Source organism: Enterobacter sp. SORGH_AS_0287, assembly GCF_031453695.1.
Lineage (GTDB): Bacteria > Pseudomonadota > Gammaproteobacteria > Enterobacterales > Enterobacteriaceae > Enterobacter > Enterobacter ludwigii.
Window position 1 is genome coordinate 1,723,073 of record NZ_JAVIZW010000001.1, and the last position, 112,162, is coordinate 1,835,234.

114 protein-coding genes, 2 tRNA genes, 2 other RNA genes, 4 pseudogenes and 1 riboswitch (2 of these 123 cut by a window edge) are annotated in these 112,162 nt (G+C 55.2%); of the genes and pseudogenes, 49 read left to right on the plus strand and 73 right to left on the minus strand.

Annotation, left to right across the window (positions count from 1 at the left end):
• The 13 genes from QE396_RS08210 to yceD all read right to left on the minus strand — a co-directional run.
• Nucleotides 1-418 carry the 5' portion of a metal-dependent hydrolase gene (locus QE396_RS08210; protein ID WP_014169581.1) on the minus strand. The gene continues 377 nt to the left of window position 1, outside the view, so only the first 418 of its 795 coding nucleotides appear in the window; the start codon lies at nt 416-418; its stop codon lies off the left edge, out of view.
• A gap of 10 nt (nt 419-428) precedes the next feature.
• Nucleotides 429-1,433, minus strand: coding sequence for a DNA polymerase III subunit delta' (gene holB, locus QE396_RS08215; protein ID WP_309950662.1), 1,005 nt, complete (start codon nt 1,431-1,433; stop codon nt 429-431).
• A complete protein-coding gene (tmk, locus tag QE396_RS08220) occupies nt 1,430-2,071 on the minus strand; it encodes a dTMP kinase (RefSeq protein WP_309950664.1) in 642 nt (213 codons plus the stop codon). Before tmk ends, holB begins: the two co-directional genes overlap by 4 nt.
• Nucleotides 2,061-3,083 (minus strand): cell division protein YceG, encoded by a 1,023-nt coding sequence (yceG, locus tag QE396_RS08225; protein ID WP_014169578.1) that lies wholly within the window; start codon nt 3,081-3,083, stop codon nt 2,061-2,063. The genes tmk and yceG overlap by 11 nt, the downstream gene beginning before the upstream one ends.
• Before the next feature lie 2 nt (nt 3,084-3,085).
• A complete protein-coding gene (gene pabC, locus QE396_RS08230) occupies nt 3,086-3,895 on the minus strand; it encodes an aminodeoxychorismate lyase (RefSeq protein ID WP_309950667.1) in 810 nt (269 codons plus the stop codon).
• Nucleotides 3,896-4,016: 121 nt separating this feature from the next.
• On the minus strand, nt 4,017-5,258 hold the full coding sequence (fabF, locus tag QE396_RS08235; RefSeq protein ID WP_014169576.1) for a beta-ketoacyl-ACP synthase II: 1,242 nt from the start codon (nt 5,256-5,258) through the stop codon (nt 4,017-4,019).
• 89 nt (nt 5,259-5,347) lie between these two features.
• Nucleotides 5,348-5,584: an acyl carrier protein gene (gene acpP / locus QE396_RS08240; RefSeq protein ID WP_003857954.1), complete on the minus strand. Its 237-nt coding sequence runs from the start codon at nt 5,582-5,584 to the stop codon at nt 5,348-5,350.
• 154 nt (nt 5,585-5,738) lie between these two features.
• Nucleotides 5,739-6,473 carry a 3-oxoacyl-ACP reductase FabG gene (fabG, locus tag QE396_RS08245; RefSeq protein WP_014169575.1) on the minus strand — a complete coding sequence of 245 codons (735 nt, stop codon included), beginning with the start codon at nt 6,471-6,473 and terminating at the stop codon, nt 5,739-5,741.
• Nucleotides 6,474-6,485: 12 nt separating this feature from the next.
• Entirely contained in the window at nt 6,486-7,415 is a 930-nt protein-coding gene (fabD, locus tag QE396_RS08250) for an ACP S-malonyltransferase (RefSeq protein WP_020884668.1), read from the minus strand.
• 15 nt (nt 7,416-7,430) lie between these two features.
• On the minus strand, nt 7,431-8,384 hold the full coding sequence (locus QE396_RS08255; protein ID WP_020884669.1) for a beta-ketoacyl-ACP synthase III: 954 nt from the start codon (nt 8,382-8,384) through the stop codon (nt 7,431-7,433).
• 6 nt (nt 8,385-8,390) lie between these two features.
• Nucleotides 8,391-9,425 (minus strand): phosphate acyltransferase PlsX, encoded by a 1,035-nt coding sequence (gene plsX / locus QE396_RS08260; RefSeq protein ID WP_065240342.1) that lies wholly within the window; start codon nt 9,423-9,425, stop codon nt 8,391-8,393.
• An 80-nt stretch (nt 9,426-9,505) separates the two neighbouring features.
• A complete protein-coding gene (rpmF, locus tag QE396_RS08265) occupies nt 9,506-9,679 on the minus strand; it encodes a 50S ribosomal protein L32 (protein WP_003857964.1) in 174 nt (57 codons plus the stop codon).
• Nucleotides 9,680-9,695: 16 nt separating this feature from the next.
• Complete coding sequence (gene yceD, locus QE396_RS08270; RefSeq protein WP_014169570.1) at nt 9,696-10,217, minus strand: 23S rRNA accumulation protein YceD; 522 nt, start codon at nt 10,215-10,217, stop codon at nt 9,696-9,698.
• 140 nt (nt 10,218-10,357) lie between these two features.
• On the opposite strand from yceD, the gene QE396_RS08275 reads away from it, so the two are divergent.
• Nucleotides 10,358-10,942, plus strand: a complete 585-nt coding sequence (locus tag QE396_RS08275; protein ID WP_309950680.1) for a nucleoside triphosphate pyrophosphatase — start codon at nt 10,358-10,360, stop codon at nt 10,940-10,942.
• A gap of 63 nt (nt 10,943-11,005) precedes the next feature.
• On the opposite strand, the gene rluC is transcribed toward QE396_RS08275, so the two are convergent.
• Nucleotides 11,006-11,953, minus strand: a complete 948-nt coding sequence (gene rluC / locus QE396_RS08280) for a 23S rRNA pseudouridine(955/2504/2580) synthase RluC (protein ID WP_014169568.1) — start codon at nt 11,951-11,953, stop codon at nt 11,006-11,008.
• A gap of 572 nt (nt 11,954-12,525) precedes the next feature.
• On the opposite strand from rluC, the gene rne reads away from it, so the two are divergent.
• The gene (gene rne, locus QE396_RS08285) at nt 12,526-15,636 is read left to right on the plus strand and encodes a ribonuclease E (RefSeq protein WP_020884673.1); all 3,111 of its coding nucleotides are present in this window, start codon (nt 12,526-12,528) and stop codon (nt 15,634-15,636) included.
• Nucleotides 15,637-15,676: 40 nt separating this feature from the next.
• On the opposite strand, the gene QE396_RS08290 is transcribed toward rne, so the two are convergent.
• Nucleotides 15,677-16,702, minus strand: coding sequence for a LysR family transcriptional regulator (locus QE396_RS08290; protein ID WP_080127478.1), 1,026 nt, complete (start codon nt 16,700-16,702; stop codon nt 15,677-15,679).
• A 19-nt stretch (nt 16,703-16,721) separates the two neighbouring features.
• On the opposite strand from QE396_RS08290, the gene QE396_RS08295 reads away from it, so the two are divergent.
• Complete coding sequence (locus QE396_RS08295; protein ID WP_020884675.1) at nt 16,722-17,936, plus strand: MFS transporter; 1,215 nt, start codon at nt 16,722-16,724, stop codon at nt 17,934-17,936.
• Between the two features lie 75 nt (nt 17,937-18,011).
• Here QE396_RS08295 and flgL read toward each other — a convergent pair whose 3' ends face one another.
• The 11 genes from flgL to flgB all read right to left on the minus strand — a co-directional run bounded on the left by flgL (nt 18,012) and on the right by flgB (nt 27,866).
• A complete protein-coding gene (gene flgL / locus QE396_RS08300; RefSeq protein ID WP_014169564.1) occupies nt 18,012-18,965 on the minus strand; it encodes a flagellar hook-associated protein FlgL in 954 nt (317 codons plus the stop codon).
• Nucleotides 18,966-18,979: 14 nt separating this feature from the next.
• On the minus strand, nt 18,980-20,620 hold the full coding sequence (flgK, locus tag QE396_RS08305; protein WP_020884676.1) for a flagellar hook-associated protein FlgK: 1,641 nt from the start codon (nt 20,618-20,620) through the stop codon (nt 18,980-18,982).
• Nucleotides 20,621-20,695: 75 nt separating this feature from the next.
• Entirely contained in the window at nt 20,696-21,649 is a 954-nt protein-coding gene (flgJ, locus tag QE396_RS08310; protein WP_014169562.1) for a flagellar assembly peptidoglycan hydrolase FlgJ, read from the minus strand.
• Nucleotides 21,649-22,746 carry a flagellar basal body P-ring protein FlgI gene (locus tag QE396_RS08315; protein ID WP_014169561.1) on the minus strand — a complete coding sequence of 366 codons (1,098 nt, stop codon included), beginning with the start codon at nt 22,744-22,746 and terminating at the stop codon, nt 21,649-21,651. The genes flgJ and QE396_RS08315 overlap by 1 nt, the downstream gene beginning before the upstream one ends.
• 12 nt (nt 22,747-22,758) lie before the next feature.
• Complete coding sequence (gene flgH, locus QE396_RS08320) at nt 22,759-23,457, minus strand: flagellar basal body L-ring protein FlgH (protein WP_023311139.1); 699 nt, start codon at nt 23,455-23,457, stop codon at nt 22,759-22,761.
• Between the two features lie 57 nt (nt 23,458-23,514).
• The gene (gene flgG / locus QE396_RS08325; RefSeq protein ID WP_008500810.1) at nt 23,515-24,297 is read right to left on the minus strand and encodes a flagellar basal-body rod protein FlgG; all 783 of its coding nucleotides are present in this window, start codon (nt 24,295-24,297) and stop codon (nt 23,515-23,517) included.
• 11 nt (nt 24,298-24,308) lie between these two features.
• The gene (locus QE396_RS08330) at nt 24,309-25,064 is read right to left on the minus strand and encodes a flagellar basal body rod protein FlgF (RefSeq protein WP_309950687.1); all 756 of its coding nucleotides are present in this window, start codon (nt 25,062-25,064) and stop codon (nt 24,309-24,311) included.
• Nucleotides 25,065-25,084: 20 nt separating this feature from the next.
• Nucleotides 25,085-26,293, minus strand: coding sequence for a flagellar hook protein FlgE (gene flgE / locus QE396_RS08335; protein WP_014169558.1), 1,209 nt, complete (start codon nt 26,291-26,293; stop codon nt 25,085-25,087).
• A 26-nt stretch (nt 26,294-26,319) separates the two neighbouring features.
• A complete protein-coding gene (gene flgD, locus QE396_RS08340) occupies nt 26,320-27,030 on the minus strand; it encodes a flagellar hook assembly protein FlgD (RefSeq protein ID WP_014169557.1) in 711 nt (236 codons plus the stop codon).
• A gap of 11 nt (nt 27,031-27,041) precedes the next feature.
• Entirely contained in the window at nt 27,042-27,446 is a 405-nt protein-coding gene (flgC, locus tag QE396_RS08345; RefSeq protein WP_013097138.1) for a flagellar basal body rod protein FlgC, read from the minus strand.
• 3 nt (nt 27,447-27,449) lie between these two features.
• A complete protein-coding gene (flgB, locus tag QE396_RS08350; protein ID WP_014169556.1) occupies nt 27,450-27,866 on the minus strand; it encodes a flagellar basal body rod protein FlgB in 417 nt (138 codons plus the stop codon).
• 157 nt (nt 27,867-28,023) lie between these two features.
• Between flgB and flgA the strand changes: the two genes are divergently transcribed.
• The 3 genes from flgA (at nt 28,024) to flgN (ending at nt 29,500) form a co-directional block, all read left to right on the plus strand.
• Nucleotides 28,024-28,683, plus strand: a complete 660-nt coding sequence (gene flgA / locus QE396_RS08355; RefSeq protein WP_020884679.1) for a flagellar basal body P-ring formation chaperone FlgA — start codon at nt 28,024-28,026, stop codon at nt 28,681-28,683.
• Nucleotides 28,684-28,776: 93 nt separating this feature from the next.
• Complete coding sequence (flgM, locus tag QE396_RS08360) at nt 28,777-29,070, plus strand: flagellar biosynthesis anti-sigma factor FlgM (protein WP_014169554.1); 294 nt, start codon at nt 28,777-28,779, stop codon at nt 29,068-29,070.
• A 4-nt stretch (nt 29,071-29,074) separates the two neighbouring features.
• Nucleotides 29,075-29,500 (plus strand): flagella biosynthesis chaperone FlgN, encoded by a 426-nt coding sequence (gene flgN / locus QE396_RS08365; protein ID WP_025204463.1) that lies wholly within the window; start codon nt 29,075-29,077, stop codon nt 29,498-29,500.
• Between the two features lie 59 nt (nt 29,501-29,559).
• Here flgN and murJ read toward each other — a convergent pair whose 3' ends face one another.
• The 4 genes from murJ to rimJ form a co-directional block, all read right to left on the minus strand.
• Nucleotides 29,560-31,095 (minus strand): murein biosynthesis integral membrane protein MurJ, encoded by a 1,536-nt coding sequence (gene murJ, locus QE396_RS08370; RefSeq protein ID WP_020884681.1) that lies wholly within the window; start codon nt 31,093-31,095, stop codon nt 29,560-29,562.
• Between the two features lie 191 nt (nt 31,096-31,286).
• Nucleotides 31,287-32,210 (minus strand): Gfo/Idh/MocA family protein, encoded by a 924-nt coding sequence (locus QE396_RS08375; RefSeq protein ID WP_014169550.1) that lies wholly within the window; start codon nt 32,208-32,210, stop codon nt 31,287-31,289.
• A gap of 2 nt (nt 32,211-32,212) precedes the next feature.
• Nucleotides 32,213-32,863, minus strand: a complete 651-nt coding sequence (locus tag QE396_RS08380) for a YceH family protein (RefSeq protein ID WP_014169549.1) — start codon at nt 32,861-32,863, stop codon at nt 32,213-32,215.
• A 9-nt stretch (nt 32,864-32,872) separates the two neighbouring features.
• Entirely contained in the window at nt 32,873-33,457 is a 585-nt protein-coding gene (gene rimJ, locus QE396_RS08385; protein ID WP_013097146.1) for a ribosomal protein S5-alanine N-acetyltransferase, read from the minus strand.
• Nucleotides 33,458-33,693: 236 nt separating this feature from the next.
• Between rimJ and mdtH the strand changes: the two genes are divergently transcribed.
• The 9 genes from mdtH to QE396_RS08430 all read left to right on the plus strand — a co-directional run bounded on the left by mdtH (nt 33,694) and on the right by QE396_RS08430 (nt 40,391).
• Nucleotides 33,694-34,902: a multidrug efflux MFS transporter MdtH gene (gene mdtH, locus QE396_RS08390; protein WP_014169547.1), complete on the plus strand. Its 1,209-nt coding sequence runs from the start codon at nt 33,694-33,696 to the stop codon at nt 34,900-34,902.
• 124 nt (nt 34,903-35,026) lie between these two features.
• The gene (locus tag QE396_RS08395; protein ID WP_020884685.1) at nt 35,027-35,587 is read left to right on the plus strand and encodes a lipoprotein; all 561 of its coding nucleotides are present in this window, start codon (nt 35,027-35,029) and stop codon (nt 35,585-35,587) included.
• Between the two features lie 127 nt (nt 35,588-35,714).
• Entirely contained in the window at nt 35,715-36,761 is a 1,047-nt protein-coding gene (gene pyrC / locus QE396_RS08400) for a dihydroorotase (protein ID WP_014169544.1), read from the plus strand.
• Between the two features lie 74 nt (nt 36,762-36,835).
• On the plus strand, nt 36,836-37,081 hold the full coding sequence (gene dinI / locus QE396_RS08405) for a DNA damage-inducible protein I (RefSeq protein WP_020884687.1): 246 nt from the start codon (nt 36,836-36,838) through the stop codon (nt 37,079-37,081).
• Nucleotides 37,082-37,353: 272 nt separating this feature from the next.
• Nucleotides 37,354-37,608 carry a biofilm formation regulator BssS gene (bssS, locus tag QE396_RS08410; RefSeq protein WP_008500827.1) on the plus strand — a complete coding sequence of 85 codons (255 nt, stop codon included), beginning with the start codon at nt 37,354-37,356 and terminating at the stop codon, nt 37,606-37,608.
• A 116-nt stretch (nt 37,609-37,724) separates the two neighbouring features.
• A complete protein-coding gene (solA, locus tag QE396_RS08415) occupies nt 37,725-38,843 on the plus strand; it encodes an N-methyl-L-tryptophan oxidase (protein ID WP_032681266.1) in 1,119 nt (372 codons plus the stop codon).
• A 59-nt stretch (nt 38,844-38,902) separates the two neighbouring features.
• Entirely contained in the window at nt 38,903-39,016 is a 114-nt protein-coding gene (locus QE396_RS08420; RefSeq protein WP_032670549.1) for a DUF2770 family protein, read from the plus strand.
• A 228-nt stretch (nt 39,017-39,244) separates the two neighbouring features.
• Nucleotides 39,245-39,811, plus strand: coding sequence for a cytochrome b (locus QE396_RS08425; RefSeq protein ID WP_032670551.1), 567 nt, complete (start codon nt 39,245-39,247; stop codon nt 39,809-39,811).
• A 1-nt stretch (nt 39,812) separates the two neighbouring features.
• Nucleotides 39,813-40,391, plus strand: coding sequence for a YceI family protein (locus QE396_RS08430; RefSeq protein ID WP_020884691.1), 579 nt, complete (start codon nt 39,813-39,815; stop codon nt 40,389-40,391).
• A 41-nt stretch (nt 40,392-40,432) separates the two neighbouring features.
• On the opposite strand, the gene QE396_RS08435 is transcribed toward QE396_RS08430, so the two are convergent.
• On the minus strand, nt 40,433-41,482 hold the full coding sequence (locus QE396_RS08435) for a rhodanese-related sulfurtransferase (protein WP_020884692.1): 1,050 nt from the start codon (nt 41,480-41,482) through the stop codon (nt 40,433-40,435).
• A 222-nt stretch (nt 41,483-41,704) separates the two neighbouring features.
• Between QE396_RS08435 and QE396_RS08440 the strand changes: the two genes are divergently transcribed.
• The 3 genes from QE396_RS08440 to QE396_RS08450 all read left to right on the plus strand — a co-directional run bounded on the left by QE396_RS08440 (nt 41,705) and on the right by QE396_RS08450 (nt 44,460).
• Entirely contained in the window at nt 41,705-42,631 is a 927-nt protein-coding gene (locus QE396_RS08440) for a Kdo(2)-lipid IV(A) acyltransferase (RefSeq protein WP_014169534.1), read from the plus strand.
• A gap of 141 nt (nt 42,632-42,772) precedes the next feature.
• Nucleotides 42,773-44,002 (plus strand): multidrug efflux MFS transporter MdtG, encoded by a 1,230-nt coding sequence (gene mdtG / locus QE396_RS08445; protein ID WP_032681267.1) that lies wholly within the window; start codon nt 42,773-42,775, stop codon nt 44,000-44,002.
• Nucleotides 44,003-44,085: 83 nt separating this feature from the next.
• Nucleotides 44,086-44,460, plus strand: a complete 375-nt coding sequence (locus QE396_RS08450) for a MysB family protein (RefSeq protein ID WP_020884694.1) — start codon at nt 44,086-44,088, stop codon at nt 44,458-44,460.
• A gap of 6 nt (nt 44,461-44,466) precedes the next feature.
• On the opposite strand, the gene QE396_RS08455 is transcribed toward QE396_RS08450, so the two are convergent.
• The 3 genes from QE396_RS08455 to mdoG all read right to left on the minus strand — a co-directional run bounded on the left by QE396_RS08455 (nt 44,467) and on the right by mdoG (nt 48,849).
• Complete coding sequence (locus QE396_RS08455) at nt 44,467-44,694, minus strand: YceK/YidQ family lipoprotein (protein ID WP_020884695.1); 228 nt, start codon at nt 44,692-44,694, stop codon at nt 44,467-44,469.
• Nucleotides 44,695-44,774: 80 nt separating this feature from the next.
• Nucleotides 44,775-47,303, minus strand: a complete 2,529-nt coding sequence (gene mdoH / locus QE396_RS08460) for a glucans biosynthesis glucosyltransferase MdoH (protein ID WP_020884696.1) — start codon at nt 47,301-47,303, stop codon at nt 44,775-44,777.
• Nucleotides 47,296-48,849, minus strand: coding sequence for a glucans biosynthesis protein MdoG (mdoG, locus tag QE396_RS08465; protein ID WP_025204472.1), 1,554 nt, complete (start codon nt 48,847-48,849; stop codon nt 47,296-47,298). Before mdoG ends, mdoH begins: the two co-directional genes overlap by 8 nt.
• 255 nt (nt 48,850-49,104) lie before the next feature.
• Between mdoG and mdoC the strand changes: the two are divergent.
• Nucleotides 49,105-50,245 (plus strand): annotated as a pseudogene (gene mdoC, locus QE396_RS08470) (glucans biosynthesis protein MdoC).
• A 34-nt stretch (nt 50,246-50,279) separates the two neighbouring features.
• Here the strand turns inward: mdoC and ymdB are convergent.
• The 5 genes from ymdB to csgB all read right to left on the minus strand — a co-directional run bounded on the left by ymdB (nt 50,280) and on the right by csgB (nt 52,753).
• Complete coding sequence (gene ymdB / locus QE396_RS08475) at nt 50,280-50,822, minus strand: O-acetyl-ADP-ribose deacetylase (RefSeq protein WP_014169527.1); 543 nt, start codon at nt 50,820-50,822, stop codon at nt 50,280-50,282.
• 106 nt (nt 50,823-50,928) lie between these two features.
• Nucleotides 50,929-51,249: a hypothetical protein gene (locus QE396_RS08480; RefSeq protein WP_014169526.1), complete on the minus strand. Its 321-nt coding sequence runs from the start codon at nt 51,247-51,249 to the stop codon at nt 50,929-50,931.
• 159 nt (nt 51,250-51,408) lie between these two features.
• On the minus strand, nt 51,409-51,741 hold the full coding sequence (csgC, locus tag QE396_RS08485) for a curli assembly chaperone CsgC (RefSeq protein WP_020884697.1): 333 nt from the start codon (nt 51,739-51,741) through the stop codon (nt 51,409-51,411).
• 59 nt (nt 51,742-51,800) lie between these two features.
• Nucleotides 51,801-52,256 (minus strand): curli major subunit CsgA, encoded by a 456-nt coding sequence (csgA, locus tag QE396_RS08490; protein WP_014169524.1) that lies wholly within the window; start codon nt 52,254-52,256, stop codon nt 51,801-51,803.
• A gap of 41 nt (nt 52,257-52,297) precedes the next feature.
• Nucleotides 52,298-52,753 carry a curli minor subunit CsgB gene (csgB, locus tag QE396_RS08495; protein WP_020884698.1) on the minus strand — a complete coding sequence of 152 codons (456 nt, stop codon included), beginning with the start codon at nt 52,751-52,753 and terminating at the stop codon, nt 52,298-52,300.
• Nucleotides 52,754-53,519: 766 nt separating this feature from the next.
• On the opposite strand from csgB, the gene csgD reads away from it, so the two are divergent.
• From csgD to csgG, 4 genes are read left to right on the plus strand one after another with little or no spacing between them, the layout of a single operon-like run.
• Complete coding sequence (gene csgD / locus QE396_RS08500) at nt 53,520-54,170, plus strand: biofilm master transcriptional regulator CsgD (protein WP_020884699.1); 651 nt, start codon at nt 53,520-53,522, stop codon at nt 54,168-54,170.
• A 4-nt stretch (nt 54,171-54,174) separates the two neighbouring features.
• The gene (csgE, locus tag QE396_RS08505) at nt 54,175-54,564 is read left to right on the plus strand and encodes a curli production assembly/transport protein CsgE (RefSeq protein WP_020884700.1); all 390 of its coding nucleotides are present in this window, start codon (nt 54,175-54,177) and stop codon (nt 54,562-54,564) included.
• A 23-nt stretch (nt 54,565-54,587) separates the two neighbouring features.
• On the plus strand, nt 54,588-55,001 hold the full coding sequence (gene csgF / locus QE396_RS08510; protein ID WP_020884701.1) for a curli production assembly/transport protein CsgF: 414 nt from the start codon (nt 54,588-54,590) through the stop codon (nt 54,999-55,001).
• Between the two features lie 26 nt (nt 55,002-55,027).
• Nucleotides 55,028-55,861 carry a curli production assembly/transport protein CsgG gene (csgG, locus tag QE396_RS08515; RefSeq protein WP_014169519.1) on the plus strand — a complete coding sequence of 278 codons (834 nt, stop codon included), beginning with the start codon at nt 55,028-55,030 and terminating at the stop codon, nt 55,859-55,861.
• 43 nt (nt 55,862-55,904) lie between these two features.
• On the opposite strand, the gene QE396_RS08520 is transcribed toward csgG, so the two are convergent.
• The 4 genes from QE396_RS08520 to ghrA all read right to left on the minus strand — a co-directional run bounded on the left by QE396_RS08520 (nt 55,905) and on the right by ghrA (nt 58,819).
• Nucleotides 55,905-56,387 (minus strand): DUF1097 domain-containing protein, encoded by a 483-nt coding sequence (locus tag QE396_RS08520; protein WP_072126370.1) that lies wholly within the window; start codon nt 56,385-56,387, stop codon nt 55,905-55,907.
• Nucleotides 56,388-56,483: 96 nt separating this feature from the next.
• Nucleotides 56,484-57,038: a molecular chaperone gene (locus tag QE396_RS08525; RefSeq protein WP_020884703.1), complete on the minus strand. Its 555-nt coding sequence runs from the start codon at nt 57,036-57,038 to the stop codon at nt 56,484-56,486.
• A 20-nt stretch (nt 57,039-57,058) separates the two neighbouring features.
• On the minus strand, nt 57,059-57,796 hold the full coding sequence (locus tag QE396_RS08530; protein WP_014169516.1) for a phosphatase: 738 nt from the start codon (nt 57,794-57,796) through the stop codon (nt 57,059-57,061).
• An 84-nt stretch (nt 57,797-57,880) separates the two neighbouring features.
• Nucleotides 57,881-58,819: a glyoxylate/hydroxypyruvate reductase GhrA gene (gene ghrA, locus QE396_RS08535; protein WP_020884704.1), complete on the minus strand. Its 939-nt coding sequence runs from the start codon at nt 58,817-58,819 to the stop codon at nt 57,881-57,883.
• A 232-nt stretch (nt 58,820-59,051) separates the two neighbouring features.
• On the opposite strand from ghrA, the gene QE396_RS08540 reads away from it, so the two are divergent.
• Nucleotides 59,052-59,139 (plus strand) — tRNA-Ser (locus QE396_RS08540).
• A gap of 93 nt (nt 59,140-59,232) precedes the next feature.
• Here the strand turns inward: QE396_RS08540 and QE396_RS08545 are convergent.
• Nucleotides 59,233-60,138 (minus strand): LysR family transcriptional regulator, encoded by a 906-nt coding sequence (locus QE396_RS08545; RefSeq protein WP_020884705.1) that lies wholly within the window; start codon nt 60,136-60,138, stop codon nt 59,233-59,235.
• Nucleotides 60,139-60,247: 109 nt separating this feature from the next.
• Between QE396_RS08545 and QE396_RS08550 the strand changes: the two genes are divergently transcribed.
• The 5 genes from QE396_RS08550 to QE396_RS08570 all read left to right on the plus strand — a co-directional run bounded on the left by QE396_RS08550 (nt 60,248) and on the right by QE396_RS08570 (nt 62,406).
• Nucleotides 60,248-61,108 (plus strand): pirin family protein, encoded by an 861-nt coding sequence (locus tag QE396_RS08550; RefSeq protein ID WP_020884706.1) that lies wholly within the window; start codon nt 60,248-60,250, stop codon nt 61,106-61,108.
• Between the two features lie 20 nt (nt 61,109-61,128).
• Nucleotides 61,129-61,806, plus strand: coding sequence for an isochorismatase family protein (locus tag QE396_RS08555; protein ID WP_020884707.1), 678 nt, complete (start codon nt 61,129-61,131; stop codon nt 61,804-61,806).
• Nucleotides 61,807-61,953: 147 nt separating this feature from the next.
• Nucleotides 61,954-62,041: transfer RNA gene (locus tag QE396_RS08560), tRNA-Ser, on the plus strand.
• 44 nt (nt 62,042-62,085) lie between these two features.
• Nucleotides 62,086-62,223: non-coding RNA, RtT sRNA (locus tag QE396_RS08565), on the plus strand.
• Nucleotides 62,224-62,268: 45 nt separating this feature from the next.
• Nucleotides 62,269-62,406, plus strand: a non-coding RNA gene (locus tag QE396_RS08570) — RtT sRNA.
• A gap of 116 nt (nt 62,407-62,522) precedes the next feature.
• Here QE396_RS08570 and phoH read toward each other — a convergent pair.
• The 4 genes from phoH to efeU all read right to left on the minus strand — a co-directional run bounded on the left by phoH (nt 62,523) and on the right by efeU (nt 67,103).
• On the minus strand, nt 62,523-63,311 hold the full coding sequence (gene phoH, locus QE396_RS08575; RefSeq protein WP_024908976.1) for a phosphate starvation-inducible protein PhoH: 789 nt from the start codon (nt 63,309-63,311) through the stop codon (nt 62,523-62,525).
• A gap of 499 nt (nt 63,312-63,810) precedes the next feature.
• Nucleotides 63,811-65,094 carry an iron uptake transporter deferrochelatase/peroxidase subunit gene (gene efeB / locus QE396_RS08580; protein ID WP_020884708.1) on the minus strand — a complete coding sequence of 428 codons (1,284 nt, stop codon included), beginning with the start codon at nt 65,092-65,094 and terminating at the stop codon, nt 63,811-63,813.
• 5 nt (nt 65,095-65,099) lie between these two features.
• On the minus strand, nt 65,100-66,227 hold the full coding sequence (efeO, locus tag QE396_RS08585) for an iron uptake system protein EfeO (protein WP_020884709.1): 1,128 nt from the start codon (nt 66,225-66,227) through the stop codon (nt 65,100-65,102).
• Nucleotides 66,228-66,269: 42 nt separating this feature from the next.
• Nucleotides 66,270-67,103, minus strand: a complete 834-nt coding sequence (gene efeU, locus QE396_RS08590) for an iron uptake transporter permease EfeU (protein ID WP_020884710.1) — start codon at nt 67,101-67,103, stop codon at nt 66,270-66,272.
• A gap of 251 nt (nt 67,104-67,354) precedes the next feature.
• On the opposite strand from efeU, the gene QE396_RS08595 reads away from it, so the two are divergent.
• A complete protein-coding gene (locus QE396_RS08595) occupies nt 67,355-68,539 on the plus strand; it encodes a NupC/NupG family nucleoside CNT transporter (RefSeq protein WP_014169507.1) in 1,185 nt (394 codons plus the stop codon).
• A gap of 32 nt (nt 68,540-68,571) precedes the next feature.
• Here QE396_RS08595 and QE396_RS08600 read toward each other — a convergent pair whose 3' ends face one another.
• On the minus strand, nt 68,572-68,991 hold the full coding sequence (locus QE396_RS08600) for a DUF3574 domain-containing protein (protein ID WP_020884711.1): 420 nt from the start codon (nt 68,989-68,991) through the stop codon (nt 68,572-68,574).
• A gap of 113 nt (nt 68,992-69,104) precedes the next feature.
• Nucleotides 69,105-70,613, minus strand: a complete 1,509-nt coding sequence (gene putP, locus QE396_RS08605) for a sodium/proline symporter PutP (RefSeq protein WP_020884712.1) — start codon at nt 70,611-70,613, stop codon at nt 69,105-69,107.
• 423 nt (nt 70,614-71,036) lie between these two features.
• On the opposite strand from putP, the gene putA reads away from it, so the two are divergent.
• Nucleotides 71,037-74,999 carry a trifunctional transcriptional regulator/proline dehydrogenase/L-glutamate gamma-semialdehyde dehydrogenase gene (putA, locus tag QE396_RS08610; protein ID WP_020884713.1) on the plus strand — a complete coding sequence of 1,321 codons (3,963 nt, stop codon included), beginning with the start codon at nt 71,037-71,039 and terminating at the stop codon, nt 74,997-74,999.
• A 101-nt stretch (nt 75,000-75,100) separates the two neighbouring features.
• Complete coding sequence (locus QE396_RS08615) at nt 75,101-75,496, plus strand: lysozyme inhibitor LprI family protein (protein ID WP_020884714.1); 396 nt, start codon at nt 75,101-75,103, stop codon at nt 75,494-75,496.
• Here QE396_RS08615 and rutR read toward each other — a convergent pair.
• Nucleotides 75,493-76,131, minus strand: a complete 639-nt coding sequence (rutR, locus tag QE396_RS08620; RefSeq protein ID WP_020884715.1) for an HTH-type transcriptional regulator RutR — start codon at nt 76,129-76,131, stop codon at nt 75,493-75,495. The genes QE396_RS08615 and rutR overlap by 4 nt on opposite strands.
• Before the next feature lie 243 nt (nt 76,132-76,374).
• Between rutR and rutA the strand changes: the two genes are divergently transcribed.
• From rutA to rutG, 7 genes are read left to right on the plus strand one after another with little or no spacing between them, the layout of a single operon-like run.
• A complete protein-coding gene (gene rutA / locus QE396_RS08625) occupies nt 76,375-77,466 on the plus strand; it encodes a pyrimidine utilization protein A (RefSeq protein WP_020884716.1) in 1,092 nt (363 codons plus the stop codon).
• Complete coding sequence (gene rutB / locus QE396_RS08630; RefSeq protein WP_020884717.1) at nt 77,466-78,155, plus strand: pyrimidine utilization protein B; 690 nt, start codon at nt 77,466-77,468, stop codon at nt 78,153-78,155. Before rutA ends, rutB begins: the two co-directional genes overlap by 1 nt.
• Before the next feature lie 11 nt (nt 78,156-78,166).
• Entirely contained in the window at nt 78,167-78,553 is a 387-nt protein-coding gene (gene rutC / locus QE396_RS08635) for a pyrimidine utilization protein C (protein WP_020884718.1), read from the plus strand.
• A gap of 7 nt (nt 78,554-78,560) precedes the next feature.
• Nucleotides 78,561-79,361, plus strand: a complete 801-nt coding sequence (rutD, locus tag QE396_RS08640; RefSeq protein ID WP_020884719.1) for a pyrimidine utilization protein D — start codon at nt 78,561-78,563, stop codon at nt 79,359-79,361.
• A 9-nt stretch (nt 79,362-79,370) separates the two neighbouring features.
• On the plus strand, nt 79,371-79,961 hold the full coding sequence (locus tag QE396_RS08645) for a malonic semialdehyde reductase (RefSeq protein ID WP_020884720.1): 591 nt from the start codon (nt 79,371-79,373) through the stop codon (nt 79,959-79,961).
• Between the two features lie 9 nt (nt 79,962-79,970).
• Nucleotides 79,971-80,465 carry an NADH-dependent FMN reductase RutF gene (gene rutF / locus QE396_RS08650; protein WP_014169496.1) on the plus strand — a complete coding sequence of 165 codons (495 nt, stop codon included), beginning with the start codon at nt 79,971-79,973 and terminating at the stop codon, nt 80,463-80,465.
• Nucleotides 80,466-80,486: 21 nt separating this feature from the next.
• Nucleotides 80,487-81,815, plus strand: coding sequence for a pyrimidine utilization transport protein G (gene rutG, locus QE396_RS08655; RefSeq protein ID WP_020884721.1), 1,329 nt, complete (start codon nt 80,487-80,489; stop codon nt 81,813-81,815).
• On the opposite strand, the gene QE396_RS08660 is transcribed toward rutG, so the two are convergent.
• Nucleotides 81,803-82,726, minus strand: a complete 924-nt coding sequence (locus QE396_RS08660) for a DMT family transporter (protein WP_032670558.1) — start codon at nt 82,724-82,726, stop codon at nt 81,803-81,805. The genes rutG and QE396_RS08660 overlap by 13 nt on opposite strands.
• 117 nt (nt 82,727-82,843) lie before the next feature.
• A complete protein-coding gene (locus QE396_RS08665) occupies nt 82,844-83,014 on the minus strand; it encodes a general stress protein (protein ID WP_001273664.1) in 171 nt (56 codons plus the stop codon).
• A gap of 391 nt (nt 83,015-83,405) precedes the next feature.
• Here QE396_RS08665 and wrbA point away from each other — a divergent pair, with 391 nt between their 5' ends.
• Both wrbA and QE396_RS08675 read left to right on the plus strand, forming a co-directional pair.
• Nucleotides 83,406-84,002, plus strand: coding sequence for an NAD(P)H:quinone oxidoreductase (wrbA, locus tag QE396_RS08670; RefSeq protein WP_014169491.1), 597 nt, complete (start codon nt 83,406-83,408; stop codon nt 84,000-84,002).
• An 18-nt stretch (nt 84,003-84,020) separates the two neighbouring features.
• Complete coding sequence (locus QE396_RS08675) at nt 84,021-84,248, plus strand: YccJ family protein (RefSeq protein ID WP_014169490.1); 228 nt, start codon at nt 84,021-84,023, stop codon at nt 84,246-84,248.
• A gap of 32 nt (nt 84,249-84,280) precedes the next feature.
• Here the strand turns inward: QE396_RS08675 and agp are convergent, their stop codons facing one another.
• Both agp and QE396_RS08685 read right to left on the minus strand, forming a co-directional pair.
• Nucleotides 84,281-85,522 carry a bifunctional glucose-1-phosphatase/inositol phosphatase gene (gene agp / locus QE396_RS08680; protein ID WP_047366235.1) on the minus strand — a complete coding sequence of 414 codons (1,242 nt, stop codon included), beginning with the start codon at nt 85,520-85,522 and terminating at the stop codon, nt 84,281-84,283.
• A gap of 86 nt (nt 85,523-85,608) precedes the next feature.
• Nucleotides 85,609-85,968, minus strand: a complete 360-nt coding sequence (locus QE396_RS08685) for a helix-turn-helix domain-containing protein (RefSeq protein ID WP_020884724.1) — start codon at nt 85,966-85,968, stop codon at nt 85,609-85,611.
• Nucleotides 85,969-86,068: 100 nt separating this feature from the next.
• Between QE396_RS08685 and QE396_RS08690 the strand changes: the two genes are divergently transcribed.
• The gene (locus QE396_RS08690) at nt 86,069-86,818 is read left to right on the plus strand and encodes an SDR family oxidoreductase (RefSeq protein WP_032681279.1); all 750 of its coding nucleotides are present in this window, start codon (nt 86,069-86,071) and stop codon (nt 86,816-86,818) included.
• A gap of 1 nt (nt 86,819) precedes the next feature.
• Here QE396_RS08690 and QE396_RS08695 read toward each other — a convergent pair whose 3' ends face one another.
• Nucleotides 86,820-87,323, minus strand: coding sequence for a DedA family protein (locus tag QE396_RS08695; protein WP_047366249.1), 504 nt, complete (start codon nt 87,321-87,323; stop codon nt 86,820-86,822).
• A 290-nt stretch (nt 87,324-87,613) separates the two neighbouring features.
• Nucleotides 87,614-87,783, plus strand: a riboswitch (M-box (ykoK) riboswitch).
• A 60-nt stretch (nt 87,784-87,843) separates the two neighbouring features.
• Here QE396_RS08695 and QE396_RS08700 point away from each other — a divergent pair.
• Entirely contained in the window at nt 87,844-88,845 is a 1,002-nt protein-coding gene (locus QE396_RS08700) for a magnesium transporter (protein ID WP_020884727.1), read from the plus strand.
• 41 nt (nt 88,846-88,886) lie between these two features.
• Here the strand turns inward: QE396_RS08700 and QE396_RS08705 are convergent, their stop codons facing one another.
• Complete coding sequence (locus QE396_RS08705; RefSeq protein ID WP_020884728.1) at nt 88,887-89,963, minus strand: LacI family DNA-binding transcriptional regulator; 1,077 nt, start codon at nt 89,961-89,963, stop codon at nt 88,887-88,889.
• A gap of 269 nt (nt 89,964-90,232) precedes the next feature.
• Here QE396_RS08705 and QE396_RS08710 point away from each other — a divergent pair, with 269 nt between their 5' ends.
• Complete coding sequence (locus tag QE396_RS08710; RefSeq protein ID WP_025204490.1) at nt 90,233-91,498, plus strand: maltoporin; 1,266 nt, start codon at nt 90,233-90,235, stop codon at nt 91,496-91,498.
• Between the two features lie 104 nt (nt 91,499-91,602).
• Here QE396_RS08710 and QE396_RS08715 read toward each other — a convergent pair whose 3' ends face one another.
• The 6 genes and pseudogenes from QE396_RS08715 to QE396_RS08740 all read right to left on the minus strand — a co-directional run bounded on the left by QE396_RS08715 (nt 91,603) and on the right by QE396_RS08740 (nt 98,679).
• Complete coding sequence (locus tag QE396_RS08715) at nt 91,603-91,845, minus strand: glucose PTS transporter subunit EIIB (protein WP_073395886.1); 243 nt, start codon at nt 91,843-91,845, stop codon at nt 91,603-91,605.
• A 99-nt stretch (nt 91,846-91,944) separates the two neighbouring features.
• Complete coding sequence (locus QE396_RS08720; protein ID WP_309950725.1) at nt 91,945-94,002, minus strand: beta-galactosidase; 2,058 nt, start codon at nt 94,000-94,002, stop codon at nt 91,945-91,947.
• Between the two features lie 30 nt (nt 94,003-94,032).
• Complete coding sequence (locus QE396_RS08725) at nt 94,033-95,235, minus strand: arabinogalactan endo-beta-1,4-galactanase (RefSeq protein ID WP_185791700.1); 1,203 nt, start codon at nt 95,233-95,235, stop codon at nt 94,033-94,035.
• A gap of 2 nt (nt 95,236-95,237) precedes the next feature.
• Nucleotides 95,238-96,091: pseudogene (locus QE396_RS08730) on the minus strand (sugar ABC transporter permease).
• Between the two features lie 11 nt (nt 96,092-96,102).
• Complete coding sequence (locus QE396_RS08735; RefSeq protein ID WP_309950729.1) at nt 96,103-97,407, minus strand: sugar ABC transporter permease; 1,305 nt, start codon at nt 97,405-97,407, stop codon at nt 96,103-96,105.
• Nucleotides 97,408-97,464: 57 nt separating this feature from the next.
• Nucleotides 97,465-98,679 (minus strand): extracellular solute-binding protein, encoded by a 1,215-nt coding sequence (locus QE396_RS08740; RefSeq protein WP_138013715.1) that lies wholly within the window; start codon nt 98,677-98,679, stop codon nt 97,465-97,467.
• Nucleotides 98,680-99,000: 321 nt separating this feature from the next.
• Between QE396_RS08740 and QE396_RS08745 the strand changes: the two genes are divergently transcribed.
• Entirely contained in the window at nt 99,001-100,116 is a 1,116-nt protein-coding gene (locus tag QE396_RS08745; RefSeq protein WP_309950733.1) for an ABC transporter ATP-binding protein, read from the plus strand.
• On the opposite strand, the gene hpxK is transcribed toward QE396_RS08745, so the two are convergent.
• The 7 genes from hpxK to hpxU form a co-directional block, all read right to left on the minus strand.
• Nucleotides 100,113-101,354: an allantoate amidohydrolase gene (gene hpxK / locus QE396_RS08750; protein ID WP_309950736.1), complete on the minus strand. Its 1,242-nt coding sequence runs from the start codon at nt 101,352-101,354 to the stop codon at nt 100,113-100,115. The two genes, QE396_RS08745 and hpxK, sit on opposite strands and share 4 nt — an antisense overlap.
• Complete coding sequence (locus QE396_RS08755) at nt 101,351-102,592, minus strand: alanine--glyoxylate aminotransferase family protein (RefSeq protein WP_047357204.1); 1,242 nt, start codon at nt 102,590-102,592, stop codon at nt 101,351-101,353. The genes hpxK and QE396_RS08755 overlap by 4 nt, the downstream gene beginning before the upstream one ends.
• A gap of 14 nt (nt 102,593-102,606) precedes the next feature.
• Nucleotides 102,607-103,344 carry an amino acid ABC transporter ATP-binding protein gene (locus tag QE396_RS08760; RefSeq protein ID WP_020884737.1) on the minus strand — a complete coding sequence of 246 codons (738 nt, stop codon included), beginning with the start codon at nt 103,342-103,344 and terminating at the stop codon, nt 102,607-102,609.
• Nucleotides 103,325-103,981, minus strand: coding sequence for an amino acid ABC transporter permease (locus QE396_RS08765; protein WP_025204495.1), 657 nt, complete (start codon nt 103,979-103,981; stop codon nt 103,325-103,327). The genes QE396_RS08760 and QE396_RS08765 overlap by 20 nt, the downstream gene beginning before the upstream one ends.
• Nucleotides 103,981-104,646 carry an amino acid ABC transporter permease gene (locus QE396_RS08770; protein WP_014169471.1) on the minus strand — a complete coding sequence of 222 codons (666 nt, stop codon included), beginning with the start codon at nt 104,644-104,646 and terminating at the stop codon, nt 103,981-103,983. The genes QE396_RS08765 and QE396_RS08770 overlap by 1 nt, the downstream gene beginning before the upstream one ends.
• 4 nt (nt 104,647-104,650) lie before the next feature.
• A complete protein-coding gene (locus tag QE396_RS08775) occupies nt 104,651-105,433 on the minus strand; it encodes a transporter substrate-binding domain-containing protein (RefSeq protein ID WP_020884739.1) in 783 nt (260 codons plus the stop codon).
• 192 nt (nt 105,434-105,625) lie between these two features.
• Complete coding sequence (gene hpxU, locus QE396_RS08780) at nt 105,626-106,465, minus strand: MurR/RpiR family transcriptional regulator HpxU (RefSeq protein ID WP_047366240.1); 840 nt, start codon at nt 106,463-106,465, stop codon at nt 105,626-105,628.
• Nucleotides 106,466-106,618: 153 nt separating this feature from the next.
• On the opposite strand from hpxU, the gene hpxW reads away from it, so the two are divergent.
• From hpxW to hpxZ, 4 genes are read left to right on the plus strand one after another with little or no spacing between them, the layout of a single operon-like run.
• The gene (hpxW, locus tag QE396_RS08785) at nt 106,619-108,202 is read left to right on the plus strand and encodes an oxamate amidohydrolase (RefSeq protein ID WP_020884741.1); all 1,584 of its coding nucleotides are present in this window, start codon (nt 106,619-106,621) and stop codon (nt 108,200-108,202) included.
• A 10-nt stretch (nt 108,203-108,212) separates the two neighbouring features.
• Nucleotides 108,213-108,401, plus strand: a complete 189-nt coding sequence (hpxX, locus tag QE396_RS08790; RefSeq protein WP_020884742.1) for an oxalurate catabolism protein HpxX — start codon at nt 108,213-108,215, stop codon at nt 108,399-108,401.
• Nucleotides 108,398-109,795, plus strand: a complete 1,398-nt coding sequence (locus tag QE396_RS08795) for an AtzE family amidohydrolase (RefSeq protein ID WP_309950746.1) — start codon at nt 108,398-108,400, stop codon at nt 109,793-109,795. The genes hpxX and QE396_RS08795 overlap by 4 nt, the downstream gene beginning before the upstream one ends.
• Nucleotides 109,792-110,178 carry an oxalurate catabolism protein HpxZ gene (gene hpxZ / locus QE396_RS08800; RefSeq protein ID WP_020884744.1) on the plus strand — a complete coding sequence of 129 codons (387 nt, stop codon included), beginning with the start codon at nt 109,792-109,794 and terminating at the stop codon, nt 110,176-110,178. The genes QE396_RS08795 and hpxZ overlap by 4 nt, the downstream gene beginning before the upstream one ends.
• Nucleotides 110,179-110,268: 90 nt before the next feature.
• Here the strand turns inward: hpxZ and puuE are convergent.
• From puuE to QE396_RS08815, 3 genes and pseudogenes are all read right to left on the minus strand, one after another.
• A pseudogene (gene puuE / locus QE396_RS08805) lies at nt 110,269-111,186 on the minus strand (allantoinase PuuE); the annotation flags it as partial.
• Nucleotides 111,089-111,959 (minus strand): annotated as a pseudogene (locus QE396_RS08810) (aspartate/glutamate racemase family protein); the annotation flags it as partial. The pseudogenes puuE and QE396_RS08810, both read right to left, overlap by 98 nt.
• Nucleotides 111,959-112,162 carry the end of a GntR family transcriptional regulator gene (locus QE396_RS08815; protein WP_020884746.1) on the minus strand. It continues 513 nt past the right edge of the window, so 204 of the gene's 717 nt are visible here — the last part of the coding sequence; its start codon lies beyond the right edge, outside the window; the stop codon is at nt 111,959-111,961. The pseudogene QE396_RS08810 and the gene QE396_RS08815, both read right to left, overlap by 1 nt.

Genomic DNA, 112,162 nt, shown 5'->3' on the forward strand with positions numbered 1-112,162 from the left:
CCAGCGTATCGGCGCGCGCATCACGGGTATGGACAATCACCGGCTTGTTGAGCTCGCGACCAATGCGAATATGATGGCGGAAGGACGCTTGCTGGCGCGGTTTCGTTTCCGGCGTGTAGTAGTAATCCAGCCCGGTTTCCCCCATCGCCACGACGCCCTCTTCTGCGGCCAGCCGGCGCAGTTCCTCAACGTCATACTCTTCATCCTGATTGAGCGGATGCACGCCACAGGAGAAAACAACGTTCTCGCGCTCGCCCACCAGCTCACGCATGGCGCGATACCCCGGTAACGTTGTCGCCACGGCAAGGCAAAACTTCACATCACGGGCAGCGGCTTTGGCCAGCACGTCGTCCACGTTTTTATGCAGGGATTGATAATCCAGGCCATCAAGATGGCAGTGTGAGTCGACTAAAAACATAATGTCTCTCTTAGAGATGGGAAACAGGCGGTGTCACGCCTGGTTGCAGGTAATGTTCGATACGCAGCAACTGGTCGGTCAGTAAAAGCTCGCGATTAAGACCGGTCACTGTTAAAAGTTGTTCACGACTCTGACAGATATCGTGAAGGATAGCGTGTAATGATGCGCCTGACAGGCTGTTCGCCAGCGTGTTAACCAGCGGCCAGACATCCGGGTTGGTCAGTAGCTTTGCTCCTTGCTGGAGTTTGAGCGCATCCAGAAGTAAGGAAGCCAGCCAGTGCAGACGTTCCGCGGCCTGCTCGCCGTTAAGCACAGGCAATAAACTTAGCCAGTCGCGGCTGGTGATGGAAGACTCAACGGCCCGGCAGAGCGCGTCTCGCTGTGACCAGACCTCTGGCTGCAGTAATGCCAGCGCCGCCGCGGGTGCACCGCTGCTCAGGCGCAACGCAGAGAGCGCCCCTTCCTGTGACGTTGTCACTTCTCGCTCAAGCCAGCTCAGCGCCCATGATTCCTGAGGCACCGCGAGGTGATGAAGACGACAACGGCTGCGCAGCGTTGCCAGCAAACGCCCCGGGTCACGACAGGAGAGAAGGAACCACGTTTTCTCTGGCGGTTCTTCCAGCGTTTTAAGCAGCGCATTCGCCGCCGCCTCGGTAAGCTGTGCTGCGTCTTTGAGCCAGACGACTTTTGCGCCGCTGAGCCGCGCATGTTCGTACAATTTTTCACTGACTTCACGCACGGCATCAATACCGAGCGCGCTTTTGCCCTTCTCAGGCTCGAGCGTATAATAGTCAGGGTGCGTGCCCGCCTGCATTAACTGGCAGCCACGGCATTTACCACAGCTTTTATGGCCTTCCGGCTGCTGACACATCAGGAAGCGGGTGATGGCGTAAATCAATGCATCATCCCCCATTCCCGGCAGTGCCTGAATCAGTAACGCATGATGCCCCCGACCAGCCTGATAGCTTTCGATCAGCTTTTCAAAATGCGGGCGCAACCATGGGTACCATTTCATGCCTGTTGCTCCTGTAGCCACTGCGTAACCGTCTTCTGAATTGCGCGGGTGACCTCTTCCAGGGATTGCGTCGCATCAATGGTGCGAATACAGCCATCCTGATCCGCCAGTTCCAGATAGCGCGCGCGGGTACGGTTAAAGAAATCAAAAGACTCCTGCTCAATGCGGTCCAGCTCACCGCGAGCACGGGCGCGCTTGAGACCCACTTCCGGCGTCACATCCAGATAGAGCGTCAGGTCAGGGCGAAAATCACCCAGCACCACATCGCGCAGCGTGGCCAGCATCGTCTGGTCAATACCACGTCCACCGCCCTGATAAGCCTGGGTCGACAGATCGTGACGATCGCCAATTACCCACTTGCCATTAGCCAGGGCCGGTTTAATGACCGTCTCCACCAGCTGCACACGCGCCGCGTAGAACATCAATACTTCGGCTTTATCTGTGATGACCTCGTCACCAACGGATTTGATATCCAGCACCAGGCTTCGCAGCTTTTCGGCCAGTTGCGTACCGCCGGGCTCGCGGGTAAATACCATGTCCGCAACGCCAAGCGATTTGAGCGTATCCACCACCACGTTGCGGGCCGTGGTTTTACCCGCCCCTTCGAGTCCCTCAATGACAATGTATTTACTGCGCATTTTTTTCCTTAAGTGCCTTCAGATAGTCCTGAACGGAGCGATTATGGCTGGCAAGGTTGGTGTTAAAGGTATGCCCCCCTTTTCCATCAGCCACAAAATAGAGATACGGTGTTTTAGCAGGATGCGCAGCCGCACGCAGGGAAGCCTCGCTCGGCGTGGCAATCGGGCCCGGCGGCAGACCGCTAATCACGTAGGTATTATACGCCGTTGGCGTCTCCAGATCTTTTCTTGAAATCTTACCGGTATAACTCTCGCCCATTCCGTAGATGACGGTGGGGTCCGTTTGCAGACGCATGCCGATACGCAGACGGTTAATGAAGACCGATGCCACCTGATCGCGTTCGGCGGCGACGGCCGTCTCTTTCTCAATAATTGAGGCCATCGTGACAAACTGGTTTTGATCTTTGTATGGCAGACCGTCCATGCGCCCTTCCCAGGCGGAATCGACGGCTGCCACCATCTTTTTATGCGCCCGCTTGAGGATAGCCACATCGGTCGTGCCTGCGGTGTACATCCATGTGTCTGGCCAGAACCAGCCTTCCACCCACTCAGGGTGTTCAAATTTCAGTACCTCGGCCACCGTCTGATAGCGGTCATCTTTCAGGGTATGCTTAATGTACGGAGCATCGCGCAGCTGTTCGAGATAATCGCTCAGGCGCATCCCCTCAACAAAACGCAGCGGGAACTGCGCTTCTTTACCGCTTTCCAGCAGCTGAAGCATCTCTTTGACGGTCATCCCCGGCGTAAAGCGATAGGTACCGGCTTTGAAATGAGACAGTTCAGGCTCGATACGTAACAGCCACTGAAACACGCGCGGACGGTTAATGATCTTGTCGCCATAAAGCTGTTCGCCAAGCGCCAGGCGGCCCGTCCCCGCTTTCAGGGTAAAAATCGTCTCGTCTTTAATCAGGATCTTACTGTTCGCCAGCTGACGAACTTTCCACACTCCCGCTCCGCCGGCAACACCCAGCGCAACGATAAGGAGGAGGACAAAGCGCAACATTTTCTTCATGACTATCGGGTTTGCTCACATATCGGGGCTAAAAACTGAAACAGCTCGCGCGAGGACAAGCTGTATTGACCATACGCGCGGACGGGTACAACCGGCATCAGCGCATTACAGATGATAATTTCATCAGCCTGGTGCAGCGCCTCTTCTCTCGCGTTCACTTCGACAACGCGAAAGCCAGAGTGTGCCAGCTGCTGCAAACAAAACTGACGCATAATCCCGTTGACGCCGGCCTGCTCGAGCGACGGCGTATAAACATCGCTCCCCTGCCGCCAGAGTAAATTAGCCGCACAGCATTCCGTAATAAACCCTTCGCTGTCAAGAACCAGCGCCTCATCAGCGTCCGTCTGTTCAAGATGAGTGCGAATCAGTACCTGTTCAAGGCGGTTGAGGTGTTTTATACCGGCAAGCATGGGGTTTCGCCCCAGACGTACCGGGCTGAGCGTCAGCGTAACGCCCTCTTCACGCCAGCGCGGATAATGAGCAGGACAGGCAGACACCGAAAGGATCCGCGTTGGGTGCTGGCAAGCTGAACCGCTGTATCCCCGGCCACCGCTGCCGCGGCTGATGATCACCTTCAGAACACCGCTTTGCTTCCCGGCCGCCAGCTGGCACATCTCCTGACGCAATGTGTCCCAGTGCGTGAAGGGGATCATCAAGGCTTCACAACCCTGCTGAAGACGACGAAGGTGCGCCTTGAGCAGGCAGACATTGCCGTCGAGAATGCGCGCTGTCGTAAAGCAGCCATCACCAAACTGAGTTGCCCTGTCACCAGCAGGCAGCGTGTTTTGCTCAAGGCCATTGATTAAAAACATGGTGGCTCCTTATGCGTGGGCATTTAGTCTGGCAGGATGCCATGCAGCCGACAAGAAGATTAGGCTTAATAAAAAAGGCCCGACAAGCGGACCTTTTTTAATCGCCATGATGCAGTCAGGCTCAGATCTTTTTGAAGATCAGTGAACCGTTAGTACCACCAAAGCCGAAGGAGTTACACAGGGTGTACTCCATACCACTTACCTGACGCGCTTCGTGAGGAACGAAGTCCAGGTCACAACCTTCATCCGGATTATCCAGGTTGATGGTTGGCGGAACAGCCTGATCGCGCAGCGCAAGGATAGAGTAGATAGACTCTACTGCACCCGCCGCACCCAACAGGTGACCGGTCATGGATTTTGTGGAGCTCACCAGCACGCGGCTGGCGTATTCGCCGAAGATAGACTTAACAGCCTGAGCTTCTGCTTTATCGCCTGCAGGCGTAGAAGTACCGTGCGCGTTAACGTAACCGATGTGCTCCGGGGTAAGACCCGCGTCGCGAATCGCGTTGGCCATTGCCTGCGCGGCGCCCGCACCATTTTCTGGTGGTGACGTCATGTGGTATGCATCGCTGCTCATCCCGAAGCCGACAACTTCAGCATAAATCTTCGCGCCACGTTTTTTAGCATGTTCGTACTCTTCAAGTACGATCATACCCGCACCGTCACCCAGCACGAAACCGTCACGGTCTTTGTCCCACGGACGGCTTGCCGCCTGCGGGTTATCGTTGCGGGTAGACAGCGCACGCGCTGCACCAAAGCCACCCACTCCCAGCGGAGTACTGGCTTTTTCCGCACCGCCCGCAACCATAGCATCTGCATCGCCGTACGCAATCATGCGCGCGGCCTGGCCGATGTTATGCACGCCAGAGGTACATGCGGTAGCGATAGAAATGCTTGGCCCACGCAGGCCGAACATGATGGTCAGATGACCTGCCACCATATTAACAATCGTGGACGGAACGAAGAACGGGCTGATTTTACGCGGGCCGCCATTCATCAGAGATGTATGGTTTTCCTCGATCAGACCCAGACCGCCAATCCCGGAACCGATAGCGGCACCGATACGGGTTGCGTTCTCTTCCGTAATTTCAAGGCCAGAATCCTGCATGGCCTGAACGCCAGCGACAATTCCATATTGAATGAAGGCATCCATCTTGCGCTGTTCTTTGCGCGAGATGATCTCTTCACAGTTAAAATCCTTTACTAAGCCAGCAAATTTCGTTGCATAGGCGCTAGTATCGAAATGGTCGATTAGGCTGATGCCGCTCTGACCGGCAAGGAGAGCTTTCCAGGTGGACTCTACGGTATTGCCGACAGGAGACAACATGCCAAGTCCGGTCACAACTACACGACGCTTAGACACGTTTGTCCTCCAGGGAGGGATAAAAAAGGGATTCGTGGGACAAAAAAGATAAAACTCAGGCGGTCGAATGACCGCCTGGAGATGTTCACTTACGCCTGGTGACCGTTGATGTAATCAATGGCAGCCTGAACGGTGGTGATCTTCTCAGCTTCTTCGTCCGGAATCTCAGTATCAAACTCTTCTTCCAGAGCCATTACCAGCTCAACGGTGTCAAGAGAATCTGCGCCCAGGTCTTCAACGAAGGAAGCGGAGTTCACAACTTCTTCCTGCTTAACGCCCAGCTGTTCGCCGATAATTTTCTTAACGCGTTCTTCGATAGTGCTCATACTCTTAAATTTCCTATCAAAACTCGCTTTCGCGATGGTTTTCGTAGTGTATAAAATGTTGAAAAATTTGCAACTAAATCCCGGCAGTTCTTACCACGATTTTACGTTATTTTGAGGCCATTCGCCCTAATAACGCAAATATTTTTCATCGTGATTAAACCATGTACATCCCGCCGTTGACGTGGAGGGTCTCACCAGTGATGTAACCCGCTTCGTCAGAGGCTAAAAATGCAACCGCGCTGGCAATTTCTTTAGGGTCGCCTAAGCGGCCCGCTGGAACAGCTGCCAGCGTACCCGCACGCTGCTCATCAGTTAGCGCACGCGTCATGTCCGTTTCAATAAAGCCCGGAGCAACAACGTTTACAGTAATACCGCGGGACGCAACTTCACGTGCCAGCGACTTACTGAAACCGATCAGACCTGCTTTCGCCGCAGCGTAGTTAGCCTGACCAGCATTTCCCATGGTACCAACCACAGAACCGACAGTGATAATACGACCATGACGCTTTTTCATCATAGCGCGCATTACCGCTTTTGACAGACGGAATACAGATGACAGGTTGGTTTCGATGATATCGTTCCACTCGTCGTCTTTCATTCGCATTAACAGGTTATCACGAGTGATCCCGGCATTATTTACCAGAATATCCACTTCGCCAAATTCTGCGCGAATATTTTCCAGAACAGATTCGATAGATGCAGGTTCGGTCACATTCAGAACCAGACCTTTACCGTTCGCACCCAGATACTCGCTGATGGCCTTAGCGCCATTCTCGCTGGTTGCTGTACCAATCACTTTCGCGCCGCGCGCAACCAGTGTTTCAGCAATTGCACGCCCGATACCGCGGCTTGCGCCAGTGACCAGGGCAATTTTTCCTTCAAAACTCATGGTATTCCTCTTTTATTGCGAGAGTGCCGCTGACATCGCGTCCGGCTCGTTAATTGCCGAAGCAGTCAGGGTGTCAACAATACGTTTTGTCAGACCGGTGAGGACTTTACCTGGGCCGACTTCATACAGATGCCCAACGCCCTGAGAGGCCATAAACTCAACGGTTTTGGTCCACTGTACCGGGCTGTAGAGCTGGCGAACCAGCGCATCACGGATAGCGTCCGGCGAGGTTTCGCATTTCACATCGACGTTGTTCACAACGGAGATTGTCGGTGTGTTAAAAGTAATTTTTTCAAGCTCAACGGCCAGTTTATCGGCAGCAGGTTTCATCAGTGCGCAGTGGGACGGTACGCTGACGGGCAGCGGCAGAGCGCGTTTCGCGCCTGCAGCTTTACAGGCTGCACCAGCACGTTCAACCGCGTCTTTATGACCGGCGATAACCACCTGGCCTGGCGAGTTGAAGTTAACGGGAGACACCACCTGACCTTCAGCGGATTCTTCACACGCTTTTGCAATCGCAGCGTCATCGAGGCCGATGATAGCAGACATGCCACCGGTGCCTTCAGGTACTGCTTCCTGCATGAACTTACCGCGCAGTTCAACCAGACGCACCGCGTCAGCAAACGCGATAACACCGGCACACACCAGCGCAGAGTATTCACCCAGGCTATGGCCCGCGAGCAGCGCTGGCGCTTTACCGCCCTGCTGCTGCCAGACACGCCACAGCGCAACGGACGCCGTCAACAGCGCTGGCTGAGTCTGCCAGGTTTTGTTCAGCTCTTCGGCTGGCCCCTGTTGGGTCAGCGCCCACAAATCATAACCCAGCGCAGCGGAAGCTTCACGGAAAGTCTCTTCGATAGCCGGATACTTTGCTGCCATTTCAGACAACATCCCAACGGCCTGAGAACCCTGGCCCGGGAACACAAAAGCAAATTGCGTCATTATTTAATCCTTATACTAGAAACGAACCAGCGCGGAACCCCAGGTGAACCCGCCACCAAAGGCTTCAAGCAAGACCAACTGGCCCCGTTTGATTCGTCCGTCACGTACCGCTTCATCAAATGCGCACGGTACTGACGCCGCAGAGGTATTGCCGTGACGATCCAGCGTCACCACAACGTTATCCATCGACATGCCCAGCTTTTTAGCGGTCGCGCTGATGATGCGCAGGTTCGCCTGATGCGGCACCAGCCAGTCGAGTGCGGAGCGGTCAAGGTTATTCGCTTCCAGCGTTTCATCGACAATGTGCGCAAGCTCAGTCACCGCCACCTTGAACACCTCATTACCGGCCATCGTCAGGTAAATAGCGTTATCCGGATTAACGCGATCGGCGTTAGGCAGGGTCAGTAATTCGCCGTAGCTGCCATCGGCATGCAGATGCGTAGAGATGATGCCCGGCTCTTCGGACTGACAGAGCAGTACCGCGCCCGCACCATCACCAAAAATAATGATCGTCCCACGATCGGTTGGATCGCAGGTACGTGCCAGCACGTCAGCACCGATGACCAGCGCATATTTCACGGCACCGGATTTAACATACTGATCGGCAACGCTCAGCGCATAGGTGAACCCTGCGCACGCTGCGGCAACGTCAAATGCCGGGCAGCCTTTAATCCCGAGCATGTTTTGCACCTGGCACGCTGCGCTTGGGAAGGCATGCGTGGCAGAGGTCGTGGCAACCACGATCAAGCCAATCTGATCTTTATCAATGCCCGCCATTTCGATAGCACGTTGCGCGGCTTCGTAACCCATGGTCGAAACGGTTTCGTCTGGCGCGGCAATACGACGTTCACGGATACCTGTGCGCGTGACAATCCACTCGTCAGACGTATCTACCATTTTTTCAAGATCGGCGTTGGTACGCACGTGTTTTGGCAGGTAGCTGCCGGTACCTAAAATCTTCGTATACATGTACGCTCAGTCACTTTTAGCTAATACAGATTCCAGGCGAGCGGCAATCCGCTGAGGGACTTGTCGCTGCACCGCCTGCACTGCCTGTTCAATGGCGACAGTAAATGCTCGCTGATTGGCGGCACCATGACTCTTAATCACGATGCCGCGCAATCCTAACAGACAGGCGCCATTATACTGGTCGGGGTTGAGGTGACTGAATCGCCGCGTCAGGCTTTTTTGTAACCAACGCTTTAATAAAATCAACCACCAGGCGCTTTTTTTGCCTTCTCCCTGCGATTTAAGCAGTGAGAGAAACATTCGCACGACCCCTTCCATGGTCTTCAACGTTACGTTCCCGGTGAAGCCATCACACACCAGAACATCCGTTTTCCCCGTCAGCAACTCATTGGCTTCGAGATAACCAATATAGTTGATGGAGGGAACCTGTTTGAGCAATTCGGCAGCTTCGCGAATACTGTCCAGGCCTTTGGTCTCTTCTTCACCGATGTTCAATAACGCAACACGGGGATTGTTTATCCCGACCACTTCTTCTGCCAGCACCGACCCCATCACGGCAAACTGAGCCAGCATTGTACTATCACAATCGACGTTAGCACCCAAATCGAGCACCACCGTCTTGCCCTTCTGCTGATGCGGTAATACCGTCACCAGCGCCGGACGCTCAATACCTTCAATAGGTTTGAGCAACAATTTCGACAGCCCCATCAGCGCGCCGGTATTTCCCGCACTGACGCAAGCCTCCGCGCGTCCTTCCTTCACCAGCTCCAGCGCCATTCGCATAGAACTGTCCCGGCTATTGCGAATCGCCTGCGATGGACGTGCATCACTGGCAATAACTGACTGCGCAGGAATAATCTGCAGACGCGAACGTTGTTCGAAGTCAGCTTTTGCAAGTAATGGCGTGATTGTGTCGGGATTGCCGACTAAAAGAAGTGTGAGTTGCGAATTAGAATTCAGTGCCTGCAAAGCTGCAGGCACTGTCACGGAAGGGCCAAAATCCCCTCCCATGACATCTAACGCCAGGGTTAGACGTGTCAAGGTATCGTCACAGCCTGGTTCGGTAAATTCCCCGTTTGCACGGGGAAATCCTCACTAAGCCTAATCACGCTGACGCGTGATTACTTAGTGATAACCTTGCGGCCGCGGTAGAAACCGTCAGCGGTGATGTGGTGACGCAGGTGTTTCTCACCAGAAGTCTTGTCTACAGACAGGCTGGTAACTGCAGTCAGCGCGTCATGGGAACGACGCATGCCACGTTTGGAACGGGTTGGTTTATTCTGTTGTACGGCCATGGACCTTACTCCTCAATTACTTACGCTTTAAGCTGGCTAATACGGCAAATGGGTTTGGTTTTTGCGCTTCATCAGGCAGTTCCCCAAAGACCATGTCCGCCTCGGACACTTCACAGTGTTCAGATTCATGCACCGGAACGACTGGCAAGGAGAGGATGATTTCATCTTCAACCAGAGCCAGAAGATCGATTTCACCGAATTCATTAACTTCAATCGGTTCATACGCTTCCGGGAGTGCTTCAGCCTGTTCGTCAGAACGGACCGGACTGAAACAATACGTTGTGTGAACATGCTGTACAAACGGTTTCCCGCAACGCTGACATTCGAGGGTTACCGTCACCTTTGCATCACCGGTTAAAACGGCGAGACGCTGGTTATCGATAGCGAACGACATGGAGCATTCTACATCACTGTCCACACTGACTACGGATTCGGCGACACGCTCAGCCTGATCGGAAGTATAAATACCTTCGTAATCGAGGCGTTTTTGAGCCGTGCGAACCGGATCAAGAGTCAGGGGTAATTTTACCTTTTGCATAGGGCGCGCATATTAACTTTGTAACGTCATATAGTCAAAGAAAAAGGCAACCACAGCTGCCTTTTGCCAATTATTCGCACACATTGCGGCCTGTAGTTTAAAATGGCTGGCATCGATACGCTATATCTGGTGATAAAAATATGCCAAATCTCGTTCTTGCCTCCACCTCACCCTACCGCCGAATGTTGCTGGAAAAGCTCGGGATCCCGTTTGAATGCGCGGCGCCGGAAGTTGACGAGACGCCGCAGCCGGGCGAATCACCGCGTCACCTGGTCACCCGTCTTGCGAAGGAGAAAGCGCAATCACTTACCGCACGCTACCCTTCGCATTTGATTATAGGCTCCGATCAGGTTTGTGTGCTGGACGGTGTTATCACCGGAAAGCCGCACACTGAAGCGAATGCCTGCCAGCAGCTTATGCAAGCGCGGGGCAATATCGTCACCTTTTATTCGGGTCTGGCACTCTACAACTCCGCCTCGGGTCACCTGCAAACCGAATGCGAACCTTTCGACGTCCATTTTCGCCATCTTAGCGAGCAGGAAATCGCCGACTATGTGCGTCGGGAGCGACCGCTCAATTGCGCCGGAAGCTTCAAAAGTGAAGGTCTGGGGATTGCCCTGTTCGACAAGCTGGACGGACGTGACCCGAACACGCTGGTCGGGTTGCCGCTGATAGCATTGTGCCAGATGCTCAGACGCGAGGAGTGTAATCCACTGAAGATGTGAGTATTACGGGTGATGCATCACTTACCGGCCAGGGAGACCTCAGGCCGGTAAGTGCCAGCCAAATCAGCCGCGCAGCACCTTCAGGCAGCGTTTTAACTGCTCATCAAGGGGGGCTTCAATGCGAATTGTTTCGCCGGTATTCGGGTGAGTGAACGTCAGTGCCGCCGCATGCAGGAACAGGCGTGACAACCCGGTGCCCGCCAGTTGCTTATCAAACTCCCTGTCGCCATAGCGGTCATCAAATGCGATCGGATGACCGGCATACTGCGTATGTACGCGGATCTGGTGGGTACGGCCGGTTACCGGGCTGCAGCGCACCAGCGTGGCGAACGCATAGCGCTCTTCCACTTTGAAACGCGTTTCAGACGGCTTCCCTTCCTGATTCACACGGACAATGCGCTCACCGCTTTGCAAAATATTCTTCAGCAAAGGTGCCTGCACCGCCTTAACGTGGGACTGCCAGTGGCCGCGAACCAGCGCCAGATAATCCTTCTGCATCCCTTTTTCACGCAGCTGCTCATGCAGGGAACGCAGGGCAGAACGTTTTTTTGCGACCAGCAGCACGCCGGAGGTATCGCGATCGAGACGGTGAACCAGTTCAAGGAAACGGGCTTCAGGGCGCAGCGCACGCAGGCCTTCAATCACGCCAAAGCTCAGACCACTCCCGCCATGGACAGCGGTACCTGACGGTTTATTCAGCACCAGGATATGATCATCCTCATAAAGGATAACGTCACTCAGGGCGGCCACTTTCTGCAACCTGGGTGAAACGACCTCTTCTTCGCGTTCCGCAACACGGACCGGTGGGATACGCACTTCATCACCGGCTTCGAGTTTGTACTCAGGCTTTACGCGTTTTTTGTTAACCCGCACTTCACCCTTGCGCAGGATGCGGTAAATCATGCTCTTTGGCACGCCTTTGAGTTGGGTGCGCAAAAAGTTATCGATACGTTGCCCCGCGTCGTCTTCCGCGATGGCAACCATTTTTACGGCTGGAGTCTCTGTTTTCATGGTTGGCGATTCTAAATATCGTCAGCCATTAGCGCCACTCATTTTTCTATGCTTATATTTACTTTTATCCGGCCTGTCCCCTGTTTCACGCAATCGATTTGGTGGTTATTAAACCAATCACCACCTTGAAGTGAAGAAACTGTGAGTAACCGGGTGATAATTGGTAAAAGTCATCTTGCTATAACCCGGCGAGCAGTGGAATAATGAACTCGTTTTCCGTGTTAAATCCTGGTTAAGTAAGGATCTCGACGGAATGACCAATTTTGTCTGACCGATCATCCACGCAGCAATGGCGTAAGACGTATTGATCTTTCAGGCAGTTAGCGGGCTGCGGGTTGCAGTACTTCCCGGTATAAGGATTGTTCTCTGGAGAGTTCTACCCAGGCAATTCCCCTGATAATTGCGCTGTGTTTCCGTATGAAATACAGGCAACCGACACTCTGCGCCTCTTAAGCGAGCGACAACCGTGAGGTTGGCGACGTGAATAGACACGAGGCCATCGGTTCATACCCCGGAAAGCGTCACCTTGCCCGCAGCTTTGTCGTCAATGTAAGAATAACGAGTAAGTTACGATGAAAAGAATGTTAATCAACGCAACTCAGCAAGAAGAGTTGCGTGTCGCCCTTGTGGATGGGCAGCGCCTGTACGATCTGGATATCGAAAGTCCTGGACACGAACAGAAAAAAGCGAACATTTACAAAGGTAAAATCACCCGCATTGAACCAAGCCTTGAAGCTGCATTTGTCGATTACGGTGCTGAGCGTCACGGTTTCCTCCCTCTGAAAGAAATCGCCCGCGAATATTTCCCTGCAAACTATAACTCCCATGGCCGCCCAAACATCAAAGATGTGCTGCGTGAAGGTCAGGAAGTCATTGTTCAGATTGATAAAGAAGAGCGTGGCAACAAAGGTGCCGCACTGACCACCTTTATCAGTCTTGCGGGAAGTTACCTGGTCCTGATGCCAAACAACCCGCGTGCCGGTGGTATCTCTCGCCGCATCGAAGGTGATGACCGTACCGAGCTGAAAGAAGCGCTGGCAAGTCTTGAGCTGCCTGACGGCATGGGGCTTATCGTGCGTACCGCAGGCGTCGGCAAATCTGCCGAAGCGCTGCAGTGGGACTTAAGCTTCCGTCTGAAGCACTGGGAAGCAATCCAGAAAGCGGCAGAAAGCCGCGCAGCGCCGTTCCTGATTCACCAGGAAAGCAACGTGATTGTGCGTGCCTTCCGTGACTACCTGCGTCAGGACATCGGTGAGATTCTGATCGATAACCCGAAAGTGCTTGAGCTGGCGCGCCAGCACATTGCTGCGCTGGGTCGACCGGATTTCACCAGCAAAATCAAACTGTACACCGGTGAAATCCCGCTGTTCAGTCATTATCAGATTGAATCGCAGATTGAATCCGCTTTCCAGCGTGAAGTGCGTCTGCCATCCGGTGGTTCTATCGTTATTGATACGACCGAAGCGCTGACCGCCATCGACATCAACTCCGCACGTGCTACGCGCGGCGGTGATATCGAAGAGACAGCTTTCAACACCAACCTTGAAGCCGCTGATGAAATCGCCCGCCAGCTCCGCCTGCGTGACCTGGGTGGTCTGATTGTTATCGACTTTATCGACATGACCCCTGTTCGCCACCAGCGTGCGGTTGAAAACCGTCTGCGCGAAGCGGTACGCCAGGATCGTGCTCGTATCCAGATTAGCCATATCTCACGCTTCGGCTTGCTGGAGATGTCCCGTCAGCGTCTGAGCCCTTCACTCGGTGAATCCAGCCATCACGTCTGTCCGCGCTGCTCCGGTACCGGTACCGTTCGTGATAACGAATCTCTGTCCCTCTCTATTCTGCGTCTGATTGAAGAAGAAGCGCTGAAAGAGAACACCAAAGAGGTTCATGCCATTGTTCCCGTGCCAATTGCGTCCTACCTGCTAAACGAAAAACGTGCGGCCGTCAGCGCAATTGAATCACGCCAGGGCGATGTTCGCTGCATCATCGTGCCTAACGATCAGATGGAAACCCCGCACTACCACGTGCTGCGTGTCCGTAAGGGTGAAGAGACCAGCACGCTCAGCTATCTGCTGCCTAAGCTGCATGAAGAAGAGATGGCGCTGCCTTCCGATGAAGAACCTGCCGAGCGCAAACTGCCAGAGCAGCCAGCCTTAGCGACCTTCATCATGCCTGAAGCTCCGCCAGAAACGGCACTGGAAAAACCTGTGACCAAACCGGTTGCGCAAAAACCAGAAGCCGTTGCGGTCAAAGCCCAGCCAGAACAACCGGGTCTGCTGAGCCGCCTCTTCGGTGCGCTGAAGAAGATGTTTGCAGGCGAAGAAGTCCAGCAGCCTGAGCAACCGAAAGAAGCACCGAAAGAAGCGAAACCTGAACGTCAGCAGGACCGTCGTAAACGTCAGAACAACCGCCGTGACCGTAACGATCGTAATGACCGTAACGAACGCCGTGACAACCGTTCGGACAATAATGAGGGTCGTGAGCAACGCGAAGACAACCGTCGCAACCGTCGCGAGAAGCAACCGCAGAATGTTGAAGATCGTGAAATTCGCCAGCAGGCGGGCGATGAGTCTGAGAAGAGCAAACAGCGCGACGAGCAGCAGCCACGCCGTGAGCGTAGCCGTCGTCGTAACGACGAGAAGCGCCAGGCGCAGCAGGAAGTCAAAAACCTGAACCGCGAAGAGCCTGTTGAACAACAGGAAAGCGAGCAGGAAGAACGTACTCAGGTTATGCCGCGTCGTAAGCAGCGCCAGCTGTCACAGAAAGTACGTGTAGGTGCTCTGCAGGTGGAAGAGACCGTCATCGTCCCTGCAGAAGCAAGTGACACTGCACCAGGCACTCAACTGGCGAAAGTGGATCTGCCGGCCGTCGTCGAAAACAACGCTGAGCAAGACGATAACGGTGAAGGCCGTGATAACGCGGGTATGCCACGTCGTTCACGCCGTTCTCCGCGTCACCTGCGCGTCAGCGGTCAACGTCGTCGTCGTTATCGCGATGAGCGTTACCCGACACAGTCGCCAATGCCATTAACCGTAGCGTGCGCGTCTCCTGAAATGGCATCCGGTAAAGTCTGGATCCGCTACCCGGTTGCTCGTCAGGAACAGGTTGTGGAAGAACAGGCTGTCACCGAAGAGGTGATTGCCCCGGTAGCCGCAACTGAAGAAGCGGTAAATGAAGCCGCTATCGTGGTTGAGCCACAGGCCGTTGAGTCAGAAGCGCCTCATGCAGTAGACGTTGAAACCACGCACCCAGAAGTGATTGCCGCGCCGGTTGACGCCGCACCGCAGCTTATTGCTGAAGAAGACACCGTGGTCGCTGAAGACGTTGTTGCTGAGGTTCAGCCAGCAGCAACGGTAGAAGAGACCCCGGACGTGGTTGTTGAAACCGTGACTGAAGACGTGGTTCAGGACGTTGAAATTGACGTCGAACCGGTGCGTGAAGCCGCGAAAGCAGAAGAGCCAGAAGTGAAAGCCGAGCCGGTAATCACAGCGCCGGCCCCTGCTCACGTTGCGACAGCCCCGATGACTCGCGCACCTGCGCCGGAATATGTGCCGGAAGCGCCGCGTCACAGTGACTGGGTCCGCCCTGCGTTCAACTTTGACGGTAAAGGCTCTGCCGGTGGCCACAGTGCAACGCATCAGGCGACGGCACCGGCTACCCGTCCGCAGTCTGTTGAGTAACGACACATAGCGTAAAAAGCCGACCTTCGGGTCGGCTTTTTTATTGCTCGCGTGCCGGCTTTCTCATACCCGCAATGTCCGGCATCACCCTCTTCATCATCTCCAGAAAACGGCGTAAACGCGCCGGATAATAACGCGACCACGGATAAACCAGATGAACCGGGAGCGCGGCGGGCTGCCACTGTGGAAGCAAATGCACTAAGCGCCCTTCCTGGATATCCTGCTTGACCGTCCAGCTTGAAACCATCGCCACCCCTAACCCTGTCAGGGCGGTATTGCGCGCAACATGCAGGCTATCCGTGCTTAGTCGTGGCGCAATGGAGATACGTTTTACCTGCGCAAGATCATCCCACAACTCCACATGTCGCTGATAGAACGTGCTGATGGCAATCCAGGGAAGCGCCTGCAGATCCTCCGGTGTGTGAACCGGCGCAAACTGCTCCAGCAGCGCAGGCGAAGCTACCACACAGCGTGGCACTTCCGCCAACAGCACGGAGACGGTTGCCGGATCCACCTCTGCGCCAACTCGAATAGCACAATCCAGATTGTCGCTCAGAAAATCCACCGACTTATCGTTGAGCATCCACACCACCGACAGCTGAGGATAACGCTGCAAAAACTCCGTTAACGGTCTCAGGAGCTGATCCTGCCCAAAGGCGTGCGGTGCACGTACCCGTAACACCCCAACCGGCTCGTCCTCCGTCTGGCCGATTTCATCTTCCAGTGCCAGCCAGCTATCAATGACCCGCCGGGCATGTTGATAGCAGCGCTCGCCGTCATCGGTAAGTTTTGTTGCATGGGTGGTTCGCAATAAAAGCCGTACCCCCAGCAGCGTTTCCAGAGACTGAAGGCGGCGGCTCACCGTGGCCTGGCTCGTCGCAAGCAGTCTTGCCGCCCCGGATAGCGATCCGCTTTCCACAATACGAACAAATGTGCGCATGAGTTCCACCCTGTCTATACGCTCAACTCGCTTCATCATTTTCCCTGCTATACGCCAAACGTATAAGCGTTTTACCACCAGGCCCTCTACCGTCGCAAGGCGTAGTGATAAAAAATAGCGGCACATTATGAGTGAGGAACGTCTTATGAACACAACAACTGCTCCCCATGCCGCCAGTCGCTGGGTGATTTTTATGCTGGCTCTGGGGGCTGGCTTTAGCGTCGCATCCATTTACTACGCGCAACCGCTGCTGCCGCTGATAGGCGCCGACCTTCATCTTAGTATTGAAGGGATGGGGCTGGTCCCGACGCTGACCCAGGCAGGCTACGCGCTCGGTATTCTTTTTCTGTTGCCGCTTGGCGATCGTCACGACCGCAGGACGTTAATCCTGATAAAAAGCGCCGCCCTGGCACTGTTTCTGCTGGGCTGCAGCCTGACCGGGCAGCAGCACTCACTGCTGCTGGCAAGCCTGCTGATTGGCATGGCCGCGACCATGGCACAAGATATCGTTCCCGCAGCGGCTATCCTCGCCCCCGAAGGGAAGCAGGGAAAAACCGTGGGAACCGTGATGACAGGGTTGCTGATGGGTATCTTGCTGTCGCGAACCGTCAGCGGTGTGGTGGGTGAAGCTTTTGGCTGGCGCGTCATGTATCAGCTGGCCGCTGTAAGCATCGCATTTATTGGGGCGGTGATGTGGCGGGTACTCCCGCGTTTTGCCATTCACTCCACGCTGAGTTATCCCGCCCTGATGCGCTCAATGGAACATCTGTGGCGTCGCTATCCGGCTCTGCGTCGTGCAGCACTGGCACAGGGTTTTCTGTCGATTGCCTTTAGCGCCTTCTGGTCAACGCTGGCGGTCATGCTGCTGGAGCGCTATCACCTGGGGAGCGCCGTCGCGGGTGGTTATGGTATTGCCGGGGCCGCGGGGGCCTTAGCCGCCCCGCTGGCGGGAGGTCTGGCGGACAAGCTGGGCGCCGGAAAAGTCACGCAGCTTGGCGCGGCACTGGTTACCGTCTCGTTTGCCCTGATGTTCCTGATGCCCGCGCTGGGTCTTCATGGACAACTGATTCTGATTGCTGTCTCAGCCATCGGGTTTGATCTGGGGCTGCAGTCCAGTCTGGTGGCGCACCAGAATCTGGTCTATAGCCTTGAGCCTCAGGCCAGGGGGCGTCTTAACGCCCTGCTCTTTACGGTGGTCTTTATCGGCATGGCGTTGGGTTCGGCTGCGGGGAGTAAAATCTACACGCTGGCTGGCTGGACGGGCGTGGTTGCCCTGGCAACGGTATGCGGTGTCATTGCGCTGGCAATACGTCTGATTGAAAGTGCACGCGTCGCCTCCGCACCGGCAGAGATCGCGTAAAAAAAATGCCCAATCCACACGGATTGGGCAGTAAAACATGCCCAGTTTCAAGACATGTTCCAAGAGGTCAAGATGTTATCTGTTCAGCTGGAACAGGGACATGCCCTGCATATCGCTAAACGCTTTATAAGATGCCTGCAGCGCGGCCTGCTGCATGGTGTAAGAGGAGATCGCTGCGTTCCAGTCCACATCAACCAGGTCGCTCATCTGCTTAGTCTGGCCCAGTGCACGATCGTCACCAAGGTTATCCAGCTTTTCAAGCTCGTTCATCTTGGTACCTACATCAGCAGCGACAGTAAGAATGTTGTTCTGGGTATTTGTGATGCCGGTTTGAGCATCAGAAATGATTTTCCCCTGTGCTTCAGCTGCAGCAGAGTCGGTATCGACGGGAACCTTAAGCGCGGTAATCGCCGTATCGAGGATCTTGAACATGTTCGTCTCGCCATATCCGCCACCTGGCAGTTCTTTGGCGTTACTGGTGATGCTTTCGAAGATCTGCTGACCCGTGTGGCTAATGACCATATTACGCGCGGTATCAACCTGCTGCGAAATAGCCTCAGTACCGCCTTTGTAGTCACCGGTAACGGAATCAAACGGTGGCACTTCAGTCTTAAAGCCGGCAAAGATAAACCGACCATTACCATCCGCGGTGTTTGCAAGGTTCATCAATTGGTCGCGAATACCTTGCAAATCGCTCGCCAGCGACAGGCGATCGTCATCACTTAAGGTTGCGTTTCCGGCATAGACTAATTTCTCTTTAGCACTGGTGATAGCGGCAGTAACCTGGTTAAGCACATTATCTTCGAGAGAAACTTTTTGTGATGCGAACGATCTGGCCAACGCAAACTGGCTATTTTGTGACTGTGATTGTGACAGAACAATAGCCTGCGACGCCGCGATAGGATCGTCCGACGGACGATTGACACGCTTGCCGGTGGACATTTGTTCACCATAACTCAACCACTTGCTCTGGGAATCGGTGATCCCGCGCATGTTTTGGTCGTACATCATCTGGGTGCTAATACGCATGTTTCACCTCAGCCTTAGCGAATATTAATGATTGCATCAAAGAGCGAGCTGGCAGTTTGTAGAACCTGCGCATTAGCGAGGTAATACTGCTGATAGCGCTGCAAATTGCCATACTCTTCGTCAAGGTTTACCCCTGAGATCGACTGCTGCTGTTTGGTTAACTGCGTCGCCACATTCGCTTTCGTTTCGCTGCTGGTTTTCAGTGCCGCTGTTGAGCTACCAACGGTACTGACGAGGGAAGCATAAGCATCATTGAAAGACTTATTCCCGCCGACAAGCTTGCTATTTTGCAGATCCAGCAATTTTTGACCGTTGCGGTTGTCACTTTCGCCACCGGCGCTTGTCGATGCCATCGCCAGTTTGGACTCATCATTAAACTTGAGTTCCATGTTTACGATGACATCAGAAACGGGCTTCACAACAAAACTGTCTTTGTTATTCGCGGTACCGCTCACGTTGACATTCAGGCCGTCGAAAGACAGATTGCCGCTCGCATCCGGACTCATCGTGAAACTGGTCTTATCCGACGTACGCGTAATGGTCCAGTCGGTTCCGTTGAACTGCAGCTTATAATCGGTTGCCTGGACTTTAGTACTGTCAGCCACGGAGGCTGTCAGCGCGGCGGTACCTGAATTCTTGCTGTTGGACACAACCGCAGGCGAGCCAAAGTCAAAGAGCTTGCCGCCAGCATCGCCGTTAGCATCAAAACCCGCTTCATGCTGCTTGTTCATCGCGTCAGCAAAGGCCAGCGCCATCTGGTTAAGGCTATTACGCGCTTTATCCAGATCTTCAGAGCGGAAGGTGAGTAAACCGCCAAGGGTGCCGGTGGTAATCAGCTTCTCAGGAATTTCGATATTCCCGGAAACGTCATCGGTATAGGCCAGCGTTGTACGGGTTGGGTCTGCGCTGGAATTCACCGCAGCCAGCTGGTTCGCTTTGCTCCCCTGTACCAGGCTGTAACCGGTGCCAAATGAGACGTTATACGTGCCGCCATCCTGCACAGAAACTTCAACACCGACAATTTTATTCAGTTCGCTCACCAGCTGATCGCGTTGATCGAGCAGGTCGTTTGGTGATGAGCCAGCACCCACGCCGGTCAGACGGGAAATCTGATCGTTCAGGTTCGCAATCTGTTTGGCGTAGTTATTAATTTGATCGACGCTGGCAGAAATCGCGGTATTCACCTGCGAATCCTGATCGCGAAGATACTGATCGTTGGTTTTAAACTGATTGACCAGGCCATCCGCTTTGCCCAGCACCGTCTGGCGCGCAGCCGGATCTTCTGCGTTGCTCACCAGCGTCTGCAGACTTTTGAAGAAGTCCTGCAGCGTGGTAGAGAGCGAGTTGGTGGTATCCGAGAGCACATCATCGATCTTTGACATCTGCTGATAGCGCGTAGTCAGGCCGCTGCTCTGGGTCTGCGCGGCGCGCAGCTGGTTGGTAATGAATGCATCATACTCACGCTGGACACCGGAGACATAAACCCCGTTACCTACCCAGCCACCGCCGGTCAGCGTGCTGTTTGACGCGCCCAGCACTGTCGTCTGGCGGGTATAACCTGCCACGTTATAGCTTGAAATATTATTACTGACGGTATTGAGTGCCGACTGCGCAGCACTGAGGCCACTCATGGCACTGTTAATCAAACTGGACATGGGGGTTCCTTTTATACGTTCAGACACGAGTCCTGATGAAGGTTATCGGCAGCCTCCACCGGGACTTGAGAACTTTCAGAACAGATTTTCGATATCTGTGCTATAGGCTTTGCTGACCTTCTCGCCCATCGATTTCAGCTGCTGAATCATACTGGTGAGCTTACGCGCATAGTTCGGATCGGTGGCGTAGCCCGCATTCTGCAGTGCCTGAGCGCCCTGCTCCGCGGTTGCCGCCTGTGTAACGGCGGTGTAACGCGGATTTCGGCTCAACAGGCCCACATAGTCGGATAAGGCTTCCAGATAGGAGCTATAGACGCGGAATTTGGCTTTAACCTTCACCGCCGCACCGTTTTCATATTCAGTGGTGGTGATCTCGGTGGTCGGCCCCTTCCAGCTCGACGTGGCCTTCACGCCGAAGATGTTAAAGCTCGGATCGCCGTTTTCTTTACGGATCTGCCGCTGACCCCAGCCGGACTCCAGCGCCGCCTGCGCGAGGATCAGGTGGTGAGGCACGCCGCTCTGTTCACTGGCAAGACGTGCCGGCAGCGAGAGCTGCGCCAGGAAGTCTTTGCTGTCGCCAGAAAGTGGCTCATCGCTGGTACTCGTGGCCTTCGGTACGGCTTTGCGCACCATCTGCGTCAGGGCCTGATTCTGATAACTGGTCACCGTTTGCAGGTCGAACTTCATCGGCACCTGCTGTGGCTTATCATCCGGCTGGATGCCCTGCGCGGCTTCGGTCTGTTTGACAATCATATCAGCCAGACCGAGTCCTTTCCCGGCGGTCATCTGCTGCGCAATCTGCTGGTCATACATGCTGGTGTAAAGACGGGTTGAATCACTGCTGAACATCCCGTCTTTCGGCAGGGTTTCACGCATGCTTTTCAGCATCATCTGTACAAACATCCCTTCCACCTGGCGGGCGACCGGGCGGATATTCGCCGCCGGGTCCTTACCTGCTTTGGTTTTCAGTTCGTTGAGCGACTGGGCATCCCAGGCAGCACCGGTCAACAGCTTGCTATCGGTCAGCATCAGATGATTTCCAGTTTGGCGCGCAGACAGCCCGCGCTTTGCATGGATTGCAGAATCGACATCAGATCCATCGGCGTCGCCCCCAGGGCATTCAGGGCCCGAACCACGCTATTGAGGTTCGCGCTGGAGCGTACGCTCTGCAGCGATCCACCGCTCTGGCGCAAATCAATCTGCGTTTGTGGCGTCACCACGGTCTGGCCACCCCCGAACGGGGTATCAGGCTGACTGACGTTGGCGGAGCGGTTAACCGTCACGGAGAGATTACCCTGCGCTACGGCACAGCTGTCGAGCGACACTTCGCGGTTCATCACAACCGAACCGGTGCGCGAGTTGATAATCACTTTGGCATCCTGAACCGGAACATTCACTTCCATATTCTGGATATCAGCCAGCATACGGACCTGGTTGCTGCTGCCGGTAGAGGTGCGGATCTGCACGGTACGGGCATCCAGCGCCGTGGCGCTGCCGTAGCCGCGGCTACGGTTGATGGTGTCGGCAATCTGCTGCGCCATCGTGAAGTCTTCATTATTCAGCTGCAGGTTAATGGTGTTGCCTGCGCCAAACTGGGTCGGCAGTTCACGCTCAATGATTGCACCATTGGTAATACGCCCGCCGTTCAGCTGATTCACCTGCACACTGCTGCCGCCCGCAGACGCGCCGGCACCGCCGACAAGAATGTTCCCTTGCGCCAGCGCATAAACCTGGCTGTCGACCCCTTTCAGCGGAGTCATCAGCAGCGTGCCACCACGCAGGCTTTTGGCGTTACCCATTGACGAGACCACGACATCAATCGTCTGCCCCTGGCGCGCGAACGCCGGGTAGGAGGCGGTGACCATGACCGCGGCCACGTTTTTCAGCTGCATGTTGGTTCCCGCCGGGACGGTAATACCGAGCTGGGAAAGCATGTTGTTCAAACTTTGAGTCGTGAATGGCGTCTGGGTGGTCTGGTCGCCTGTTCCGTCCAGACCCACCACCAGGCCATAGCCAATCAGCGAGTTTTCGCGCACGCCCTGAACGCTGGTGAGATCGCGAATACGGTCAGCCTGGGCAAACGTTGCCACCAGCGCCAGCGCCACGGCGAAGATCGATTTAAACATGGGTCACCTCGCTTACATCGGCGATAAGTTAAGGAAGAAACGCTGCAGCCAACCCATATTTTGCGCTTCATTGATGTAGCCGTTACCGACGTACTCGATGCGCGCATCCGCCACCTGGGTGGACGGAACGGTGTTAGTGCCGCTGATGGTGCGAGGATTAACCACGCCCGAGAAACGAATGAACTCAGTGCCCTGATTGATGGCGATCTGTTTTTCACCCACAACGTGTAAATTGCCGTTAACCAGCACCTGGTCAACCGTCACCGTCAGCGTGCCGCTAAAGGTATTGCTGGCATTCGCGCCACCTTTGCCGTTAAAGGTATTGCCGCCAGAGGCCTCGACATCAGCACGCGCATTGCCGAACAGGCCCTGCAGATAGCGTGGAACGGTATCGAAACCGAAATTGGTTTTGCCATCGCGGCTGGCATTCGCCGACGAGCTCTTGCTCGCGCTGACGTTTTCCTGCAGCACAATGGTCAACGTATCGCCGACATTACGCGGGCGGCGATCTTCAAACAGCGGTTGATAGCCATAATTGATTGGCTGCGCGGTCTGGAAAATGGAGCCGTTCACCACTGGCGCCGGGCCAGGAACGGGTTGGGCGGTAGTCGCACCCTGCACTAAAGGTTTAGACGGGATCAAGGCACACCCGCTGAGGGTGACAGCCAGAACAGTCAGTATCGGATAACGAAACGCCGCGTTTTTTTGCATTGCCTTCATCTTCGAAAACAGGGAGCCGGCGCGGCGTTGACCGCACCGGGCTACACCTTAGAGTTGCGTCAGTTTCTGCAGCATCTGGTCGGTCGTCGACACTGCTTTACTGTTAATTTCATACGCGCGCTGGACCTGGATCATATTCACCAGCTCTTCCGCAACGTTCACGTTCGAGGTTTCCACATAACCCTGATACAACAGACCCGCACCGTTGAGGCCCGGGGTGCTTTCATTTGGCGTACCGGAAGATTGCGTTTCGGTGTAGAGGTTCTCACCAATGCTTTCCAGACCGGTGTCGTTCATGAAGGTGGTCAGGTTTAGTTGTCCAACCTGAACAGGTGCAGCCTGCCCCTGCTGCGTCACACTCACCACGCCGTCACGCCCGATAGTAATACTCAGGGCATTCGCCGGGATGGTAATCGCAGGCTGAACCTGGAAACCACCCGCCGTCACCAGCTGACCATTCTGATCGACCTGGAACGATCCGTCGCGGGTATAGGCAGAAGTTCCGTCAGGCAGTTGCACCTGGAAGAACCCCTGGCCTTTGATTGCCACGTCTTTGCTGTTGTTGGTCTGAGACAGGTTGCCCTGGCTATGCAGACGCTCGGTGGCTACTGGACGAACACCGGTACCAATCTGCAGACCGGATGGCAGCGTCGTTTGTTCAGAAGACTGCGCTCCCGGCTGGCGGATGGTTTGATAAAGCAAATCTTCGAAAACGGCACGCTGACGCTTGAAACCATTGGTGCTGACGTTTGCCAGGTTGTTGGCAATCACATCCATGTTGGTTTGCTGCGCGTCCAGGCCAGTTTTCGCGATCCATAAAGAACTGATCATAAGGAGTCCTGTTAACTCATAGCCAGAAGTTGGTTAGCCTTGCCCGCGTTCTCATCAACGCTGCTGATAATCTTCATCTGCATTTCAAAACGACGGGCACTGGCGATCATGTCGGTCATCGCTTCGACCGGCTTGACGTTACTGCCTTCCAGAACGCCGGACATCACGCGGATGCTCGGATCGGCCTGTAACGTGGCCCCCCGAGTGGCCTGGGTCGCCTGGGTCAGACGGAACATCCCGTCATCGCCACGCTGCACCTCTTTGCCTTCCGCCTTCACCAGCTTCAGACGCCCTACGGGCGCAACGGTATTGGCCGGATCGCCCGGGTTCAATGCCGAAATGGTCCCGTCGGCCGCGATAGTCAGCTCAGCCCCTTCCGGCACCGTCAGCGGACCCGCTTCACCCATTACCGGATGACCCTGAATCGTCAGCTGGCCCGTGGCACTCACCTGGATGTTACCGTTACGGGTATATCCTTCACCGCCGTCAGCGGTCTGCACCGCCAGCCAGCCGTCCTGTTGCAGGGCAACGTCCAGCGGGCGTGAGGTGTAATCCATCTGCCCTGGCGTCATATCCGCACCCGGCGTAGAGGCCGTAACCAGCGTACGCGTCGGCAGGGACAGCCCTTCCACCGGGACCGCACGCAGCGCATTAAGCTGCGCACGAAAGCCCGGTGTAGAGGCGTTTGCCAGGTTGCTGGCAGTAACAGCCTGCTGATTGAGCGTCTGGCTTGCCGCGCCCATCGCGGTATATATTGCGTGATCCATTGCGCTTTCCTGTCAGCCGCTTAACGCAGGTTAACCAGCGTGTTGAGGATCTGATCCTGGGTTTTGATGGTCTGCGCGTTCGACTGATAGTTACGTTGCGCGACGATCATGTTCACCAGCTCTTTACTCAGATCCACGTTAGACGCTTCCAGCGCACCGTTGGTCAGCGTACCGAAGTTACCGGAGCCCGCGGTACCCAGCAGCGCCACGCCAGAAGACTGGGTGGCAGACCAGACGTTATCGCCTTCAGACTTCAGACCTTCGTTGTTGGCGAAGTTAGCCAGCACGATCTGGCCCAGGGCCTGGGTCTGTTCGTTGGAGTAGTTACCCACCACGGTGCCGTCGTCGTTGATCTGGTAGCTCACCAGGTCACCCGGTTTGTAACCGTTCTGGTTGGTTGCCACGATGTTATTCGCGCCGGTGTTCTGCTGCATGGAATTGGCGAAGCTCATCGCAAACGTGGCTGGCGTTGCACCTGGAACGGTGCCGGTGGTGATATTGATGCTGCCGCCGCCGGTCAGTACGCCGCTGGTGTTGAAGGTCAGCGTGGTCGCCAGGGATGGCGTGCTTCCTGCAACGCTGCCGTCCTGGGCATAGACTTTCCAGGAGTTTGCCGGAGTCGCGTCTTTAACGTAAAACAGGTTCATGTTGTGCGCATTACCCTGGCTGTCAAAGACCGTCACCGTCCCTTTTTTGTTGTAGCTGTCAGGGTTGGTCGGATCAAAGGCCGTGGTTGGCGCGGTGTCAGTGGAGTTCAGGTTGATCTGCTGGGACGCGGTGGTGGTGGATTTCGCCGCCATCAAGGTCGTTGGGATATTGATCGCCTGCGGGTTAGCGCCGGTCTGAACCGTTGGCGGGGTACCCGCAACAGGATAACCGGTTAATTGCAGACCCTGCATGTTCACCAGGTTACGGTTTTCGTCCAGTTTGAACTGACCGTTACGGCTGTAGAACACAGAGCCGTTGGAATCGACCATACGGAAGAAACCGTTCTGGCTGATGGCAACGTCCAGACCACGACCAGTGTTGGTCGTCGTACCGTCGGTAAAGTCCTGAGTGATGCCCGCAACTTTCACGCCCAGACCCACTTTGGAACCGGCAAACATATCTGCAAATGAGGCAGAACCGGATTTAAAACCATAGGTCGCGGAGTTGGCGATGTTGTTGCCAATGACATCCAGGTTGGTGGCCGCAGCATTCAGGCCGCTGACCGCTTGAGAAAAGGCCATGACTTACTCCTGATAAGTGTTAAGGCTTAGATAATCTGCCGAACTTCGTCGAGCGTGGTGGTACCAGAGGTACCCAAATCCAGTTTGTTACCGCCGGCGCCTTTAATCACGCCCTGAACCAGCGCGAACTGCAGCGGCTGCGCCACCAGTTGGGTGGTTCCGTTGCTGGCGCTGATCGCCACTTTGTAAGAACCGTTTGGTGCTTTCGTGCCGTCGGTCAGGCTGCCGTCCCAGGTAAAGGTGTGTACGCCTGCCTTCAGCTCACCAATCTCAATGGTGCGTACCACTGCCCCGCTCGCATCGCTGATCGTCGCAGTCACTTTGTCAGCCGGCTGCTGCAGCTCAACGCCAAACGGCGTGGTGGTCGTGGTTGACGTCCCCTCGGTAGTGCTGGTGCCGGCAAGGATCGTGGTCCCCGGGATCATCACCCCATGACCAATCAGATTCGCAGCCTGCAGAGACTGGCTGTTGTCAATCTGACCGGAAACGGAGCCAAGGGTGGTGTTGAGTTTTTCAATGCCGCTGACGGTACTGATCTGCGCCAGTTGCGTGGTCAGCTCGTTGTTCTGCATCGGATTGGTGGGATCCTGGTTCTTCAGCTGCGCTACCAGCAGCGTCAGAAAGCTGCTCTGCAGATCGGACGCGTTACTGCCCGTCAGGGCGTTGGAACCCGTCGAACTTTTGGCGCCATTAACACCTGAGTTCGTGGGATCATTCACATTTACGGCGATGGACATGCATGTCTCCTTTACTGGCCGAGAGTGAGTGTTTTGAGCATCATGCTCTTCACGGTATTAAGCACTTCGACGTTTGCCTGGTAACTGCGTGACGCCGACATGGAGTTCACCATCTCACCCACCACATCCACGTTAGGCATTTTTACGTAACCGTTCGCATCCGCCAGCGGGTTGCCAGGCTCATACACCAGCTTGTCCGGTGCCTGGCTCTCAACCACATCAGAGACTTTCACACCGCCGGTGGCCGCGCCTGGCGCCGCATCGACCTGAAAGACGACCTGTTTCGCACGATAAGGCTGACCGTCTGGTCCGGTCACGCTGTCGGCGTTCGCCAGGTTACTGGCGGCTACGTTCAGACGTTTGGACTGCGCGGTAAGCGCCGAGCCGGCGATATCAAAAATATTCAGCAAGGCCATTTATCAGTTGCCCCCCTGCAGGACGTTCATCATGCCTTTGATTTGTCCGCCGAGAACGGTCAGGCCTGTCTGGTATTTCAGGCTGTTATCGGCAAACTGTGTACGCTCCCGGTCCATGTCCACGGTGTTACCGTCGAGTGAAGGCTGGTCGGGAATGCGATAAAGCAAATCGGTCGTTGGTGCGGTCATCGTCTGAGCGGGAATATGGCGTGAGGAGGTCAGCGCGAGCGCGACACCGCTCCCTTCTGCGCGTCCACGCTCCATCACTTTTTTAAGCTCACTGGAAAAATCAATATCGCGCGCCTGATACCCTGGCGTATCGGCGTTAGCGATATTGGCGGCTAAAATTTCCTGCCGCTGGGCACGTAAATTGAGCGCTTCCTGCTGAAAACGTAACGCGGCGTCGAGTTTATCGAGCATGTCTCCTCCGCTGATGGCAAAATTTCAGTTCACAGCTTAAATCTCAACCCATCCGCCTTATCGACGGAATAAGCGCAAAATGCGTCGCTATTTATTGCGTTGATGAAAAACCACTGCAGGTAGAATTCACTCAATTCTGGAAACGGTGGAACTTGCGATGCAAACGTTAAAACGTGGCCTGATGGCAACTTTCTTGCTTTTTAGCCCCCTGGTGCAGGCGGATGGTTTACAGGATCAGCTAAACACCTTTTTTGCCCAGAAGCTGGCGGGCTTTAGCGATGAAGTTGTCGTCACGGTACGCACGCCACCAAATCTGTATCCCTCCTGTGAGCAGCCGTCATTTACCGTGACCGGCACCACCAGACTGTGGGGAAACGTGAACGTGCTGGCACGCTGCGCCAACGAAAAACGGTATTTACAGGTTGCAGTCCAGGCGACAGGCAATTATGTTGTCGCCGCTGTCCCCATTGCCCGGGGTACCGCACTGCAGGCCAACAGCGTGACGTTGAAACGCGGCCGTCTGGATCAGCTGCCGCCACGGACAATGCTTGAAATTAACCAGGCGCAGGACGCCGTCAGCCTGCGTGATGTCGCACCGGGCCAGCCGATACAGCTGTCGATGCTGCGCCAGGCGTGGCGCGTCAAGGCGGGTCAACAGGTGATGGTGGTGGCCAATGGAGATGGCTTCAGTATCAACAGTGAAGGGAAAGCGTTAAACAATGCCGCGGTGGCGCAAAATGCCCGCGTCAGAATGTCTTCAGGGCAGGTGGTTAGCGGAACCGTCGATTCTGATGGGAATATTCTGATTAACCTATAATCTTTTTAAAGATTTCGCTGCAGCTGCCGATAAATATTCAACTATTGATGATGTCAGGCGCCAACGCCGCGAACCCTCGATGAGGACAACACTATGAGCATTGATCGTACATCAGCCCTGAAGCCGGTAAGCGCTGTACAACCTCGCGAAACGAATGACGCTACGCCGCAGAAAACGCGTCTGGAAAAACCGTCAACGTCTAACAGCACCAGCGTAACCCTGAGCGATGCCCAGGCAAAACTGATGCAGCCCGGCGGCAACGATATCAACATGGAACGCGTTGAAGCGCTGAAAACGGCTATTCGTAACGGCGAGCTGAAAATGGACACCAGCAAAATTGCTGACGCCCTGATTCAGGAAGCGCAGAGTTTCTTACAGAGTAACTAACCGTATGAGTCGACTGTCAGAAATACTGGATCAAATGACGGTTGTCCTGAACGACCTGAAAACGGTAATGGACGCTGAGCAACAGCACCTCTCTTCCGGTCACATCAACGGCAGCGCGTTGCAGCGTATTACTGAAGACAAAAGCTCGCTTCTGGCGACGCTGGATTACCTTGAGCAGCAACGTCGCGCTGAGCAGGATCCTAAGCGCAGTGCTAACGACGATATCGTTGAGCGCTGGCAGACTATTACAGAAAAAACCCAGCACCTTCGCGATCTCAACCAGCATAACGGCTGGCTGCTTGAAGGTCAGATAGAGCGTAATCAGCAAGCGCTTGAGGTGTTAAAACCGCATAAAGAAACCGGGCTGTACGGTGCGGATGGTCAGACAGCGACGGCACGTATTACGGGCGGGAAAAAGATTTCGATTTGAAGCATAAGCGACAAATCAAGCAGTGGGGAGCACCATAAGGTGAACTCCCCTTTTGGCGTTTATGCCGTACGGCGGGCAAACTCTTTCACTTTGAAGCCCAACACGGCGAGTGTGGCAAAGTAAGCCACAACCCCAACACCCACCACGGCCATCAGTCGCAGCAGACGATAAGGCATGGTGCCGAGCGACCACTCCGGCATCACGTGCATCATGCCGAGCAACGCCGCTGCCATCACCAGCACCGCGATAACCAGTCGCACAAGGAAACTCGCCCAGCCCGGCTGCGGCGTGAAGATATCCTGCTTACGCAGCTGCCAGTACAGCAGCCCGGCATTCAGACAGGCCGCCAGACCAATAGACAGAGCCAGACCCGCGTGCTTCAGTGGGCCAATAAACGCCAGGTTCATCAACTGGGTCATCACCAGCGTCACCAGGGCAATCTTCACCGGGGTTTTAATGTTCTGACGGGAGTAGAACCCTGGTGCCAGCACTTTAACAACAATCAGCCCCATCAATCCCACCGAGTACGCCACCAGCGCCTGCTGAGTCATGGACGCATCATGGGCTGAAAATTTACCGTACTGGAACAGCGAGACGGTCAGCGGTTTCGCGAGGATCCCCAGCGCCACCGCGCTTGGCAGTGCCAGCAGGAAACAGAGGCGTAAGCCCCAGTCCATCAGGCGGCAATACTCATCATGGTTGCCGCTGGCAAAGCTTTTAGAGAGCGACGGCAGCAGAATCGTCCCCAGCGCGACGCCCAGTACGCCAGAAGGAAACTCCATCAGACGGTCAGCGTAGTACATCCAGGAGACCGAACCGGACACCAGGAAAGAGGCAAAGATGGTATTGATGATAAGTGAGATCTGGCTGACAGAAACCCCGAGGATTGCAGGTCCCATCTGCTTCATGACGCGCATTGCGCCGGCATCACGGAAATTAATGCGCGGCAGAACCAGCATGCCAATTTTCTTCAGATGCGGCAGCTGATATGCCAGCTGCAGGACGCCGCCCACGGTCACCGCCCAGGCCAGCGCCAGTACCGGCGGGTTGAAATGCGGTGCGGCAAACAGGGCAAAGCCAATCATGCTGACATTCAAAAACGTCGGCGCAAACGCCGGAACGGAGAAGCGGTTCCAGGTATTGAGGATTGCCCCCACCAGCGAGGCCAGCGAGATCAACAGGATATAAGGAAAGGTAATGCGCAGCAGCTGGGTGGTAAGCGCAAATTTATCAGCGGTGTCGGCAAACCCCGGCGCGGTCACCATAATCACCCAGGGCGCAGCCAGCATCCCCAGGACTGTCACAATAGCCAGCGCCAGCGTCAGCAGCCCGGAGACGTAGGCGACAAACACCCGCGTAGCATCTTCGCCCTGCTTGCTTTTATATTCCGCCAGAATTGGAACGAAGGCCTGCGAGAAAGCCCCCTCAGCAAAAATACGGCGCAATAAATTCGGCAGTTTGAACGCGACGAAAAAGGCGTCCGTTGCCATCCCAGCACCAAAAACCCTTGCCACAATGGCATCGCGCGCAAAACCCAGTACGCGAGAAAACATGGTCATCGAGCTGACGGCTGCCAGCGATTTTAATAAGTTCATTAATGTGAATTTCCACAACCATACGGCAAAACGCCTGCAGAGCAGGCGTAATGAATGCCCGACGGCGTTGCGCTTGCGCAGGCCTTCGGATTTGCAGGCCGGGTAGGCGAAAAGCCTCCCGGCGAAACCAACAATCGGCGCTTAGTCTACCCGGATTTAAGGGAATTACTATCGGCAGATGTTACAGAGGGTTATTCACTCATGGCCTCTCGCCAGAGCCGTTCCACGATGCGTTGCGCCATGATGGCCTGTTCACCGGCGGTTTCCGGAACCGTCTGATTTTGCACGCAGCTAATGAAGTGACGGGCGCATCCCGCGAAGCCGCGTTGCTCCAGAGTGCTCTGCCAGCCCGGCGCCGGAAGCGTGACCACACCGTTGCCTTTCTCTTCACGCCACTCCCGCATGTCGGTGATGTCATACAGCGCACCGTCAGTGACGGCCTGGACAAACTCCCGCTGACTGCCCGCACGACGATGCATGCTGGTGGTCACCTGCAGATGTTCCAGCGCAAAGTGGTGCTCGGCGTAGACCATCTCGCCCAGATCGTTGGTCATCAGGGTCCCGCTTTTCAGCTGAGCCTGGCCGTTTGTCAGCCAGAGCGCCGTGTCCACCACGTGCAGATAATCATCGAGAAGCGTAAAGCGCAGATCGTTTGGCCCGACGCTGTCGGTACGGTGTTTATCCATCCTCAGAGAGGCCAGCGCGCCCGGCTGTGCCTTCAGTTGCTGATAAAGCGGAGCGAAGCGGCGGTTAAAGCCCACCATCAGCGTCAGGTTCTTGCGTGCCGCCAGCTCTATCAGTCGCTCGGCATCCTGAACGTTCTCCGCCAGGGGCTTATCCACACAGACGTGAACACCGGCATTCAGCAGTTCGCTGACCACCTGATAGTGCGTTGCCGTTGAGGTATGCACAAATACCGCATCGCACTCGCGGGCAAGATCAGACAGCGAAGCGGCGTATGGTATCCGCCAAGTTGCGCAGATGCGTTCAGCCTTCTCGCGGGTAGGTGACCACGCGCCCTGAAGCGTCCAGTCCGTTGCCGCGCCTAATACCGGTAACCAGGCTTTCTGCGCAATACCGCCAAGCCCCACCACGCCTAAACGTAATTTTTTCACTGTTAATCTCCCAAATGTGCCAGCAGTGCGTCCAGGCGCTGTTTCAGCCCAGCGACCTCCTCTTCCAGCGCGTCCACGCGCGCCGTCAGGCTGCCGCTGACAACAGTGGACTCTTGTTCCGTTGCCAGCGTCGCGGTATCCACCTCGCCACTGAAGAGATGCATATAGCGGCTCTCACGCTTGCCCGGTTCGCGTGCCAGACGCACCACGTAAGGGCCATCCTCGCGGGTTGCAAGCCCTTCCAGGGTTTGTTCCACTTCCTGCATATCCGCAAACTCATGCATACGGGAAGCCCGTGTGCGCAGTTCGCCGGGAGTTTGTGCCCCGCGCAGTAAAAGGGTCGCGATCACCGCCACTTCCGCGGCGCTCAACTTCAGGTCGCCGAATTCGGAATTACAAAAACGTTGTTCGTACTTGGTGACGCGGTTTCCGAAGCCGCTGACGGTGCGCAGATAATGGCGTTTCACCAGTTCATCCAGCACATCCTGAACGTCATGCTCGCTGAGGTTCATTACCGGCTCGCGGTTGGTCTTTTGGTTGCAGGCCATCATGACGGCGTTGACAGAGAGCGGATATTGCTCCGGCGTCGTGACCTGTTTTTCCAGCAGGCATCCGACGACGCGCGCTTCTGCACCGCTTAACTGATATTTCATCTCTTCTCCTTAGCGACCCGCTGTCCAGTCCCGGGTGGTTAATGCCGTGAGGACATGGTCGCGCCATTCTCCATCTATCAGCAGATAGTCTTTGGCGTAACCCTCTTTCTCAAACCCTAAACGCGCCAGCAAATTACCGCTGCGCTGATTATGCGGCATATAGTTCGCCATAATACGATGGATATGTTGCGTGCGTTGCATATAACGGATCGCCACCGTTAATGCTTCATACATCAGCCCCTGCCCCTGCCATTTCTGACCGATGGAGTAGCCGAGGTAGCAGGCGTGAAACGATCCGCGTACGACGTTTGAAAAGTTGGCGATGCCGATGATCTCTTTTTCTTCAGGATCCAGCAGCGCAAAATAAAACGCACTTCCCTGCTTATGAAATTCCGCAATCATACTGAGGCGCGCCTGCCAGCCGGATGGGTAACAATGGCTCTCATCCCGAACGGGTTCCCAGGGTTTTAAAAACTGGCGATTCTCGGCGTAATAATCCGCCAGACGCCAGGCATCACGCTCATGCACCAGACGAACGACCAGCCTGTCCGTTGTCAGACGCACTTTTGGCACATTACTACGATAGCCAAACATCGATACCACTCCTTCCCGTCACTTCTGCTGACCCATTAGCTTTACTATACCTGTGCCTGCGCCGTCTGTGAAAACAGTGACATACCATTTTGACCTCTTTTCACATTTTTCGATGAGAACTCTCTATCAAAGCGCTCTTTTGATAAAAAAATATTGTCACGCCCAGGGGTGGGAAAACGCGCAGTAACCCCGCAGAATGTTAGCGTGCTCACCATCCTGTTTTCCCTGGAGGGAAAATGTCCCGCGTATCACAGGCGAGGAGCCTGGGTAAATATTTCCTGCTAGTCGATAACATGCTGGTCGTGCTCGGCTTTTTTGTCGTGTTTCCTCTTATCTCGATCCGCTTTGTCGATCAGATGGGCTGGGCGGCGCTGATGGTTGGCATCGCGCTGGGTTTACGCCAGTTTGTCCAGCAAGGCCTTGGGGTGTTTGGCGGCGCCATTGCTGACCGCTTCGGCGCGAAACCGATGATTGTGACCGGTATGCTGCTGCGTGCGGCAGGCTTTGCCACGATGGCGGTTGCCCATGAGCCCTGGCTTCTGTGGTTCTCCTGCTTTCTCTCCGGGATCGGCGGAACCCTGTTTGACCCGCCGCGCACCGCGCTGGTGGTGAAGTTAATTCGCCCGCAGCACCGCGGACGTTTCTTCTCGATTTTGATGATGCAGGACAGCGCGGGCGCGGTAATTGGCGCGCTTCTGGGGAGCTGGTTGCTGCAGTACGATTTCCGTCTGGTCTGCGCGGCTGGCGCGGTGCTCTTTATTCTGTGTGCCCTCTTTAATGGCCTGTATCTGCCCGCATGGAAATTGTCGACGGTGAAAGCGCCGGTACGCGAAGGGCTGGGCCGCGTCCTGCACGACAAACGTTTTGTCACCTACGTATTGACCCTGACGGGTTACTACATGCTTGCCGTGCAGGTGATGCTGATGCTGCCTATCATGGTCAATGATATTGCGGGAACCCCGGCCGCCGTGAAATGGATGTACGCCATCGAAGCCGCGCTTTCGCTGACGCTGCTCTATCCGATTGCCCGCTGGAGTGAACGGCGTTTTCGCCTGGAGCATCGTCTGATGGCCGGGCTGTTTTTAATGACGCTGAGCATGATGCCCATCGGTCTGGTGAATTCTCTCCAGCAGCTGTTTACGCTGATTTGCACCTTCTATATTGGCTCTATCATCGCCGAGCCGGCTCGTGAGACGCTAAGCGCCTCGCTTGCAGATGCACGTGCCCGCGGCAGCTATATGGGGTTCAGCCGACTCGGTCTGGCCTTTGGTGGGGCTTTGGGTTACGCCGGCGGCGGCTGGCTGTTTGATGCAGGCAAAGCGCTGAATCAACCGGAACTGCCGTGGATGATGCTCGGCGCGGTGGGCTTTATGACGCTGCTGGCCCTCTGGTGGCAGTTCAGCCAGAAGCGCAGCGCAAGCGGCATGCTCGAACCGGGCGCGTAGCCCTTCCCTCTGGCGGGAGGTCGCTCCCGCCTCACTTCTCAGTTTTTTCTGCTGGTTTCTGCCATTTCACACTGACATACTGACGTAACAGGACAGAAGCGCCGATTTTTCGTTGAGGAACACTATGAAGAAAATTGTCATTGCCGCTGCATTCATTGTCAGCGGTCTGCTGGTGGGCTGTAACCAGCTTACGCAATACACCGTCAGTGAACAGGAAATTAATCAGGCGCTGGAAAAACATAACAACTTTTCAAAAGACATCGGCGTGCCCGGGCTTGCCGATGCGCATATCGTCCTCAGCAACCTGACCAGCCAGATAGGACGTGAAGAGCCAAACAAAGTGACGCTGAACGGGGATGCGAACCTCGATATGACCTCCCTCTTCGGCAACCAGAAAGCCAATATCAAGCTGAAGCTAAAAGCGCTGCCGGTCTTTAACAAAGAGAAAGGGGCTATTTACCTGCAGGAGATGGAAGTCGTCGATGCGGAAGTCACGCCGGACAAGATGAAATCTGTGCTGCAAACCCTGATGCCTTATCTGAATCAGTCGCTGCGTAACTATTTTAATCAGCAGCCAGCCTACGTCTTAAGTGAAGACAAGAGCAAGGGTGAAGCGCTTGCGAAAAAGTATGCTAAAGGGATAGAGGTGAAACCGGGAGAAATCATTATTCCCTTCACTGATTAACCCGTAGGGCGCCGAGGCGCCCTTTTTTTTTACGGAAAGGTGTGCAAACGAAAACGTTTCCGCTTATGATTTGTGTCCGGCAAAAACAGCCATCCGAATGACTGATTCCTGACAAGCCGGAGCTTCCATGACTGCACAACCCCAGGTTCTTAAAATCCGCCGCCCTGACGACTGGCATATCCATCTGCGCGATGGCGATATGCTCAAAACCGTCGTGCCTTATACCAGCGAAATTTATGGCCGCGCGATTGTCATGCCTAACCTGGTGCCACCAGTCACCACCGTCGATGCCGCAATGGCGTATCGCCAGCGCATTCTGGATGCCGTCCCGGCGGGCCATGAGTTCACCCCGCTGATGACCTGCTACCTGACCGATTCCCTGGATCCAAACGAAGTGGAGCGCGGGTTTAACGAAGGCGTATTCACCGCTGCGAAACTTTACCCGGCCAATGCCACCACCAACTCCAGCCACGGCGTTACCAGCATTGATGCCATCATGCCGGTGCTGGAGCGCATGCAGAAACTGGGTATGCCGCTGCTGGTTCACGGTGAAGTCACGCATGCCGAGATCGACATCTTTGACCGTGAAGCCCGTTTTATCGACACCGTGATGGAGCCCCTGCGTCAGCGCCTTCCCGCGCTCAAAGTGGTCTTCGAGCACATCACCACCAAAGATGCCGCGGAGTATGTCCGCGACGGTAACGAGCTTATCGCCGCCACCATCACGCCACAGCATTTGATGTTTAACCGTAACCACATGCTGGTTGGCGGTGTACGTCCGCATCTGTACTGCCTGCCGATCCTCAAGCGTAACATTCACCAGCAGGCGCTGCGCGAACTGGTTGCCAGCGGTTTCTCTCGCGCGTTTCTGGGCACGGATTCCGCACCTCATGCGCGTCATCGCAAAGAAGCAAGCTGCGGCTGTGCGGGCTGCTTTAATGCCCCAACCGCTCTCGCCAGCTATGCAACCGTGTTTGAAGAGATGAATGCCCTGCCGCATTTCGAGGCGTTCTGCTCACTCAATGGCCCCCGTTTTTATGGGCTGCCGGTCAATGAGACCTTCATTGAGCTGGAACGTAAAGAGAGCCAGGTTGAGGAAGCCATTTCACTGACCGATGACACGCTGATCCCATTCCTGGCAGGTGAAACCGTTCGCTGGACGGTAAAACGCTAAAAAATCAGTGCCCCTTGTTGTCAAACCGATAATATACCTGTATAAATAAACAGTATATTACACAGGGGGCATTTATGCGTATTGAAGTCACCATAGCCAAAACTACCGTTCTGCCTGCCGGCGCGCTTGATGCGCTTGCAGGCGAATTATCCCGTCGTATTAACAACACCTTTCCCGAAAACGACGGTGCCGTAACGGTGCGTTACGCGGCCGCAAACAACCTCTCCGTCATTGGCGGCGCGAAAGAAGATAAAGCGCGTATCACCGAAATCCTGCAGGAAACGTGGGAAAGCGCCGACGACTGGTTCATCACAGATTAACACTGCTCCCTCATTGTGTTTTTTTGCCGGGTCGCCCCGGCTTTTTTTCGCCTGAAAATCCAGAAAGTTCAAATTAATTCGGCAACTTCTTTAAAAATCGTGAACAACATGGTGTTTTATTGTTCGAACAATCCTAAAAAGCAGAAAAATGTGTTGCTAGCTGTTTATTTTTCCCTTAGGAACCCTTATTACTTGTATACTGAAGTTGCTTCAGAAAAACATGCATTGAACCTCGAAGTCGTTGTCTTCTAACACGCATTATGGGGGTTATAATGGAAAAGAATAGCGAAGTCATCCAGACCCACCCACTCGTTGGCTGGGATATCAGTACCGTAGACAGCTACGATGCACTGATGCTGCGTTTGCACTACCAGACCCCAAATCAGCTGAACCGTGAAGAAGCGGAAGTTGGACAGACGCTGTGGCTTACGACAGACGTCGCCCGTCAGTTTATTTCTATTTTGGAAGCAGGCATCGCAAAAATAGAATCTGGCGACTACCAGGAAAATGAGTATAAACGGCATTAGCGTTTAGCCCACTTTTCACTCTACAGGCACCCTCGGGGTGCCTTATTTATTTCTCCCTTGTATAAGCCCCCGATGTTAATTACTCTGCTAACAAAGCGTTAGTTTAAGAGATGCCCATGAAATATGATCTGATTATTATTGGTAGCGGCTCCGTTGGTTCTGCCGCCGGATATTATGCCACCCAGGCTGGCCTCAAGGTTCTGATGATAGATGCCCATCTTCCCCCTCATTCAGAGGGAAGCCATCATGGCGATACTCGCCTCATTCGTCACGCCTATGGTGAAGGCGAGCGCTATGTCCCGCTGGTACTTCGCGCGCAAGCGCTCTGGGACGAACTGGCTAAACAGACTGAAGAGCGCATTTTCGAACGCACGGGCATCATTAACCTTGGTCCTGCCCGCTCTGATTTTCTCGCCAGCGTCGAACGCAGCGCGAAGACATTTAACCTGGACGTTGAGAAGCTCGACGCGGCGGGGATCATGTCACGCTGGCCGGAAATCACCGTCCCGGACGATTATGTTGGTCTCTTTGAAGCCCATTCCGGCGTGCTGCATTGCGAAACAGCAATAAAAACCTGGATAGCGCTGGCCGCGAAAGCAGGCTGCGCCCAGCTTTTCAATTGTCCGGTCGAGGCCATTAAGCATGACGCTGACGGCGTCACGGTGACAACCCTGGACGGAGAGTATACGGCCTCCCGATTGCTCATCAGTGCAGGTACCTGGGTAACCCGTCTGCTGCCAGACCTGCCCGTACAGCCGGTGCGCAAGGTCTTCTCCTGGTTCCAGTCTGATGGCCGTTACAGTACGCAGAATAAATTCCCGGCGTTCACCGGCGAGTTACCCAACGGCGATCAGTTCTACGGCTTCCCTTCGGATAAAGACGCGCTCAAAATCGGGAAACACAATGGGGGACAAATTATCTCCTCTCCTGAAGAACGTAAACCGTTTGGCGCCTACCCACAGGATGGCTCTGAAGCCTTCTCGTTCCTGCGAAATATTCTGCCGGGCGTCGGTGGCTTACTCTATGGCGCGGCATGCACCTACGACAACACGCCGGACGAAGACTTTATTATCGATACGCTGCCCGGGCATGAGAACACATTGCTCATCACCGGTCTGAGCGGTCACGGCTTTAAGTTCGCGTCGGTTCTGGGTGAAATTGCCGCGCAGTTTGCCCAGGGTATTACACCGCAGTTTGATCTGAAGCCCTTCTCTCTTTCACGTTTTAACGGATAATCCACCACGGGCTTCGGACGTTCCGGAGCCCCTCTTCTTGTAACGGTTTGCGGGGCGCTATGCGCAAAGTTGTGGGTTTTCTCATCAATAATATTCGTGAGCATTTGATGCTCTATATCTTATTGTGGGCGCTGCTGGCCATCATTGATTTTATTTACATTGTATTTTACTGAAAGCCTGCCTGACATTTATTGACATTACTTTATATTTGCTTAAGTTAGAACAATTCCTCAATTAGCCCTTTGTTAAGTCTTGCACGAAGACATTGAATTACCTTTGCGGATCATTTTCAAAACCGCTGAAATAAATAAAATAAAAATCAATATCGACTTATTTCAGTTGCAATATCATTCCTTCCCGTTCATTTTTACTGCTCTGTTTATTTGATAATGGTAATCCTGATGCAATTGCGTAACACCTCCCGGCGCTATGGAATAATATCCATAAGCTTGCACTGGATATTTGCTATTGCGGTCTATGCCATGTTCGGACTTGGCCTCTGGATGGTGACGCTCAGCTATTACGATGGCTGGTATCACCAGGCCCCGGAGCTGCATAAGAGCATCGGCGTGCTGCTGATGATGGGGCTGGTTATTCGCGTGATCTGGCGACACATTTCACCGCCGCCTGCCGCGCCAAAGACCCACAGTAAATTTACCCGTATCAGCGCTGTTGCCGCGCATATTACGCTTTATGCGCTGCTCTTCGCTCTTCTGATCAGCGGCTATCTCATTTCGACAGCAGAGGGTAAACCGATAAGCGTTTTTGGCATTTTTGATGTCCCGGCAACGCTTGCCGATGCGGGATCACAGGCCGATATTGCCGGGGTGATTCACCTCTGGCTGGCATGGAGCGTGGTTATCCTGTCCGTGCTGCACGGGCTTGCCGCCCTTAAACATCATTTCATCGATAAAGACGATACGCTAAAGCGCATGCTTGGCCGCTCGTCAGTTGACTCTGGAGCTTAAAATGAAAAAACACCTGCTGGGTATCGCACTGGGTTCTCTGTTATTTACCACCGGCTCAGCCGTTGCTGCTGACTATAAAATTGATAAAGAGGGCCAACATGCTTTCGTCAATTTCCGTATTCAGCATCTCGGGTATAGCTGGCTGTATGGCACCTTTAATGATTTTGACGGCACATTCAGCTTTGACGAAAAAAATCCTGCCGCCGATAAAGTCAACGTGACCATTAATACCAACAGCGTCGACACCAATCATGCAGAACGCGATAAACATTTGCGCAGTGCGGAATTCCTGAACGTGTCTAAATTCCCGCAGGCCACCTTCACCTCCACGGAAGTGAAAAAAGATGGCGATAAGCTGGATATTACCGGCAACCTGACGCTCAACGGCGTGACAAAACCGGTTACGCTGAATGCAAAATTAATGGGCCAGGGTGACGATCCGTGGGGGGGGAAACGTGCCGGATTTGAAGCCGCAGGTAAAATTCACCTGAAAGACTTTAATATTACTACCGATTTGGGCCCGGCTTCTCAGGATGTCGAACTGATTATTTCCGTTGAAGGCGTTCAGCAGAAGTCTTAATAACGACGCCCGGCAGGCTTTCACACTGCCGGGCATCAGCCTTATTCAGGGTCGGGAATACCCAGTTTGGTGTTCAGACGGCCACGGGATTTATTAAAAATCTTGTTACCGTTTTCCCGTCCTGCACGACGACGGCGCTGTTCCTCTTCCGGCAGCATACTCTCTTCACTGCACAGTTCGCTGCAGCATCCGTTAAATTTCTCGGCGCAGGCCGGACACTGAATAAACAGCAAATGACATCCGTCATTTTTGCAGTTGGTATGGGTATCACACGGCGTACCGCACTGGTGACAGTGGGCAATCACATCCTCTGAAATACGCTCGCCCATTCGTTCGTCAAAGACAAAGTTTTTACCGATAAAACGGACCGGTAAACCCTGCTCACGGGCACGGCGGGCGTACTCAATAATGCCGCCTTCAATGTGCCAGACCTTATTAAACCCGTTGTGCTTCATCCAGGCACTGGCCTTCTCACAGCGGATCCCGCCGGTGCAGTACATCACGATTTTTTTATCTTTATGTTCCTGCATCATCTCAACCGCTTTTGGCAGTTGCTCGCGGAAGGTATCAGCCGGAATTTCCATCGCGTTTTCGAAATGCCCCACTTCGTACTCATAATGGTTACGCATATCGATGAACACCGCATCCGGATCGTCCAGCATCGCATTCACCTCCGCCGCTTTCAGGTATTCCCCGACATCAGCGGCGTTAAACGCCGGATCGTCAATACCGTCCGCGACAATGCGTTCACGCACTTTCATGCGCAGTACCCAGAATGATTTACCGTCATCATCCAGGGCAATGTTCAGGCGTACACCGTTGAGAGCCGGATCGAACCCGTAAAGCAGGTCGCGGAAGGCGTTTACTTTGCTTTCCGGTACGCTGATTTGGGCATTGATGCCTTCACGGGCAAGATAGACACGCCCGAAAACATTCAGCGTCGTGAAGGCCTGATAAAGCGCATCGCGGGTCGCTTGTGGATCGTTGATGGTGAAGTATTTGTAGAATGAGATTGTCGTGCGCGGTTCGGTTTCAGCCAACATACGCGCCTTTAACATCTCATTCGAAACGCGGTTGTGTAACACTGGCATGGTGTACAAGTCCTGCAATCGTTAGAGAGAATGAAAAATCGGTCGGCATCATATAGCAAACAATGACAATTTACATCCACACAATTTACGCTACATTTCACACACCCTAGTTAGTCAGACTTAACAATTGCTGCATTCGTACACGTTTCGAAGACAGACATTTTGGCTACGCCTCAAAAAATGAGACAATAGCTAAACAGGACGTTAGAACACAGGAAAGACATGACCCAGTTACCGAAATTTACTGTCGCCCTTTTGCATCCCCGCTATTGGTTGACCTGGCTTGGCATTGGTTTTTTATGGCTGATGGTCCAACTCCCTTACCCTGTGATTTTCCGTGTGGGCAAATGTGTGGGCCGTATTGGTCAAAAATTCATGAAACGCCGCGCCAGGATTGCCTACCGCAACCTTGAGCTGTGCTTCCCGCAGATGAGCGAGGCGGAACGTCATGAGATGGTTACCAGGAATTTCGAATCCGTTGGCATGGGGCTGATGGAAACCGGTATGGCATGGTTCTGGCCAGACAAACGGATGGCCCGCTGGAGTGAAGTCACCGGGACAGGTATGGAGCCTGTGCATACGCTTCAGGCCAATAAGACAGGCGTACTGCTGATTGGAGTGCATTTTCTGACGCTGGAGATCGGTGCGCGTATGTTTGGCATGCAGGCACCCGGTATTGGTGTTTATCGCCCTAACGATAACCCGGTGATCGATTTAATCCAGACCAATGGTCGTATGCGCTCCAACAAAAGTATGATCGACCGTAAAGACCTGAAGGGGATGATCCGCGCGCTGAAATCAGGTGAAGTGATCTGGTATGCCCCTGACCACGATTATGGCCCACAATCCAGCGTATTTGTCCCGTTCTTCGCCGTTGAAGAGGCGGCCACAACCACCGGTACCTGGATGCTGGCGAAAATGTCCAAAGCCGCAATCGTCCCGTTTGTCCCGCGTCGCAAGCCGGATGGCTCAGGCTACGAGTTAATGATGCTCGAGCCGGAACTCGCACCGCCGCTGGACGATGCGGAAACGACCGCTCGCTGGATGAACAGAGTGGTTGAGAAATGCATCATGCTCGCGCCGGAGCAGTATATGTGGCTCCATCGTCGCTTCAAAACACGGCCAGAGGGTATGCCGTCGCGCTATTAATTTTCCGTGCGGCCATCAGGGCCGCACGCTCATTTAGCTTTAAAAGCTCCTCCACATTGCAGCGATCATAACCCAGGCGCATACTTAGCAGGCTTATTACTTCAGGCCTATGGTGCTCTGCACCTCATTATGCGGATTGTTATGTCACCCTCAGATGCCCCCATAAACTGGAAGCGTAACCTCACGGTTGCGTGGCTTGGCTGTTTTCTCACCGGTGCGGCGTTTAGCCTGGTGATGCCCTTCCTGCCGCTTTACGTTGAACAACTTGGCGTCACCGGTCACAGTGCGCTCAATATGTGGTCTGGTCTGGTCTTCAGTATCACCTTTCTCTTTTCCGCGATTGCTTCGCCCTTCTGGGGTGGCCTTGCCGATCGCAAAGGACGAAAGATCATGCTGCTGCGTTCGGCACTGGGGATGGCCATCATCATGGCGCTGATGGGCCTTGCGCAGAACGTCTGGCAATTTCTGATTTTGCGCGCGTTACTGGGTCTGCTGGGGGGCTTTATTCCTAACGCAAATGCGCTCATTGCCACCCAAATTCCGCGACACAAAAGCGGCTGGGCGCTCGGCACGCTCTCCACCGGAGGCGTGAGCGGCGCATTGCTGGGACCGCTGGCAGGCGGGCTGCTGGCGGATAACTACGGCCTGCGTCCGGTCTTTTTCATTACTGCCAGCGTCCTTTTTCTCTGCTTTATCGTCACGCTGCTCTGTATCCGTGAACGTTTCACCCCGGTCCCCCGAAAAGAGATGCTCCACGCACGGGATGTGCTGACCTCGCTTAAAAATCCCAGGCTGGTGCTAAGCCTGTTCGTCACGACCCTGATTATTCAGGTAGCAACCGGGTCGATTGCCCCTATTCTGACGCTCTACGTTCGCGATCTGGCCGGTGACGTCAGTAATATTGCGTTTATCAGCGGGCTTATCGCGTCGGTACCCGGCGTGGCAGCGCTGCTCAGCGCCCCGAGGCTGGGAAAACTGGGGGACCGCGTGGGCCCGGAAAAAATCCTGATATGCGCCCTGGTGATTTCCGTTCTGCTCCTTATTCCGATGTCAATGGTACAAGCACCGTGGCAGCTTGGCCTGCTGCGTTTCTTACTGGGAGCGGCAGACGGCGCGTTACTGCCTGCGGTTCAGACCCTGCTGGTTTACAACTCAACGAACCAGATAGCCGGCCGCATTTTTAGCTATAACCAGTCATTTCGCGATATCGGCAACGTCACCGGACCGCTTGTCGGAGCCGGGATTTCCGCCAGTTTTGGTTTCCGCGCCGTGTTTATCGTCACCGCGGGCGTGGTGCTGTTTAATGCGATTTATTCGTGGTTCAGTTTATCGAGGGCTTTACGACCGGTCGTTAATAAGACGAACGCGTGACAGCTTATTTTTGCATTCATACTTGCAGAACCCGATATTCAGCTATTCTTTCCCTGAAACCTTCAGGAAACAGGGAGACACCAATGACCATGTACGCCACACTGGAAGAAGCTATTGATGCCGCTCGTGAAGAGTTCCTCGCCGATAATCCCGGCGTTGAGGAAGAAAATGCTGACGTGCAACAACTTAATATCCAGAAATACGTTCTGCAGGACGGGGATATTATGTGGCAGGCCGAATTCTTTGCTGATGATGGCGAGGAAGGAGAATGTTTGCCGGTCCTGAGCGGAGAAGGTGCGCAGGCCGTCTTTGATGGCGACTATGACGAAATCGAACTACGGCAGGAATGGCTTGAAGAAAACACCCTGCACGAGTGGGATGAGGGCGAATTTCAGCTCGAGCCGCCGCTGGATACGGAAGAAGGACAGACCGCAGCCGATGAGTGGGATGAGCGTTAATTTCCCCTATTCATAAGGGCCGTGCTGAGCGTCGATCGGCAGCAATAGCGTATCGAATACCAGTGAAAACGGTAAATCGAGCACGGTGAGATAGCGCCACGCTGAGTCACGTACATCCCATTTTACCCCGGGGTAGTACTGATTACCGTGGCCTTGCCCTGGAATGGTGCGGCTGATGATGCTGCCACAGCCGCTGAGTAAACACGCCATCATCACGGCGAGGATTATTTTCATCAATGACCTCTAAAAAAATACCGGCTTTTCAGCCGGTATTTTATTTGCCGGGTAGCGTAACGCCGCCGGGCACAGAAGGCTTACTTCGCCTTCAGCGCGAGTGGATTAATTTTAATCTCTTTATAGTGGCTGACCCACGAAGAGTATTTTTCCGGCGCTGACCACACACGGTAGTGAAGGCGTGCCATCGTAACCGGATCGCTCAACAGCACCAGACGACGGTCGCGGTTGAGTTTTTCCGGCGTATCGTTCAGCGCCTGCTCAACGTGACGATCGCGGGCAATCTCCAGTACCTGGCTTGCACGGTGACGCGCTGTCGCCATGGCCGTCGCCAGAGCGTTAAATGACGGGTTAAACACCGCGTGCATAAAACCATCTTCCAGCGAGCGTTTGCGGTTCTGCTCCAGATACGTGTCGGTATCCACCAGCACCTGTGGCGGCGAATACTCTTCCGGGATCAGGAACAGTTTCCAGCGTTTGGTACGCAGCCCCACCGTTGAACGGCTCGAAATCACTGACACAAACGGTGACAGGATCAGCGAGAAGACAATCGGCGCCAGCCAGAACAGGAAGCGCAGATCCAGCCAGGCCATACCTGCCGCCCATACCAGACCCAGCAGCAGCTGCGAGCCATGACGCATGAAGGCTTCCCCCCACGGCGTGGAGTCATCATCACGCTGCGGTGAATTCCAGACCACTTCCCAGCCGAGGAACGCGCTGACCACAAACACGGTATGGAACAGCATACGCACCGGCGCCAGCAGCACGGAGAACAGCACTTCCAGCAGAAGCGAGAGCGTCACGCGGCAGAAACCACCGTACTCTTTCGAGCCTTTGCACCAGATCAGAATGATACTGAGCAGTTTAGGCAGGAACAGCAGCACCATAGTGGAGGCAAACAGCGCTATCGCCAGCTCCGGACGCCACTGCGGCCACACCGGGAACAGCTGGCGCGGTTGCAGGAAGTATTGCGGTTCCGTCAGAGCATGCACCACCTGTAGCGCAGTAGAGAGCGCAAGGAACATAAACCACAGCGGTGCGGAGAGATAAGACATTACGCCAGTCAGGAACACAGCACGGTGAACCGGGTGCATCCCTTTTACGAGGAACAGGCGGAAGTTCATCAGGTTACCGTGACACCAGCGGCGGTCACGCTTGAGCTCATCCAGCAGGTTCGGCGGCAGCTCTTCGTAAGATCCCGGCAGGTCGTAGGCGATCCAGACGCCCCAGCCAGCACGACGCATCAACGCCGCTTCCACGAAGTCGTGCGACAGAATAGACCCTGCAAACGAACCTTCACCCGGCAGCGGAGCCAGCGCACAGTGCTCAATGAACGGCTTCACGCGGATAATGGCGTTGTGACCCCAGTAGTGAGACTCACCCAGTTGCCAGAAGTGCAGACCAGCGGTAAAGAGCGGCCCGTAGACGCGGGTTGCAAACTGCTGGCAGCGCGCATAAAGCGTGTCCATACCGGACGCTTTTGGCGAAGACTGGATGATCCCCGCGTTCGGGTTGGCTTCCATCAGACGCACCAGACCGCTCAGGCAGTCGCCGCTCATTACGGAGTCAGCATCCAGCACGACCATGTAGCTGTACTGATTCCCCCAGCGACGGCAGAAGTCATCGATGTTTCCGCTTTTACGCTTCACGCGACGACGACGACGGCGGTAGAAGATCTGGCCTTCACCCTGTACTTCCGCGATCAGTTCCATCCAGGCTTTTTGCTCGGCAACGCAAATGTCCGGGTTGTAGCTGTCACTCAGGATATAGACGTCAAAATGCGCCGCGTTACCGGTTGCCTTTACGGATTCCCAGGTCGCACGCAGACCCGCAAATACGCGGTCAACGTCTTCGTTACAGATAGGCATGATCAGCGCCGTACGGTGCTCAGGATTAAGGGGTTCATCCCCGACCGTTGAGGCTGAAATGCTGTATTTGTCCCGCCCCATCAGCAGCTGCAGGAAGCCCATCAGCGCGGTCCAGAAACCGGCTGACACCCAGCAGAAGAGAACGGCAAACAGCAGAAGAATGCCGCTCTGCAGGATATACGGCAGCAGCTGCATGAAGGAGACCCAGATATCCTGGCCCATCATGTCTGCAGGGTTGATAAGCGCCCAGCCCTGGTAAGGCAGAATGGTTTTCATGTACCAGGTAGCGACCACGGTCTGCGCCAGCGTCAGTAACAGCAAAATGTAACGACGAATGGTCCCCACGGTCCGCCATTTCTGTTCGGAGGCCTGCTCTTCTTTCGTCAGGCGCGACAGATAGCGCGGCGTAACATCACGCCCACGCAGGCGATCCCAGAAGCGGCCAACCGGGTTGGTGCGCCACGGGTCAGGGAACATCGAGGAACGCGTGGCTTTCGGCATTGCCTGAAGCTGATCGCGTCCTTCGTCGTCTTTAATCAACTGCCCTTCTGCCAGCGAGTCTGGCCATGCCTGCGCCAGACGCGCCTTTACTGACCCCAGCGGCGTATCATCGTCACGGGAAAACGGACGATGTTCGCCATCCAGCGCGGTATGCACCGCGCGGATGTCGCTTTTAGGCAGCGCCGCTTTTTCAATGTCCGTCAGCGGCATGGCATCAATATATTCAGATGTATTATTCATTGGCAGGTAGCTGATAGCTCCAGGTTTCACTCAGCGGCTGATCGTTACTGACCAGCGCAGCACGCATTTCAGTGGTCTGTTTCGGATCTTTCACTTTCACGCGCAGCGTCAGACGCCAGCCTTTCGTTACCGGGTTATAGCGTACGGTGTTCTCAACGATTTCACCGTTATCACCGATGCTGGCCTGAGCCGCAACGGCAGTATCCGGGGACAGTTTTTTCATATCCTGGCCCGCGAAGTCCACAACAAAGGCCACGGTGCCATCAGGCTGACGAATCAGGTTAGACTGCTTCACATCACCCGTAGAACGGCGAGTCTGCATGACGTACGCGTTATCCGGCGCATGCAGTTTGTCTTCGTCGCGGCTAAAGGTAATGGTGTATTTGAAGTTCATCTCTTTACCGGCTTCCGGCAGCTGATCCGGCGTCCAGTAAGCAACGATGTTATCGTTGGTTTCGTCATTGGTTGGAATTTCAACCAGCTCAACCTTACCTTTACCCCAGTCACCTTTCGGCGTGACCCAGGCGCTTGGGCGCAGGTCATAGCGGTCATCCAGATCTTCAAATCGGGAGAACTGACGGCCACGCTGCAGGAGGCCGAAACCTTGCGGGTTTTCCATCGCAAAACTGCTAACAGCCAGATGTTTCGGGTTATTCAGCGGACGCCAGATCCACTCACCATTACCTGCATGAATAGAAAGACCGTTGGAATCGTGCAGTTCCGGGCGGAAGTTCGTCGCCGGTGACGGCTGATTCGGCCCAAACAGGAACATACTGGTCAGCGGTGCAACGCCCAGTTTGCCGACTTTATCGCGCAGGTAAACTTTGGACTGCACGTCAACGACCGTGTCACGGCCAGGCATAATCACAAAGCGATAAGCACCGGTCGCACGCGGGGAATCCAGCAGTGCATAAATAGTCAGGCGTTTGTCGGTTGGTTTTGGACGTTCAATCCAGAACTCGCGGAAACGCGGGAACTCTTCACCTGATGGCAGCGCGGTATCAATGGCGAGGCCACGCGCAGAAAGCCCGTACACCTGCCCTGCCCCGATCACGCGGAAGTAGCTGGCACCGAGCATGCTGACGATTTCGTCGTTTTTATCTTTGCTGTTGATCGGATAAAGCACCTTGAAGCCAGCGAAGCCCAGGTCTTTAACCGTATCTTTATCGTGCTGAACATTGCCAAAATTGAAGTAATCCGGGCTGTACTTGATTTTACGTACCGCGGTCGCCGTCACTTCATTAATGGCAACAGGCGTGTCGAAGTACATTCCCTGATGATAAAACTCAAGCTTGAACGGGGTTTTAATGTTGTTCCAGTACGCTTTGTCATGGTTGAACTGGATCTGCTGATAGTCCGCATACTTCATGTCGCGGAAAACGGAGGGCAAGTTACTTTTTGGCGCTTCGTAGCTCTTGCCTGCCATCGATTTTGCCTGTTTTGCGACATCGTCGATGTTAAAGGCCAGTGCCGATGAGGTATACAGAGATAACACCACTGCAGCACCCAACCAACGCATTTTCATCATCTGTGGTTTATGTTTCATAATAAGTAAGCACTTCCCCCTTTGTGTGCTTATATCGATCCGATCCATTTTAATGGAAACTCAGGCAATCCGACAACATTATCACTGCTTTGTTCAGCTCGCTGGCTCATGGATTAAGCAAATGAAAGAACCCGCTTTTCACTTTGCGTGCTTATCCTGGAGACAGGGTGTCGGTCTTGGTGTAGGGTTGGCTTCGAATGTAACCATTATGAGTCTTAGGGATAAGGCGAAAAGTCTGAGAATGCACAAAGTTATATGAGCTCAACACCTGTAGAACGTGAATATTTCCTCGACTCGATCCGGGCATGGTTGATGCTGTTGGGGATCCCCTTTCACATTTCACTGATTTACTCCAGCCACACCTGGCATGTGAATAGCCAGATGCCTTCCTGGTGGCTCACGCTGTTTAATGACTTTATCCATGCCTTTCGTATGCAGGTGTTTTTTGTCATATCTCGGCTATTTCTCCTACATGCTGTTCTTACGCTACCCGGTAAAACGCTGGTGGAAAGTGCGCGTGGAGCGTGTGGGCATTCCGATGTTGACCGCCATTCCCCTGCTGACGTTGCCGCAGTTTATTATGTTGCAGTACGTCAAAGGCAAAGCGGAGAACTGGCCAAATCTGACGCTGTATGAAAAGTACAATACCCTGGTCTGGGAACTGGTGTCTCACCTGTGGTTCCTGCTGGTCCTGGTGGTGCTCACCACGGTCAGCCTGGTCATTTTCAGCCGCCTGCGCCATCGCCTGAGTACCCAGGCCGATACCTTCTTCGCCAATATTACGCTGGGTAAACTGTCTCTGCTCTTTTTGCTGCTGGGTATCGCCTATGCGGCCGTGAGACGCACGCTATTTATCGTGTATCCGCCGATACTGAGTGACGGGCTGTTCAATTTCGTCGTGATGCAGTCGCTGTTTTACATCCCCTTCTTTTTAGCCGGTGCGCTGGCATTTATTCATCCCAAACTTAAATCGCTGTTTACCACCCCGTCGCCATGGTGCGCCCTGGGTGCCGCTATCGCGTTTGCGGCCTATCTGTTAAATCAGCGCTATGGCAGCGGCGATGGCTGGATGTATGAAACAGAAAGCGTGATCACCATGCTGCTGGGTCTGTGGATGGTGAATGTGGTCTTCGCGCTGGGACACCGCTTGCTGAACTTTAAGTCCAGCCGCGTGACCTACTTCGTCAATGCTTCACTGTTTATTTACCTGGTGCACCACCCGCTGACGCTGTTCTTCGGCGCTTATATCACGCCACATATTGCGTCCAACACGCTGGGTTTCTTTACCGGACTGGTCTTTGTGATTGGGATTGCCATCGTGCTCTATGAAATCCATCTGCGGATCCCGCTCCTGCGTTTCCTCTTTTCAGGAAAACCACAGGCTAAAGCCTCATAAACAAACGCGGCGCACTCAGTGCGCCGCGTTTGTTTTAGCTCTCTACGTCCTGTCCACGCTGCGTGAGCAGCCGCTGATAAAGGTGTGTGGTTTCTTCGTCGAAACAGACAAAAATCACCTTCTCAGGCATCGGCTTGAGGGAGAGGTATCGGTAAACGGTCTCTACCGCGATCGTGGCAGCGGCAGGTTTTGGATATCCATATACCCCAGTGCTGATAGCCGGAAAAGCCATCGTCTTATAGCCGTTATCCGCTGCCAGGCGCAGGCAGTTGCGGTACGCCTCCTCCAGAATACTCGCCTCATGCCGATCGCCGCCATGCCATACAGGCCCCACAGCGTGAATCACCGCTTTGGCAGGAAGATCTCCCGCGAGGGTAATCACCGCATGACCCGGAGGACATTCACCCTGCTGCTGACGCACAGCTTTACAGGCCTCAAGGAGCTGCGGTCCTGCAGCCCGGTGGATTGCGCCGTCAACACCGCCCCCGCCCATCAGTGATGGATTGGCCGCATTAACGATCACGTCGACGTGCATCGTCGTAATATCGCCATGAATGACTTCAATTTGCGGTTTCATACGTACCCTCTGCTACCCGCCTTTTTCTTAAGTGTATCGCAGAGGAGGTATGGATAAAAAACTATCGGGGAAAAACCTCTTCCGCCGGGGAGCGGAAGAGCGAGAATTAACGATACTGAATTTGAACAACCGCGAGCGTTTTTTCGGGATTAAGGTACTTCATGCTGAGAGTTGCGAGGCTGGAATCGTTGACCTGACCGTTAAGTACATCTTCATAGCTGACCCTGCGCGTTTGCATCCGATTATTATCCGGGCATGTCATTGCAAACGCGTCATGATGCGGTGTGACCACGCAGGGGTCTGCGACAATAGCGCCGCGAAAATGAATCACACCACCGTCGACAATCGTGGCTGAAAAAGCGGGGGTAATAAATGCAGAGAGGATCAAACCTAAACCATAAACCCGTCGGGCTAAATATTTGGTCACTATATGTACTCCTCAATGAAAGTCGTCCTTGAGGGGTAAACGCGCTCCGTTAGGGCAAACAAAGCATCACGTTATGGAACAGCACTTCACAGCTCCTGATAACAGCATAGCTCAACCGCGCACGCCCGCCATATCCACAACGTCTTGATTTCATAATCATTAGAGCGCACTTCCCGCCGGGGACCATTGCTGTGATAAATGAAGCGATTTCCCGTCAGAGACGGTGACAGTAATGTTCACCTTGTCTCCGGAATCTATATTTAAACTCAGTCGCATTAAATCAATCGTCTGATTAGCGGGAATAAAAAGTGTGTTTTGTTGCCGTGAAGAACTTTGCCCCCCCTGCCCCTGTAGCAAAGAGACAATCTGCACCTGACATTCACACGGTTCCGTCAGAATAACCTGCGGAATAATGGTGGTCATATTTCCCTGTTGCGATGTTTTAAACGTGATCTGACTGGAAAGCGCCGCGAGGAGAATTAAGGTATTCATGATGAACTCCCGAAAAAAAACAGGGCAAATGCCCTGTTTTTTGTAGCACAGACTGGAAATTAATACTGATGTGCAGTCGCGTGGTTGCCAAAACCAACCTGCTGAACAGTCACAGTGGATCCGGATGCGGTTTGATCAACAGCAGCACCGTTGCCACCACCGTACTGGCTAACGTTCATCACCGAGTGGTTACCATTCCACTGGTCAAGCGTTGCGCTGTTACCGAAACCATTCTGAGTCAGACTAATTGAGCTGTCATCAGAGCCCTGGCCAACGTCAGCACCGTTACCGCCGCCACTCTGATTAATGGTCAGTGTGGAATTTCTCGCACTGGTTTGCAAAGCGAGAGCCGAGTTACCGCCACCGTACTGGTAAATGCTCAGCGTTGAATTTGGACCACTGTCATGACCACCGTGGCCATGCCCGTTACCCCAACCGCCTTGATTAATACTACCGGCCATAGCACTACCAGAAACTACGATTGCTGCAATTGCTGCCACTTTGATAAATTTCATGGTAAACCCCCATCGGATTGATTAAAGTCGCCGCTAAATAACTAACGCTGAATAACGCGAATCGCCATTTGCGACTGTCTCTGCACTACAACTGCGGTTTTCTGCGTACCGTACTGCGTAATATTTGCTCTATTACCCGACCCTTTTTGGATAATTTTCGCACTATTACCATATCCATCTTGCGTAATACCTGCATCATTCGCGCTACCGCTCTGATCGATCCAGGCAATATTATAAGTCCCTGATTGATCAACTCTCGCTCTGTTGCCTGCTCCATCCTGAGAAACAATGGACAATAATTTTGACCCGTCCTGGCGAACCTGAGCATCATTTAACATGCCCTGCTGACCAATAATGGCTGCCTGATTTAATGATGAACGACTTAATTCATTAACCGTGAAGTTATATTCAGCGTTAGCCAAATCTGAATCAGCCGCGATTACAAATCCAGGCGCACCCAGTAATGTAAACATCATAAATAACGATGTATTTTTCATGTTGTCACCCTGGACCTGGCTATTTGATAACGCCATAACCTTGTTACTGTGACTTCGTGTTAGAACGACTCGTAATTTGTTAACGCGTCGTTACGGTGATGAGTATGTCTGCCGAAACATTTTAAATATCTCACCCGCGTGGCTTATTTTTATTTATCACGTCACCTCAAAGTAGTAATTCCATGCAAAAAAACGTTATAGATCGGGGTTCTTATTTTTCTATTAAGCCTTTCTTAATAATCGATTGTGCAGCGGGACGAGAGGGGTAAAGCCCTCATGCAACGGACGCTAAACGAAACGCCAGGAGGACATTTTACACAACACGTGACACGAGACCTGTTTTCTTAAGACGCAGCATCGTTCATTCCAGGACTTAGAAAATCTCTGTGACTCATACCTCTTTACGGGAAGAAATAAATAATTAATATTCATAAAAATCAAACAATTATAAATATTTGTATGATTTTTAAAATCTGTGCAGGGTTATTTACATGTACAACTTTCTTATCATTCCACAACATTTAAAAGAGTCCATTTTCACAAATTAATATTGATTTTTACATCCTGTTACACGTTTAACACTTGCTTTAAAGTTAGTAATAGCTAGATTGAAATCAGATGTACGAAATTTGTTTTATATTTACCTCCTGCTGGAGGTTATGGTTTTTTTCTTCACACAGCAGTGCAACATCTGTCAGTACTTCTGGGGTCCTCTTTTTTATCTGGAGGACCGCTGTCAGGTGTCATAAAAAAGTGGGGTTTCATCATGTATAATGAAGTCCAAAGTTTACATGGTCATACGTTACTGTTGATCACAAAACCTTCGTTGCAAGCGACCGCTTTATTACAACATTTAAAGCAATCGCTGTCTCTGCACGGGAAATTACATAATATTCAACGTTCTTTTGATGATATTGCACCTGGCAGTATCATTCTGATTGATATGATGGAAGCGGATAAAAAGCTTATCCATTACTGGCAAGATAATTTAAGCAGGAAAAACAATAATATCCGCGTGTTATTATTGAATACCCCTGATGAGTATCCCTTCAGAGATATTGAAAGCTGGCCGCATATCAATGGTGTGTTCTATATCACGGAAGAAGAAGATCGGCTGGTCGAAGGTCTGCAGGGTATATTGCGTGGCGAGTGTTATTTTTCGCAAAAACTTGCCAGCTACCTCATCACGCACTCCGGAAATTACCGCTATAACAGTTCAGAGTCAGCGCTGCTAACGCACCGTGAGAAAGAGATCCTGAACAAATTGCGCATTGGTGCTTCAAATATTGAAATCGCCCGTTCGTTATTTATCAGCGAAAATACGGTAAAGACGCACCTTTATAATCTTTTCAAGAAGATAGCTGTTAAGAACCGAACTCAGGCTGTTTCATGGGCAAACGATAACCTCAGGCGTTAATCAAATGAAACGCACGTTGAGTTGGATCGCCGCAGCGAGTTTCATGCTCGCTGCCGGGAACGTACGGGCCGTCGAGGTCGAAGTTCCCGGATTGTTAACAGACCACACTGTCTCCTCGGTCGGGCACAATTTTTATCGTGCATTCAGTGACAAATGGGACAGTACATTTACTGGAAATATAACAATCAACGAGCGGCCCAGTGCACGATGGGGAAGTTGGATAACAATAACGGCTAATCAGGACGTTATTTATCAAACATTTTTATTCCCCACGAAAATAGACTTCGATAAAAACGTAGCCTTAGCACTGGCTCAATCAGAAGATGCTATTAATCGCCTGCAAATTGATAAAGCGCTATTAAGCACCAGCGATTTAGCAAAAGACGAATTCTAGCGAACCTATATCCGGAGGCTGTCATGCGTATTGCATATGCAGTTGTTTCGATAATGCTAATAACCCCTATAAGCTGGGCCGGAAATATGACGTTCCAGTTCCGTAACCCTAACTTTGGCGGTAATCCCAATAATGGGGCGTTTCTGTTGAACGAAGCCCAGGCGCAAAACTCCTATAAGGATCCCAGCTTTAAGGATTTTAGCGTCGATACCCCATCGGCACTGGACAACTTCACGCAGGCTATCCAGTCGCAGATTTTGGGAGGGTTGCTGACCAACATTAATACCGGCAAACCCGGCCGAATGGTGACCAACGACTTCATTGTCGACATCGCCAACAAGGACGGACAACTCCAGTTGAACGTTACCGATCGAAAAACCGGGAAAACCTCCACCATTCAGGTTTCCGGTCTACAAAGTGATTCAACGAACTTTTAAACAACAACGAAATAAGGACAACGATCATGCAGCGCTTCCTGATATTTGTTGCAGTGTGCTTATTGAGCGGTTGTTTAACTGCTCCACCTAAAGAAGCTGCAAAACCAACATTAATGCCTCGGGCTCAAAGCTATCGTGATTTAACACATTTACCTGCGCCGACCGGTAAAATATTTGTCTCGGTTTACAACATTCAGGATGAAACGGGACAATTTAAACCTTATCCGGCAAGTAACTTCTCTACGGCAGTGCCACAGAGCGCCACCGCCATGCTGGTGACCGCCCTGAAAGATTCGCACTGGTTTATTCCTCTGGAACGTCAGGGTCTGCAGAACCTGTTAAATGAACGGAAAATTATTCGCGCTGCGCAGGAAAATGGCACCGTTGCGAATAATAACCGCATGCCGCTGGAATCACTGGCTGCGGCGAACGTCATGATCGAGGGATCGATTATCGGTTATGAAAGCAACGTTAAATCGGGTGGTGTGGGCGCGCGTTACTTTGGTATCGGTGCTGATACGCAATATCAGCTCGACCAAATCGCCGTAAACCTGCGTGTCGTCAACGTCAGCACGGGCGAAGTGCTCTCTTCGGTAACGACCAGCAAAACCATTCTTTCTTATGAAGTGCAGGCCGGGGTTTTCCGCTTCATCGATTACCAGCGTTTGCTGGAGGGTGAAATCGGGTATACCTCTAACGAACCGGTCATGATGTGTCTGATGTCAGCCATAGAAACCGGGGTAATCTTCCTGATTAATGATGGTATCGATCGTGGATTGTGGGACCTGCAGAACAAAGCAGAGGCGCAAAACCCGATACTGGTTAAATACCGCGATATGTCAGTGCCTCCGGAATCCTGACAGGAAGCGCATAAAAAAGGCGAGATCATCATCTCGCCTTTTTTTATTCGCTTACCGCAGTGATGTTTTGCGTTTTATCCCGTCTGGCGGCCAGCCAGAGGCCGCTGTTCTTCATGGCATAGCCAAACACCAACCCCAGCATTAGCGAGGGAAGCACCAGCGCCCAGTCCCCCTGCCCTGCAAACGTCGCGCATGCGCCCATAAAGGTACCGGGTACAAACGACAGCAGCATATGCTTTGCCTGGATACACATCAAAAACGCGACTACGCCGGTCATGATATAGCCCAGCATCTCCAGATGCGGGGCCAGCGCGCTGCCCTTCATAATCACGAGTGCCCAGATAACACCGCTCATCAGGGTACAGCCAGAGATGAAAAGCCCTTTTACGCCGCCCTGCGGGCAGGCAAAGTAGGCCGTACAGCCCAGAAACCCGGCCCAGCTGAGCAACCCGAGAGAGACCGCCACCCATCCCCATAGTCCGGAGAGAATGCCTGTCGTTAATGCGATACAAAGTAAAATGTTCATGGTGCGCATCTTAGCAGAAGCGCACCATGGAAATGAGATCAGATGCACATTCCGTGCAAGATGAAATGTATGGTTGCAGAATTTATGTGAACTAAATCACTCTTCATCCTCTTCTTCCAGCTCATCCCACATTGCCGCAATGGCGTCGCGGGTCAGCGGAGCCAGCGTTCTCCAGAACGGCGAGGTCGCATGTGCTTCAACTTTGCCGAGGAAAGTACCGCACCACGGCAGCAGATACGCTTCGAAGAGCGTTTCGATAGCCTCGTTCTCATCATCAGCGGCGTGATCTTCAATCCAGGATGCAGCCAGCAGCAACGTTCCGATATGGTCCGCAGGGGTATCCGTCAGCGGCATTCCGCGTTCAGAGAGAAACGCGCGCACTTCCGCTTCCGTCGCCCCTTCCTGCCAGGCTGAACGGTACGGCGAAACGCGGCATTCGTCGCCAATAAACAGTGCGTTGTAATCCGTTGAAATCTGCTGCATATCGCAACTTTTTTGCAGACGCTCCAGCAACTCATCCTGTTCCAGCGGCCAGTTTTGCGCCAGTTTCCCTTCACGAATCAGGGTAAAGAGTGGAACCAGCAGCGGGTCTTGCGGCTGACGATAGAACAGCGTACCCAGCACGCGGCAAAGGATGGAAAACTCATTCATTTTTTTATTCCATTACACAATTAAAGATCGGCAAATTCATCAATCGGATCCATTCCACGTGACTCGAGGAAATCAAGCATGCGGCGTGGGGTAACGTTAAGGATCCTGTCTTCCGGGAAATCCACGTCATTCAGTATTTTCAGGCATTCACTAAAATCACCCAGCGTAAACGCGGTATGGGAATCGGAACCCAGCGCCACCATGCCGCCGGCATCCCGTACTGCAGCTGCCACGGCGCGACAGTTTGCTTCACTGCCCTTACGCGAGTGAACAAAAGAAGAGTTATTGATCTCCAGCGCCACGCGGTGTTTCGCTGCCGCCTGGGCAACAGCCTCGATATCAATCGGGTATTTAGGATTACCCGGATGAGAAATAATGTGCACGTTGCCGCTGGCTATAGCAGCAATCATCGCTCGGGTGTTCGTCTCTTTATCCTGCGGCGCGAAAACCGGCTCGTGGAAACCGGCAAGGATCAGATCCAGAGAGGTCAGCATCGGTCCGGTGCAGTCGATTTCACCGTCTGTATTTTTAATGTTTGCCTCGATACCGCGCAGTATCCCAATACCGTCCACCAGACGTGGCCAGATCCGCATATTCACAAAATGCCAGTAGTGCGGCGCATCTGCCATGTCCGGGCCGTGATCGGTAATCGCAAAAAGCGTAATGCCCTTGCGTTTCGCTTGCGCGATATAATCATGGAGGTTGCTATACGCGTGGGTACTGGCGACGGTGTGCATATGCAGGTCAACGGGATACATCTTTCTCTCCTCTGCGGTTTTTCCAAAGGATAGCAGTTATCTGCAGCGAATATTAGCAAAAACCCGGCTAACGCCGGGTTTCACTCAGTAGCCGCGCTGTCTGTCGACCTGTCCGGTTACCGGATGGCCCTGCTCCATCTCACTGATGGTGTGGGTAATATAGGCCACAGCTTCCGCCGGACGCGTGACCGCTGCAATGTGCGGCGTCATCGCCACACGCGGATGTGCCCACAGCGGGCTTTCGGCCGGTAACGGCTCGCGGCTGTACACATCCAGCATCGCCCCTTTCAGTTTTCCGCTGTTCAGCGCCTGCAGCAGATCGGACTCAACAAGGTGTACCCCGCGCGCCAGGTTCATTACGTAACTCTGGTCAGCCAGTTGATTTAGCAGTGCACCATTGATAATCCCCACCGTTTCGGCCGTATTTGGCAGCAGGTTGATGAGCACGCGCGTACCGTTCAGGAACGCAGGAAGCTCATCAGCGCCGGCAAAACTTTCTACGCCCGGATAATCCTTGCGGCTACGGCTCCAGCAACGCAGTGGGAAGCCCCACGGAGCAAGTGCTTCAGCGACTTTTGAGCCGAGCACGCCAGCCCCGAGGATACCAATGGTAAAATCTTCGCGCTGATAATCCGGCAGCGGTTCCCAGTGGGATTGCTGTTTTAGTGCCTGATAGTCGTCGAAGCGGCGGAACCAGTGCAGCACCTGGCTGACGGCATACTCCTGCATTTGCTGGCCCATGCCGGTATCTTCCAGACGGAAAAGGGGGATCTCTTCCGGCAGCATTTCAGGGTGTGCTTTCAGTTTGCTCAGAATCGAATCCACGCCGGCGCCCAGCGCAAAAACGGCCTTCAGTTTACGGCCCTGGAGCATTTCTACCGGCGGATGCCAGACCAGCGCATAGTCAGCATGTTCGTTATCACCACGTTTCCACTCACGCACGCGCGCCCCGGGCAACGCCGCCGAAAGTGCCTTAATCCAGTAAGCAGTATCAAAAGTGGGGTGATAGAAGATTATATCCATAGTCATTCCTGCCTTTTATTGCGCTGTTTTGTGTTCATTTTCAACTGGATTGCCAGCATAACAAATTTTTACCGCCACCGCGTTGTTGATAAAAAAGGCGCTTTCAGCACATTTAAAAGCCATGTTGACTGAAGTTTGTCTAAATGCGCTGATTTACTGAAAAAGTGAGTTGACGCCAGTTCGGCTTTTCCTTACATTAGCGCCCGTCCCGGCAACAATGGGATGACAATATGGTGAGGTGTCCGAGTGGCTGAAGGAGCACGCCTGGAAAGTGTGTATACGGCAACGTATCGGGGGTTCGAATCCCCCCCTCACCGCCATATTTAAGATAAGAGCTCGTACGAAAGTACGGGCTTTTTTCTTTTATATTCTCCGCCAGTGCAGCATGCGCCCTGAGCCCCTCTCCCGAAAGATTAATCTTCCACCATCCGCGCATACTCTTCGGTAAGAAAATCCACCAGTGCCCTGACAGACGGGAGTAACCCGCGTCTTGAAGGATACACAGCATGAATCACCTCACGTCGTGGCTCCCAGGCATCCAGTACGCGAATGAGGTCCCCTGACGCAAGCTGATCTTTCACCATCAATATGGGCAACTGCACCACGCCGATACCCGCTATAGCCGCTTCACGCAGCGCCAGCATATCGGTAGTGATCAGGCGAGGATGGTAATGGATTTCCGCCTTCGCCCCTTCGGGTCCACTCAGTTCCCATTTATGGATGTGTTTACCCTCGTTCGTGCTTAATCCAGGCCAGGCACTGAGTTCAGAGGGCACCAACGGTTTACCCATCCGCTGTATCAACGCCGGTCCGGCGACCAGACAATGTCCCCGGTCAGCCAGTACCCTTAACACCAGATCGCTGTCATCGAACGGACGCGGGCGCACGCGAATCGCGACATCAATCCCCTCCCCCACCAGGTCTACCCGCCGGTTGGTTGCCTCAAGCTGCAGCGCGATCCCTGGATAGCGCGCCATAAATCTCGCCAGCATCGGGCCAACATGGACATGCAACAATGTTATCGGGCAGGTGATCCTGACAATACCGCGCGGCTCAGCCTGTAACGCGGCCACCGCCTCCTCAGCAGCTTCTGCTTCCACCATCATCGCTTTACAGTGCTGATAGAAGGTCTGGCCAACTTCTGTCACCGTAAACTGCCGCGTTGTGCGATGTATTAACCGCACGCCAAGCCGCTCTTCCAGCTGAGCTATCCGGCGGCTTAGCCGGGACTTCGGCAAATCGAGCACACGCCCCGCTGCAGCAAAACCACCGTAGTCGACCACCTTCACAAACCAGACGAAGTCATTGAGATCCTGCATAAATCCTCATCGTTCTATTTTCAGAACAGTGAATGCCATTTTCACTATCTACCGGGATATTAACGCTGAATATAAGCTAATTACATCAACAACGCTTCAGGAGTTCATCATGAAAAACGTAACAGGCGTGTATACCGCTCCCCGTCAACACTGGGTTGGTGATGGTTTCCCGGTACGTTCAATGTTTTCTTACCAGACGCACGGCGAGCCGCTCAGCCCGTTTTTACTGCTGGACTATGCCGGGCCATACACCTTCCCGGCGGATGGGGCAAAGCGCGGCGTCGGCGAGCATCCACACCGGGGTTTCGAAACGGTCACCCTCGTCTATTCCGGCGAAGTTGAACATCGCGATTCCACCGGCAGAGGCGGCGTAATAGGCCCCGGGGACGTGCAATGGATGACGGCGGGCGCTGGCATTTTGCACGAGGAGTTCCACTCCAGCGCGTTCGCGCAGAAAGGCGGTGAACTGAAAATGATGCAGCTGTGGGTCAACCTGCCTGCCAAAGACAAAATGGCGACGCCGGGCTACCAGAGCATCACTAAGGCGGATATCCCCGTGGTCACGCTGCCGGATAACAGCGGCTCGCTGCGGGTTATCGCAGGTCGCTACGAGGATGTTGCTGGCCCCGCGCACACCTTTTCGCCGCTAAACGTCTGGGACATCGCGCTCAATCAGGGTAGCCATCTCACGCTCAGTCAGCCGGAGGGCTGGAGCACGGCGCTGGTTGTGATGGAAGGCACCATTACGGTGAACGGAACAGCCCAGGCAGGCGAGGCACAGCTGGTTGTATTAAGCCAGCAAGGCGACACACTCCATCTGGAAGCGAGCCTCGATGCCAAAGTCCTGCTGATGGCCGGCGAACCGCTGAATGAACCCATCGTGGGCTATGGGCCGTTTGTGATGAACAGTAAAACCGAAATCGCGGAAGCCATTCGTGATTTCAACTCCGGCCGCTTCGGCCAGATCTGATGGTAATAAAGGAGAAGAAGATGTCTGCACCTGCAAATTTTAACGGCTCACGCCCGGTTATTGATGTAAACGATGCGGTGATGTTGCTTATCGATCACCAGAGCGGACTTTTCCAGACCGTGGGGGATATGCCAATGCCAGAGTTGCGCGCACGTGCTGCGGCGCTGGCAAAAATCGCTACCCTGGCGAAGATCCCGGTGATCACCACCGCTTCTGTTCCGCAGGGACCGAATGGCCCCCTTATCCCGGAGATCCACGCTAATGCGCCACATGCGCAATACGTTCCACGTAAAGGTGAGATCAACGCCTGGGATAACCCGGAGTTTGTGGCTGCGGTGAAAGCCACCGGGCGCAAAACGTTGATCATCGCCGGCACCATCACCAGCGTCTGCATGGCGTTTCCCTCTATTAGCGCAGTCGCGGAGGGTTATAAAGTGTTTGCGGTTATTGATGCCTCCGGCACCTACAGCAAAATGGCTCAGGAGATCACCCTGGCGCGCGTGGTCCAGGCCGGGGTGGTACCAATGGATACCGCGGCGGTTGCCTCTGAGATCCAGCGGACATGGAACCGGGAAGATGCAGCCGAGTGGGCTGAAGTGTATACCCATATCTTCCCTGCCTATCAGTTGCTGATCGAAAGCTATACCAGAGCACAAGAGGTGATCACAAACAGCGAAGTGCTCGATTCACAGCGTTAATCACCGGCTCCACGGTCAAAAAGACGTGGAGCTGATTATTGCTTAACCGAACAAGCACTAAAGCAGAAAATCTGCTTGACCGTTTTAGCGCAACTCCCTATAGTAGCGCCCCGTTGCCCCCCAAGCGGTCAGGCAGCAAAACAATATGGTGAGGTGTCCGAGTGGCTGAAGGAGCACGCCTGGAAAGTGTGTATACGGCAACGTATCGGGGGTTCGAATCCCCCCCTCACCGCCATATTTAAGATAAGAGCTCGTACGAAAGTACGGGCTTTTTTCTTTTATATTCCCTGGACAGGGGGGATGAGAATCCCCGACCGGGGTTCGACAACTGGCGACAGCCAGTTGGACAGACTGAGCGCGCAGCGAACAGGCTGCCCGCAGGGCGAGCGACGCGAGTCAATCCCCCCCTCACCGCCATATTCAAGATAAGAGCTCGTACGAAAGTACGGGCTTTTTTCTTTTATATCCCCCGGACAGGGGGGGATGAGAATCCCCGACCGGGGTTCGACAACTGGCGACAGCCAGTTGGACAGACTGAGCGCGCAGCGAACAGGCTGCCCGCAGGGCGAGCGAAGCGAGTCAATCCCCCCCTCACCGCCATATTCAAGATAAGAGCTCGTACGAAAGTACGGGCTTTTTTCTTTTATATTCCCCGGACAGGACGCCCGCACAAAAAACAAAGCCCGGTTTCCCGGGCCTTGAACACAACGGCTAACTCAATAGTACGCTTGCAACGTACGCTGGCAGAGCGCTGAACGCACGCAGTCTTCTTTCGTGAAGCGTACCACCCCAATCATCTCATCTTCCTCAAAACGTGACATGGCGTCGCTCAGTCCGGACTTCACGCCCGACGGCAGATCGCACTGGGTAATATCACCATTGACGATGACCGTCACGTTTTCCCCGAGGCGCGTTAAAAACATCTTCATTTGCGCTGCGGTCACGTTTTGAGCCTCGTCAAGAATGACGACCGCATTTTCAAATGTACGTCCGCGCATATAAGCGAACGGCGCGATTTCCACCTTGCCAATCTCTGGTCGCAGACAGTACTGCATAAAGGATGCTCCCAGACGTTTCACCAGCACGTCATAGACGGGCCTGAAGTAAGGGGCAAACTTCTCTGAAATATCTCCGGGCAAGAAGCCAAGATCTTCATCAGCCTGCAGTACCGGACGGGTGACAATAATTCTCTCCACGTCTTTATGGATCAGCGCCTCTGCCGCTTTGGCTGCACTGATCCACGTTTTCCCGCATCCGGCTTCACCGGTTGCAAAGATGAGCTGTTTACTCTCGATAGCATTCAGGTAGTGCGCCTGAGCCTCATTGCGCGCCACAATTGGAGAATTATCACGGCTGTCTCGGGCCATGCCAATTGCTTCTACGCCACTCATCTGCACAAGCGAGGTGACCGATTCTTCTTCACGCTGTTTATGACTACGTGAATCCCGTCTCAGCACACGTTTTGCTTCGCGACGAGCTTTGATCACTGCTTTTTGTCTTCCCATGGATAGCACCTTGAGTTGTTGGTATTCATCACACGTGCCAGTTTCAGCACGATTATGCGCACGAACATCAGAGGGTTGGCTTCCTTGTAAGCCATTGCTTGCTTTACCGGATGACGCAACAGAACGGCTACGCGCACCATTCTGCACGTCGGTCGAAAGAGATTCTTGAGTCGAGGGGGATAATTTTGTGGTGAGGAAATCGCTGCCGGAGTCTGAGCCTCCGCGCCGGGTGCTGCGGGTGTTGTGTTTACCATGTCCAGTACAGGACGCAACCATTCGCGATCTCCATAGTGATTCAGCATCACTGCCGGGAACTACCGCTGTCTTATCTTAAGTACATCAGGAGTTATCATAAATGCAACATTTATTTTACCTGAACGTAACTTTAAGACTGTCCCTACAGTGGAAATCAGTCTCATACAGGAATATTACAGAAATATAACAGCAGGACAGGCATATGAAAAAATAATGTCCCCGCGAATTATCGCAGGGACAATTATCAGGCTTCAATCAACCCTTGAGCGAGATAGGCGTTGCGATCGCGTGCGCCAGGCAGGGCAAAGAAATAACCGCCGCCGATGGGTTTAATGTACTCTTCCAGCGCTTCCCCGTTTAAGCGTTTCTGTACGGTCAGGAAGCCCTTCTCCAGGTCGTGCTGATAGCAGACAAACAGCAGCCCCATATCGAGCTGGCCGGCGTTGGTTACGCCAAGTGAATAGCTATATCCCCGACGCATCATCAGGCTGGATTGTGTCTCTTTGGTACGCGGATTGGCCAGGCGGATATGGCTGTCCAGCGCGATGACATCGCCATTCGGATCGCTGGCGTAGTCAGGCACATCATGCTCGTTCTTCATCCCGAGCGGAGCGCCACTCTGTTTATCGCGGCCAAAAATCGTCTGCTGCTCTTTGAGCGGCGTACGGTCCCAGAACTCCACGTGGAACTGAATAATCCGCACCGCCTGATAACTTCCCCCCACAGCCCATGCCGGCTCGCCCTGATCGGCCGTCACCCAGACCACCTCTTTCATGAGCGGATCATTACGGCTGTCCGGGTTGGCCGTGCCGTCTTTAAAGCCCAGCAGGTTAACCGGCGTCTCTTTCCCTTTGCTGCGGGCGGCATGGTCAGAGATAAACCCCTCCCGCTTCCAGCGAACGCTCAGCAGGTCCGGCGTGTGCTTGATGATGTCGCGCAGCGCGTGGATCACCGTATCCTGGGTGTTGGCGCAAATTTGCAGGAGCAGATCGCCGTGGCAGAGAGCAGCATCCAGAGAATCATTCGGGAAACGCGTCATTTTCTGCAGCGCTTTTGGCTTCTGTTTTGCCAGCCCGTAGCGCGCATCAAACAGCGACTCACCGAGCGAAACGGTTATCGTCAGGTTATCCGGAGCGATAAATGCCCCGAGGATACCGGAATCCATCGGCGGCAGACGCGGGTTAGGCGTGTCCGGCGCCGGACCACCGGCGGTGAGAAACGCGATGCGCGTCGTCAGCAGGCGGAACAAACGCTCAAGATCGGCTTTATCGCTTGCCAGCGAATCAAAAGCCACCAGCATCATGGAGGCCTGCTGTGGCGTCAGAATGCCCGACTGATGCTCGCCATAAAAAGGCTGCGTCTCCATGCGTGCATTGGGTGACAGCGTGCCTGGAGCACTTTGCGGTTTCGCCGCATGCGCCACCGGGCACCCTCCGGCCAGAGCAAGGGCGCCCCCCAGCGCCCCTACCCCTTTTAACAATCGACGACGTGAAGGTTCCACCACGTCGTGTTCATTCTGCTTGTTCATCGTGCTTAATCCAGACCCAGTACGCCACGCAGCAGGGAGAGATCTTCCGCCAGTGTGGTAATCGGGCCTTTCAGCGCGTTACGGTCGGCATCGGTCAGTTTATCGTAGGTTTCAAACCCGTCTTTGGTACGGTACTTCGCCAGAATAGTGTCGACTTTTTTGAAGTTGGCATCCACTTTCGCCAGCAGTTCGCTGTTATCTTTCTGCAGCTGAGGACGCAGCAGATCGACAATTTTCTGCGCGCCATCGACGTTCGCCTGGAAGTCCCACAGGTCGGTGTGGCTGTAACGGTCTTCTTCACCGCTGATTTTACTTGCCGCCACTTCTTCAATCAGACCCGCGGCACCGCCCACCACTTTTGATGGCGGGAAGGCCAGCTCACTGATGCGTTTTTGCAGCTCAAGCACGTCACTGTTCAGCTGATCGGCATATTTATCCATCCCTTTGAGAGTGTTATCGCCAAACAGGGCTTTCTCCAGACGGTGGAAGCCGGTAAATTTCGGGTCGGCGGCTTTCTGCTCAAAATCATCTTCACGGGCATCAATGCTGCCATCCAGGTCAGAGAACAATTCGGCAATCGGCTCAATCCGCTCGTAATGCTGGCGGGTTGGCGCATACAGGGATTTCGCTTTCGTGATATCGCCCGCTTTCACCGCATCGGTGAAGGCTTTGGTACCCGCAGCCAGGTCCGCCGTCTCTTTGATGACATACGCTTTATAAGCAGTAATCGCATCACCCAGGCTCAACAGGGCCGTGCCTTTTCCGGCGTCGGCCGTGGCGTCACCCTTCACGATAAGCTTGCCTTTAGGGTTCGTCAGCAGCCCGCAGGTCATCTCATATTCACCCGGCTGCAGGTTGGCGGTCATCTTCTGACTAAAGCCCGGCGCGATATTTTCACGCTCTTCCACCACCATGACGCCTTTCAGGATTTCCCACTCCAGCGCCTTCTGGCTGTGGTTCTGAATAATAAACTGGGTTTTGCCGCTGTTGACCGTGATGGTCATTGGCTCGCACTGCTTATCATTGACCGAAACCTTGACCTGCGGAACATCCGCGCCCCAGGCGGAAAATGTTGAAGCGAACAGCGCGGCAATGCCTGCGCATAACGCACTACGACGGAACTGAATTGCCATGACTCTTCCCTTTAAAAGTATGTTGTAACTAATGCAGTCAGATTACGGCGCAACGCGCGACGTCTGAGTGCCGGTGCGCGGCGGCATGGCAAACAGCACCAGCGCCGGAACCAAATAGATAAAATACATCGCCACTTCGCTGACGCTCGGCGTTTCCTGGTAACCAAAAATACCTTCGAGCAAGGTACCGGTCAGGGAGTGCGTTGAGAGCACGTTACTGAGGTCGAACGCCACTTCCTGGAAGTGATTCCACAGGCCCGCTTCGTGGAAAGCGCGGATCGCCCCCGCCGCCAGCCCAGCGGCCACCAGCAGAATAAACAGGCTGGTCCATTTAAAGAACGCACCCAGGTTAAGACGAATGCCGCCCCAGTAGAGCAGGAATCCCAGCACCACCGCAGTGGCCAGACCCAGCATCGCACCCAGCGGTGGCCAGATCCCCACATCCTGCTGAAATGCCGCCAGCAGGAAGAAAACCGACTCCAGCCCTTCCCGCGCCACGGCGAAAAAGACCATCATGATCAGCGCCCAGCCGTGGTTATTGCCCTTTTGCAGGGCGTTATCCACCGCCTGCTCCAGCTGCACCTTCACGTTGCGGGACACTTTACGCATCCAGAACACCATCCAGGTGAGGATTACCACGGCAATAACGGCCACGATCCCTTCAAACAACTCTTGCTCTTTCTGGGGAAACTCACCGGTGGTTTCATTGATAAGAATGCCAAGGCCCAGACAGAGTGCTGCGGCGAGGAATACCCCAATCCACATGACACCAATCCAGCGTCCACGCTGGGTTCGCTTCAGATAACTGGCGATGAGGCTGACGATGAGGGCCGCTTCGAGACCTTCACGTAACATAATGAGAAATGGAACAAACATGCCGACACCTTAAATGTTTATCGCGGTCAACTGATGCAAAGAAAGGTAAATTCTTGTGATAGTGATTATCATTACGCCAGCAAGAAAAACAAGCGAAATGTGTGTTGTTTTGATGACGAGTTGTAAACACCCAGCCTGGTAATAATTGCTGGCGTTATCGTTAAGTTTATAAGTTATAGCGAAAATGCCCATTTACGGTTAATCAGGGCTGTGGCTAAATATCTGCCTCAAAAACCAACTGAAAATTAACCATGTTTAACATTATCCATTTCCTGCTGGCGCTGGTGATTATTCTTGCGCTTGCCTGGCTGGTGAGTTTCGACCGCCGAAAAATTCGCATTCGTTTTGTTTTACAGCTGATTGTCATTGAAATAGCCCTGGCGTTCTTTTTCCTGCATGCCGAAAGCGGGCTGTTCATTATTAAATATGTCTCGGGATTCTTTGAGTCACTGCTGAAATTCGCGGCTGAAGGCACCAATTTCGTCTTTGGCGGGATGGGTGAAAAAGGACTGGCGTTCATTTTCCTCGGCGTACTTTGCCCGATTATTTTTATCTCCGCACTGATTGGTATTCTTCAGCACTGGCGAATTCTGCCGATTTTTATTCGGGTGATCGGGACACTGCTGTCAAAACTGAATGGCATGGGTAAGCTGGAATCGTTCAACGCGGTGAGCTCGCTGATCCTCGGACAGTCTGAAAACTTTATTGCCTACAAGGGTGTACTGGGCGACCTCTCCTCTCGTCGTCTCTTCACCATGGCGGCCACGGCCATGTCGACGGTATCCCTGTCGATTGTCGGTGCCTATATGACCATGCTCGACGCCAAATTTGTCGTTGCCGCGCTCATCCTGAACATGTTCAGCACCTTTATTATTCTCTCCATTATCAACCCGGCGCGCCCGGAAGCAGAGCCGGACATCAAGCTTGAAAAGCTGCACGAGTCCCAGAGCTTCTTCGAAATGCTTGGCGAGTATATTCTGGCCGGTTTTAAAGTGGCGATGATTATTCTGGCGATGCTGATTGGCTTTATTGCCCTTATTAGCGCCGTTAACGCCCTCTTCTCCAGCGTATTTGGTATGAGCTTCCAGCAGATCCTGGGCTATGTATTTTATCCGCTGGCGTGGCTGGTTGGTATTCCGCTGAGCGACGCGTTGAATGCCGGCAGTATTATGGCAACCAAGCTGGTCGCAAATGAATTTGTGGCAATGATTGAGCTGCAAAAAATTGCGCATCAGATGTCACCCCGCGGACTGGGCATTTTGTCCGTTTTCCTGGTGTCGTTCGCTAACTTTGCCTCTATCGGCATTGTGGCCGGGGCGATCAAAGGCCTGAACGAGCAACAGGGGAACGTGGTATCGCGTTTTGGCTTACGTCTGGTGTATGGCGCGACGCTGGTCAGTTTGCTGTCCGCCAGCTTTGCAGGACTGGTGCTCTAAGCGATAACGGCGGGTTCTCCCGCCGTTTTTCATTAAAACTGCACGCACACCGGCTGATCGACCCGCATCACCGACTCCTGCGCGAAGCGTGATTTATAAATACCGCGCAACGCTTCAATATTCTTCTCGCTCTGCGCATCTTTACCGTGGATCAGCATAAGCGCCTTACTCGGTTCACGCGCCACTTTCCCGTCGTTACCCAGCCACTGCCCGCGCGCATCAAAGACCGTCAGGCCATCGCGAAAACGCGGCGTCACGTCCTGGTCAACGAACTGCTGCCACTCGCCGGTGGTGATTTGCGCGCCTGCGGGACGGTTTAGCCCGAAATAGAGCGTGGTTTGCTGCATCTGGTTATCCGCTTTGCAGGTCTCCATCGCCGCGTGTTGCGGCGGCATACTGCAGCCCGCCAGCATCAATAATGCCGCTGCCATTACCCCTGTTTTGATTGTCATGCTTCGCTATCCTCATTGTTATAAGCACAGCGATATCATCGTAAATTGCGGATTTTGGCAAGAAAAAAGCCGGGTAGCGCGCGCTTACCCGGCCTGACTATCAGCGAAAAAGATTACTCAGCCTGCAGCTTAGACGGCGGTGCAGTGTGATAGTGTGCGTCTGCTTCAGCAAAACGTTTCTGCATTGAGGCAGAAGGCGCTTTACCCAGCAGGCTGAACACCACAATGCCGATACTGCCGAAGATGAAGCCCGGGATAATTTCGTACAGACCGAGCCAGGCGAACTGCTTCCAGACGATCACGGTAAGCGCACCGATAATCATCCCCGCCAGCGCGCCGTTGCGGGTCATGCGCGACCACAGCACCGAGAAGAGCACCACCGGACCAAACGCCGCACCAAAGCCCGCCCACGCGTAGCTTACCAGGCCCAGCACGCGGTTCTCAGGGTTTGCCGCCAGCGCAATGGCAATTAAGGCCACCACCAGCACCATGAAACGCCCCACCCATACCAGCTCTTTCTGGCTCGCATCTTTACGCAGGAACGCTTTGTAGAGGTCTTCGGTGATTGCACTTGAGCAGACCAGCAGCTGGCAGCTCAGGGTGGACATCACGGCCGCCAGGATCGCGGAGAGCAGAATGCCGGCAATCCACGGGTTGAACAGAATGCCCGCCAGTTCGATGAACACACGCTCGGCGTTCTGGTTTACTGCACCTGCCTGCGCCGGGTTATTGTTGAAGTAAGCGATGCCGAAGAAGCCAACCGCACAGGCACCCGCCAGACAGAGGATCATCCACGTCATACTGATACGACGGGCATGAACAATCGTGTGGTGAGAGTCAGCGGCCATGAAGCGCGCCAGAATGTGCGGCTGACCGAAGTAGCCCAGACCCCAGCCCATCAGAGAAACGATGGCGACAAAGTTCAGCCCTTTCAGCATGTCGACGTTTTCAATGCTCTTCTGCTTAATCACTTCCAGCGAATCAGCAAAGCCGCCGACGGTGAAGATGACAATGACTGGCGTCAGGATCAGAGCGAAGATCATCAGGCTCGCCTGCACGGTGTCAGTCCAGCTTACGGCCAGGAAACCGCCCACGAAGGTATAGAGAATGGTTGCCGCAGCACCGGCCCACAGCGCCGTTTCATAGCTCATGCCGAAGGTGCTTTCGAACAGGCGCGCGCCGGCCACAATACCAGAGGCACAATAGATGGTGAAGAACACGAGGATAACCAGCGCAGAGATAATGCGCAGCACGCGGCTGTTATCTTCAAAGCGTCCGGTGAAGTAATCCGGCAGGGTCAACGCATTGTTGTTGGCTTCGGTATGCACGCGCAGACGGCCTGCAACCAGCTTCCAGTTGATCCATGCCCCGACGGTCAGGCCAATGGCGATCCAGCTTTCAGAAATACCGGAGATGAAAATCGCCCCCGGCAGACCCATCAGCAGCCAGCCGCTCATGTCGGACGCGCCCGCAGAGAGTGCGGTGACCATCGGCCCTAAGCTACGCCCGCCCAGAATGTAGTCGTCAAAGTTCTTTGTTGAACGCCATGCCAAAAACCCTATCAGGATCATGCCAAATATATAAACGAGAAATGTCACCAGCATCGGTGTGCTAATTGCCATTTAAATTCTCCAAAATGTCGAGCGACAACCGTCCGGGTTGCCTTGTTATGTCATCACCGGAACGTAGTGATGTGTGTATGTGTTTCTGTTGGCCGCGCGTATCCTGCCGTAAGCAGTGCTCGCACACAAACGATTTAACACTGCATTTACATCAAATTCATCCCTGGTTTTATACGTCTTTCGTATAGGTTGCACTCGCTCACGCTTTTACGGGTTGCACCTTTTAAAAGTGTTAAGTTCCGCATAAAAACAGGCCTCTCATCCAGAAGCCAGCACTTTTTTCCAGCTAACCATCTCTTAACAATCCATTCATTTTCTGGGTTGCAAACCAGGTCACATTTAACACGGTTGCACAAAGTTGCAACATAGTGGATATTTCACGCTATCGATAGCACACGACGACAGAACAACAGGAGCTTTGGCATGGGTATGACCACCATGGGGGTTAAGCTGGATGACGCAACCCGCGAACGGATTAAGACCGCTGCAACCCGCATTGACCGCACGCCGCACTGGCTAATCAAGCAGGCGATTTTTAACTACCTTGAAAGACTCGAAAGCGATGAGGGGCTGCCAGAGCTGCCCGCGCTGCTGGCGGGTGCGGCCAATGAAAGTGATGAGGTTTCCGCCGCTGCTGACGAAAACCATCAGCCGTTCCTTGAATTCGCCGAGCAGATCCTGCCTCAGTCCGTCAGCCGCGCCGCCATTACCGGTGCTTACCGTCGTGCCGAAACCGACGCCGTACCGATGCTGCTGGAGCAGGCCCGTCTGCCAGAAGCCATTGCCTCTCAGGCGCACAGCCTGGCGTATCAGCTTGCCGACAAACTGCGTAACCAGAAAAATGCCACCGGCCGCGCCGGAATGGTACAGGGGCTGCTGCAGGAGTTTTCCCTCTCCTCTCAGGAGGGCGTAGCGCTGATGTGTCTGGCGGAAGCGCTGTTGCGTATTCCTGACAAAGCCACCCGTGACGCACTGATCCGCGATAAAATCAGCAACGGTAACTGGCAGTCACACATTGGCCGCAGCCCGTCGCTGTTCGTCAACGCGGCGACCTGGGGCCTGCTGTTTACCGGCCGACTGGTCTCGACCCATAACGAAGCCAACCTCTCCCGCTCCCTGAACCGCATCATCGGCAAGAGCGGTGAACCGCTGATCCGCAAAGGCGTGGATATGGCGATGCGCCTGATGGGCGAGCAGTTTGTTACCGGCGAAACCATCGCGGAAGCGCTGGCCAACGCCCGTAAGCTCGAAGATAAAGGTTTCCGCTACTCTTACGACATGCTGGGTGAAGCGGCTCTGACTGCCGCCGACGCGCAGGCTTATATGGTCTCTTACCAGCAGGCGATTCACGCCATTGGTAAAGCGTCAAACGGTCGTGGTATTTATGAAGGCCCGGGGATCTCCATCAAGCTCTCGGCCCTGCATCCGCGCTACAGCCGTGCGCAGTACGACCGGGTGATGGAAGAGCTCTATCCGCGCCTGAAGTCTCTGACCCTGCTGGCGCGCCAGTACGACATCGGTATCAACATCGATGCCGAAGAGGCCGACCGCCTGGAGATCTCCCTCGATCTGCTGGAAAAACTGTGCTTCGAGCCGGAGCTGGCAGGCTGGAACGGAATTGGTTTCGTTATCCAGGCGTATCAGAAACGTTGTCCGTTCGTGATTGATTACCTGATTGACCTGGCAAGCCGCAGCCGCCGTCGCCTGATGATCCGCCTGGTGAAAGGCGCCTACTGGGACAGCGAGATTAAACGCGCCCAGATGGAAGGTCTGGAAGGCTATCCGGTCTATACCCGCAAGGTTTACACCGATGTCTCATACCTTGCCTGCGCGAAAAAACTGCTCGGCGTGCCGAACCTGATTTACCCGCAGTTTGCCACCCATAACGCCCACACCCTGGCGGCCATCTACAGCCTGGCCGGACAGAACTACTATCCGGGTCAGTATGAGTTCCAGTGCCTGCACGGCATGGGTGAACCGCTGTACGAGCAGGTCACCGGTAAAGTGGCGGATGGCAAACTGAACCGTCCGTGCCGTATTTATGCCCCGGTGGGCACCCATGAAACCCTGCTGGCGTACCTGGTGCGTCGTCTGCTGGAGAACGGGGCGAACACCTCCTTCGTTAACCGTATCGCCGATACCACCCTGCCGCTTGACGAGCTGGTTGCCGATCCGGTGCAGGCGGTTGAGAAGATGGCGGCCCAGGAAGGTCAGATTGGCCTGCCGCATCCGAAGATCCCGCTGCCGCGTGAACTGTACGGCAAAGGTCGCGTGAACTCCGCGGGCCTGGACCTGGCGAACGAACACCGTCTGGCCTCCCTCTCCTCCGCCCTGCTCAACAGCGCGCTGCAGAAATGGCAGGCCAAACCGATTCTGGAGCAGTCCGTCGCTGATGGCGAAATGCAGCCCGTGATTAACCCGGCGGAGCCAAAAGATATCGTCGGCTACGTGCGGGAAGCAACCGAAGCAGAAGTGGATCAGGCGCTGGACAGCGCGGTGAATAACGCGCCAATCTGGTTCGCGACACCGCCGCAAGAGCGTGGCGCCATTCTGGAACGTGCTGCGGTGCTGATGGAAGACCAGATGCAGTCGCTCATCGGGATCCTGGTGCGCGAAGCAGGTAAAACCTTCAGCAACGCCATTGCCGAAGTTCGTGAAGCGGTCGACTTCCTGCACTACTACGCAGGCCAGGTTCGTGATGATTTCGATAACGAAACCCACCGTCCTCTCGGTCCGGTGGTGTGTATCAGTCCGTGGAACTTCCCGCTGGCGATCTTCACCGGCCAGATTGCCGCTGCACTTGCCGCAGGCAACAGCGTGCTGGCAAAACCGGCGGAGCAGACCCCGCTGATTGCCGCTCAGGGTATTAACATTCTGCTGGAAGCGGGCGTGCCTGCGGGTGTCATACAGCTGTTGCCGGGCCGCGGTGAAACGGTCGGGGCGAAACTGACCGCCGATAACCGTGTGCGCGGCGTGATGTTTACCGGCTCAACTGAAGTGGCCTCCCTGCTGCAGCGCAACATCGCCACCCGTCTTGATGCACAGGGGCGTCCAACGCCGCTCATCGCTGAAACCGGCGGCATGAACGCCATGATCGTCGACTCCTCCGCGCTCACCGAGCAGGTGGTGGTCGATGTTCTCGCCTCCGCCTTCGACAGCGCGGGCCAGCGCTGTTCCGCCCTGCGCGTGCTGTGTCTGCAGGATGACGTGGCAGACCACACGCTGAAGATGCTGCGCGGCGCGATGGGCGAATGTCGTATGGGTAACCCGGGCCGTCTCACGACCGATATCGGGCCGGTTATCGACGCGGAAGCCAAAGCAAATATCGAAAACCACATTCAGACCATGCGCGCCAAAGGCCGTCCGGTCTTCCAGGCCGTGCGTGAAAACAACGAGGATGCCCGCGAGTGGCAGACCGGCACCTTTGTGCCGCCAACGCTGATTGAACTGGCCAGCTTCGACGAGCTGAAAAAAGAGGTCTTTGGCCCGGTATTGCACGTGGTGCGCTACAACCGTAACAACCTCAACGAGCTGATTGAACAGATTAACGCCTCCGGCTATGGCCTGACCCTCGGCGTGCATACCCGCATCGATGAGACCATCGCTCAGGTGACCGGCAGCGCTAAAGTAGGCAACCTGTACGTCAACCGTAACATGGTCGGCGCGGTAGTGGGCGTACAGCCGTTCGGCGGTGAAGGTCTGTCAGGTACCGGTCCAAAAGCCGGTGGTCCACTCTACCTGTACCGTCTGCTGGCAAACCGTCCGGACAATGCGCTCGGCGTGACGCTGGCACGTCAGGATGCCGAACGTCCGGTGGACGCGCAGCTGAAGGCCGTGCTGACACAGCCGCTGGAGGCGCTCATTACGTGGGCAGAAAAACGCCCGGAACTGCGCGCTGTCGCACAGCAGTATGGCGAACTGGCGCAGGCGGGTACGCAGCGCCTGCTACCGGGGCCAACCGGTGAGCGCAACACCTGGACGCTGATGCCGCGCGAGCGTGTGCTGTGCGTGGCGGACAACGAGCAGGATGCGCTGGTTCAGCTGGCCGCCGCTGCTGCAACCGGTTGTGAAGTGCTGTGGCCGGAAGATGCACTGCATCGTGACCTCGCGAAACAGCTGCCGAAAGCGGTCTCTGCCCGCATTCATTTTGCGAAGCCCGATGCTTTGCTGACTCAGCCGTTTGATGCCGTTATCTATCACGGTGATTCCGACCAGCTGCGCGAACTGTGCGAGCAGGTAGCGGCCCGCAGCGGTGCGATTGTTTCGGTACAGGGCTTCGCCCGCGGCGAAACCAATCTGCTGCTGGAACGTCTGTACGTTGAGCGCTCGCTTAGCGTGAACACCGCAGCGGCGGGCGGTAACGCGAGCCTGATGACAATCGGTTAATCGTGTAAAATATCCCCGGTGGCACTACGCTTACCGGGGTGACAAAATAACCCAGGGCCGGATAAGCACAGCGCATCCGGCTTTTTTACATGGAGGGGATGATGAAAAGATATCTGATCGCGGGGGCTGCATTGCTGCTGAGCGCGAACGCGCTGGCAGAAGAGTGCGCAAATGCGACCACCCAGCTTGAAATGAACACCTGTACGGCGCAGCAGTACCAGGCAGCCGATAAAAAACTGAATCAGACGTATCAGGCTGCCATCAAACGCGCAGAAGCCCCACAGCGTGAGCTTCTGAAAAAGGCACAGCAGGCGTGGATTGCCCTGCGCGATGCCGACTGCAACTTTATCGGGTCGGGTACTGAGGGAGGCAGCGTCCAGCCGATGATCATCAGCCAGTGCCTGAACGAAAAAACCGTTGAGCGTGAAGCGTTTCTTGCCTCACTGATGCAGTGTGAAGAGGGCGATTTAAGCTGCCCTCTTCCGCCGGGAAACTAACGCACGCGGATCCCTTCAATGATCATCTGCTGAACGTTTTCCAGCGTGCTGTGGAAAAACGCCTCATCCTGAAGCGTCTTACCGGTTACCGCTTCAACCTGGGCCGCAAAGTCAGCGTAATGCTGAGTGGAGGCCCAAATCATAAAGATCAGATGATGCGGGTCAACTGGAGCCAGCTTCCCGCCCGCCACCCATCCGGCAATAATGGCCGATTTCTCGTCAACCAGCTGTTTTAAATCCCCGGTCAGTTCCGCCTGCAACAGCGGTGCGCCCTGCAGCATCTCCAGGCAGAACAGCCGTGATGCCTGCGGATAATCACGCGACACCTCCAGCTTCAGGCGAATGTACTCCCTGATCGCCACCAGCGGGGCAAGCTCTTCGCGAAACGCCTTGAGCGGCGCCAGCCAGATATCAAGGATCTGCTGCATCACCGCAATATAAAGCGCCTCTTTCGACGGGTAGTAGTAGAGCAGATTCGTTTTCGACACCCCGGCCTGTTCCGCCACCTGCTCAAGGCGCGTGCCATGAATACCAAACTGCGAAAAGGTCTCCAGCGCCGCACCGAGGATGGCCTGCTTCTTCGCACTGACCGCCTGCGAACGTTTACCGGGTGTTTTCACTGCACCTTGTGTCATTCCCGCTCTCCATATTTTGCGTTGCCATCAGCATAGCAAAACCCCTCACCAACCACGACACTCTGCACTCCGATCGCGCATGAATGCCTGTTTTCTGTGCAATGTTTTTGACCATTTAGTCCACATTTGCATACCTCAATTAACCAACCATTGATTAACACATTAATAACAAAGCCATTTTCAAAACTGGCATTGCCTTTGCAAAACCCTCTTTACCTGCAACGTCGTAAAGAGAGGTTCGTGATGAAAATTGGCGTATTTGTACCTATCGGCAACAACGGCTGGCTAATCTCGACCACAGCCCCGCAATACATGCCTACTTTTGAGCTGAATAAGGCCATCGTGCAAAAGGCGGAGCACTACCATTTCGATTTTGCGCTTTCGATGATCAAACTGCGGGGTTTCGGCGGAAAAACCGAATTCTGGGATCACAACCTGGAGTCCTTCACCCTGATGGCCGGGCTGGCAGCCGTCACCTCGCGCATTCAGATCTACGCGACGGCCGCCACCCTCACCCTGCCGCCGGCGATCGTTGCCAGAATGGCCTCCACCATCGACTCCATCTCCGGTGGTCGCTTTGGCGTTAACCTGGTTACGGGCTGGCAAAAACCTGAATATGAGCAGATGGGGATCTGGCCGGGCGACGAGTATTTCTCACGCCGCTACGACTACCTGACCGAGTATGTGCAGGTGCTGCGCGATCTCTGGGGCACCGGCAAAAGCGACTTCAAAGGTGATTACTTCACCATGAACGACTGCCGCGTCAGCCCGCGGCCTTCCGCCCCGATGAAAGTGATCTGCGCCGGGCAGAGCGACGCAGGAATGGAATTCTCCGCTAAATACGCCGACTTCAACTTCTGCTTTGGCAAAGGCGTGAATACCCCAGCCGCCTTCGCCCCGACCGCGGCACGCATGAAAGAGGCCGCGGACAAAACCGGTCGCGATGTGGGTTCCTATGTCCTGTTTATGGTCATTGCCGACGAAACCGACGACGCCGCCCGCGCGAAATGGGAACGGTATAAGGCGGGCGCGGACGATGAAGCGCTGAGCTGGCTCACCGAACAGAGCCAGAAAGATACCCGTTCCGGCTCGGACACCAACGTCCGTCAGATGGCCGACCCGACCTCAGCGGTCAACATCAACATGGGCACGCTGGTCGGTTCCTATGCCAGCGTCGCCAGAATGCTCGATGAAGTGGCCGCCGTGCCCGGTGCGGAAGGCGTGCTGCTGACCTTCGATGAGTTCCTGACCGGTGTGGAAACATTCGGCGAGCGCATTCAGCCGCTGATGCAGTGCCGCGCCCACATTCCTGCTATCACAAAGGAGGTCGCGTAATGACCACGCTTGCAGCACGTCCGGAAGCCATCACCTTTGCGCCGCACCAAAGTGCCCTGATTGTGGTGGATATGCAAAACGCCTATGCCAGCCAGGGCGGCTATCTGGATCTGGCGGGATTTGACGTCTCCGCCACCCGACCGGTGATTGAGAACATTAAAACCGCAGTCAACGCAGCCCGCGCGGCTGGCATGCTGATCGTCTGGTTCCAGAACGGCTGGGACGATCAATATGTGGAGGCCGGTGGCCCGGGCTCTCCCAATTTCCATAAATCGAACGCCCTGAAAACCATGCGCAAACGGCCCGAACTGCAGGGCACACTGCTGGCGAAAGGCAGCTGGGATTACCAGCTGGTGGATGAGCTGGTGCCAGAGGCAGGCGATATCGTGCTGCCCAAACCGCGCTACAGCGGCTTTTTCAACACCCCGCTCGACAGCCTGCTGCGCAGCCGGGGGATCCGTCATCTGGTCTTTACCGGCATCGCTACCAACGTCTGCGTGGAATCCACCCTACGCGACGGCTTCTTCCTGGAATATTTTGGCGTGGTGCTGGAAGACGCCACCCATCAGGCCGGGCCGGCGTTTGCGCAGCAAGCGGCCCTGTTCAACATCGAAACCTTTTTTGGCTGGGTCAGCAACGTCGCGGATTTTTGCGACGCCCTGAATCCACCGTTAGCCCGTATTGCCTGAGGAACAAGACCATGCCGAAATCCGTGATTATTCCGCCAGGAACCAGTACCCCGATTGCCCCGTTCGTGCCCGGCACGCTGGCCGATGGTGTGGTGTATGTATCCGGCACGCTGCCGTTTGATCAGCACAATAACGTGGTCTACCCCAACGACCCAAAGGCGCAAACCCGCCACGTGCTGGAGACGATCAAAAAAGTGATCGAAACAGCGGGTGGCACAATGGAGGATGTGACGTTCAACAGTATCTTTATCACCGACTGGAAAAACTACGCCGCGATTAACGACATTTACGCCGAATTCTTTCCCGGTGATAAACCGGCCCGGTTCTGCATTCAGTGTGGGCTGGTGAAGCCAGATGCGCTGGTTGAAATCGCGACCGTTGCACACATCGCAAAGTGAGGCGGCCATGAAGCTCTCTGTCTCACCTCCCCCTTACGACGGCGCGCCCACGGTTGTCCTGATTGCCGGGCTTGGCGGGGGCGGCAGCTACTGGCTACCGCAGCTTGCCGTCCTGGAGCAAGAGTACCAGGTGGTGTGCTACGACCAGCGCGGGACGGGCAATAATCCCGACGTGCTGCCGGAAGCCTACAGCCTGGCGATGATGGCCGACGAGCTGGCCCGGGCGCTGAATGCCGCCGGGATCGTTCGTTACTGCGTCGTGGGTCATGCGCTGGGAGCGCTGATCGGCCTACAGCTGGCGCTCGACCACCCCGATGCCCTCAGTGCGCTGGTGTGCGTGAACGGCTGGCTCACTCTGAATGCTCATACCCGACGCTGTTTCCAGATCCGCGAACGCCTGCTTCATGCAGGCGGCGCACAGGCGTGGGTAGAGGCACAGCCGCTGTTTCTTTACCCGGCCGACTGGATGGCCGCCCGCGCGCCGCGCCTGGAGGCCGAAGAGGCCCTGGCACTGGCCCACTTCCAGGGCAAAAACAACCTGCTGCACAGGCTGAATGCCCTGAAGAAAGCGGACTTCAGTCGCCATGCCTCACGCATTCACTGCCCGGTACACCTCATCTGCTCCGCCGACGATCTGCTCATCCCTGCGGTCTGTTCCACTGAGCTGCAGGCGGCCATCCCCGGCAGCCACAAGGTGGTGATGCGCCAGGGCGGGCACGCCTGCAACGTCACCGAGCCAGAAACTTTTAATACGCTGCTGCTGAACGGGCTTGCCAGCCTGCTGCACAGCCCTGAACCCGCTTTATAAGGAGCCCTGATGAGCGAAGCGATTACCCCTGGCGCGCTGGCATCACTGTTTACCGGCGCACGCACCCATAACGGCTGGCAGGCGATCCCCGTCAGCGACGAGACGCTGCGCGAGATCTACGACCTGATGAAATGGGGTCCCACGTCCGCCAACTGCTCGCCAGCGCGGATTGTGTTTGTACGAAGCGCTGAGGGAAAAGAAAAACTGCGCCCGGCGCTTTCCAGCGGCAACCTGGAGAAAACCCTCACCGCCCCGGTCACGGCGATTGTCGCCTGGGATAGTGAATTTTATGAACGCCTGCCCGTCCTGTTCCCCCACGGGGATGCGCGGAGCTGGTTTACCTCAAGCCCGGCGCTTGCCGAAGAGACCGCCTTTCGCAACAGCGCGATGCAGGCGGCTTACCTGATTTTCGCCTGTCGGGCGCTGGGGCTCGATACGGGCCCGATGTCAGGCTTTGATCGCCAAAAAGTCGACGACGCGTTTTTCACCGGCACGTCGCTGAAAAGTAATCTGCTTATCAATATTGGCTATGGCGATACCAGCAAACTCTACGGCCGTTTGCCGCGCCTGGCCTTTGAAGACGCATGCGCACTGGCATAAGGAGCCATCATGATGACACCCGATAAACAAACCTTCCGTGATGCCATGGCCTGCGTCGGTGCGGCGGTCAATATCATCACCACCGACGGTCCTGCCGGGATGGCGGGTTTCACCGCCAGCGCGGTGTGCAGCGTAACGGATTCACCGCCCACGCTGCTGGTATGCCTGAACCGTGGCGCATCCGTCTGGCCGACCTTCAGTGAAAACCGCACCCTGTGCGTCAATACCCTGAGCGCCGGACAAGAGCCGCTATCAAACCTGTTTGGGGGGAAAACCCCGATGGACGAGCGCTTCGCCGCCGCGCGCTGGGAGACCGGAGAAACGGGGTGCCCGCGTCTGGAGGAGGCGCTGGCCTCGTTTGACTGCCGTATCAGCCAGGTGGTGAGCGTGGGCACGCACGACATCCTGTTTTGCGACATCGTTTCGATTATTCGCCACCCCGCGCCGCAAGGGCTGGTGTGGTTTGACCGCGGCTATCACGCGCTTATGCGACCCGCCTGTTAACCCTCCTTAAGGAGTCAGCTCATGGCAATGTTCGGTTTTCCCCACTGGCAGTTGAAATCGACCTCTACGGAACCTGGCGTGGTCGCGCCGGATGAAAGGCTCCCGCTCGGGCCAACCTTAGTGATGGGGGTTCAGCACGCGGTCGCGATGTTCGGCGCAACGGTGCTGATGCCCATGCTAATGGGGCTTGATCCCAATCTGTCTATTCTGATGTCGGGTATCGGTACCCTGCTGTTCTTTTTCATCACCGGCGGGCGCGTGCCCAGCTATCTTGGTTCCAGCGCTGCGTTTGTCGGCGTGGTCATCGCCACCACCGGCTTTAACGGTCAGGGCATCAACCCGAATCTGAGCGTCGCGCTCGGCGGCATTATCGCCTGCGGGCTGGTCTACACGCTGATTGGCCTGGTGGTCATGAAGGTCGGGACACGCTGGATAGAGCGGATGATGCCTCCCGTCGTCACCGGGGCAGTGGTAATGGCAATTGGTCTGAACCTTGCGCCAATAGCCGTCAGAAGTGTTTCCGGTTCGCCCTTTGAAAGCTGGATGGCGGTGATCACGGTACTCTGCATTGGCCTGGTGGCGGTGTTTACGCGGGGTATGATCCAGCGACTGTTGATCCTGGTGGGGTTAATCGTTGCCTGTCTGGTGTACGCCCTGCTGGCAAACGTCTTCGGTCTGGGCAAGCCGGTTGATTTTACGCTGCTGCATAACGCCGCCTGGTTCGGCCTGCCGCAGGTGACGTCTCCGGTCTTTAACACGCAGGCGATGATGTTAATCGCGCCGGTTGCGGTGATCCTGGTGGCAGAAAACTTAGGCCATCTGAAAGCCGTTGCGGGTATGACCGGACGCAGCATGGACCCCTACATGGGCCGCGCCTTTGTCGGCGACGGTCTGGCTACCATGCTCTCCGGCTCGGTCGGCGGCAGCGGTGTAACGACCTACGCTGAAAATATTGGCGTGATGGCAGTGACCAAAGTTTACTCCACCCTGGTCTTCGTGGCGGCAGCGGTGATGGCGATGCTCCTCGGGTTCTCACCGAAATTCGGCGCGCTGATCCACACCATTCCCGCGCCGGTGATTGGTGGGGCATCGATTGTGGTATTTGGTCTGATTGCCGTTGCCGGGGCACGCATCTGGGTGCAGCATCGTGTCGATCTGAGCCAGAACAGCAACCTGATTATGGTGGCGGTCACGCTGGTGTTAGGGGCGGGAGATTTTGCCCTGACGCTGGGCGGCTTCACTATTGGTGGGATTGGCACCGCAACCTTTGGCGCAATCCTGCTTAACGCCCTGCTGAGCCGCCGGGAAGCGGCCGCACCGCAGGGCGACGTGGTACATCAGGACTCTTGATTTATCGCAGCGCTGTCACGCTCAGGCAGCGCTTTTTTCTTCCGTTTCAGCTTCAGCTCACTCACCAGCACGCCGGCGACAATAAACGCCGCCCCCACCAGCGCCAGCAGCGGTAAACGCTCTCCGGCGATACGCCCGAAAATGCCCGCCCATACCGGTTCACCGGTATAGATAACCGTCGCACGCGTCGGGGAAACGCTGCGCTGCGCCCAGTTCATGGTGACCTGGATAATGGCGCTAAAGATACCCAGCCCCAGCGCCACCACAACCAGCCCGGTGGACATCGGCGGAACAGACTCCCCTGCCGGCACCATGGTGGCAAAAGCCACCAGCGACGCGGTCGCCAGCTGAACCACGGTGACGCGCTTGACGTCCACTTTGCCAGCCCAGGCGCTGATCAGAATAATTTCCGCGGCAATCGCGATAGCGCCCACCAGCGTAATGATTTCGCCCGGCCCCAGCGCCAGCAGGTTGTTTTCCGGCCCGGCAAGCAAGATAAGGCCAACAAACGCCAGCACGATCCCCGTGCAGGACATCAGACCCGGTATTCTCCCCAGACAGAGCCATTGCAGTAACGGCACCAGCGGCACATACATGGCGGTGATAAACGCCGATTTGCTGCTGGTGATGGTCTGTAATCCCCACGTCTGCAGACTGTAGCCCATGGCAATCGCAACCCCAATGGCCACCCCGGCCTTCAGTTCTTTAAGCGTCAGCCCGCGCAAGGTTTTAAGCGAGAGTAATCCCACGGCAATCGCCGCCGTCGCAAAGCGCAGGCCGACAAAAAAGAACGGACCGCTCAGCGTGACCGCGTACTGGACGGCGAGAAAGGTTCCGCCCCAGAACATGGTGATCAGAATGAGAAGGGCTTCCTGAGGTTTGACGGAGAATGTGAAACGGGAGAGAGACATGCGGCACCAGCAAATAAGCATCAATCCTCTAGTGTGCGATGCCTTTGGTGACAGTTCAATGTTGCAGAAATAAAAAACCGCCGGGAGATCCCGGCGGCAGGGTATCAGCCCGGCGTATTACTTATTGCTGCCATGACTGTTTTTGCCCCCTTTTTTGCCAGCTTCTGATGCGCGCTGAGGGTCATTTTTGAAATTCCCCCCGCTAGACTGGCCACCTTTACGACCTGCTTCTGATGCTCTTTCACGGTCTTCAGCGAAATTACCTGAACCACCACGATGGTTTGCCATCTCTAACCTCCAGAGTGTGAAACATTAGACATCATATTGCATTCAGTAAAAGAGGATTCTTTCACCGCGCGGCTGAAGGACAGTGCCTTTATCTGTGCCGCGTGAAATTAAGCTTAGTGGAATGCGGCTATCCGGCAAGTCAGAGGTAATATTCTGCAACATGATCTCAGCCATTCGGGTGAGATTACGCGACGGCCATTTATAAGCCTTTCTTATCATTTTAAAAATCCGCAGCGGGAAAGTTGTTTCATTTTGCTACAAAGCGCTTTTGTATCCATATTGTTATAAATCAAAGAAATGCCGTTCATTTTTGCAGTCTGGCTGTGATGACATATCTTTAAATGAACGCAGCGATCCGCTGTCAGAAAACACAAACGAGGAGTGATGCAAAATGGCAAAAGTTCTGGTGCTCTATTATTCCATGTATGGACACATTGAAACCATGGCTCACGCGGTAGCAGAAGGTGCAAACAGAGTGGACGGCGTAGAAGTTGTGGTGAAACGCGTACCGGAAACGATGCAGGCTGAGGCGTTCGCCAAAGCCGGGGGGAAAACACAAAATGCCCCGGTTGCCACCCCGCAGGAACTGGCTGATTACGATGCCATTATTTTCGGCACCCCTACCCGATTTGGCAATATGTCAGGCCAGATGCGGACCTTCCTCGATCAAACCGGAGGACTTTGGGCATCCGGAGCGTTATACGGCAAACTCGCCAGCGTCTTCAGCTCCACCGGGACCGGCGGCGGTCAGGAGCAGACGATTACGTCAACCTGGACTACCCTTGCTCATCATGGGATGGTGATTGTGCCGATTGGCTACGGCGCGCAGGAACTGTTTGATATTTCCCAGGTTCGTGGCGGGACACCGTACGGCGCCACCACCATTGCCGGTGGCGATGGCTCCCGACAGCCGAGCAACGAAGAGCTCACTATCGCCCGCTATCAGGGTGAGTATGTCGCAGGCCTCGCCAAAAAACTGAACGGCTAACTCAACAGGAGGACAAGTATGCCAACTCAAGAATCCAAAGCCCACCGCGTGGGTGAATGGGCAAGTTTACGCAACACCTCTCCGGAGATCGCCGAAGCCATTTTTGAAGTCGCGAACTATGACGAGAAGCTGGCAGAGCAGATTTGGGAAGAAGGCAGCGATGAAGTGCTGGAACGTGCCTTCGGGAAAACGGACAAAGACGCGCTCTTCTGGGGTGAGCAAACCATCGAACGTAAAAACGTCTGAACGTTTCCCCCCGCCTGAGCGGGGGGTTTTACCTATTTCGCCGCGTTATTCATCACCACATTGAATTTATCGATTGGGCAAAAACCGTTCGCATCAACCGGACACCCCTTCAGCTCCAGCGTCACACGCTGTGCCGGCGCATCCAGTGACAATACGCTGGCGTTACGCAGCTGGTCGGCGCTCTGATAGACATACTCAATCTTCATAAGCTCCTGGTTGGCGTTTTTATCATGCCAGCGCTGGAAAACAATTTTCCCGCCAATTGGCGTCCGCTCGTGCTGGTCATGCAGCTGGTACGGTTTGAAATCCAGCGCCGTAAGCAGCGACGCGATATTGGAATCATGCCCCACCAGCAGGGTGATTTTCGGCGCTTTCGCCTGCCCGGTGACGAGAGCCTGGTCGATATACTTCACCAGCGGTTTGGCCACGTTTTGCGCCACCTCGGTGGAGGTAAACAGCGAGTCCTGATAGCCATTTTTCAGCTGCGACAACACGCGCCACTGTTGATCGGTTTTAATTTCACCCCAGGCAACCTGGTCTGCCGGGAAGCCTTCGTAATACTGCAGCGTGAAGGCATCCACCAGCGAGTTACCGACTTTTAACGGCCCCGATACGCCAGGTTCTTTTTCATAGTCAGCGCTGAAGGTATCTTTCGCCTCTGCCAGCGAGCACACGTTCTTCTCTTTACAGGACGGTGAATCGGCGTAATTCGTCATCTGCTCCAGCAGCTTGTAGCTCTCGCCAAGCTGCATTTTCTGCCGCTCAGTCTCCATCGCCTTCAGCGCTTTTTCACGGAATGCAGGTGAGTTATCCGTAATCACCGGGTTAAAGGTCGGATCCATGGTGCCCATTTTTTCCTGATGATGCACAGGCACATCGCACCCCGGGAAGGCGCCGGTGATAAAGAACTGCGCGGTGGCGACAGTGCGCTGCAGGCTGTTGGCATAGGCATATACGCTATCCGCGGCCGGGCACTCGCCGGTTTTCACCATCCCCTGCTGTGCCAGCCACTCACGCATATAGTGGCCCATGTAGACTTCAAGCACGCCACCTTTGGTGGTGAGCTGACCGCCTGGCACCTCCCATTCTGGCCACTGCTTCGGTGTGGATTGCTCGAGCACGCTGCCATTATTGGCGAGCGGCGCGCGCAAATTATGGCGACTCATGATTAAAACTTGTTCCAGCTGATACCCTTCCGGCGTCTCTTGCGCCTGCACGCCAGATGTCACTGCAATGGAACCGGCGATTGCCAGCGCAAGTAGTGCTTTTCTCATCCCTAATTCCTCACTCGTTTTAAAATGTCGCAGTGAGTGTGACAGATTCGTGACAATTTTCCGGGAAGCGTTTCGCAAACTGAGGATTACTTTTCAAGGCGATCGCCGTATTCGCTCATCCAGTCGGCCAGCGGGGAGAGCGCGCTCTGGAGGGTTAACCCCAGCGCGGTTATCTGATACTCCACCCGCGGTGGGATCTCCGGGTAGATAGTGCGCGACACCAGCCCGCGCTGCTCAAACAGGCGCAACTGCTTCGTGAGCTCTTTTTGCGTGATGGGGGCAGCGGCGCGCAGCAGATCGCCAAACCGGACCGGTGCATTGAGCATAATCAGGCGATAGAGCACCGGGATGGCCCACTTACCGGAAATCAGGTTTACAAACTGCGTCATCGGGCAGAGATAAACCTCAGATTTTTTTTCACAGGGTATAGTGAGTGATTCCGCCATAGCACACCTCTAGCCTCATTAGTATCCTAATGGTACCTGGTTTCCTTTCGATACTAACGTTTCTATAGTGCTTTCTCCAGAGTCATTTCAGGAGAAGCACATGGGTCGTTTAGCAGGTAAATATACGCTGATTACCGGCGGCACTTCCGGTATTGGTCTCGCTACCGCGCAGGAATTTATTGCCGAAGGGGCGCACGTTGCTGTCACCGGACGTAACCCGGATACCCTTGCCGAAGCACAACGCATTCTGGGCGATAATGCCTGGGTTATTCCGACCGATGCGGGTGACATCGCCGCGCAAAAAGCGCTGGCGGACACGCTCGCCTCTCGCTGGCCACGTCTTGATGCCGTGTTTATTAACGCCGGCGATGTGACGCACGGGCTGCTTGAAGAGTGGCAGGAAGACGCCTGGGATCGCCTGATGGGCATCAACCTTAAAGGACCGTTCTTTTTGATTCAGGCCCTGCTGCCGCTGCTCAATAATCCCTCCTCTGTGATCCTGTGCGGGTCCGTGAGCGCCCGCATCGGGCTGCCTGCCAGCAGCGTTTATGCCGCCAGCAAGGCGGGATTACTGTCGCTGGCACGCACGCTGTCAGGGGAGTTGTTGCCGCGCGGTATTCGCGTCAACGGCCTGAGCCCGGGTCCGGTAGAAACACCGGCATTTAATAAAACGGGGTTAAGCGAGGAAGCGCTCAAGGCGATGCTGGGGGATATCACCAAACTTGTGCCGCTGGGCAGAATGGGCACGCCGACGGAGCTGGCGAAAGCCGCACTCTATCTTGCCTCTGACGAATCGCGCTATATGGTGGGAACGGAACTGCTGGTCGACGGCGGAATGGGAAACCTGTAGGTCAAAAGGCGCTGATGCCGGTGACGATGCCGACATACAGCGCCGCCCATACGACGGCTGAAATCAGGCTTACCGCGTACACTTTCGCCGCGTTCAGTCTGAGCATGCCCGCTGCCAGCGGGACGATATAGCGCAGCACCGCCAGGAAACGCGCGGTAAAGAGCACCAGCACGCCGTTTTTCTGCAGCTGATGTTGTACCCGCAAAAATTTCTCGGCGTGCCGGGAGGTAAAGCGCGTGACCAGCCGCGTGTGGCCCATCAACTGGCCGATATGATAATTCAATACCGACCCTGTTGCGGCACCCGTCGCGACAGCCAGCCACGTCAGTGCCGGATGCAGGCTGGTCTGGCTGACGGTGATCCCTGCCAGCAGCATCACCGAGGCCGGCGGAAGCACGGAGGAAACCAGTACCGTAGACTTGCTCAGCGCGATGACGAAAAGCAGCGCGAACAGATGCGTCGGATAGAGCGCAAAATGATTCAGCAGATTGTCAAACCACGTCATATTCCACCCCGCAGCGTTCGTGATGCTGACCATTAGAAACGAACAACCTTAAATGGGGTATCAACCGCTCAGACCTCCAGCAGGAAGGCATTAACGACACGCGAAAATGTCAGCGCCATTTAGAAACACAGAGGCGTGGAATTATACTCTCTTGAGCAATAACCACCGTCATTGATGAATAATCGATGTCATTAATACGCGGGATTAAATTATTGTTCTAAACGTTTCTTAAACGTCTTTTAAATTCCACAGCGCGATTTTTAAAGTGGCGTATTATCCCTCTCGTTTTACAACGATCTCGTTATGGCGAGGCTCCTGTACAAATACACGTTATCGCTCTGGTGGGTTCGAGAGAACCGGCACAGGGTAAAACAGGCACTGTCGAATCAAGGCTTTGTCAGTATAACTTCCCTTACGGGATACGGTGTACAGTGCTGAACCCAGGACGTGGGGATCTCCTCTTCGACATGCCCTGTCTTGCTCGCCCCTGAGAGATTTTATTATTCAAAGGGAATTCACTATGTCTTACGCTATTCACAATCAAAACCTGGCATTCAATGACAGCGCAATCGCGCAATATATGAATACCGATTTTATCGTCCTCGATATTTCATTATGCGTGGCGCTGGCACGCGAGCAATTTTTCGAAAAATTAAAAGACGATGATATTCCATCGCATATTTTCCTCGAAGATAACGGTCGGCTGGCGGGCATGGTAGCGGTGCGCAAACTGCTGCAGACCGCCGATACGGTACAGCCGGTGAAAACGCTGATGATTTCTCAGTTTCTGCAGGTCAAACCGGAAGACGAGCGTGCCGATGTCGCCGGGCTGCTGGCCCACGGCGAGGCGGATGTCGTGCCGGTGGTCACGCACGGTAAAGTGGTCGGCTGCCTGACCGAACGCGAAATCGCCCATCTGCTGGAAGATGATGTCACCGAAGATGCCCAGCTCCAGGGAGCAACGCTGCCGCTGGAAAAGCCGTATCTGGAAACCAGCCCCTTCAGCCTGTGGAAAAAACGCTCCGTCTGGCTGCTGCTGCTGTTTGTCGCTGAAGCCTATACCAGCTCGGTTATTCAGCACTTCGAAGAAGCGCTGGAATCCGCCATTGCCCTGGCCTTTTTTATTCCGCTGCTGATAGGGACCGGTGGGAACAGCGGGACGCAGATTACCTCCACGCTGGTGCGTGCAATGGCGCTGGGTGAAGTGCGTCTGCGCGACGTTGGCCGTGTGTTACGAAAGGAGATGACCACCTCGCTGATGATTGCCGCCACGCTTGGTCTTGCCGGGTGTGTTCGCGCCTGGATGATGGGTATCGGGCTGGAAATTACCCTTATCGTCAGCCTGACGCTGGTCTGTATTACGCTGTGGAGTGCGATTGTCTCGTCAGTTATTCCGATGGTACTGAAGCGCTGCGGCATTGACCCGGCCGTCGTTTCCGCGCCCTTTATCGCGACGCTTATCGACGGAACCGGTCTGATTATCTACTTCAAGATTGCGCAGTACACGCTGGGGCTGGAATAAGAGTGCAGCACCTCACCCACCGGGTTGAGGTGCTCACCGTTTTACATATCGCCAAGCTGATGTGCGATATCACGAAGCTGTTGCGCCAGTACCTGCAGGTTTTTGCCCTTCTCACCTTTCGGCCCGGTCGACTGCCGCACCACCAGCCGGGCAGGCAAAATGGATGACATGCGCACGGCATTGTCTTCGCCACTGTCAAGAATGCGGCGCACCGCCTCTTTCCCCTGCAGATCCAGATCCAGCGATACCGTGGTCAATGCCGGATAGAAGAATGAGCTTTCGTAGGTGTCATCGTAGCCAATCACCGATTTTTCACCCGGAATGGAAATCTGATGCTGATGGAAAGCACTTAATACCCCCAGCGCCATCTGGTCGTTGGCCACCAGCACGGCAGAAAATTGCGGCGTCTCGCGCAGCATCTGCAACGCACCCGCGTAACCGCTCTGCGCATCCCAGTTCCCGCGGATCACCGAGGCCGGCTCCAGACCGTAACCTTTCAGGGTTTCAATCCAGCTTTTCAGCCTGAGCTGCGCCGAGACAGAAGACGCTGGCCCCGCCAGCAACGCGATTTCCCGGTGCCCCAGTTCGTAGAGATATTTGACGCTGGCACGGGTGCCATCTGCCGGGTTAAACGAAACGTTAAACACGGAACTGTAAGGGTCAACGTCGAGGAACAGACAGACGATATCGTCGTTGTCCGTCGCGATTTTCTGCGCCTGCTCTGCTTCCAGCGGGACGTTGATGATCACCTTACTGACGAGCTGAGATTTCAGTTCATTGATCGAATCCTGGATGCTGTGGTTGACGTTCTCATCAATCATGGAGATCAACACCTGATACCCTTCCACATTTGCATAGCGTTTTACCGCCGCGGCGACCTGTGACGGCGCATGCAAAGCCAGCGAAATCGTCACCAGTCCGACGGTCTGGGTCTGCTTTCCGACCAGCTGCTGCGCCAGGCGGTTCGGGACATACCGCAATAACTCTATGGATTTCTCCACCTTGTGACGCGTGGCTTCGGATACATTGGCAGATTTATTCAGTACCCTGGACACGGTCTGATAGGAGACGCCCGCATGGCGTGCGACGTCCTCTAACGTTGCGCTTTTCGACTTCATGGTCCGGTTCCTTATGTTGTTATGCGCTGATTGTATCAGGGGCGATATAAAAAAACGCCCACTGGGCACGTCTGGCTGCCATAACACCATCAAAAAGTATTACGTTCACAATACTACATTTCTGGTCACACCTCATCAATCGTAACAAAATTGGCTATTTTATTTGCACTTAATCACAGATTAACGATCACGCAATTGCCAGAAAAAAGGTTTAGGCATTTTATGACAGCGGATTTGTGAACGTATTACAAAACAATAAGAGGGTAACAATGAACACGACGATCCGCTCTGTATCTGTTGCGTTGGCTGCCGCGTTAGCGTCTCCTTCGCTGTTTGCAGCGTCTTCAGTACCAATTGATTTTCATGGGTATCTTCGCTCCGGTGTGGGCGTCTCACGGGATGGTGGGATGGAGGAGTGGCAAAAAAATAAAATTGGCCGTCTGGGTAACGAGGCGGATACCTACGGCGAGCTGGAACTGGGCTCAGAGGTGTACAAAAAGAACGATGTCAGCTTCTACCTCGACAGCATGGTGAGCATGGTCTCTGACGGCTCTAACGACAATGAAACCACCTTCGGCGACGATGCGCAGTTCGGGTTGCGTCAGCTGAATCTGCAGATCAAGGGCCTGATCCCCGGCGATCCGAACGCGGTGATCTGGGGCGGTAAGCGCTACTACCAGCGCCATGACCTGCACATCATTGACACCAAATACTGGAACATCTCAGGCGCGGGTGCCGGTATCGAAAACTACACGCTCGGACCGGGTGCGGTGTCCGTGGCCTGGATCCGTGGCGATGCCAACGACGTGGACTACCGCGTTGACGGCGATAGCGACGTCAATATCAACTACATCGACCTTCGCTATGCGGGCTGGAAGCCGTGGGCGGGTGCATGGACTGAAGTGGGCATTGATTACGCCATGCCAAACCCCACCAATAAGCAGAAAGAGTACGGTGGGCTGTATGAGGCCGACAACGGCGTCATGGTCACCGGTGAGATCAGCCAGGACATGTTAGGCGGCTACAACAAGCTGGTACTGCAGTATGCGAACAAAGGCCTGGCGCAGAACATGGTGTCCCAGGGCGGCGGCTGGTATGACATGTGGAACTACGTGAACGACGCCAGCGGCTACCGTGTGATTAACACCGGCTTAATTCCGATTACGGACAAGCTCTCCTTCAACCACGTGCTGACCTGGGGCTCGGCGGATGACACCACGCAATTCACCGATAAATCGCGCCTTGTCTCTCTGGTGGGTCGCGCGCAGTACCAGTTCACCGAATACGTGCGTCTGATTGGTGAAGTGGGCGGTTTCTACCAGAAAGATACCTACACCGACGGCTCCAGCTACAAGCAGAGCGGAGAGAAGTACACCCTCGCACTCGGACTGGCGGATGGGCCTGATTTTATGTCGCGTCCGGAACTGCGCGTCTTCGCCTCTTACCTGAATGACTCCGAGAAAGGACAATCCTTCGAAGACGGCACCGCAAATAATACCTGGAACGTTGGCGTGCAGGTGGAAGCCTGGTGGTAATGTTTATTTCCTGATATGCGTTAATCGTTATTGTATCTCCAACAACTGGCAGTCTATTATCCTGGTTTGGGATAGCCATTATTTTGGCTATCCCTTTTTTATTATTAGTGATTAAAATGCGCATCTAATAATTGCCGCAAGGTATCAGACTGGCGGCCAAATATCGCATGCACCTGCTGGCCGATAATAATCACGCCCAGCGCCCCCGCCTGTTGTAACGCCTGCGTATCCACCTTATTTAAATCTTTTACCGTGACGCGCAGACGGGTAATACAGGCTTCAACATGTTCGATATTATCGTCGCCGCCGAATGCAGGAATTAAACGCTGAGTTATTTCACTGTCCATAATACGCCTCTCTGTTATGCAGATAAAAAAATGCCTGCTCATAGAGCAGGCGCCTTCAGATTGATTAGCCAGGGTTGTACGACGCGACGCCCTCAGCGACTACGCTTTACGCCTGAGTACCCGACAATCCCACGGCAGCAGAGCGGTATCACCCGCGGCGGCGGCATCGGTCATGCAGTCGGTATACCCCTGCGGCAGCGTAATGAGCTGCTGCTGGGCGGTGTAGTTCTGCACAAACACCCACGTGGTTTCGCCGTCCGTGCGGGCCGTTGCCACTACACCCGGTGGGAAATCGCATTCCATGGCCCGCGGCAGCGCCAGTTCATCAATAATCCCGGCGAAGAAATCACGCTGGAACGGCAGATCGTTGCGCGACGCCACATGCCACGCTTTCCCCTTACCGAAACGGTTCACCGTCACGGCAGGCCGACCGGCGTAGAAATCATCCCGGTAGGTCGCCAGCGGCTGAGCGTTTTCGACATGGATCAGTTCGCACAGATGACGAACCTGATACGGCCCCTGCAGGCCAGCCGCATTACCCGCCAGCCCCTGTATTAGATTACGTTCTCCCTCACCGAGACAGTCGATCTCTTCTGCCCAGATGCCGAGCAGTTTACGCAGCGGCCCCGGGAACCCGCCGAGATGACAAAGATCGCTTTCATCCACGATGCCGCTCCAGTAGGTGGTCACCAGATGGCCGCCCCCGGCGACAAACGCTTCTGCGCGTTCGGCGAAGCCTTCCCGCACCATATAAAGCATCGGCGCAATCACCAGCGCGTACTGGCTGAGATCGCCGTCGGCATCAATCACATCCACCGCGATGCCTTTTTCCCAGAACGGACGGTAGTGTTCGTTAACGGTTTTTTCGTACTCCATCCCCATGTTGCGCGGCCCTTCGGCATCGTCCAGCGCCCAGCGATTTTGCTGGTCGAAGATAATCGCCACCCGTGCCTGCGTGCGACACCCGACCACCCCCGGCAGGCGCTCAAGCATTTCGCCCAGACGCGTCACTTCGCGCCCGACACGCGTATCAAGATGCCCCACGTGGTCGATAACCGCCCCGTGGAATTTCTCCACCGAACCGCGGCTTTTACGCCACTGGAAGTACTGTACGGCATCGGCCCCGTGTGCCACCGCCTGCATTGACGAGAGAATATGCACCCCCGGCTTTTTCAGCTTGCTGGTCGGCTGCCAGTTGGTGGTGCTCGGCGTGGACTCCATCAGCACAAAAGGTTTTCCGCCTTTCAGGCTGCGCATCATGTCGTGGTACATGGCGGTATAGCAGGCGAGCTGGGTTTCGTCTTTCTCCTTGTGCCACATCGGGTAGCTGTCCCAGGAGATAAAGTCGATCGCTTTCGCAAGCTGCCAGTAGTCGTAATCGTAGAAGTACTCCATGAAGTTGGTCGTCACCGGCAACGCTGCGTTGACGGCTTTTAGCGGCGCAACCTCATGGCGGCAGAAATCTGTTACCTGCGCCGTATTAAAGCGGCGCCAGTCGAGGTTCAGACCGTGAATGGACACCTCTCCCTGCGGCGCAGGGGACTCAATCTGCGACCAGTCGCTATAGGTGTGGCTCCAGAAGGTGCTCCACCATGCGTGGTTCAGCGCATCCAGGGTTTTGTAGCGCGCTTTCAGCCAGTCACGAAAGCGCTCCTGGCACAGATCGCAGTGGCACTCACCGCCGTACTCATTGGAGATATGCCAGCCCAGCACCGCCGGGTGCTGTGAATAACGCTCAGCCAGTAAGGTATTCATTTTGAATGTCTTGTCACGGTACACCGGGGAAGACATACAGTGGTTATGACGCCCACCGTGCAGCGCAGGCACGCGGTTACGCCCTACGCGCAGCACCTGTGGGTATTTTTGCGACATCCATGCCGGGCGCGCACCGCTCGGCGTGGCGAGGAAAATATGGATCCCCGCTGAATATAATTTATCAATGACGTTATCCAGCCAGACAAAATCATATTCCCCTTCACGCGGTTCGAGCTTCGCCCAGCTAAATATGCCCACCGACATGACATTACATTTCGCCTGCTGCATCATGGCAATATCTTTTTCAATAATACCGGGGTAATTCTCCCATTGCTCCGGGTTATAGTCGGCGCCATGCAATAACGCAGCGACCTTCGAACTTAAAGGCGCAAATTTATTCATATTAAAAACGTCCTGAAGTGAAACAGAATACTATTTAAATACCGTTATCGACGGCAGCACTTTGCCATGACAATCAAATAACGCCTGGTTTTCGCGGGCATTTCCCTCTTTCCAGTCATCATGGATATATTTCATGCCAGTTTTGGTGGCCCATGTGGTGCCCGGTACGGCAATCCAGGTCGGCTCCCAGTAAAACAGGCCCTTACCGCGACGATCGGGAACGTCAATCACGGCCTGCATTAAATCGTGGATATAATCGTACTGACCCTGCACGGTGCCGGGATAGCCACCGTCCTTCTCTTCTTTGGCCTGGAAACTGTTTTCTGCGTTATCGCAGTTCTCCAGCGTATAGCCATAGGCCGCTTCCACCACAATCACGTCTTTGTTATAGCGTTTGCTGATGTCATCCATATTGGCTTTCAGCGCGCCGATCGGACCATTCCAGTAGGTGTACATCGACAGGCCGATAATATCGAACGGCACATCGCGCTTCGTGATCTCATCAAACCACCAGCGGAAGGTGTCATTTTTAGTGCCTTCGGCCAGGTGCAGCATAATTTTCACCTGCTCGCCGTCGGTCAGGTTCTCTTTCATCCCGCTGATTGCGGCGTTGAGTAACCCGGCTACGCGGTCAAACTCGCCGCCACCCTGCCCCCAGCTTTTGCCTTCCGGCCAGAGTATTCCGCCATTGATTTCATTACCAATCTGGACCATGTCCGGCAGCAGGCCCTCTTTTTTAAAGCGGGCAATGGTGTCGCGCGTATAGTCATGGATTGCCGTTTTAAGCTGCGGGTAATCCATCTTCTCCCAGGCTTTTGGTTTGAACTGTTTGCCCGGGTCGGTCCAGAAATCGCTGTAGTGGAAATCGAGCAGGAGTTTTATGCCCTGGGCCTTCACGCGCTTCGCCAGCGCCAGCGTGTTTTCCAGATTGTTACTGCCGCCCCCGTAGGTATTTCCGTTGGCATCCTGCGGATCCACCCACAAACGCAGGCGCACATAGTTCACGCCGTTGGCTTTCAGAATGGCAATCGCGTCCTGCTGCTGGCCGTTCTGGTTATAAAATGTTGCGCCATGCTGTTCCGCCTCGAGCAGCGTCGAGATGTCCGCCCCCTTAATAAAGTCTGCCGGCATGGCGTTAAAAGGACGCGTTTTTACCCCGTCCGCGGCGAACGCACTCGCGGCAAGACCGCAAGAAAGACAAACAGCAAGCAAAGCGGGTTTGAGTCTTTTCATGGTTATCCCTTAGTACTCCCGGAGGTCAGACCGGAGACGAAGTATTTTTGTAAGGCCAGATAGAGGATCGCGCGACCGGCACCGCAATCAGCACCGCGCCTGCCGCGTAGGTGGTGTAACTGGCACCCATTTTTTGCGCCACCAGGTTATAAAGCCCGATGGGTAAGGTGTATTTGTCCGGGGTGCGCAAAATGGTGCTGGAGAGAATGAAATCCCCCAGCGGCCCGGTGAAGGAGAACAGCGCCACCACCGCCACAATGGGTTTGGAAAGCGGCATGATGATCTCGATGAAGATGCGGAAGTTACTGGCTCCGTCCATGCGCGCGGACTCATCCAGATCCTTAGGAATGGCGTCCAGGTAGCCCTTCATCAGATAGGTGTTCATTGGGATCATGCCGCCAACGTAAATCAGCACCAGCGCCAGATGGCTGTTGATTAAGCCCAACAGCTGCGAGAGCACGAAGATGGCAATCAGCGCCGAGAACTGCGGGATCATCTGCAACAGCAGGAAGAGCATCAGTCCGTTCTGCCGCCCCTTAAAGCGAAAACGTGAGAAGGCATAGGCGGTAAAGCTAACGCTGATTAAGGTCAACACCATGGTCAGGAAGCTGATTTTCATCGAGTTCCAGTACCACGTCATATAGTTCACCTGACCATTAAACAGGTCGGCGTAATGCTGGAACGACAGGTTCTGCGGAATAACAGAGGAGCTTAACAGGCTGTTGCCCGCGTTGAGTGAGGCGCCCACCGTCCACACCAGCGGGTAAATGATGATGACCGACACCAGCACAATAACCAGCCAGGAGAGTGAAAGGCGGACCCATTTCTCACGTTTAATACTTTGTGATTTAGCCATTGTTACGTCCCTTACGCCATGTCGTCATTTTTGAAAGATTTGGTGGCGCGGAACTGCCATAGCGCCAGGCCGACGACAAAAACAGACAGCAGGATGGTGATGGTCGCCGCAATGGCATATTGCGAAGATGACATCGTCAGTTTGTAGATCCACGACACCAGAATGTCGGTGCCGCCCGCATTCGACCCCACCACCGCCGGTCCGCCGTTATTGAACAGATAGATGATGTTGAAATTATTGAAGTTGAAGGTGTATTGCGTAATCAGGATCGGCGCTATGGCGTAGAGCACCAGCGGCAGCGTAATGGTCCGCAACCGGGTCCAGCTGCTGGCGCCGTCCATGGTAGCCGCTTCATACAGGTCATCAGGAATGGCCTGCAGCACGCCGGTGGTCATGGCGAAAACAAACGGGAAACCAAGCCAGGTTTGCATCATGATCAGCGCCGTTTTGGTCCAGAACGGATCGGTCATCCAGGCTTTAGGCGCAATACCAAAGAAGGCCAGAATGGCGTTGTTAATCACCCCGAAGGAGTCATTAAACATCCCGGCGAAAACCAGGATGGTGACAAAGCCCGGCACCGCCCACGGCAAAATAAAGATGGTGCGGATCAGCGGCTTAAAGCGTAAATCTTTCTGGTTCACCAGAATCGCCAGCAGTACGCCCACCGTACACTGCAGCGTGGTGGCGAGCAGCGTCCAGACCACCGTCCACTGCAGCACGTCGAAGAAGGTGGAGCGCCAGATAGAGAGCGTAAAGATGTTGATGAAGTTCTTAAACCCGACCCAGTCAACCAGCTTAGCCGGCGGCGTGTGGTAGAGGTTGTAGTTGGTAAAGGCGATGGCAAACCCGAACAAAATGGGAAACACCACCACAAACACCAGCAGGATAAAGCCCGGGGTGATCATTAGATACGGGAAGCCGTAGCTCAATAGCATCTGATACTGTTTACGCACGCTGTTAAGCTGCAACCCTTCGTCACGTTTCAGGCCATTGACCCACGCGTCACGCATCGACAGGTAATACACCATCACGCCGAACGCCGCGATTAACACGCTGATGATCCCCTCCGCCAGCAGGAAGATGGAGTTGTCGCGCGGCACCTCCTCACCCAGCGTCACCAGTCCCCACAGCCCTTCGCGCAGAAAATCAGCAAATACGCCGATAAAACTGGCAAGCAGCACCAGGAAGATGACCCCTTTCAGCCATTGACGGTGGTAAAACTGACCGAAGCCGGGAATGACCGCCAGCAGCAGGCTGGTCCAGGCGTGACGCCCGGCCACGCGCGGTTTGGCAAAATGTTCCGGGATGATACTCACAAACAACTCCTTTCAAAAAACGGGAGAGACGCCCTCCCGTTCTGCGACGTCAGAAAACTACTGGTTGCTGGCCTGCATGGCTTCGATTTGCATCTGAACCTGTTTTTCTGCGCTGTCGAGCGCGGCTTTCGGATCCTGTTTACCGGTCAGGCTCAGCTCGAGGGCCGCGTTCGCCGGAGCCCAGACTTCACCCATTTCCGGAATGCCCGGCATCGCTGTCGCCCGTGCGGCCTGCACGGCAACCGCGCTGGCTTTCTCGTCGTTCTTAATGAGCGGATCGTCAATCATCGCGGTCAGCGGCGGAATTTCTCGCGTCGCGATATAGCGCGTTTTGACGTACTGCGGCTGGTTGATAAATTCGATAAATTTCTGCGCCATAGCTTTGTCTTTGCTCCAGGTAGAGACGACATAGCCCTTCACGCCCAGGAATGAACTCATTGGCTTACCGTCCGGCAGCGTCGGCAGCGGCGCAACGCCGTAGTTAATGCCCGCCGCTTCATACGGCTGGAACGCCCACGGACCGTTGATGACGGCTGCCGCTTTTTTCTCGGTAAACAGAGAATCGATCGCGTTCAGACCGTTATCGCCAATGATCCCCGCCGGGAATACGTCATCGGCATAGAATTTTTTCAGGTAGGTGACCGCGTCTACCGCGCCCGGCTTGTTCAGGCCCACGTCGCTGGCGTTATAACCGCCTTTATCGTTTTTACCGAAGATGTACCCGCCCATCGGGGAGATAGCCCCCCAGCTGTAGTAAATCTGGTCGAACTTGGCGAGCAGGCCGTACTGGTTTTTGGCGCGCTGCTGTTTAGAAAAGTCATACCAGTCCTGAAGTGAGTTGAGCGGCTTCGCGATCAGGTCTTTGTTATAAATCAGCACCAGCGTCTCAACCGCTTTCGGCACACCGTAAAGGGTGCTATCCATTTTGAAGGCATTTATGGACGCTGGCGTGTACTGTTCGGTCTGCTTCGCCTCCAGATTCAGGGGGGTCAGCAGCCCTTGCACAACCGCCCCGCCCAGTTGATCATTGGGAATGACCAGCACGTCCGGGCCAATTCCTGCCGGGCCGTCGAGGCGCAGTTTTTCCAGCTGCTGCGCGTAAGGCATCTCCTGCAGGTTAACCTTAACGTCGTACTGCTTTTCGAAATCGGCGACCGCGTCTTTAATGCCGGACGACTTTTTGATGTCTTCCCAGACGTTAAGCTGCGTGGTGGCGTAAGCCTGCACCGCGAGCGTAGAGAGGATCAGAGCAGCGAGTATGTTCTTTTTCATTATCAACCTCATGTGAAGGTATAACAATTTTATGGTTGTTATTGCATTTCACCGCCATACACCTTCGCCAGAAAACCGACTAACACTGGCGTACAACGTATAACATCAAATGCCTTTGGTTTGGTATACGCTACCCTTCACATCATGATAACTCTACAAAAAACTGTAAGTTGTGTGATCGTCATAACATTAATGGAATATCGGTATAGGGTGCGTGAATACTGGAAGTTATAGTCAGAGCAGACAAATTGCACCGTCCAGCCATGTAGCAAATAATTGTTATACGTAATACATACGCGGCGGTTTACTCGGGGAATACAGATGTCGAACATACAATTGAGGAATGTCACCAAACGCTTTGGCGACACCGTAACCTTGCACAACGTGAATCTTGAGATTGAAGACGGTGAGTTTGCCGTCTTTGTCGGTCCTTCCGGCTGCGGTAAATCGACAATGCTGCGCATGATTGCCGGACTGGAGGACATTAGCGAAGGGGAAGTGTTAATTGGTGACGAGGTGATGAACGACGTTGCCCCCTCCCACCGCGGCGTGGCGATGGTGTTTCAGTCCTATGCGCTCTACCCACATATGACGGTGGCCGAAAACATGGGCTACGGCCTGAAGGTCAATAAGGTGCCGAAAGATCAGATCCGCCATCAGGTCGAGATGGTGGCCAAAACGCTGCAGCTTTCCCACCTTCTGGATCGCAAACCTAAGCAGCTTTCCGGCGGCCAGCGCCAGCGTGTGGCCATTGGCCGCGCCATCGTACGTAATCCGCGGGTCTTTATGTTCGACGAACCGCTCTCCAACCTGGATGCCGAGCTGCGCGTGGAGATGCGTTTGCATCTTGCCCGTCTGCACCAGGAACTGAAAACCACCATGGTGTATGTCACCCACGACCAGATAGAAGCGATGACCCTGGCTGATAAAATTGTGGTGATGAACTACGGAAAGGTTGAGCAGATGGGCGCGCCGATGGAACTCTACTACAAACCGGTGAACAAGTTCGTGGCCGGGTTTATCGGCTCGCCGAAGATGAATTTCCTGCCGGCAACGGTAGAGGCCTGGCAACCGGGTGAGCTGACGGTGAGATTATCCCAGCAGAAGACACTCACACTGGCCCTGACCACCACACCGTTGAACGCAGGCAGCCCGGTGACGCTGGGCATTCGTCCGGAACATTTAACCACCGATCTCCGCCACGGCACGCGGCTGACGTTTAACTGTGAAGTGGTTGAGCGTCTGGGCAACAACACCTACCTCTTTGGTCAGTGCTACGGCCACGACAATGTGAAGATTTTGCTGCCGGGCGATGTGAAATTCGCACCGTGGCAGCAAATTGATGTGGCTTTTGACGATCGCCACTGCATGGTGTTTGACGAGCAGGATGTGCGGGTGAGTGCCGACATCGATGAAGCGGTACGCTCGGTCGCTTAACCCGCCAGACGCGTTACCGCACGCGTAAAGGCATCAATCGCCAGCGCGACATCCTCAGCCATCACCGATTCCGCCGGATGGTGGCTGACGCCTCCCCTACACCGCACAAACAACATCCCTACCGGCCAGCGCTCCGCCAGGGCGATGGTGTCATGACCGGCACCGCTCGGCAGCGATAATGTCTTCCCCTGCACCGATTCTACAGCCTCCGCCAGCAGCGCCTGCAGACGTGTATCGCATGGCGTGGCGGCGATTCGGTAAAATTCGTCGGCTGCAAAATGTATTCCGCGACGGGCCGCTATCGCCTGCGCCTGCGTCAGCAGTGCAGTAAGCAGAAGGTCAAGCGGCGCATCCTGCGGGCCGCGAATATCTAACGAGAGCGCGACCTCGCCGGGGATGACGTTTACCGCACCAGGCAGACAGCGCAACTCACCCACCGTGGCCACCAGGTTGCCGCCGTGCTGACGGGTGGTGTTTTCAATCAGCACCATCCATTCGGCGGCGGCGGCCAGCGCGTCCTTACGATGCGCCATCGGCACGGTCCCGGCGTGGCCGGCCTCACCGGTGAAGCGGCAGTTCAGACGACGCGCGCCGTTAATGGCTTCAACCACGCCCAGCGCCAGACCGGCCTGTTCCAGACACGGTCCTTGTTCAATATGCAGCTCCAGACAGGCGCTGAAATCATCCGGGCGTCTTGCGGCCATCGCGACACGGCTGGGATCTAACCCTGCCTGTACCATCGCCTGCGCCACGCTGATACCTCTGGCATCGCACGTGTCGAGCCAGCCCACAGGCCAGGTGCCCGTCAGCGCGCGGCTGCCCAACAGCGTGATACCAAAGCGGGTACCCTCTTCATCGCAAAAGCCGACAATCTCAACGGCCTGCGCCAGCCGTTTTCCCTGCTGGTGCAGGCGGTCAACGACTTCAATGGCCGTCAGCACTCCCAGCATCCCGTCGTAGCGCCCGGCATTGCGCACGGTATCCAGATGCGAGCCAAGCAACACCGCCGGTGCGCCCTCCTGCTCGCCTTCATAACGTCCGCAGATATTCCCCACGCTGTCCTGCCAGACGGTCATGCCTGCCTGGTTCATCCACTGCCCGACCAGCTGGTTAGCCTGCAGATGCTGGGCAGAGAGATACACGCGGGTAAGGGAATCCTGGGTTTCGCTGATGGCGGCCAGCGCATCGGCGCGGGCCATCACACGTTCCGCCGCCTGCTGGCGTGTCGCGTGATTCATAGCGCCGTCTCAGTGCGGTAATGATCCCACGCGGCCTGCATCGCGGCACCCTGCGTAGTGGAAAACGTCAGGTAGTTCAGTACCGACTCCAGCGCACTCAGGGTGGTCATCACGCAGTCTTTACGCGCGTTATAGCCCATGGTGCCAATACGCCACACTTTGCCGTGCAGCGGACCAAACGAAGTACCGATTTCAATGCCGAAATCCTCCAGCATCAGTTTACGCACCTGGTCACCGTTTACGCCCTGAGGGATAAGCACGCCCAGCACGTTGTTCATCTTGTGCCTGAGGTCGCCGAAGGTCTCGAGTCCCATCGCCTGAATACCTTTCAGCAGCGCATCCCCGTGCAGCTTGTGGCGGGCGATACCGTTATCCAGCCCTTCCTGCAGAATGAGGCGGGCACATTCGCGGGCGCCAAACAGCGCGGTGGTCGCTTCGGTGTGGTGGTTCAGACGCTCGGGTCCCCAGTAATCCATCACCATGCCGAGGTCGAAATAGTTGGAGTAAATCATCTCTTCGTCGCCGTCGCGATGGGCATCGGTACGGATCCCCTCTTCGATGCATTTGCGGCGACGGATTGCCTCTTCCATCCGCGGGCTCAGGGTAACAGGCGAGGTGCCGGAGGGACCGCCAAGACATTTCTGCATCCCCGCCGAGACCGCATCCAGCCCCCAGGCATCGGTCTCCAGGGCGTTGCCGCCGAGCGACGCGGTAGCATCGGTATAAAACAGGACATCGTAACGACGGCAGATTGCCCCGAGTTCCGCAAGCGGCTGCAGCATGGTGGTGGACGTATCCCCCTGCACGGTTAACAGCAGGCGCGGACGCACGCGTTTAATGGCATCTTCCACCCGATCCGGCGTGAACACCTCGCCCCACGGTACCTCGATGGTGTGGACCTCTGCGCGGCAGCGGCGGGCAATTTCGCACAGCAGATGGCCGAAGCGACCAAAAACGGGCACCAGCACTTTGTCCCCCGGACGAATGGCCGATACCAGAATCGCTTCAATCCCCGCGCGGGAGGTGCCGTCCACCAGCATCGTCCAGCGGTTTTCCGTGCGGAACACGCCGCGGTAGAGTGCCATGACGTCGTTCATGTAGTGGGTCATCGCCGGATCGTACTGGCCGATAAGCTGGCTCGACATGGCACGCAGCACGCGCGGATCGGCGTTGATCGGCCCCGGCCCCATCAGCAGACGTTGTGGCGGATTGATTTGCGGAAATTGAGCGATATCCATTTTTTAGTCCTTAGTTAATTGAGGCCGCGCACGGAGGAGATAAACTGTTTAAGCTCAGTGGTCTGTGGGTTAGCGAACAGCGTTTTACTGTCGCCCTGCTCCCAGACGCGCCCCTGATGCATAAACACCACGCGGTCGCCCACTTCGCGGGCAAAATTCATTTCATGGGTCACCAGGATCAGCGTCATCCCCTCAGCGGCCAGTTGTTCCAGCACCTTGAGCACTTCGCCTACCAGTTCCGGATCGAGCGCGGAAGTTATCTCGTCACAGAGTAAAACTTTAGGCGACATCGCCAGAGCACGGGCAATCGCCACGCGCTGCTGCTGGCCCCCGGAGAGGCTTGACGGGTAGTAATCCAGACGGTCACCCAGCCCGACTTTCTCCAGCATGCGCTGCGCCAGCACCTGACATTCTGCTGCGCTTTTCTTCAGCACCCGACGTGGCGCGAGCATCACGTTTTCCATCGCCGTCATGTGCGGGAAAAGGTTGAAGTTCTGAAATACCATGCCGACCGAGCGGCTGATTTCACGCGCCTGGGAATCCCGGTCGGTAATGGTCATGCCGCCGAGCTTGATGCTGCCGTCCTGATACCCTTCGAGGCCGTTAATGCAGCGCAACAGCGTGCTTTTACCCGAACCGCTGCGCCCGATAATTGAAATGACCTGGCCCATGTCGATGTCCAGATCCACGCCCTTGAGCACGTGGTTATCGCCGTAGTACTTCTGCACCTGATTAATGGTGATGAGAGGCATTGAATTTAGTCTCCAGATAACGGCTGTAGCGCGACAGCGGATAACACAGAATGAAGTAGCCGAGCGCCACCAGCGCAAAGACTTTAAACGGCTGATAGGTCACGTTGGTCAGCATCGTCCCGGCCTTGGTCAGCTCGATAAAACCGATAATGGATGCCAGCGCGGTCCCCTTAATCACCTGCACGGCGAAACCCACCGTTGGGGCGATGGCGATGCGTAACGCCTGGGGAGCCACCACGCGAAACAGCGTCTGGCCGAAGGTCAGCCCCAGACAGCGCGACGCCTCCCACTGCCCTTTCGGCAGCGCACGAATACTGCCAAACCAGATATCAAGCAAAAAAGCGCTGGTGTAGAACGTCAGGGCCAGCGACGCGGCGGTCCACGGCGAAACATCGATACCCAACAGCGCCACGCCGAAGAAGGCCAGGAACAGTTGCATCAGCAGCGGCGTGCCCTGAAACAGTTCGATATAGCCGCGGATAAGACGTTTTACCGTACGCCCACCCGTGAGGCGCAACAGTAACAGCGGCAGCGTTACCGCCGCCCCGCCGACAAACGCCACCAGCGACAGCAGCACCGTCCAGCGTCCGGCGAGCAGCAGATTGCGAATAATGTCCCAGTCGGTAAAGGTGGTCATCATGCCTGTACCCCCAGCCACTTCCGTCCTGCCGCCATCATTAGCTGGCGCAGGGTAATTGACAGCACCAGGTAAATTCCGGTGGTCACCAGATAGACCTCAAAGCTCAGGAACGTTCTTGACTGAATCAGGTTGGCGGCAAAAGTCAGCTCTTCATAGGAGACCTGCGACACCACCGACGAACCGAGCATAACGATAATGCACTGGCTGACCAGAGCCGGATAAATACGCTGCAGTGCCGGTGGCAGCACCACGCGTATAAACGTTTGCAGGCGGGTAAGCCCCAGCACGCGGCCGGCCTCCCACTGTCCTTTGGGCGTAACCTGAATACCGGCACGGACAATCTCCGTGCTGTACGCGCCCAGGTTGACGACCATTGCCAGCAGCGCCGCTTCGCCCGCCGTCATCTTCAGCCCCAGATTCGGCAGACCGAACACAATGAAAAACAGCTGCACGACAAAGGGCGTGTTGCGGATAATCTCCACGTAGCCGCCCCAGATCCGGCTGAACCACGTCGTCCGGCCGCTGCGAATCGCCGCCCCGAAAATACCGATCGCCAGCCCGCCGAGGGTTGCCATCACCGTCAGTTGAATGGTGACCCACAGCCCTGCCAGCAGCGCCGGCCAGTACGGCCAGAGCGCAGAGAAATGGAGTTGCTCTGTCATCGCCTTACACGCCCAGGCTTGCCGGCAACGGCGCTTTCAGCCACTGCTCAGAGAGGCTATTCAGGGTGCCGTCTTTAATTCCCTGCTCAATCACCGCATCAACTTTCGCTTTCAGCGCCGGTTCGTTTTTCTTCAGCCCGATAAAGCACGGCGAGTCCTTCAGCATAAAGCTCGGAACCGGGGCTTTGGCGGCGTTCTGGCGGGAAATCGCCGCCACGACCAGATTGCCTGTCGCCACGTACTGGACCTGACCGGACAGGTAAGCCGACAGCGTGGTGTTATTGTCTTCGTAGCGTTTGACGTCTGCATCTTTCGGCGCAAGGCTGGTCAGCACCATGTCCTCCACCGCGCCGCGCGTCACGCCAATGGTTTTTCCACTCAGTTGAGCAGCATCTTTCAGCTCAGCCCCTTTCGGGCCGAACACGCCGAGGAAGAACGGCGCATAGGCACGGCTAAAATCGATCACCTTTTCACGCTCGGCGTTTTTACCGAGGCTTGAGATCACCAGATCCACCTTATCGGTTTGCAGATACGGCACGCGGTTGGCACTGGTCACCGGCACCAGCTGCAGCTTGAGCTTCATCTGTTTTGCCAGATAGCGCGCCATGTCAATGTCGTAGCCCTGCGGCTGGAGATCGGTCCCGACCGAACCAAACGGAGGAAAATCCTGCGGGACGGCGATACGAAGAGTGCCGCGTTTCTCAATATCCTGAAGCTGGTCAGCTTTTGCTGGCAGGTTTGCAAACAGACAGACGGCCCCGGTCAGTGCAATCAATAACTTTTTCATGGTGCTTCCCCGTAACGTTAACATGAAACAAAAGATTCTTTGAATTGGATTTTGCAACTAATGTGCCAGATGAAGCGAAACGGGAAATTTTCTCTGAAGGCCTGATAAAACGAGAGCGGGGCGGAAAAGGCCTCCCTTTTCCGCCCCGCTTTTCTGCACTATTTTAATGCAAAGCACCAGCCTGATGCCCCATTATCGCTGTTCCAGTTCGTCCAGCTGCTGATACAGGGAGGCGATATCGTGGATCCGGGGACGGCCTTTATCGAGGATTTCATGCAGGAAGGCGTTAGCCAGCAGGTTGATCAGACTGTTGACCGACGAGTAGCTGTCGTACGCCGAGACGCTGTCCAGCGGGGCGCAGAGCTGCCAGCTGGACAGCGGAAACAGGCTGTGCGCCTGCGGCTCACACATCAGCAGAACCGGAATACCGCTGTGCTGAAGCTGCTGCAACAGCGGCCGAACGATCCGCGGGCGACGGCGAAATGCCATCATAATCACCAGATCGTCGGGCGTTAAATCGACCAGTTCCTCGCTCAGGCTCTGCCCCGGCTGCGGCAGCAGCAGCACCTGTCCGCGCGCCTGCAACAGCTGCTGGCGCAGGTGCAGCGCCGCCGGATAGGCGTTGCGCATCCCGATAATCACAATCCGCCGTGCCTTCACCATTGAGGCCATGGCCTCGGCAAACTGCTGAGCATCCAGAGCGTTGACCCACTGGGTGAGGTTTGCCATCTCCTGCTTATAATGCCGCGCCAGCAGAGTGTTGCCCTGCACCGCATCGCGGTTATCGGTCAGCGGCATGCCGCTCTGGCGCAGCGTGCGCAGTTCGTCGCGCATCTCTTTATACTTCTCATAGCCCAGACGCTTAAACAGACGGCTCACCGTGGCTTTCGACACCCCGCTCAGCTGCGCCAGCTCGGCGCTGTTATAACTAATGAGGTCGTCGAAATGATCAAAAATAAAATCAGCCACCCGTTGCTCCTGCGGTGACAACGACGCGTATTGCGCTTTCAGACGTTCATCAAGCTGTTCCATAAAGCCTCTGTAACTTTTGTTTCACCTCACTATACCTTTCATTAAGCATGCCAGCTTCTTAAAACGTTATGTTACGACTGACGTGAAACTTTTCATTCATAACTGGAACAGCTTTTGCAGCACCTTGTGACTTTTGGGTTATGAGGACTCTCCATGCAAAGTAATGTCTCCGTACACGGAATGGCCGTGGCGCCCCACCATCTTGCCAGCCAGAGCGCCCTGGCCATTCTGCGCGAAGGCGGTAGCGCGATTGAGGCAATGGTCGCCGCCGCCGCAACCATTGCCGTGGTTTACCCGCACATGAACGGTCTCGGTGGGGACGGTTTCTGGCTTATCGTGCCGCCTGACGGCGAACCGGTCGCCATTGACGCCAGCGGCGCAGCAGGCTCACTGGCGACGCTTGCCGCCTATGACGATGTCTCTCAGATCCCCCATCGCGGGCCTCGCGCGGCGCTGACCGTGGCGGGAACGGTCAGCGGCTGGGACGAAGCGCTGAAGGTTTCACGCACGCTGACGGGCACCGCTCTTCCCCTGAATCGCCTGCTGGCAGACGCCATTGACTATGCCCGAAACGGCACGCCGGTGACCGCGTCTCAGGCCGCCGCCACGGCCAGTAAGCTGGATGAACTGAAGGACCTGCCCGGCTTCGCAGAGACCTGGCTGGCTGACGGCAAACCGCCGCAGGTCGGCAGCCGGTTTTATCAACCGGCGCTGGCCTCCACGCTCTCGCACCTCGCAGAAGACGGTCTGGACAGTTTTTATCGCGGCCCGCTGGCGGAGCGTCTGGCCCGGGGCATGGCAACGCTCGGGCTGCCCATCACCCTGGCTGACCTAAACGCGCATGTCGCCCGGCGCACCACGCCGCTGAAATTACAGCATCAACAGGGCGAAGTGTGGAACCTTGCGCCGCCAACGCAGGGGCTGGTGTCGCTGGCGATCCTCGGGATAACCGACCGCCTGTCCATGGCCGATGCTGACGAAGCGACCACCGTTCACCGCATTGTAGAGGCCACCAAACTGGCGTTTGGTCTGCGCGATGCCCATATCACCGACCCGCGCGAGCTGAAAACCGATATCCAGGGTCTGCTGGAACCTGCCGCCCTCGCCGCCCTCGCCGACCAGGTCGATGATAACCAGGCCGCACCGTGGGGCTGCGGCAAAGGCCCTGGTGATACGGTCTGGATGGGAGTGATGGATAACAGCGGTCTTGCCGTGTCGTTTATCCAGAGCATTTATCACGAGTTCGGCAGCGGCGTGGTCCTGCCTGATACCGGCATCGTCTGGCAAAACCGGGGAGCCTCATTCAGCCTCAATCCCCGTCACCTGCTGGCGCTTGCGCCAGGAAAACAACCGTTCCACACCCTGAACCCGGCAGCCGCGCGTCTGCATGACGGACGCGTCATGGTCTACGGCTCGATGGGCGGTGACGGCCAGCCGCAAACCCAGGCCACACTGTTTACCCGCTATGTGGTGCAGGGGGTACCACTGCAGGAGAGCATCGCCCGCCCGCGCTGGTTACTGGGGCGCACCTGGGGACAGACGTCCGACACCCTGAAGGTGGAAGGCCGCTTTACGCCGCAGACCGTCGCGCGCCTGCAGGCGCTGGGCCACGACGTGGAGTGCTTCCCGGAATTCAGCGAAGCCATGGGCCACGCGGGTGCGATTGTTCGCCATCCTAACGGGCTGTTTGAAGGGGCATTTGACCCGCGCAGCAACGGCGCCGCCGCCGGATTTTAAGGAGAGACTGATGAATACCACACAACCTGACTGGCATGCCTATCTGGCGCAAATGGAGTCCGTGCTGGGCGTTGAGCTGGATGACGCCCGCCGGGCAGAACTCCATGTACAGTTCTGCCGTATCGCGGCGATGGCCGCCCCGCTGATGGCGCTGCCGTTTGATGACCGTCTGGAAATCGCAGGAGTATACAAAGCATGACGCTACACGAGATGAGTATCAGTGAGATCCAGCAGGCGCTGAGTGCAGGCGACCTGAGCGCCCATGACATCGCCCTCCAGACCCTGGAAGCCATTACGCGCATCAATCCCCATATCAACGCCTGGACCACCGTCACGGAAGAACGCATGTTGGCCGAAGCCGAGAATATCGACACCCTGCGTCGGGAGAAACGCCCTCTGCCGCCGCTGGCAGGTATTCCCTACGCGGTGAAAAACCTGTTCGACGTCGCCGGGCATACGACCCTTGCCGGTGCAGAGCTGTTCAGCCAGCGCCCCCCCGCCACCGCTGACAGCTTTGCGGTACGCCAGCTGCGCAGTGCCGGTGGCTTATTGTCGGGGATGGTCAACATGGATGCCTACGCCTACGGCTTTACGACGGAAAACACTTACTACGGCGCAACGCGTAACCCGCACGATGTGACGCGCATTGCCGGAGGATCGTCCGGCGGCTCTGCCGCCGCGGTCGCTGCCGGACTGGTCCATTTTTCGCTCGGTACCGACACCAACGGGTCGATTCGCGTACCGGCCTCCCTGTGCGGAATATACGGTCTTAAGCCCACTTTTGGTCGTCTGTCACGCGCCGGCAGCCATCCGTTTGTCGCCAGTCTGGATCACATCGGGCCGTTTGCCCGTCGCGTGAGCGATCTGGCGTCGGTGTACGATGCACTGCAGGGTCGGGATACCAGCGACGGATTTCAGGCGGAGAGCTCCCGGGAGCAGACCCGGCCCCTGCTCGACCGCGGTCTGGATGGTTTGCGCTGCGCGGTGCTCGGCGGCTATTTCAGTACCTGGTGCGACAGCGACACGCGGGACGCCGTGGCGCGGGTGGCAAAAGCCCTCGACGTGCAGGAAACGCTGCAGTTCCCCGATGCCGAGCTGGCCCGCTCCGCGGCGTTTATCATCAGCGCCTCGGAAGGCGGAAATCAGTACCTGCCCGCGCTTCGCCGCGAGCCCGGGCGTTTTGAACCCCATTCGCGCGAACGACTGCTGGCCGGCGCGATGATCCCTTCTGCCTGGTATATTCAGGCCCAGCGTTTTCGCACGCAGGCCCGACAGGCGTTTAAAGCGCTGTTTGCGCAGGCCGACGTGCTGATCGCCCCGGCCACGCCGCGCAGTGCAACGCGGATTGGCGAAGAGATTATGGAGATCAACGGCCAGCCGTTACCGGTTCGCGCCAGCATGGGCATGCTGACGCAGCCGATTTCGTTTTTAGGTTTACCCGTTACCACCGTCCCGCTGCGCACCGCTCAGGGCGCACCTGTTGGCCTGCAGTTGATCGCCGCACCGTTTAACGAGCAAGCCTGCCTGCGTGTGGCGCGGGTGCTGGAAGCAAGCGGAATAACCGATGCCCGGCCGGCGGAGATGGCACCATGATAAATCACGATGACATTAACCTTCCGTGGGTCGTTGCAGAAGTGACCGCAGCCTTTTACCGCTATGAAGATGCGCTGGTAAGCAACAACATTCCGGTGCTGGATGAGCTGTTCTGGCACGACAAAAACACGGTGCGTCTCGGTGCGGGCGAAAACCTGTACGGCATTGAGGAAATCCGCGCCTTTCGGGCGGCGCGCCCGTCCGCGGGCCTGCAAAGGACGTTGCGCCATACGGTAATCACCACCTTCGGAGAAGATTACGCCGTGTGTAGCACCGAATTCACCCGCGAAAGAACGGAGCGGATTGGTCGCCAGCAGCAGACATGGGTACGCTTCCCGTACGGCTGGCGGATTGTGGCGGCGCAGGTGAGCGTGATGGCGTAATGTTAATAACCCTGCCCGATGGCGCTTTTCCCCTCAGATAAGCAGCAGGCCGGGACAGGCGTCACCGCCGCCCGGCGCACTGCTGGACCGTTATTGTTGGAACGGGTGCACCTCACGCCAGTGATCGGCTATCTGCTGGCGGGTACAGACCCATACCCGATCGTGCTGCGCAAGGTAATCAAGGAACCGCTGCAGAGCACGAAAACGCCCCGGACGCCCCAGCAGACGGCAATGCATGCCGATGGACATCATCTTCGGCGCACGTTCCCCTTCTTCGTACAACACGTCAAAGCTGTCTTTCAGGTAGGTATAAAACTGCTCGGCGGTGTTGAACCCTTGGGCGGTCGCAAAGCGCATGTCGTTGGCATCCAGCGTATACGGCACAATCAGGTGGGGTTTGCGCGTGCCGTCGCTGCACGCCACTTGCGTCCAGAACGGTAAATCATCGCCATAGTAGTCGCTGTCATAGTCAAAGCCGCCATGCTCCACTACCAGCTGGCGGGTGTTTGGGCTGTCACGCCCGGTGTACCAGCCGGCAGGCGGTTTGCCAAACAGGTCAGTCAGGACATGCACCGCCTTGTGCAGGTGCTCGCGCTCCTGGTTGATATCCATACTTTGATAGTGGATCCAGCGCCAGCCGTGGCTAACCACGTCGTAATCAGCTGCTTTGATGGCGTCGACGATATCGGGATGTCGCGCCAGCGCCATTGCCACGCCAAAGACCGTCAGCGGCAGGCCACGCTTGCAGAATTCGTTATGGATCCGCCAGAACCCGGCACGGCTGCCGTATTCATAGAGGGAGTCCATCGACATGTGTCTGTCCGGATAACTGGCCGCACCGATGATGTCCGAGAGGAATTGTTCTGAGCCGGCATCACCGTGCAGCACGTGGTTTTCCGCCCCTTCTTCGTAATTGAGTACAAACTGCACGGCGATGCGCGCCTGGTTCGGCCACTGCGCGTGCGGCGGCTTGCCTGCATAGCCGCGTAAGTCCCGCGGATAATCTTCGTTAAAAAGCGCCATTATCACCCCCTCAATTAAAATGGATTCAGTGCCTGAAAGTGTCCGCTCAACGCTTTTTTCTCCGGGAAAGCCAGGTCCCCGTGCTTGCTGGTTGACAGCCCCAGCGCCACCAGCGACTCGACCATTTTTACCGCCGCACTGACGCCGTCGATCACCGGCACGTGCAGCTCACGCGTCAGCTCCTGCGCCAGCGTCGCCATTCCACCGCAGCCGAGCACAATCGCGCCGCAGCCATCTTCTTTCAGCGCCTGGATGCAGCGCGCGCGCACCTTCTCCTGAGCCAGGCCGCTACCGTCTTCCAGTGCCAGCACCGGCAGATCGATGGCATGCAGGGCTGCACAGTGGTCCTGGAAACCATACTGGTGCAAAAGATGGCGGGCGATAATCCGCGTGCGCGGCAGGGTGGTCACAACGGAAAAGCGTGTTGCCACCAGCGTGGCCATATGCATCGCAGCTTCTGCGATACCGATGACCGGCCCCTGCGCCAACTCGCGCGCCGCCAGCAGGCCGGGGTCACCAAAGCAGGCAATCACGTGTCCATCCACGCCCTGTTGCCGTCCGCGTTTTATCTGTTCGAGAACGCCCACGGCGGCGATGGCCTCATCAAAATGACCTTCTATCGAGGGCACACCTGCGCTCGGGCAGACGGCGAGGATCTCCGTTCCCGGTGCTGCTACCGCGCGGGCTGCGGCGCCGATGGTTTCCGTCATCGCGAGGCTGGTGTTGGGGTTAATCACTTGTATACAAACAGACGACATTACGACTCCTTGTGGCTGGCGAACAGCCGGGCAAAATCAGGCAGGCACTCACCGGCCCGTTCGAAACAGAGGCTGGCGACAATATGTTCAAAATGGTGCATTAAGGCCTCACTCAGGGGCTGGAGCGCCTTCTGGCGCAAGAGTTCCACCAGTTGCTCGTGGTCATTGCAGCGGCAGCCCTGACGCCACGGCGCGCCCCAGGC

Excerpts from the sequence above, each read along its gene's own strand:
- holB (WP_309950662.1), bottom strand. The coding sequence starts at position 1,433 with ATGAAATGGTACCCATGGTTGCGCCCGCATTTTGAAAAGCTGATCGAA.
- tmk (WP_309950664.1), bottom strand. The coding sequence starts at position 2,071 with ATGCGCAGTAAATACATTGTCATTGAGGGACTCGAAGGGGCGGGTAAA.
- yceG (WP_014169578.1), bottom strand. The coding sequence starts at position 3,083 with ATGAAGAAAATGTTGCGCTTTGTCCTCCTCCTTATCGTTGCGCTGGGT.
- pabC (WP_309950667.1), bottom strand. The coding sequence starts at position 3,895 with ATGTTTTTAATCAATGGCCTTGAGCAAAACACGCTGCCTGCTGGTGAC.
- acpP (WP_003857954.1), bottom strand. The coding sequence starts at position 5,584 with ATGAGCACTATCGAAGAACGCGTTAAGAAAATTATCGGCGAACAGCTG.
- fabG (WP_014169575.1), bottom strand. The coding sequence starts at position 6,473 with ATGAGTTTTGAAGGAAAAATTGCCCTGGTCACTGGCGCAAGCCGCGGT.
- fabD (WP_020884668.1), bottom strand. The coding sequence starts at position 7,415 with ATGACGCAATTTGCTTTTGTGTTCCCGGGCCAGGGTTCTCAGGCCGTT.
- QE396_RS08255 (WP_020884669.1), bottom strand. The coding sequence starts at position 8,384 with ATGTATACGAAGATTTTAGGTACCGGCAGCTACCTGCCAAAACACGTG.
- rpmF (WP_003857964.1), bottom strand. The coding sequence starts at position 9,679 with ATGGCCGTACAACAGAATAAACCAACCCGTTCCAAACGTGGCATGCGT.
- yceD (WP_014169570.1), bottom strand. The coding sequence starts at position 10,217 with ATGCAAAAGGTAAAATTACCCCTGACTCTTGATCCGGTTCGCACGGCT.
- QE396_RS08275 (WP_309950680.1), top strand. The coding sequence starts at position 10,358 with ATGCCAAATCTCGTTCTTGCCTCCACCTCACCCTACCGCCGAATGTTG.
- rluC (WP_014169568.1), bottom strand. The coding sequence starts at position 11,953 with ATGAAAACAGAGACTCCAGCCGTAAAAATGGTTGCCATCGCGGAAGAC.
- rne (WP_020884673.1), top strand. The coding sequence starts at position 12,526 with ATGAAAAGAATGTTAATCAACGCAACTCAGCAAGAAGAGTTGCGTGTC.
- QE396_RS08290 (WP_080127478.1), bottom strand. The coding sequence starts at position 16,702 with ATGTGCCGCTATTTTTTATCACTACGCCTTGCGACGGTAGAGGGCCTG.
- QE396_RS08295 (WP_020884675.1), top strand. The coding sequence starts at position 16,722 with ATGAACACAACAACTGCTCCCCATGCCGCCAGTCGCTGGGTGATTTTT.
- flgL (WP_014169564.1), bottom strand. The coding sequence starts at position 18,965 with ATGCGTATTAGCACCCAGATGATGTACGACCAAAACATGCGCGGGATC.
- flgK (WP_020884676.1), bottom strand. The coding sequence starts at position 20,620 with ATGTCCAGTTTGATTAACAGTGCCATGAGTGGCCTCAGTGCTGCGCAG.
- flgJ (WP_014169562.1), bottom strand. The coding sequence starts at position 21,649 with ATGCTGACCGATAGCAAGCTGTTGACCGGTGCTGCCTGGGATGCCCAG.
- QE396_RS08315 (WP_014169561.1), bottom strand. The coding sequence starts at position 22,746 with ATGTTTAAATCGATCTTCGCCGTGGCGCTGGCGCTGGTGGCAACGTTT.
- flgH (WP_023311139.1), bottom strand. The coding sequence starts at position 23,457 with ATGCAAAAAAACGCGGCGTTTCGTTATCCGATACTGACTGTTCTGGCT.
- flgG (WP_008500810.1), bottom strand. The coding sequence starts at position 24,297 with ATGATCAGTTCTTTATGGATCGCGAAAACTGGCCTGGACGCGCAGCAA.
- QE396_RS08330 (WP_309950687.1), bottom strand. The coding sequence starts at position 25,064 with ATGGATCACGCAATATATACCGCGATGGGCGCGGCAAGCCAGACGCTC.
- flgE (WP_014169558.1), bottom strand. The coding sequence starts at position 26,293 with ATGGCCTTTTCTCAAGCGGTCAGCGGCCTGAATGCTGCGGCCACCAAC.
- flgD (WP_014169557.1), bottom strand. The coding sequence starts at position 27,030 with ATGTCCATCGCCGTAAATGTGAATGATCCCACGAACTCAGGTGTTAAT.
- flgC (WP_013097138.1), bottom strand. The coding sequence starts at position 27,446 with ATGGCCTTGCTGAATATTTTTGATATCGCCGGCTCGGCGCTTACCGCG.
- flgB (WP_014169556.1), bottom strand. The coding sequence starts at position 27,866 with ATGCTCGATAAACTCGACGCCGCGTTACGTTTTCAGCAGGAAGCGCTC.
- flgA (WP_020884679.1), top strand. The coding sequence starts at position 28,024 with ATGCAAACGTTAAAACGTGGCCTGATGGCAACTTTCTTGCTTTTTAGC.
- flgM (WP_014169554.1), top strand. The coding sequence starts at position 28,777 with ATGAGCATTGATCGTACATCAGCCCTGAAGCCGGTAAGCGCTGTACAA.
- flgN (WP_025204463.1), top strand. The coding sequence starts at position 29,075 with ATGAGTCGACTGTCAGAAATACTGGATCAAATGACGGTTGTCCTGAAC.
- murJ (WP_020884681.1), bottom strand. The coding sequence starts at position 31,095 with ATGAACTTATTAAAATCGCTGGCAGCCGTCAGCTCGATGACCATGTTT.
- QE396_RS08380 (WP_014169549.1), bottom strand. The coding sequence starts at position 32,863 with ATGAAATATCAGTTAAGCGGTGCAGAAGCGCGCGTCGTCGGATGCCTG.
- rimJ (WP_013097146.1), bottom strand. The coding sequence starts at position 33,457 with ATGTTTGGCTATCGTAGTAATGTGCCAAAAGTGCGTCTGACAACGGAC.
- mdtH (WP_014169547.1), top strand. The coding sequence starts at position 33,694 with ATGTCCCGCGTATCACAGGCGAGGAGCCTGGGTAAATATTTCCTGCTA.
- QE396_RS08395 (WP_020884685.1), top strand. The coding sequence starts at position 35,027 with ATGAAGAAAATTGTCATTGCCGCTGCATTCATTGTCAGCGGTCTGCTG.
- pyrC (WP_014169544.1), top strand. The coding sequence starts at position 35,715 with ATGACTGCACAACCCCAGGTTCTTAAAATCCGCCGCCCTGACGACTGG.
- dinI (WP_020884687.1), top strand. The coding sequence starts at position 36,836 with ATGCGTATTGAAGTCACCATAGCCAAAACTACCGTTCTGCCTGCCGGC.
- bssS (WP_008500827.1), top strand. The coding sequence starts at position 37,354 with ATGGAAAAGAATAGCGAAGTCATCCAGACCCACCCACTCGTTGGCTGG.
- solA (WP_032681266.1), top strand. The coding sequence starts at position 37,725 with ATGAAATATGATCTGATTATTATTGGTAGCGGCTCCGTTGGTTCTGCC.
- QE396_RS08420 (WP_032670549.1), top strand. The coding sequence starts at position 38,903 with ATGCGCAAAGTTGTGGGTTTTCTCATCAATAATATTCGTGAGCATTTG.
- QE396_RS08425 (WP_032670551.1), top strand. The coding sequence starts at position 39,245 with ATGCAATTGCGTAACACCTCCCGGCGCTATGGAATAATATCCATAAGC.
- QE396_RS08430 (WP_020884691.1), top strand. The coding sequence starts at position 39,813 with ATGAAAAAACACCTGCTGGGTATCGCACTGGGTTCTCTGTTATTTACC.
- QE396_RS08435 (WP_020884692.1), bottom strand. The coding sequence starts at position 41,482 with ATGCCAGTGTTACACAACCGCGTTTCGAATGAGATGTTAAAGGCGCGT.
- QE396_RS08440 (WP_014169534.1), top strand. The coding sequence starts at position 41,705 with ATGACCCAGTTACCGAAATTTACTGTCGCCCTTTTGCATCCCCGCTAT.
- mdtG (WP_032681267.1), top strand. The coding sequence starts at position 42,773 with ATGTCACCCTCAGATGCCCCCATAAACTGGAAGCGTAACCTCACGGTT.
- QE396_RS08450 (WP_020884694.1), top strand. The coding sequence starts at position 44,086 with ATGACCATGTACGCCACACTGGAAGAAGCTATTGATGCCGCTCGTGAA.
- QE396_RS08455 (WP_020884695.1), bottom strand. The coding sequence starts at position 44,694 with ATGAAAATAATCCTCGCCGTGATGATGGCGTGTTTACTCAGCGGCTGT.
- mdoH (WP_020884696.1), bottom strand. The coding sequence starts at position 47,303 with ATGAATAATACATCTGAATATATTGATGCCATGCCGCTGACGGACATT.
- mdoG (WP_025204472.1), bottom strand. The coding sequence starts at position 48,849 with ATGAAACATAAACCACAGATGATGAAAATGCGTTGGTTGGGTGCTGCA.
- ymdB (WP_014169527.1), bottom strand. The coding sequence starts at position 50,822 with ATGAAACCGCAAATTGAAGTCATTCATGGCGATATTACGACGATGCAC.
- csgC (WP_020884697.1), bottom strand. The coding sequence starts at position 51,741 with ATGAATACCTTAATTCTCCTCGCGGCGCTTTCCAGTCAGATCACGTTT.
- csgA (WP_014169524.1), bottom strand. The coding sequence starts at position 52,256 with ATGAAATTTATCAAAGTGGCAGCAATTGCAGCAATCGTAGTTTCTGGT.
- csgB (WP_020884698.1), bottom strand. The coding sequence starts at position 52,753 with ATGAAAAATACATCGTTATTTATGATGTTTACATTACTGGGTGCGCCT.
- csgD (WP_020884699.1), top strand. The coding sequence starts at position 53,520 with ATGTATAATGAAGTCCAAAGTTTACATGGTCATACGTTACTGTTGATC.
- csgE (WP_020884700.1), top strand. The coding sequence starts at position 54,175 with ATGAAACGCACGTTGAGTTGGATCGCCGCAGCGAGTTTCATGCTCGCT.
- csgF (WP_020884701.1), top strand. The coding sequence starts at position 54,588 with ATGCGTATTGCATATGCAGTTGTTTCGATAATGCTAATAACCCCTATA.
- csgG (WP_014169519.1), top strand. The coding sequence starts at position 55,028 with ATGCAGCGCTTCCTGATATTTGTTGCAGTGTGCTTATTGAGCGGTTGT.
- QE396_RS08520 (WP_072126370.1), bottom strand. The coding sequence starts at position 56,387 with ATGAACATTTTACTTTGTATCGCATTAACGACAGGCATTCTCTCCGGA.
- QE396_RS08525 (WP_020884703.1), bottom strand. The coding sequence starts at position 57,038 with ATGAATGAGTTTTCCATCCTTTGCCGCGTGCTGGGTACGCTGTTCTAT.
- QE396_RS08530 (WP_014169516.1), bottom strand. The coding sequence starts at position 57,796 with ATGTATCCCGTTGACCTGCATATGCACACCGTCGCCAGTACCCACGCG.
- ghrA (WP_020884704.1), bottom strand. The coding sequence starts at position 58,819 with ATGGATATAATCTTCTATCACCCCACTTTTGATACTGCTTACTGGATT.
- QE396_RS08545 (WP_020884705.1), bottom strand. The coding sequence starts at position 60,138 with ATGCAGGATCTCAATGACTTCGTCTGGTTTGTGAAGGTGGTCGACTAC.
- QE396_RS08550 (WP_020884706.1), top strand. The coding sequence starts at position 60,248 with ATGAAAAACGTAACAGGCGTGTATACCGCTCCCCGTCAACACTGGGTT.
- QE396_RS08555 (WP_020884707.1), top strand. The coding sequence starts at position 61,129 with ATGTCTGCACCTGCAAATTTTAACGGCTCACGCCCGGTTATTGATGTA.
- phoH (WP_024908976.1), bottom strand. The coding sequence starts at position 63,311 with ATGGGAAGACAAAAAGCAGTGATCAAAGCTCGTCGCGAAGCAAAACGT.
- efeB (WP_020884708.1), bottom strand. The coding sequence starts at position 65,094 with ATGAACAAGCAGAATGAACACGACGTGGTGGAACCTTCACGTCGTCGA.
- efeO (WP_020884709.1), bottom strand. The coding sequence starts at position 66,227 with ATGGCAATTCAGTTCCGTCGTAGTGCGTTATGCGCAGGCATTGCCGCG.
- efeU (WP_020884710.1), bottom strand. The coding sequence starts at position 67,103 with ATGTTTGTTCCATTTCTCATTATGTTACGTGAAGGTCTCGAAGCGGCC.
- QE396_RS08595 (WP_014169507.1), top strand. The coding sequence starts at position 67,355 with ATGTTTAACATTATCCATTTCCTGCTGGCGCTGGTGATTATTCTTGCG.
- QE396_RS08600 (WP_020884711.1), bottom strand. The coding sequence starts at position 68,991 with ATGACAATCAAAACAGGGGTAATGGCAGCGGCATTATTGATGCTGGCG.
- putP (WP_020884712.1), bottom strand. The coding sequence starts at position 70,613 with ATGGCAATTAGCACACCGATGCTGGTGACATTTCTCGTTTATATATTT.
- putA (WP_020884713.1), top strand. The coding sequence starts at position 71,037 with ATGGGTATGACCACCATGGGGGTTAAGCTGGATGACGCAACCCGCGAA.
- QE396_RS08615 (WP_020884714.1), top strand. The coding sequence starts at position 75,101 with ATGAAAAGATATCTGATCGCGGGGGCTGCATTGCTGCTGAGCGCGAAC.
- rutR (WP_020884715.1), bottom strand. The coding sequence starts at position 76,131 with ATGACACAAGGTGCAGTGAAAACACCCGGTAAACGTTCGCAGGCGGTC.
- rutA (WP_020884716.1), top strand. The coding sequence starts at position 76,375 with ATGAAAATTGGCGTATTTGTACCTATCGGCAACAACGGCTGGCTAATC.
- rutB (WP_020884717.1), top strand. The coding sequence starts at position 77,466 with ATGACCACGCTTGCAGCACGTCCGGAAGCCATCACCTTTGCGCCGCAC.
- rutC (WP_020884718.1), top strand. The coding sequence starts at position 78,167 with ATGCCGAAATCCGTGATTATTCCGCCAGGAACCAGTACCCCGATTGCC.
- rutD (WP_020884719.1), top strand. The coding sequence starts at position 78,561 with ATGAAGCTCTCTGTCTCACCTCCCCCTTACGACGGCGCGCCCACGGTT.
- QE396_RS08645 (WP_020884720.1), top strand. The coding sequence starts at position 79,371 with ATGAGCGAAGCGATTACCCCTGGCGCGCTGGCATCACTGTTTACCGGC.
- rutF (WP_014169496.1), top strand. The coding sequence starts at position 79,971 with ATGATGACACCCGATAAACAAACCTTCCGTGATGCCATGGCCTGCGTC.
- rutG (WP_020884721.1), top strand. The coding sequence starts at position 80,487 with ATGGCAATGTTCGGTTTTCCCCACTGGCAGTTGAAATCGACCTCTACG.
- QE396_RS08660 (WP_032670558.1), bottom strand. The coding sequence starts at position 82,726 with ATGTCTCTCTCCCGTTTCACATTCTCCGTCAAACCTCAGGAAGCCCTT.
- QE396_RS08665 (WP_001273664.1), bottom strand. The coding sequence starts at position 83,014 with ATGGCAAACCATCGTGGTGGTTCAGGTAATTTCGCTGAAGACCGTGAA.
- wrbA (WP_014169491.1), top strand. The coding sequence starts at position 83,406 with ATGGCAAAAGTTCTGGTGCTCTATTATTCCATGTATGGACACATTGAA.
- QE396_RS08675 (WP_014169490.1), top strand. The coding sequence starts at position 84,021 with ATGCCAACTCAAGAATCCAAAGCCCACCGCGTGGGTGAATGGGCAAGT.
- agp (WP_047366235.1), bottom strand. The coding sequence starts at position 85,522 with ATGAGAAAAGCACTACTTGCGCTGGCAATCGCCGGTTCCATTGCAGTG.
- QE396_RS08685 (WP_020884724.1), bottom strand. The coding sequence starts at position 85,968 with ATGGCGGAATCACTCACTATACCCTGTGAAAAAAAATCTGAGGTTTAT.
- QE396_RS08690 (WP_032681279.1), top strand. The coding sequence starts at position 86,069 with ATGGGTCGTTTAGCAGGTAAATATACGCTGATTACCGGCGGCACTTCC.
- QE396_RS08695 (WP_047366249.1), bottom strand. The coding sequence starts at position 87,323 with ATGACGTGGTTTGACAATCTGCTGAATCATTTTGCGCTCTATCCGACG.
- QE396_RS08700 (WP_020884727.1), top strand. The coding sequence starts at position 87,844 with ATGTCTTACGCTATTCACAATCAAAACCTGGCATTCAATGACAGCGCA.
- QE396_RS08705 (WP_020884728.1), bottom strand. The coding sequence starts at position 89,963 with ATGAAGTCGAAAAGCGCAACGTTAGAGGACGTCGCACGCCATGCGGGC.
- QE396_RS08710 (WP_025204490.1), top strand. The coding sequence starts at position 90,233 with ATGAACACGACGATCCGCTCTGTATCTGTTGCGTTGGCTGCCGCGTTA.
- QE396_RS08715 (WP_073395886.1), bottom strand. The coding sequence starts at position 91,845 with ATGGACAGTGAAATAACTCAGCGTTTAATTCCTGCATTCGGCGGCGAC.
- QE396_RS08720 (WP_309950725.1), bottom strand. The coding sequence starts at position 94,002 with ATGAATAAATTTGCGCCTTTAAGTTCGAAGGTCGCTGCGTTATTGCAT.
- QE396_RS08725 (WP_185791700.1), bottom strand. The coding sequence starts at position 95,235 with ATGAAAAGACTCAAACCCGCTTTGCTTGCTGTTTGTCTTTCTTGCGGT.
- QE396_RS08740 (WP_138013715.1), bottom strand. The coding sequence starts at position 98,679 with ATGAAAAAGAACATACTCGCTGCTCTGATCCTCTCTACGCTCGCGGTG.
- QE396_RS08745 (WP_309950733.1), top strand. The coding sequence starts at position 99,001 with ATGTCGAACATACAATTGAGGAATGTCACCAAACGCTTTGGCGACACC.
- hpxK (WP_309950736.1), bottom strand. The coding sequence starts at position 101,354 with ATGAATCACGCGACACGCCAGCAGGCGGCGGAACGTGTGATGGCCCGC.
- QE396_RS08755 (WP_047357204.1), bottom strand. The coding sequence starts at position 102,592 with ATGGATATCGCTCAATTTCCGCAAATCAATCCGCCACAACGTCTGCTG.
- QE396_RS08760 (WP_020884737.1), bottom strand. The coding sequence starts at position 103,344 with ATGCCTCTCATCACCATTAATCAGGTGCAGAAGTACTACGGCGATAAC.
- QE396_RS08765 (WP_025204495.1), bottom strand. The coding sequence starts at position 103,981 with ATGACCACCTTTACCGACTGGGACATTATTCGCAATCTGCTGCTCGCC.
- QE396_RS08770 (WP_014169471.1), bottom strand. The coding sequence starts at position 104,646 with ATGACAGAGCAACTCCATTTCTCTGCGCTCTGGCCGTACTGGCCGGCG.
- QE396_RS08775 (WP_020884739.1), bottom strand. The coding sequence starts at position 105,433 with ATGAAAAAGTTATTGATTGCACTGACCGGGGCCGTCTGTCTGTTTGCA.
- hpxU (WP_047366240.1), bottom strand. The coding sequence starts at position 106,465 with ATGGAACAGCTTGATGAACGTCTGAAAGCGCAATACGCGTCGTTGTCA.
- hpxW (WP_020884741.1), top strand. The coding sequence starts at position 106,619 with ATGCAAAGTAATGTCTCCGTACACGGAATGGCCGTGGCGCCCCACCAT.
- hpxX (WP_020884742.1), top strand. The coding sequence starts at position 108,213 with ATGAATACCACACAACCTGACTGGCATGCCTATCTGGCGCAAATGGAG.
- QE396_RS08795 (WP_309950746.1), top strand. The coding sequence starts at position 108,398 with ATGACGCTACACGAGATGAGTATCAGTGAGATCCAGCAGGCGCTGAGT.
- hpxZ (WP_020884744.1), top strand. The coding sequence starts at position 109,792 with ATGATAAATCACGATGACATTAACCTTCCGTGGGTCGTTGCAGAAGTG.